Raw genomic sequence first — 115,343 nt, 5'->3', positions numbered from 1 at the left:
TTTCACGGGAGAGCTTATCGGCCTCCATATATTTTTCTTCATTGAGCAGCTGGCGGAGCTGCGGCATCAGCTCTTTGGCTTTAGGATTGTTCCCGTCGCGGGGAGTGCCTGACCAGATGGTGCCTTCATTGAGCTGCAGTTCTTCGGTTTTAGTGCCACCAAATACCATGGCGCCTATGCGGCCGTTGCCGAGTGGCAGGGCTTCTACCCATTGGGTAGCTGGTTGTTTATACCAGAGCTTCAGCAGCGAATCAGGTGTGGCAGCCTGTGCAGCGCTTGCAGCGATACACAGGCCGATGGTTACAAAGTATTTCATAACGGAGTAGATTAGGTATTATAGTTCAGTAAGACCTGTAGTGAGGCCGCTGGCGGCCGCTGCTACTACGCTCTTACCGGTATTGTTCACTACGCGGATGGATGCCTGACCGTTGGCTAGCTGCACTTTGCGGGAGCCTCCAGCGGTGCCCAGGTCGTCGATCAGGGTAGCGTTGCCGGCAACTGACCAGGTGATTTGGTTGGCAGCATCGAGGCAAAGCACGCCGTTGGCATCCAGGGCTTTTACTTTTATCAGTGTGGTGTTACCCTGGTTTTCTTTTTCTACTACAAGTTTCACCGGCTTGCCCCATTTAGCGGTTTGGTATGTCCAGGTGGTTTCGTCAGTAACGGTGGCTTTACCGTTGCGGGCTACCACACGGATATTATTTTGTCCTGTTTGCAGCGCGACGTTCCATCGCAGGCCTGCGGCCGGAAAGTTTTGGCTGTCGCGTTTTTTCACGCCGGCGCTCTTACCGTTTACGAATAGTTCGGCTTCCGGACAGTTAGAGTATACGCGTATTTCTTTTGCTTCGCCTTCATTGCCCCAGCGTACCGGCCAGGAGTGGCCATAGATGTGGGCCATTGGCTGTGTGAGCCAGTAGGACTGGAATACGAAATAGATTTCTTTAGGTGTGAGGTCCCTGGCTACGATACCTTTCTGGTTTACGTAAGGCACGGGGTTTTCCGGGCGCAGCGGTGTGGAAAAGTCTTTAAATACCCAGTAGGCGCTACCGGTGAGGGTTGGCATTGTTTCCTGTTCTTTCAGGTGCCAGTCTACCAGGTTTACGGCATAGGATTCAGACCAGTCGCCATCCTTGGAGGCGCGGGCATTTCCGCCGGTGAGGGCGAAGTCGCCGGTACGTTCGTCGGTACCTTTACCGGTGGCAATTTTTTGTATGAAGAATTCAGGATTTTCTGCATAACGGCCCTGGTGGCTATCTGCGCCCCATTCAGCATGGAAGAAGTGTTTTACTTTGGCGATTTCGTTGAGGCTTTCCTGTTTGTATTCCGTATAGCGGCCACGGTACCATCCGGCCCAGATGGATGGGGAGTACACGTCTACGATGTCTTTACAGAAATCGCAGCGGCGGATGGTGGTGAGGCGGGTGCTATCGAGGTGGTGCGCCAGTTGGTGGAGCTCCGACATGAATGCGCGGATTTTTTCCTTATCGAAATCGGGGAAGTCGCCCGGCCAGTCGTTTTCATTACCGAGGCCCCAGAGGATCACTGCGGGGTGGTTGCGGTGCTGACTGATCATATTGGTGAGCATGCGGCGTGCCTGGTCTTTATATATATCGCCACCGAGGCCTCCGCGGCACCAGGGGATTTCTTCCCATACGAGGATTCCGAGGCTATCGCACAGCTGTAATACGAGCGGGTGTTGCTGGTAGTGGCCGAGGCGGATGAAGTTGGTCCCCATTTTTTTCATGAGGATCATTTCTTCGCGGATGGTGGCATCGTCCATGGCGGCGGCAACGCCGGCGTGGTCTTCGTGGCGGTGGGTGCCACGCAGCAGGAGGCGCTTTCCGTTGAGCAGGAAAGGACCGTGTTCCTCGAATTTAAAGTGGCGGAAGCCGGTGTTACCGGTCCATTCGGCGGTAACATCTCCCGAAATTATTTTAGCCTGTACTTTATAAAGTTGTGGCTGATCAGGTGACCAGCGTACTGGTTTTTTTATGGAGATGCTGGTGATTTGTTGCTCAGCGGTTCCGGGTGTGAGGGCTTGTTTCACCGTTTTAACCACCTGGCTACGTGGGTCCAGGAGATTAATTTCGATGGTGGCATCTTTGGTGTTAAGGGCATTGATGAAGGAGGCGGAAACCAGGAGCTGGCCTTCGTTGCCGGCAGCATCGGTGGTAGCCTGGAGGTGCACTTCCTTAAAGGATAACGCCGGCGTATATACGATTTCCAGCGGGCGGTATACGCCGCCGTACACGTTGAAATCCGACATAGAGGAAGGAATCATTTCCTGGTCGCGGGTATTATCGCAACGGATGGCCAAAGGTATTTTTCCTTTATAGCGTTTGGCATCCGGTGATTTCAGGAAATTTTCCACTGCGTCGGTGATGTCCACGGTCCATTCGTCGTAGCCACCTGTATGGGATCCTACCTTTTGCGTATATACATATACGTTTGTTTTTTGTCCGGCTCCGAGGAAATGTAAGATGGTACGACCATTTTGATAAGGATTTTTAATATCCAGATTGGTGCGGTACCATCCGGCGCCCTGGTAGTAGTTTACGTCCGGGTCTACTGCATCGCGGTCGTTAAAGCAGTGTGGGATGGTAACTTTTTGCCATAGCGGTACGGCTTCCGGGCTTCCTTCAGTGGCGGGGCGTACAGCTTCCCAGGGGCCACCGAGATCACTTTTCAGAAAATCCCATTGGTTGGTAATACGTATAGTTTGCTGGGCTTTGATTGCCTGGCTGGTAATAGTAAAGGCTAGGAGCCAAAGAGACAATGCTTTTCTCATCATAACGGGACAGCAGCTTTAAATGTCGAGCGATAAAATCAGGAGGTGCAAACGTATGCACCCGTTTCAATTTACGGCATATAATGGAATAGCCTGGTCTGTGTTGATTCAGGGATCCAAATTACGCAATCGATTGCACAAAATACGGTAATATTTTCTCTTTTATGCGTAGCATTTTCAAAAGCGGTTGAAAATGGGTTTGGGTGGTTGGTTTCTTCTTGTTCGATTGGTGAAATTTTAGGTACCAAACCTTCGGCATTGCGGGGTTGGGCACTACGCGTAGCGGTGGCCCACTGCGTGGGCAGGTGCAGGGAATCAGGTAGTGCGACAACCTCTGCAGGTTGATTACTTAAGAAAACAAATTCCATGAAAAACCGGATGCATCAAAAAATTGGCAAGGCACATCTGGGGTTACTCAGGGGGAGTGTCAGACAAGGTTTTCTTTCATTGCTTTTACGATGGCGTTGGATCTGGAGTTCACATCCAGTTTTCTGTAAATGTTCATGATATGAGAGCGTACGGTACCTACACTGATATGGCAGTGTTCTGAAATCTGTTTGTAAGTATCTCCATTCACCAGGCAGCGGAGGATTTCCTTTTCCCTGGGAGAGAGTCCGTAGGTATCATTTTGAATCGGCTGCTGTTTCTCTTTATTAAAGAAGGCGAGTACCTTATTAACGGCCAGCATATTGCTATGCAGGGCGGTTTCGTATACCTGCGAGATAAATTCAGTTAAAGTAACAGGTGGAATTATATCCATCGCGATGCCGGCATCCGGGGCCGGTACCTGTGTCACTGTTTTCACATCTTCTCTTAAAGTAAGCAGAATGACATTTATATCGGGATAAGCTGCCTTCACTATGCTGGCAGCCTCTATCGATGTTAAACCTGGTATTTCTATATCCATAAAAACGAGGTTACAGATATCTTTTGCTAATTGTTGTAACGCAATAGTTGTTTCATGATGCAATTCTCCGATCTCCAGCACGTTTGTTCCACTCCAGTTACCAGCACTTAAAGACCCCACTTTTTTCATAATATTCCATTTGGGTTATGTGATTTTCATATGAAAGTTCCTCCAGGTAAACTGCTGGTTTTGGAAGCTGGTATGGCATTAAAATTAAAATTGGAATTGAATACACGGTTTCCATACCGAAACAAATTTGAAACAAATCCCAGCAGTAGTCAATCGGATAGGTATATGGTTTTTCAATAAATACTAATAATCAATAAATTTTATATTACAATAAAGATATAATCATAACCTGGTTGACATTAATATAACACTGGATCAACAAGAACACAACTCGTTAATAATCAATAAAGATATCGTTGGTACTAAAGACTATTTTATCAAATTAATTTTTATTATATGTGTGGATTTTTTTCAAGCAAGCTTTTCTTCTCTTTAAAAAATCCACACAAAAATAAGCAACAACAACGTGTGATCAAGATAACATTAACAGCTTTTTCAAACGCTCTTGCAACTTTGTCGATCATCTTTAGATAAATATAAATAATATACGTTGGAAATCGTAAAAGAGTTTTTTGATTTTTTTGCATGACACCTTCGGTGTCATGGGGTGGTTCCGCGCTTCGCGCGGGGCTACCGCCGGTAAAGCGTGATGTTTATGGCGACTGCCATTTCAAGCTTCGGAGGGTGACGAAAACAGTGATTAGCTTTATCGCCTGCATTTCATATGCTTACCATACGCTGAGCAATGGCTCATATTCCGCATGCACTACCGCCGGTAAAAGCGTGATGTTTATGGCGACTGCCATTTCAAGCTTCGAAGGGTGGCGAAAACAGTGATTAGCTTTATCGCCTGCGAATTCATGGGTACCACAAAACTGGGCCATCGTTCATACGCAGCAAGAACTACCGCCGGCAATAAAAGTAAAAAATCCGCCGCGGAATTTTACTCCCGCAGGCGGATTATACCAGCATATAACAAAATTTTAATGCGGCAATTATTGCAGCACCAGCTCAATTACCGGAATTTCCACATTCGGCTTCAACACTGGCAGCTCCATAGCCACATCTCCCTTATCAGTAGCTCTCATCTTTATCTCGGAACCATCATGCAGGAATTGTGCATACTTGATCTTTCCTTTCATTCCAGGGAGATCGAAGCGCTGCAACGGATAATCCAGGAGGTGCACATACAGACGCTTTGTGGTTGGGTTGTAAGTCAGCAGGCAGTTGTCAGGCGTTTTGAACTCAGCCGGCGCCTGGGTACAGCCGTAAATAGCGCGACTATTCACCGTCATCCAATCGCCCATACCATTCAATGCCTTGTTGGCACGGTAATCAAATAATCCTCTGGAAGTAGGGCCTACGTTCAGCAGCAGGTTACCACCTTTACTTACTGATTCAATCAGGAGTACCAGCAGTTGCTTGTTATCCTTCCAGCTGGTTTCATCACGGTAATATCCCCATGAACCGGAGAACGTCTGGCAGGTTTCCCAATGTACCCGTTTCCCATTGCGCATCGGCCATTCAGATACTTTATACTGCTCAGGCGTAACAAAATCAAAACCATCATCGTAGTTATTCAGGTCTAAACGGTCGTCCACCAGAATGCCCGGCTGCAGCTTGCGTACCATGGCCAGCAAATTCTTGGAATCCCAGTCCTCATGGCCTTTACCATGCTCCCCAGGATAACTGAAGTCTAACCAAAGAATATCAATTTTACCGTAATTGGTCATTAGCTCTTTCACCTGGTTGTGCAGGTAGGTCCTGTACTTCGCCATGTCACGACCTTTGTTCAGCTTCTCATAATCCGCCGGATTATTCGGGCGCTGCGGGTGGTGCTGGTCGATTGTAAAATCCGGATGATGCCAGTCGATCAGGGAATAGTAGAAACCTATTTTCAGGCCCTCCGCACGAAACGCCTCCACCCATTCTTTCACCAGGTCCTTTTTAATAGCGGTATTGGTAGATTTGTAATCCGTAAATTTCGAGTCAAACAGGCAGAAGCCTTCGTGGTGCTTGGTGGTGAGCACTGCGTATTTCATACCGGCGGCCTTTGCCATACGTGCCCATTCACGCGGGTTGTACAGGTCAGGATTGAAGTTGTCGAAGTATTTCTGATAAGCACTGTCTGTAATGCGTTCCCGACTTTTTACCCACTCGTGGCGGGCAGGCAGTGAATACAGTCCCCAGTGGATAAACATACCAAAGCGGTCGTTGAGCCACCAGGCCATGCGTTGCTCTTTCTGCGCATCGGTTTCGTTCGTAAGCTTTTGCTGGGCCTGCAACTGCCCCACTAACAACAGCAGCAGCGTAAGGAACCCAAGTGTGATCTTTTTCATGTGTGGATTATAGTTTTTGGTTTGATCAAGGTTATTCAATTACCAGCCAGGTATAGCCCGATGCCGGTATGGTTACTTTCACCGTGGCATTATACTCGCGGTCAAGACTATACGTTTTCAATACTCCCTCTTTCTCCCGTATACGCGCGGTTTTGTCGAGCCCGGTATAGTACAGCGGCAGTTTTATCTCCCGGGTAATAGCCTGTAATGTAGGATTATACAACATCACCAATCCTTTCTGCGGCAAGCTGGCACTTACGTGCATCATCCCATCCCAGTCGCGCCCATCAGGCCTGCGCAGGTGAATCATATCTGCATTTAATATCTTCCTGTATTTTTTATACCAGCTGATAACATTACTTACCAACTGTTTGGTTACATCGGTATCGTATAAACGCGGACCACGGTAGCATGCCTGTACACCGGCGCCATAGTACTGCATCATCAGTTTTTCGTAATCGTCCAGGTGGTCTTTCAGCGGCTCCAGGGTAGCAGCGGCACCGCCACCCTGGTATTGCGTAAGCGGTACAAAACCCCAGCTCATCGGGCCCGTTTTTTCCCATAGGCCATCGTAAATATTCTGGCGGTTCAATATCTGCTGTTCTGCTCTTGGCAGGGAAAAATTCACTTCTCTATACCCCAGGCCAATCTTGTTAGTACCATCGAGGAAATACCAGTCCGGTGCATTTACGTAGATATTGCGCGCGTACATCCAGTGGTATAGCTCCTTTTGGAGCAGCATTTGCTTCCACTGTGAATCATCTTTGCCGGTATGGCCGGGATGTGTGGTGGAAGCGCAAACATCACCGGGATAAGGCCCGTCGTTTTCAAAAATGCTGAAGCCGGTGGCTTCGAAAAAGTATTTGATTTTTGCCAGGTAACTCAGTCCCCACTTACTTCCCAGGCAAGGGGCATTTCCAAAAAATGCACCGCCCGGCTTACCCGTTGCCGGATTAATCACATCATCCTCATCACTGATTTTGCGACTGGAAAATAAACTATAGCCACCCAACATAATCCCTTTGGATGTGGCATAATCTGCCAGGGACTTGTATTTAGCAATATTTGCAGCGCTGGTGTCTTCCATATTTAATCCACTCCCAAAACTTAAGATCACCGCTTCATAACCGGTAGCCGCACATTGATCAATCACTGCTTTTACCTTTTCAGGATCGGTACTTACCAGGTGCATGAAAATCGGGTTACGTTCCGTCCACGGTGCAACGGTTCTGTACATCGCCTTTTGTGCCAGGCCATTGCGTTCGCGGTTATAGCCATCCAGCAACAGTTCATAGGTACGGATAGATTCGAAATGTGCCCCTTTATCCAGCCGGATGCCAACCGGCACAATCGGGTATACTTCCAGCACACAAGGCGTTTGCAGGTCGTAGTTCACCTGCGACGTATAGGTGCTGTCCGCTTTCCAGTGAGTGGTTTGGTCGCTCAGGTTAGCTTTCATGGCGTTGTTAAAAGCGTAGTTGCTCTCCACATACAGGCCATGCGGTGTAGCCATTTGCGTTACCCCTCCTACTACGGCTGATTCTTCTTCCGGTGTAGCCAGGATTTCGTTTTTCACTTGTTGCAGCTGCAGGGCGCGACCCGTATTATTTGTGATCTCCAGCCATTTGGAAATCACGGGTACTCCGTCGAACAGGTCGTAATGCACCTTTACCACCATGCCTTTATACGGTGAATTTTCCGGTGCCGAATAATGGAAAATCAGTGACTTCCCTGAAGCCGCTTTCGTATAGCCGTTCTCCGGCAGTGCAGGTTTCAGGTCCGCAGTTTCGTATTTCAGGTAGTGCAGATCTTTGGCTCCGGCTTCCATATGATCCAGCCAGGCAGGCATCAGGTAGGCTTTCTGCGGCTGCGTATAGGCGCCACCGATGTTCACGGTATCATTGTCAATGAACAGCTGTGCTTCCGGTTTTATGGCACGCAGCAATTGTTCACCGCTCACCAGGTTCCTGAAATCGGTGCAGATCACGTTCGGTGTTACCCGGAAGCTCCTGCTCAGCAGGCCATTGGAGATCACCACCTCTTTGCCGGCAGCGGTTACATTTGCTTTGTAACCCTGGTTGTTGATCAACCAGTCCTGCCTGCCGGCGTTTTGCGCTTGCAGCGGTTGCATCTGCCAAATTAATCCTGCTGCTATTGCAATTGTTTTAATGTTTTTCATTGTTCGCTGTTCTATTTATCGGAGTGGCTGCAGCACTACACTACGCAGTCTGAACAACTCCTTGTTATTTGCCTTTGCCGGTTTTACGGTCAGGTTATAATCGCCCGGCTGATCAATGTGGATAACGCCTACGGCATGGTCGATAAACAGCAAGGGTTTATGACTATCATAGGTGCCGGTGGCCAGTGTGAGGAAGGGCAGCTGCTGGGCGCCCAGTGTTACCAGTCCGGGCTGGGTGGCGCCGGTGGTTTCACAATTATAATCCAGCACTACTTTATAATCGCCGGCTTCCTGCACATGCAGTGGAAACACCAGTGCATCAGCGGGGCTGAGCATGTTGATGGCGCAGTTGTCATGTTTCCAGTCGCCAAAATAATGCGAATAGGTGAATGACTTCGTTTCCGCGGCACCATTAAATACGGCCCACACCGGTGAGATGGTGGTGGCCGGGTATTGGCTGCTTACTGTTTGCGTATGCAGCTGGGAACGGTCCTGTTGCCGGCCGTTGTATTCCATTACCAGTACGGTATTTCTATCGTCTGGCAGGGTGGCAGGCAGGGACACTACGATGTCTGTTCCTGTAGCCTTCCAGGCCAGTGGTTTATTGTCGCCCAGTGTTCTGATGCTTTTTACTTTCGCGTTCACGCCAGGAACTACCAGTTGTCCGTTTTCAGGTTTATGCCAGATGTGGAGGTATAGTTTGCCTGGTTTGCTGGTGGTAACGCCCCATGGCTGTGTAGGGATGAGGCCGTAAGTAGTACCGTAAATACTTTCGCCGTATTTATTGAGCCATCTGCCCGTTTCACGGAGGTATTTGATGCTGTATTCCGGCCATTTTCCGTTGCCATCGGGGCCTACGTTGAGCATGAGGTTGCCGCCTTTGGAAGCAACATTGGAGAGGAGGTGTATTATTTCTTTGGGAGATTTAAAGTTCAGGTCATGCTGAATGTACCCCCAGGAGTCGTTATGCGTATAGATGGACTCCCATGCGCCGGAGATGGGGGTTGGCGGCACTTCGGAGTCTCCGAAGTCGCGATAATCTCCGAGGTTATGTCCTACCCTGCTGCTGAAGAGGCAGTTAGGCTGGAGTTGGCGGAGGCTGTCGATCATTGTTTTGGTTTGTGCCGGGGTAAGTCCACCGGGCATATCAAACCATACGATATCCAGCGGACCGTAGTTGGTGAGCAGTTCTTTCAGCTGTGGTACTGATTTGGTGCGATAGTATTGCTGATAATCTTTGTCAGCTTCTTTAAAGTCCCATCTGTTGCCGCCACCGTTAGGTTCGTGCCAGTCGAGGAACTGGGAATAGTAGAATCCGAAGCGGATACCCTGCTGGCGGCATGCGGCGGCCAGTGGTTTCATGGGATCTTTTTTGTATGGGGAGGCGTCAACGATATCGAAGTCGGTGACTTTGGAATCATACATGCTGAATCCTTCGTGGTGTTTGGCGGTGATCACGAGGTATTTGATACCCGCTTCTTTGGCGATGCCTGCCCATTCTTCCGCGTTGAATCCTGTGGGGTTGAATGACTGTGCTACTTTCGCGTATTCAGCGGCGGGGGCTTTAGCGCGGTTCATGATCCATTCGCCGCTGCCGTAATAGCTGCTGTCGTTCCAGCGGCCACCGAGTTTAGAATAGAGGCCCCAGTGGATAAAGAGGCCAAATTTTGCCGACCTGAACCATTCCAGATTAGGATTGGTGGAATTGGCGGCACCTTTGGTCCACATATCGGGCATATCCTGGGCATTCGAACGTATACACGTGCACGTTAGTAATAAGAAAAGCAGTTTTTTCATCATGTGGAACATAGGCTGGTAAATGCGTAAGTGAAAAAATACTGATACCTGACGGGTTGAGCAAGTGAATTAAAAAAAGGTATCAGGGAAAGGGAAAATCCTACAAAACGGGGGGCAATTTCGGCAGTTAACTAACAGTTAACTAAAAAGACCGAACAATCTTTTTAACTTCGAATTAGTTCCAAAGTACTACACGATTAGTAAGGTAGTGCTGAAGCACGATTAGCAATCACCTTTTTTGACGGCACGGTGTCTGTGCCTGTTTTTTTATCAACTTATTCGTTATAGTTCCATTATCGGGGAACATTATCTGTGAATGTTCACTGTGCCCTTGCAATCGGATGCAAGGGCATTTATTTTTTGGGGTCCTAGTCTGCAACAAGCTAATTACTTTACTGGATATGTTTACAAATCACCATAGATACCCATATGCCATATCGGCAGCAATGTAGCAGCGCAGCAGCCCACAGCTCCTGCCAGGCGTTATTCCAGGATTACCTATAAATTTTTTGTTAATCGCGGATTAACACACTTCTAATTAACATTTGACCATTTGCGGGGTGGTACATTTGTGATGTCTGATATGCAGAACAGCTGGATATCAGACATTTTCAGAATTCTTTAACTCATTTTTCTTAGAAAACAGGTTTACAAACACGGTTTAATTAGCATTTAAATTGCTAAGGTCCCCCTCTTAGCAATTTCAACTTACTTCTAATACTAGATAACACTGGTAATCGCCTCCCATTCCTGGGGGGCGTTTTTTATGCGCCGCTGTTGCTAAAGACCTGGATTTTTAAGATTTCCTTGACGCATATTGATGCGCGGCTATTGAAAAGACCGGATTTTTAAGATTTTCTCGACCCATATTTACACGCCATGATTGCAAAGACCTGGATTTTTAAGATTTCCTTGACGCATAAATGAATAATTATTCGCTTACCTTTGTAATATGAAATTGAAGGATGACAGGAAAGTGGAGCTGATATACCAGGCTGCCCTCAAGCTGGTAGCCCGAAAGGGGCTCGCCGGTATAACCATGGGCGACATCTCCCGGGAAGCCGGCATCGCCACCGGCACCCTCTATGTATACTTTACCGGAAAAGACGAGCTGATCAACGCCCTCTTTGCCTGCAGCCGGGCCAACTCCGTGCAGGTAGCTTTCAGGGGTTATGATCCCTCCCAGCCTTTTAAACCAGGATTCAGAACCGTGTGGATGAATATCCTCCGATATAAACTCCAGCATTTTGAAGAAGTGGTGTTCGTGGAGCAATGCTTCCATTCACCCTATATCACCACCGAAACCAGGGAAAAGGCACGGGAACTGGCTGCCCCCTTCTTTGACCTTATCGAAAGAGGACAACAGGAACAACTGGTAAAACAGGCGGACACCGGTCTGCTCCTCACCTTTATCATGGGCGCCCTCAACGAACTGGTGAAACAAACGCATTACAGCAATGAAACACTCAGCAAACGTAAAATCGATCTCACGTTTGACCTGTGCTGGGATGCACTCAAAGCATAGCAATGAATAAACATTCAGTATAACGGAAACATTAACCACTTAAAATTAAAGTCGTATGTCCGAAATAATGATCGCGGTAGACCTTAGCCCGTTTTCAGCAGAAGTGATCAGTCAGGGCGTAGCACTGGCTCAAAGAATGCAGACCAGCGTTACCCTCTTCTCCGTAGTAGAAGTAGGCCTTGGCATGGCATTACCTGAAACGGTATCAGACCTTCCAGAACGAATCCGCGAAACAGCAGCAGCATTAGAAGATTACAAGACACAACATCCCGGCGCCGACATTAAAATCGTTGTAGCCACCGGCAATCCAAAAGTGGTGACGCTTGAAAAAGCACATGAAGGTGATACCGCCATCCTGGTAGTAGGCACCCATGGCCGCACAGGCATCGACCATATGCTGGTAGGCAGCACCGCCGAATCCATCATCCGCCACGCACGTATACCCGTACTGGTAGTACCGTACAATAAAGCGGATCACTAATCCTGACTAACACTCAACAATCACTAAAACAACAAGGGCTGTGGCGAAAAAACCACGGCCTTTTTTATGCATCCCATATTTATCGGAGTACGAAATAGCTTATCTTTAAAATGGAATAACTAACAATCTCCCCGCCTGCCCCAGTATCCCTAAAATCTGGACTTATTCCCTTTTGCTTATTCCTCAACCAAAGACTTATGAAGCACAACTACGTACCCTCATTGCTCTTAGTATTGCTTTTCGTGTTGCTGACACCCGCCGCCATGGCGCAGCTTAAAGTAGGCGACAACCCAAGCACCATCAACAAAGCATCCGTACTGGAACTGGAAAGCGTCCGCCAGGGTTTACTCCTGCCACGTATCGCAGATACCACCCTCTCGCCCCTCAATACCGCGCCGGATGGTATGATCATCTATTTCACCGGCAACCAAAGCCTGCTGGTACGCCGGGCCGGGTACTGGTCGCGACTGGCCGACAGCCTCTCCATCAGCGCCACCGGCTGGAAACTCACCGGCAACGCCGGCACCACCGCCGCTAATTATATCGGAACTACTGACGGACAGCCACTCTCCATTCGCACCAACGCCACAGAGGCCATCCATGTGAATGCTGACCAAACGGTGCAACTCAAAAATGTTCCGCAAAATACAGCCCTCATCAGCACACTGGTAATCGACCCCGCCACGGGCGCCGTCAGCCAACGCTCCCTGTCGGCTTCCGCTTTTGCAGGCGCTATCGAAAGCATCAACGGACTTACCAACAAAGGCATCACCATCAAAGCAGATACGGCAAATGCTAATTTTGGTGTCACCCCGAATGCGGCCGACAGCTCCGTAACCGTGAACATTCCTATCGTGAACGGCACTACGCAGCGAACAGGTTTGCTGACATATGCGGACTGGCTCTCCTTTAGCAGTAAGCAGCAGGCCATCACCATCGGCGCATTACTGGCTGCTCCCAACCCCAACGGTATGGCCATTACCAATGGTACACTGCAACTGGCACCTGCCGATGCTACCAATCCCGGTGCAGTAAGTACCACCGCTCAAACCTTCGGCGGACAGAAAACCTTCCAGGATAGCTTAACCGCCAGCGCAGGCCTGCGTGTTAACGGAGGCTCCACCATCACCAACGGGGTAAATGTAACCGGCGGAGGCGCTAACATTACCGGCGGCGTAGTACTTGGCACCGTCCCTAACAACGTGAGCACCGCCACCACCACCCTCCTGTTCCGGAACCCCACCACCGGCGCCATTGAAAAAAGAGCAATAGATTCGGCCGCATTCAGCGGAGGCATTAAATCAGTAAATAGTCAAACCGGACCAGCCATCAGCATCGTTAACGGTAAAGCAGGTACGAATGTAAATATCGACAGTACCACTACCGCCAACAGAATCGTTATCAATATCCCGGATGCAAGTGCCACCGCACGTGGTATTGTAACCGATTCCGTACAAACATTTGCGGGCAATAAAACAGTGCGCGATTCCCTCCAGGTGGGCCTCGCCGCAAACGTAGGCGGAACCGCTGCCGCCAATTCCACTTTGCAGGTAAGCGGCTCCATGGCAATGAACATCACCACCCTCTCCTCAAATGGTACGCTGGCAGCAACCGACAATACGGTACTGGTTAACACCACGAGTGGTAGTATCACCGTGACACTCCCGTCTCCCACAGGAATAAGAGGAAGAATTTATACAATTAAAAAAATAGGTAGCGGAGGAATTGATAACAGCCTGACCATCAGTCCCACCGGCGGCACTATCGACGGTGCCAGCACCTACGTGATCTACAACGATTATACCTACGTCACCCTGCAAACAGATGGTACCAACTGGTATGTAATCAGGAAATAACCGGCACTTATCCGATCACCAAATCGTTGGCATATGCAAATAGCCTGTATCACCAAATGGCTGTCGGTATGCATGCTGGTATTCCTTTTTAACAGTGTACATGCACAACAGCTACGACTGGGCGACCTGGGAACATCCGTTACCAGCAAGGCCGCCGTATTGGAGCTCAACTCCAGCAAGCAAGGGTTGCTACTGACGCGCGTACCCGGTACAGCACTGGCAGCAGCTCCGCTGAATACCGCCCCTGCCGGCATGATTGTATTCAATACCACAGACACCAGTTTATACGTGCGGGTGGGATCTACCTGGCAAAAATTAACTGCGCCCAATGTTTCACCGGCATATTATAGCCTGGCAGGAGCAGCCACCAATACCATTCTGCAAACACCCATGAAAATTATTGTTGACTCGGTAACCAACATCAGCTCAGGATTGCCCTTTGTAAACATTCCTGCCGGTTTTTATACACAGATAGTGAATATACAGGCCACCGCGAAAGGTGGTAATACCGCTAATGCAGTACCGATTGTAGCAGTGTATAATTACACCACTACCAGGGTCACGTTTGCAGTAATCGTAGGAAACCCCGGCCTGTTGGGCCTGGGCAACAGTGTGGTCATGGATGGCGATGTAACGCACAAAATATACTATACAATAACCGGGTATTAAATATCACGCTTACGCATAAACGCAAATACATATTAACCATCCTCCTTGCCTGCTGCTGTAAACTGCTGCAGGCGCAATCAGGTACCTGGCTGCATCCCGGCGGCCACATGGCCCTGTTTGGCCAGGATACAGTGGCAGTATTCGGCGATATGACCCATGAAGGCAATATCCTTTCCATGCCAGGCTCCGTGCTCAACTTCTACGGATTAAGGTGGCGCAACAACAGCGGTGCTGCCATCCTCGACGAAAGCAGCGACGGCCTTAGCGGTAATGGTGGCTGGTTCCAGTTCATACAACAAAGGAATATCAATCCTAATGTAGTGTATCAATACATGAGCGGTGGTTATAACGTATCGCAAAATGGCGGTACCATTTTTCCGAACCTGCGGGTATTTAATTCACCAGGGCTGATACTGGACGATCTTAATGATCTCAAAATCAGCCATGAGCTGGACTTACGCAAAGGCAGTATTTTCCTCAACGGCTGGAACCTGGTCGTAGGCCACCATACCCCCGGCACCATCCGCAATTTTTCAGATAGTAATTTCATCGTTACAGATGGCCGCTTCGGCAGCGGATTCCTGTACCGATCCAACCTGCAACCGGCCGATGGAGAAGTAGTTTTCCCGGTAGGCACCCGGCCTTCATCGTTTACGCCTGCGGTAGTTGCCGTAAAAACCGGCAGCAGCACGGTGCGTACAGGCGTCAGCGATAGTGTGCTCGCAGGGTTAACACAGGGCCGCAACCTGTTTACCACCAGCGTAAATAAAACCTGGCAGATCGACCCGCTCACACCAAATACTGAAATGGGTGTAACGCTGGTGCATAAACTATCTGACGAAGGACCAGACTACGAAGCTAACCGCAACAGCAGCTATGTAGCATACTTCAACGGTAGTAACTGGGATACTGCAAGAACCAGGTCGGCGCCGGTTTCACCAAATATTTACACCAGTGGTACACCTAATAAAGCTGCCGCCTTTAATACACGTACTTTCCAGCTACCCGGCAACAACGGTTTCTTTACCAGTATGGTGGCGGAAATTATTAACAGTCCTTCTAAAACTGCACTACAGTTTTTTGATGCCTTCAGGAATGATATTGCATCCGACTCCATCACTTTACGATGGGCTACTATCCGTGAATATTTCCTCCGTGGCATCTCGATCGAACGGAAAAGACTGGATGCTGCTAACTTCGATTCTATTGGCTTTGTGGTCACCAAAAGTCCGAACGGGATCAGCTATGTTCCTGTAGGGTACGACACGCTCGACATCCAGGATACTGAAGAAAGTTTGCTATACCGGCTGAAAGTAATCATGACGGACGGTTATTTTTTTTACAGCCCTATACGGCTCGTGAAAGGAAAATTTGTAGATGGGCAGATCCGCCTGTGGCCTAATCCTGTCAGGGCAGGCACGGTGCTGCATATCTATTACGCGGGTGCGTTGCACATAAAGGCGATGGCGCTCATCGATGTACCAGGCCGCCGGGTTGGCTATACTACTTTCCCGCAACCGCTGCAAAATCGTAACTATTACGAAATAGATGTACCATCCGGTTTGTCGGGCGGCAACTATTACCTGCAGTTCATAGGCGAAGACAACCAAATCATTCACGTCGAAAAAGTAGTCATTATCAATAGGTTATAACAGATTAAAATCAGCTTAAAGTCCGTCGCTGACGGCTGGCGCAGCATAACATGCCCTAACTTTGTAGTAATCAATATACACTGAAGCGATACAGCTATGTCTGGCGGAACCAAATTTATTACACCTGCATTTCTACGAAAACTACATTGGAAAGAACTACTGGCAGTACTGTTTATACTCCTGGCTATTTATTTCTTTCGCGCCGAGCGCCATGAGCTCAAGGCCCTGGTACCTGCCATAGAGCGGGCCCACAGGGGATGGGTAATACTTGGCGTGGGTATAACGGTGGCCTATATACTTTTTCAGGCGGCCATGTATGTCTACAGTTTCAAATCCATTGGAGCAAAACTGAACCTTATCAAAAGCACAGAGCTATTTCTGAAGCGTAACCTGTTGTCTGTATTCCTGCCAGCCGGCGGCATCAGTTCACTGGCTTACCTTCCGCAGAGTCTGAAGCGGGAACACCTCCACAAGCAACAAATTCACCAGGCTTCCGGCATATATGGGTTTGTTGGCATCCTGTCTGTTTTTCTGGTAGGTATTCCTGTAGTGTTGTATGCGATGTTGCATGCAGCTTCCATGCGGGATGCCGCATGGGGATTAGTCACCATCTGCCTGCTGCTGGCAGGGGTGGTGATGTTTGTACGCTCTATGCAGCACAAAGGGCGGATGTATCGGTTGCTCACCAAATACTTTCCTGCTGCGGCCCATCAGATAGATGAGATTTTTACTTTTCAGTTGCAGCTGCCTGCCTTCACAAAAACCATTTTGGCTTCCGTGCTGATAGAGGTGGCGGGCATTGCACATTTATACCTGAGCATGCTGGCTGTTGGGGTAACGCCTTCCATGGAAGCAGCCTGCGTGGGATATATAGTCGCCACCATTTTTCTCATTATTTCACCTTTCCTGCGGGGCCTGGGCGCTATAGAGTTATCGCTCGCCTACCTGCTTACCAATTACGGCTATACATCGTTGCAGGCGCTGGAAATCACTTTATTATTCCGCTTATTTGAATTCTGGCTGCCATTGATTGCCGGTATGTTTGCGTTTGCGCTCAAGGGGAAGGACCTCGTACTGCGCATATTACCACCTATTCTGATTTTTTTACTGGGGATGGTAAACATCTTTTCGGTGTTAACGCCGCCTTTAGCTTCGCGTATGCATATGCTGCGTGCATATATTCCGGGCACTTCCATTCATGCCAGCAATCTGCTGGTGGTATTTCTCGGGCTGGTGCTGCTGGTTACAGCCACCTTCCTCTTCCGCGGCTTGCGGAGCGCATGGATTGTAGCGCTATCAGTTTCGCTGCTCTCCGTGATTGGGCATATCAGCAAGGCGCTGGACTATGAAGAGGCTACCCTGGCCCTGGTTACCAGTGTGATATTGATTATTACAGCGCGACAATATCGTGTAAAAAGTAATCCGCAGCTGGTGAATATCGGTGTGGTGACGGCCATTGCTACTTTTGGCGTAGTGTTGCTGTTTGGGTCTGTTGGTTTTTACTTCCTGAATGTGAAGCATTTCGGCATTGACTTTACCTGGCTGCAATCGTTGCGCCATGCGTTCCATGGCTTTATGCTGCTGGATGACGACGGGCTGGTACCGGTTACCCGCTTCGGGAAGGAGTTTATGTCCGCCATAAGGGTACTGGGCGTAAGTGCGTGGGCGTTTCTTTTCTATACGATCATTCGTCCGTACCTGAAAGTGACGAAGCATAGCAACAGCGCGATGGAGAAGGCGAGGTTCTACCTGAGTCAGTATGGCAACTCCCCTATGGATTACTTTAAAGTGGGGAGCGACAAGCTGCTGTTTGTATCTGATACCTTCGAAGGGTTTGTAGCCTACCGTGTGGCCAGCAGCTTTGCGATAGTGCTGGAAGAACCGGTTTGCAGTGAGGAGAATAAGGAAGGGCTGCTGAGTGAGTTTGAAGAACAATGTAAGAAGATGGGGCTGCGACCGGCGTTTTACCGCGTAGATGAGGATAGTACCTACTATTTTAATCACCTTAAGAAGAAGAAAATGCTGATTGGGCAGGAGGCCATCATGGACCTGCGCAATTTCACGCTGAGTGGTAAGGACAAGAAGTCGCTCCGTAATGGCTTAAACAGTTTGGCCAATAAAGGCTATACCACACAAATACAGGTAGCGCCGCAGCCGGACCAGCTGCTGGCCAGCCTGAAGGCCGTGAGTGATGAGTGGCTGGCGCAATATGAAGTGAAGGAAATGACTTTTTCTCAGGGACTGTTTAATAAGGAGGAAATCCGCCACCAGGATGTGATTACCGTAACAAATGCAGCAGGAGAAGTGGTGGCATTTTTGAACATCATCCCTGATTATACGCCGGGAGAGTGCACCTACGACCTGATTCGGAAGCGTTCTGACGCGCCGGGAGGAGTGATGGATGCCCTGATCATTGCGCTGATACAGGATGCGCAGGCTAAGGGACTGGAAACGCTGAACCTGGGCATGGTACCGATGTCCGGTATTAGTCAGCCGCAGAATACCGCTGAAAAAATGGTGAAGTATGCCTATGAAAAGCTGCGTTTTTTCCGGCATTACCAGGGGTTGCGGGAGTTTAAGGACAAATATGCCACGGAGTGGACCAATAAATACCTGGTGTATGAACACGACTTTGACCTGCTACAGTTGCCGGTAGCGCTGAATAAGGTGATGCAGCCATAACGCAAAGTTTTTGGCATGAACAATGCGAGGAAGACATTGTTCCATAGAAGAACGGCAATGAATATGACCAGCAGGTATTTTACGATTATTTTTACGGCGTTGCTATTGCTCGCCGGTGTACATCAGGCGGGAGCTCAATCCATACCCGGCAATTTACCCGTACAGGTAAAGGCGCCACCGGCGGGTGCTACATCTCCCTTAATATTTTATATCACTGGAGATGGTGGTATGAAGAAATTTTCTGCGAATGTGATAGACGAGTTCCAGAAGCGTACTTACCCTGTAGTGGCGTTGAATGCACTGAAATATTTCTGGAATAAGAAGACCCCGGTGCAGGCGGCGACGGATGTTGCCAATTTGATCCGCTATTACCAGGCGCAATGGAATACTCACCAGGGAATCATATTGATAGGGTATTCGCTGGGCGCGGATGTGATGCCTTTTATTTATACCCATCTACCGGCGGCGATGGTGGCGGAGGTGCAGCACGTGGTACTTTTATCCCCCAGCAGGTTTACGGACATGGAGGTACATTTATCCGACATGCTGGGCAAGGGTGGCAATAAGGGCATGAGTGTACCGGCGGAGATCAATAAGATTTCCAGGCCTTTGTTACTGGTATTTGGGGAAGAGGAGAAAGATTTTAATCTTTCAGAGCTCACGATACCACATTACAAGAAATTAATTTTACCCGGCGGGCATTCCTATGATGAAGATGCTGCGGGTGTGGCGAACAGGCTGATTGCAGGTTTTGCGCATTAGTTTGTTACCAGCGTTTTTTATACCGTTTTTCTATTTCCGGCTGGATATTTCTTGATACAGGGATGCGTATCGATCCGATGTATAGGTGATCTTCTTCCAGCTGATCGATGTGGTGAAACCCGACCACATACCATCTGTGTACGTGCATAAACTCGCTCAGTGGCAGTTGTGCCATGATCCAGTCCAACTTTTCCCTGGTCGCTATTTTCTGGTCTTTGGTATGGAGGAGAATGTGGTCGTCCATTACTTCCAGGTAGCGGAGGTCTTCATATTTTATTTTCTCATAGTGGTTTTCACAACGGATCATGAAGTGGTCGGTTGTTCTTGGGGGTATTGTTTGTTGTCCTTCCATGTTGATGATATTATAGAATCGGTAAACGAGATTATAAAAAGCTTCGTAGGTAAGGTGTGGGAATAATACTTCTTCGTGACAAACATAGAATGGATAGGGATTGTTGTCCGGGTAGGATAATACTAGTACGGACATACTAGTTTGTTCTTCTGTGAATAATGTTTCTGGTTGTGGTGGTGGTGCGCCGGCGAAGATAAGGTGAATGGTTGCGGTATCCAGGAAGGGCATGGCCGCGTCAAAGCTCTGGCAGTGTTGGGCCAGAAACGTAAAAGAGGTATCATTGATAAACCTTTTCAGGTTTTGAAATCCGTTGGGTATATCACCAAGGATGAGGCAATTTAACATCATACGATTGATGTATTATTTTTTTTATTACGAAGCATAAACCCGTGCGGTTGCTTTGCCGGACTAAAAAGGTAGCAGGTGACTGGATAGAAACCTGCGTAGTATTAAAAATCTAATCTAAACCGCGTTATGAAAAAAATATCTTATTTCATCGATCACTGATGGCTGCTAATTGTTATTTAGTAACCAGGTGGCACATTGCTTTTGGACTTTTCCGGCTATAAAATTGCGGATAATAAAAGTGTCAATTGTTTACTCAATGTTAACGGAACAGGAATTAACAAAAAAAGGTGAACAGGAATACAAAAAGTATCCCTGTCCACCAATGATTGATGGATGTAACAAAAGATCCTGAGGGCCGGCGGGTTAAGGTCGGGCAACAGTATCTTGGGCACCTGGGGTGCAATGCGGCGGCATCACTCTAAGAGAGTGTGCATCAGGCCGAGATTACCACAATGTGATCAGGAAGGCCAGAAGTACAGCACTCGCGGTGACCAGGTTCTTCGTGAACCTGATGTTGAATCCACCTTTTTCCGAGTAATAGTAGCTTTCCTTGTACCGGTCGTATTCAATGGGAGCACCTAACTCCTTCATCATTTTGAGGAATTCATAGAGTGTTCTTTCGGAAATACGAAGCCGCTTGGCTAACTGAGCGGGCTTCCCGGTGCCTTTGATCCTGATTAGGTAATCAATGGTCTGTAAACGGTCAAAATAACGCTTTGGCATGTGGCATAGAGGGGCTTAACGATGAGTTATAATATTTAATTTACGGAATTGTACTGATTAAACCAAGCTTGCGATATATATATTTTAATGTAAATATTAGTAACTTGATTTAATTGTAGTTCCAATAAATCCTGCTGCAAGTTAATAGCGCGTATGCGCTACAGTCGCGTCCTTTCGGTTATACTGAGTCCGCACATTAAACGCAGTCTGCTGCTTTTTATTGGCAGGAATCCCTATTTTTTTATTGCTGTAATGCTTCGTAAATAATATTGGTAAGCGCTGTACCGTAGTCCTCTGCTGGGTTTGGGGGCTTCACTGCGAAAATATGGCCGTCGCGTGTAATCACAATTAGTGTGGGGCATGCGTTCACGTTATACTGCTGCTGCATGGCAGCGAACTGCGTACCTGGGTACAGCTGCAGCCCAACGCCCTTTACAGGAAAGGGTTTCATCCCTATGTGCAAAAAAGCGACGGGATCATGTTGAAAACATTTTGAAATTTCATCGAGGGTGGGTAACAGGTTATCATCGTCGGAGCAGAAGTGCAGGAGTACTACTTTACCGGCGAACTGACTGAGGGACACGGTGTTACCCTGGAAGTCGGGCAAGCTAAAAGCCGGTGCCGGCAAGCCTTTGCGGATGCCGCGCTTCATTTTATTATAGGGCGTAGCTACGGCTTCTTTACTGATGGGATCATGCGCGAAGGACAAATAATCTTTCGCGCAGTTTTCCAGTTCTTCCTCCATACCGCCCATGGCAAAGGCCATCAGCAGCTGATGCGCCAGCAGTTTTTCCTGTAATACGCCGGTGTAATGGGTTTTAATCCACTGGTATACGGCACTGTTAGTGCATTGCAAATGACTGCTTCTGTAGTAGTCGACCTGTGCTTTATCCAACTGATAAGCCAGGAAGCGCGCTGATAAAGCGTTTTGTTCGCTGTTGGGGATGTCTGGCAAGGCCGGCCGGATGTATTGCTGGTACATGGTTTCCTGCAGGTCCGGGTCCTGTTGCCAGAAAGTACTGATCATCCCGGAGGCCACCTGCCCCAGCAAATCCGCCCGCAGCAAGGCGTGCATGTCCGCCGGCATACTATCACGGTAATGGCTCAACTGTGTTTCAATCGTTTGCAGGATTTGTTTCTCATTTTCCATTTGTAGCCCTATCGCCTGGCCTTCGCGCTTAGCACCCGACAGGGTACGTTTGCAGATGTACAACACGCGGCTTCCCGCGGCCCCCCTGCCTGAGAGCAGAATAGTATCTCCCGAAAAAACTATATGAATACTATCACTTTTGCCGATAATGCCCTGGAAACTCCTGCCCCCTCCTGCATCTGCATAAAAAAACAGCAGGCCCACCTGCGCCTCCGGAATAAGGCAATAAAAGGAATCCCGCTCCAGTGCCACCTCCTGGCTGATCACCGGCGATATGCCCGGCTGCACCCAATACGACACCGATACCGGCTGCCCCGTACGGCCACCCACTACCTTCCCGGTGATACAGGGAACCTGCGATGCTACACGCATACACGCCAATAAGCCTATGAAGGAGAGGAACACGGTCCGGTATAGTGATATGGAGCTAATGGAGAACAACATTGCTACAATGATAATATCAATCCGATCGTAAAATTGTTATGCAGTCGTTAAGCAACGGTTAATATACAAACACAAATCCCCATGGTAGACACCATAGGGGGCTTGTATTCACAACGATAGTAAATGAAAACTTTACGTAGCCCAATGCTTGCTTTAGTGCAGTGGAGAAAATTAACCGCGTATTGTGGTACAATAATAAATGAGTGAAATGGTGAGAATGTAAATTATTTCTTAACAAAGCGGTGATTAACAAATAAAATTTTGGTTAGGAGTGATAATTAAATTATCAAAACTCCCAACCAGTAAGACTTAGCAGCAACGCAACCCATTGCAAAAATCAGAGGTTAAACCAGTACACTAATTTTAATACCAGCGCCCGGTTTTTGACGTAAAAGGGTTCCGGGAGGTAGTTATCCGTATATACGATGAATAAATCCGAGGCCGGACGATACCGCCACTGCAATCGTGCATTCAGATTTATATTCTTCATCTGCTCGTTATACTGCATAAAGCCGGTAAAAAACAGGGTGTTCGTCATCGTTACATCCAAACGAGGCCCCACCAGCCAAAAAGAATTATAGCCCCAGGGCGCCCCCAGGCGGATATCATTGTAATTGGCACTCATCGCAATACTTACATAGGGCTGAAAACGGTAGCCCAGCTCCGTATTCAGCATCAGTCGCCGACCACCGGCATAATAACCACCGTAACGGGCGGAAAATGCGTAAGTAAAGAGTTGCTGCGGCTGGGATACATAGTCGGCCCCCACCGTGTTCCAGCTATGGGTAGTGTTTACAGCCAGACTATCCTTACCGGTATTGGTAGGATCAAACGCCTGCAGCAATTTAATATAGGTGTTGGAAGTCCAGACATTCAGCGTATTACGCTGCCTGAACACCAGGCCATAATTCAGCATCGTTTCATTGTCCGTCCGGTGAAACTGCTCATCCATAAACCAGGTACTGGTTACCTGTGGCCCATGGCTCAGCACCGGCCCGGACACCGGGAAGAACAGCCGCGTAGCAGTGGGCGCCACTTTTATATAACCCCGGCGAGGCACATAACCTACCTCAGCGTTATAGTTATGCCCCACATATTCGTGCTGCCAGCCTATATTCCACACTTTACTGGTGTACTGCAGATTAGCAGCAGTAGCCCAGTCGCTGCCCGAACGGTCAGGACTATACGATTTCAGCACCAGCGCCTTACCCGTCCAGAAGTTATTGCTGGAAGCGAGGTTGTACTCCAGGCCAAAGTTGCGGTTATACTGGCTATACACCGGTTTACCGGTTTCCTGCGGCGGCGTATAGTTCAGCGACTCCTTATTAATAAACAGAAAGCCCAGGTTGGAGCGGGTGAACATACGGCGTTGCAAAGCGGCCACCGTATAGTTTTGTGCCGGCAACAGCAGTTCATCTTTTGCCGCGGTTTGCATGTTCATGAGGCCCAGCCGCCAGTCTTTATTCAGCTTACCACTCAGCCTGGCGCCAAACTGGATAGGTACTCCCAGGCCTATACGCCGCGAAAAAAACGGGCGCAATGTGCTGTAGCCAAAGTTCGAGAACTGGTCACCGTTCTCCAGGAAAAATTGACGTCTCTCCGGAAAAAATAATTCGAACCGATCCAGGTTGGTCACCTGTTTATCCACATCCACCTGCGAGAAATCCGGATTTACCGTCAGGTCCAGGTTGAGCGAGGAAGTAATGCCGATTTTCGCATCCAGGCCGGCATCCCGGCGCCAGGTGGTATTACCGTGTGCGGCATAATCTTTTGATACCCCACCCAGCAAATAAGGTATTATGGAGATATTAGGGCCGGCAGGCGGCGGTGTAGTGTCCCATTGCAGGGTGCCCGTATAGGCCAGGGAGGCAGTGGGAAACTGCCGCGGAACGGGCGCCCAGGCTGATTTCTCTGTTGTTTTCAGGTCGTTGCGACTAAAATTAATCCCCCACTGGGTTACACCCTTTTTATAACGTATAGTCTTAAACGGTATAGCGGCTTCAAACACCCATTTGTCAGGATAGTTTTTCACGGCGCTTACCCACTTGTTGTCCCAGCTGAGGTCCACCTTCCCCCCATCGTACATCAATCCGTCCCACTGGGCGCCGGCAGCATTCGCGCCAAAGGCAAAGCCGTTGGTCTGATCATCAAACGGGTCCATGAAAAGGATGAAGTTATCGTTTTTGAGGAAGGAGAAATCGCGGCGCAGCGACTCAACCATATAAGGTTTGCTGCCATCGGTATAGTTTTCCACCAATATGTAAAGGCGCTGCTGGTCATAGACCATACGCACATCCGTACGCAGTTTGGCAGCGCTGGTATCCATGGGCAACACCATCCGGAAGTCCTTTGCCACAGCGGCGTAGCGCCAGGCCTCCTCGTCGATAATACCATCAATTTTAATGGGAGACACTGCACGGGAAAGCGGCAGCTTCCAGGCTTCATTTTTCTTTTGTGCAAATAGTAATGCGGGCCAGCAAAGGCATAAGCATAGTAATCGTGGAATTCGTAACACTGCTCTTAGTTTTTCTAATATTTCCAGTAACGGGTTTTCAACTGATACCTTCGGTATCAGTTAGAAATGCCGCGCTGCGCGCGGCTGGCTTTGCCTATCGGCAGTTATAAAGCAATGATCCCCGCTGTTGGCGGGGATCATCTATGCTTTTAGTTGCGGTTATTTCTCAGTTGTTCCTGTGGCTGCGGCACTTTTACCGTAGTGCTGCGACTACTCCGTCCACGGGTATCGAACACACGCACTTTCACTGTTTTACCACCTGCTTTGAAAGGCGCGGTATATGCAGGGCTTTTTTGCGTAGGCTCTTCACCGTTAGTAGTGTAGCGGATCACCATACCAGGGAATTGTGAATTGATACTCACTTCACCTTCGTTTACCTGCACACCTGCGGTAGGAATGCGGTAGTTATAACCGCCATTGAGTTTATCGAGGCGGGGCAGTTCGCGTTTGCCCACAACGTTTGTAAACACGCTCCAGGCCTGATTGTACAGCTGTTCAGCCTTAGTGGAATCCTTTTCCGTGGCCCAGGCAGGATCTTGCGCCCATGCTCTTTCGGCCAGCCCTAACATTTTAGGGTAGATCATATATTCCATCCGGTCGGAGTTGGTAACCGTTTCGCTCCAGAGCAGGCCCTGGATGCCGCGGATATTGGATTGCCCGAAGCCGGTGAGGCGGTCTTTACCCATGAAAGTGGCGGCAGTAACCGGATCACCTTTACCGTCTACCTTGGAATTTTTATAATAATCGAAAGGTATGAAGTAAAACGGTTTGTCGATGTCTACAAATCCACCCCAGTAAAATCCTGGTTCATCAAAGGATTTCATGTAAGCCATGTCAAAATAGAAGTTGCTTACGCCGGAGAGGATTACTTTATAGCCTGCATTAGCGAGGCGGTAGGAAAGGTCTTCCTGCCCTCCCCCGATAACGTTGTTCCATACATTGAGCTGGAAGTTGTCGTTAGCAAAGTCGGGGTTAGGAATGCTGGCAGCTTTACCATCGATGGTAGTTTTGCGCATACCTGCTTCTTCCCATCCTGCTACTTCGAGGTTTTTAGCCTGGAGGATGTGGTGGACTTTACGATAGAAGTAGTACCACAGGTCATCTACGTTTTTCACGTTTTTATCCTGCTGCATCAGTGCAATACAGGCCGGTGACTGCTCAAACACCCCGTGCGGCACTTCATCTCCTCCCATATGCACAGCGGTAAGTGGTGCACCAGCTTCCTTGTACATGGCCTGGATTTCAGTAATTACTTTTTCCAGGAATTTATAGGTAGATGGAAGGGCTACGTTCATAACATTGTCGTTCCAGTACTGTACCGAGTGGTAGGTTGATTTGTCCTTCAGGTCGGTCAGCAGGTATTCTTCTGCTTCCTGTTGGCGGCCCTGGGCGGCGAGGCGGTCGTAACGCACTTCCATCGACTTCACAGCAGCGCGGGCGTGGCCTGGTGTTTCTATTTCCGGTAAGATGCGTATATGCCTTTCCGTTGCATACTTCAGGATTTCTATGAAATCGGCGCGACTAAAATACCCCGTACCGGCGGCGTTGGTGGAGTCGGGTCCGGAGCCGTAGGACGGTGGCAGCATGGATTTGAAATCAGGCGTATGACCGCGGCGTGCACCTACTTCTGTCAATTCAGGCAGGCCGGGTATTTCCAGTCGCCAGCCTTCATCATCGCTGAAGTGGAAGTGCAGGACATTGAGCTTGTAGAGCGCCATTACATCGATGAGTCGCAGCAGGTCCTTTTTATTATGGAAGTTGCGGGCTACATCGATCATAAATGCGCGGTACTTAAAGCGCGGGTAATCGCTCACCTGCACGGCCGGAATGCTGATAGATTTAGGCATACCGGCCCATGCGGCAGGTGATATCAGGGCTTTCAGGGACTGAATACCGTAAAACGCCCCTTCATTATCGGAGGCGGTGATGGTAACACCTTGCGGCGTAACATCCAGTTTATAGGCATCTGCAGCCAGGGACTCGTCCACTTTGAAGTTGATAACCACCTTACCTGTAGCACGTTTACCAAGCAATGTAATCAGTTCATTATTGAGGAATCGGGCGCTTGCGGCCAGCCGGTCATCCGCTTTGATGTCCGGGAATGCATCCAGTACCAGGTTGCCTGCGGTGGTATTATAGGATACCGGTGTAGGGAAAACCAGTGGCAGCTGTGCTAAAGGAATATCTTTTATAACAGCGTTCTGTTTGAAGATCTGTGTAGGCGTTACTACAGCGCTTTTATCGCCAGGATAGCGCATCAGCTGGCGGGCGGAGGTAGAAGGGCGGATGGTGTAATCCTTCAAAGGAATGCCTTTGTTGGGTTGACCTGCCCAAACTACATAGATGCCGGTAGGGCCATCAGTAAAGTTTACGGCCCAGGCATCGCTGGCGAAATTGACTTTGATGGAGTCGCCAGGGGCAATGCCTTTGAAATCAGCTGTAGGTGAAAGTCGATACAAATCGCCGTTTACATGTTCCAGTTTCACGCCGGGCAGTTGTTGACCGGGCTTGATCATGCGAACGAAGTTGAAATACAGTTGCCAGTCTTTTGAGGGAAACGGGTTACTACCGTTGTTGATAAAAGTAAATGAAGAAAGGAACTGCATTTTTCCCTGGTAGTTGTTTTCCACTACTTCCCAGGAGGATTTTAAACGCGAGAGATCGTAAGGTGTTTGCTGGGCCTGTACATTGAGTGTGGCGGCCATCACCATGGGTACTGCAACCAGTTTACTTAAATGCTTAAACATCATTAATTGGATGAATTATGTAAGATCTGAAAATGGTATGTTCTACTACACAGACGGGTCCCTTCGGGGATTATGTATAATGGCATATCAATCCTGGTTGATGCGGCTGCAAACTGAATTGCCGGCAGCGCGTTGTAATATAGTTACTAAAATGCAAATATGCAAACGTTGCAAAAAATGAATTTGCAATTTTTGCAACAACTTTTCTTCCTCGTATTCTTCAGGGCCTTCGGCTCTGAAGAATACGAGGAGAGCGGTATACCGGTGGTACCACCTCTCTGCTCGTGAACCGCGGTGGAATTTCAGCGTCACACATAAATAACTTAAATTCAAATAAATAATCTGTCCTATGGCTAAGAGATTTATCATTTTTTCGGCATTGAGTCTTTTAGGAGTAATTGTGCTGGGGTTCTACTTTCCCTGGGTATGGTGGTTGTTGCTACTCCTTTTACCGATTGTAATTATGGGAATTTTAGACATGATGCAAACCAGGCATGCTATCATCCGCAACTTCCCGGTGCTGGGGCGTATGCGCTACTGGATGGAGGCAATGCGACCGAAAGTGCATCAGTATTTTGTGGAGAGTGATATTGATGGCCGCCCGATTAACCGGATAGACAGATCCACCGTGTACCAGCGCGCTAAGCGGGAACTGGATTCACAGCCCTTTGGAACACAGTTTAACGTATATGCGGAAGGGTATGAATGGATGGCACATTCCATTCAGCCACATGACTTTGATAAAATGGACAAGGACCCGCGGGTGCTGATCGGTGGGAAGGACTGTTCGCAGCCTTATTCGGCCAGTATCCTGAATGTGAGTGCCATGAGCTATGGCTCGCTCAGTGCCAACGCAGTGGAAGCGCTGAACGGTGGCGCTAAAATCGGCAACTTTGCCCATAACACCGGCGAAGGTGGCATCAGCGAACATCACCTGAAACAGGGCGGAGATATCATCTGGCAAATAGGTACCGGGTACTTTGGTTGCAGGGATGATAACGGGAACTTTTCCCCTGAACTGTTTGCCGAAAAAGTGGCCCTGCCGCAAATAAAAATGGTGGAGCTGAAAATATCGCAAGGAGCCAAGCCTGGCCATGGCGGTATTTTACCTGCTTCCAAAAACACCCCGGAAATTGCGGCAATCAGGCATGTAAAACCCGGCACCACAGTGTTCTCCCCTCCTTATCATACTGCGTTTAACAACCCGAGGGAAATGATGCTGTTCATCGGTAAACTGCGGGAGTTAAGCAAGGGCAAGCCGGTAGGGTTTAAATTGTGCATCGGGCAGCCAAATGAATTTTACGCGATCTGCAAGGCGATGATTGCTACAAACATCTACCCGGATTTTATTACGGTAGATGGTGGTGAAGGGGGCACCGGAGCCGCGCCACCAGAGTTTTCCAACTCTGTAGGCATGCCGATGATGGATGGTTTGGCCTTTGTGCACGACACCCTAACGGGATTTAATATACGAAAGGAAATCAGGCTGATTGTTTCCGGAAAAGTGATGACGGGCTATCATATCTTACGCGCGCTCGCACTGGGTGCGGATGCCTGCAACAGTGCCCGTGCCATGATGATGGCTATCGGCTGCATACAGGCGCTGCTCTGTAATACCAATACGTGTCCTACCGGTGTAGCCACGCAGGATAAATGGCTAATGGAAGGACTCGTAGTGAGTGATAAAAAGCAACGGGTAGCCAACTACCACCGGGATACAATTGAGAGTGCCATGGAACTGGCCGCAGCAGCGGGCCTACCTGATCCGCACCAGGTGACCCGCCGGCATATGTATCGCCGGGTGTTTATGAACCAGGTAAGGACTTTTGAAGATATTTACCCCAGCACGGCACCGGGAGCACTGGTAAACGGCAATGCACCGGAGGCTTTGCGGCAGCAGCTGGAAGGGATTAGTATTGAGAAGTGGGGGTAAATAAAGTCAGTTTTTCTATAGTCCGGCGCCTGACGCGCCGGACTATAGAAAAGGAAAAGGGCCTTTGGCCCTTTTCCTTTTCTATCCAACAACCGGTGTACCGGCTGGTTTATACAAACGTAACGCATTATCGCGGCAAACACGGGTAAGCATATCCGCAGAAAAGCTTTTTAGGATCAACTGCAAATCACTTATGGAAAACGGCCGCGGTGCACGTGTCGACGGCAGGTCCGTACCGAAGATCAGCCCCGCAGGATTGATAGCTGTGATCTGCTTCATAGCAGGAACCACATCAAAATCGCAGCGATTAAATCCGGTCGCTTTCACAATCGCTCCTTTATCCACCAGTTGCAGCAGGTATTTAAAACCGGATTTTGATAACCCCAGGTGATCAATCACCACTTTAGGCAGCTTTTTCAATGTAGTGGAAATACTGGGGAGCTGTCGGGAATCGATATACAACTCCACATGCCACTTTACAAGGTCATATACACGTAGTGCCAGATTTTCCAGGTGACGGATACTTTCTGAGCCACCGCGCTGCACGTTGAAGCGTACCGCTCTCACGCCGGCGTCATTCAGTTTAACAATTTCCTCATCACTGGTGCTGGCAGGAATTTGTGTAACACCCACAAAGGAAGGTCCTAATTGTTCCAGTGCTTCTAACAGGTAGGTTTGATCAAAGCCCTGGAAAGAGCCGGATACTACGGCGCCACCAACTATATCCATATCAGCGGTGCGCTGCTGGTAGTCAGTAACTGTAAATGCTGACGGCAGGAAACCCTGATTCGGCTGTAAGGGATGCTGACGGTCAATTATATGCAAATGTGCATCGAACACGGGTTTTTCAAACATAATCTCATCGCTTGTGTACTATGTAAGCTACTGAAATTTGGTGAAACCGGGAAGCAGTATATAGTGAAGGAAATGTGAAGAAATAAGCGATCCCTAAAGACCGACTGCTTTTAATACTCACACATAAGTCGATGTTTATCAATACGCCTGCGCGATATGATGGACAATTTTACCGTCTGTATTTTTTTGCAGCTGGCTGTATTTCAGATAATAAAAGATAGCCAGAAAAATGGCCACCTGCGCGATTATGACCAACAATATAAAAATCAGCCTCCAGGCCACGTGAACGGAAATGGTACTTGCCTGCTTTGGTTGGATATTGATGAAAGTATAGTTAGGCAGTGGTTCGGGTTCCTTCTCCCTTGATCTGTTAATATTTTCCAATACTCTGTCTTTCAGTTCCATGGGCGGATGTATTATTTCATCAAAGGCCAGTCTTTCAAAACGTCGTTCCACCATATCAATTTCAGTCTGGAGTTCGGGATATTTTTGACACATCATTGCCAGTTCAGCCGATTCCTCGTCTGAAATCAAGCCAAGCACATAGCTTTCTATTATACCTGATGATATGTACTGTTCTAGGTTCAATGTTCTTTTTTCAAAATTTGTCTTAACACCTTTCTTGCCTCGGTCAATCTGGTTTTTATGGTACCCAGCGGCACTTGCAGAAAGTTTGCTATTTCCACTAATGTCCTGCCTCTGTAGTACATCATTTCTATAATGATCCGATGTTCGGGTTTAAGGCGATCGGTCACCTTAATAATACCCGTATATTCCCGATCGTAAGTTACCAGATCCAGGTACTCCTCTCCCAAAGGCTTGAATTCAGGCAGGCTGCGGTACAATCCACTTCTGAACATATCCACCGCAGTATTCCGGGCGATTGTTTTTATCCAGTTATATACGGATCCTTTTTCTGCGTCATAAGTATCCATTTTGTGCCATACTTTGACGAATGTTTCCTGAAAGGCATCCTTTGCAACGGCTTCATCCCTGGTCATACTCAGCAACACATTATAGATACGGCCACAATTTTCCTCATAAATAAGGTCGAACGCTTCCTCCTTATTATCTGCGGGCAATGTTACAGTTACTCTATTGATATGTTGATTTTCCTGTTTCAATGGACTAGATAGTAAAAACCGATTTACGCTGGATAGTATTAATTAAGGCAGCTGTTCCTGAATGAATAGCAAGTTTCCATTTTGGAGTTGATAGTATTTTCCTGATATGTTGCCGGGGTACATTTCTTTCTTTTTTAGTGTGGAGCGCATCGGTATTACCTGTTGCCCGCTTAATACCAATAACCGGCCACCTTGTTCATATTTTGTCCATACATTCCCTTCTCTATCTACCAGATACCACTTTCCTTCAGGAAAACCAACTTTTCCGACTGATTCTGAGGTTCCTCTCCAACCTGTAGCCATACTAAAGGCAATTCCCCACATGGTAACTGTAATGATTGGTTTTTTCATGCAATTTTGGTTTAAATAAAGCATGGTGCATTCTCACAGATGCGCTTTATTTAAATACGCTGGGCGTTAAGTGGAAAGTTTGGCGTTAACAAAATTTTTTTTCATAAACCTATGAAGCCTTTACAGACGGCCATTTTCACCTCACAAAAAAATCCCTGTTAATAGATTCTTAAAAATCAATTAACAGGGATTATATATACAGATGGTGATAACTCTCTAATAATTATTCCATCGCAGCAGCTGCAGCTTCGTCCACAAACCAATGTAACTCACCGTTTTCCGGACGAATCAGTTGGGAAGGATATTTTTCAGCGTCAAAAGTACCCTGGATCACATTTTTCAAGGTGATAGCCTTACCTGCACCGGTGGCCATAAACAGCACCGCTGCCGCTTTGTTTACTACCGGGGCAGTGAGGGTGATCCGGTACATATCCTGGGCTTGCAGGAAGAAAGCGTTGGTCCAGGCTTTTTTCTCGTGTACTACTTTAGTGCCCGGGAAAAGTGACAGTGTATGACCATCATCTCCCATACCTAATAAAACCAGATCAAAGGTGGTAGCTTCCTTGCCAAAGTACTTGTGGAGGATAGCCGCATATTCTTCGGCGGATTTTTCCGGATCAATGTCCGTGCGCATCACATGAATATAATCCGGGTTTACAGGTACTTTATCCAGTAGCACCTCGTAGGCCATACGGGCGTTGTTACGATCATCTTCAAAAGGAACGGCCCTTTCATCGCCCCAGAAGAAGTGAATTCGCTCCCATGGGATCATCTGGCTGTAAGGCTCTTTGGCAAGCAAGCCAAACAGGGCTTTAGGCGTGCTTCCGCCGGAGAGTACGAGGGTGAAACGTTCCTGTTGCTGCAATACTTCGAGTATATAGTTACTGATCCAGGCGGCTACGTTTTCGCTCAGCTGTGCAGGATCTTTGGCAATATGGATTTCCATGTAATCAGAATTTTCTTCATTAAACAAGATGACCCGGAAGAAGATTTATGCGAGATAAAAATTCTTCCGAGTCAGATAATATCCAGAGAGATGTAATTACTTGGACGGGAGGTTGATCCAGCTGTGGCCATCGCGGGCTACCAGTACATCTGCTTCATCCGGCCCCCATGAATCAGGGGCGTAGTTAGGGAAGTCCTGCGGTGTGCGGTTTTCCCATGTTTCAAGGATTGGCATAATTACTTTCCAGGCAGCATCTACCTGATCGCCACGCATGAACAGGGTAGCGTCACCTTCCATTACATCGAGCAGCAGGGTTTCATACGCTTCAGGCGCATGTTCACCATTGGCGGCATCGTAGTTAAAGGTCATATCTACCGGATCCAGGGTCATGGTTTGCCCCGGGCGTTTTGCCTGGAAGCGGATACGGATATCCATTTCCGGCTGAATGCTGATGGTCAGTCTGTTCGGACGCCATGTCTGTGCTGCTTCTGCCGGGAAGGAGTAGTGAGGCGCTTCTTTGAACTGGATAACGATATTGGTCGCTTTCTGGTGCATGTATTTACCGGTACGTACATAGAAAGGTACGCCCTGCCAGCGCCAGTTATCGATATAGAATTTAACAGCTGCGTAGGTATCGGTGTTGGACTTAGGGTCCACTCCTTTTTCCTCGCGGTAGCCTACCACCTGCTGGCCTTTCATCCAGCCGGCGGAGTATTGGCCACGTACAGCGTATTCATGTACTTTATCGGGGGAGATACGACGAATCGCGTTGAGCACATCTACTTTCTTATTACGGATTTCGTTGGCATCAAACGAAACAGGAGCTTCCATCCCTACCATACAAAGGATCTGGAGGATGTGGTTCTGCACCATGTCGCGCAGCGCGCCGGATCTCTCATAATAACCGCCACGACCTTCCAGGCCCACGCTTTCAGCGGCGGTGATCTGAATAAAATCGATGAAGTTGCGGTTCCACACGGGTTCGAACAGGGCATTGGCAAAACGGAATGCCAGGATGTTCTGTACGGTTTCTTTACCCAGGTAGTGGTCTATACGATAGATTTGTTCTTCTGTAAATTTAGACGCCAGCAGTTCATTAAGTTCATGAGCGCTCTGTAAGTCGTGCCCGAAAGGTTTTTCCACCACGATGCGGGTGCAATGCTTATCGGAGCAGAGGTTCAGGTTACCCAGGTGGGTGGCGATATTTGGCACCAGCTGCGGCGCTACTGCCAGGTAGAAAATTACCGTTGGATGTACACCCCATTCTGCTTCCTTCTCCTTCACATATTCAGTGATTTTGTCATAGGCAACAGGATCTTCCGCATCCATCTGGAGGTAGTTCACATGCTCACTGAAATCTTTCCAGTGGCCGTTTTGCTCACCTTTGCGGCGGCTAAACTTGCTGATACCTTCCAGCAGGTGTTTACGATAATCTTCGTCGCTGTAAGGACTGCGGCCAAGGCCTGCGATGGAGAATTGTTCCGGCATATAGTCGTCCAGGAACAGGTTATATAACGCAGGTGTAAGTTTCCGGTAGTTTAAATCGCCGCTGCCACCGAAGATAAAGAGTACGCTGGCAGGTGGGCGTTTATGGATCTGCATATGTTTAATTCTAGTGATATTAATTATGATGCTCCCACTCAGTGTGGAAAGTGCCAGCCATATCAGTGCGCTGGTAAGTGTGTGCCCCGAAGTAGTCGCGCTGTGCCTGGATCAGGTTGGTAGCCATTCTTCCGGTGCGGAATGCATCGAAGTAAGACAGAGCGGACATGAATCCGGCTGCCGGGATACCAGCATTGGCGGCATGTGCCACTACGCTGCGGGTGTTGGCGATCACGGATGTCACCAGAGAGGCAACACCTTTGTCGAGCAGAATGTTTGCCAGCTCAGTATTTTGCTGATATGCCTGTGTAAATACTTCCAGGAGGGTAGAACGGATGATACATCCCCCACGCCATACTTTCACTACTTCCGGCAGCGGAATTTCCATCTGCAGTTCGCGGGAACCTTCGTTGAGCATAGCCAGCCCCTGTGCGTAACTGAGGATGGTAGCGAAGTACAGGGCATCGTGTACCTGTTGGATCCACTGTTCCGTGTTCAGGTGAATGGTGGCATCAGGTGCCGGGTAGAGCTGTTCAGCAGCGAGGCGTTGGTCTTTATAACCAGAGATGGTGCGCATAGCTACTGCTGTATCGATTACAGGTACTGCTACCGGCAGTTCCATGGCATCCTGTGAGGTCCATTTACCAGTACCTTTGGAACCAGCTTTATCGGAGATCACATCTACCAGGCGTGCATTGGTTTTATCATCTTTTTGCAGGAAGATATCTGCTGTAATTTCTACGAGGAAAGATTGCAGGGAACCTTTATTCCAGCTGTCGAATACTTTATGAAGCTGGTCGTTATCGAGGCCTGCACCTTTTTTCAGGAGGGTATAAGCCTCGCTGATCAGCTGCATGATCGCATATTCGATACCGTTATGTACCATTTTCACATAGTGACCGGCCCCTTCTTTACCCAGGTAGGCAACGCAAGGAGTACCGTTTACTTTAGCTGCGATAGCTTCCAGCATAGGTTTCACCTTAGCATAGGCTTCCAGGTCACCGCCCGGCATAATGCTCGGACCAGTGCGGGCACCCTTTTCACCGCCGGAAACACCAATACCCATAAAGTGGATATTCTTTTCGCGAAGGTATTTTACCCTGCGGAGGGTATCGGTATAGTGGGAGTTCCCACCATCTATTACCACATCGCCCGGCTCCAGTAAAGGCAGCAGGGAAGCGATGACATCATCAACAGGTTGGCCTGCAGGCACCAGCATCATTAATTTGCGTGGGCGCTCCAGTTGTTGAACCATAGCTGCCAGGTCAGCTACACCTTTAACGGTAGTACCCGGGGTAGCGGCGGACTCCAGTGCGCCTGTCTTGGTGGCGTCTTTATCAAAGCCGATAACGGAAAAGCCATGATCAGCCATGTTGAGCAACAGGTTGCGACCCATTACTCCCAGTCCGATCATTCCAAAATCATATAAGCTGTTTGCCATAATGAAGAATAGTTACTATAAAAGGAGGTGTAAAAGTAGTTAGTTTTTCGCGCAGGGCGCAATTTTTTTAATGCCCTGCATTGCTCCGGGTACCCCGTGCTGGTAAGGCCGGGAACATCCTGAGCAGGGCGGAATGGTGCCTGAAGCCGGTAATAGTAAAGGAGTTTGCCGATAATAGCGCCGTTATTAAAATACCGGGGTACAGATTAAAAATGGGAATATGGTAATCAGGCTGTTATCAAAATTTTTACAATTTTAAAACAGTGTTCACCTGTTCTCCCGTCTGTGTTACCGATACAAAAGGCTATTATCAACAAACTCCTCTTCTAAACAAACAACTACACTATTTCCAACAATCTTTATTGCAATTTATCTGCGTTGCATCAGGCGCTGTTGCGGCCGGCATTGATAATTCCAAAGCTGCAACGCATCACCAGTTTTTCCCATACTTCTTTACCATGGCCATTGCCAGGCTGTGCATCCAGCTCACGGATGCGCAACAGTGCAAACTGCTGGGCGGTGAGCAGCGGCAATACAATCCTCTCTCTCATCTGTATGGACAAGTGATCGATAGGGCTGCCGGCCATCAGGTCGGATTCCCCGTTGAGGCGAAGCAGGTACTTTTTGGTCAGCTCGTACTCGCTGTAGATCATATTCCATACTTCTCCGTACTGCGGATGCTTTGACAGGTAGGCCGTAAGCGGGAAATAGCTCTTTTTCATGGCCATTTCGCAGTTGTCGAGCAACGTGCGGAAAAACAGGGAATGCTTATATAAATGTTCCAGCGCTTCCCATTTGCCCTGCTCGTCCAGCTGTTGCAATGCGCTACCCACGCCGTAATAGCCGGGAACATTTTGTTTCAGCTGGCTCCAGGCACCTACGTAAGGTACGGCGCGGAGGTCGTTGAGATTGAGCTTGGCGGAGGCATTGCGTTTGCTCGGGCGGCTCCCGATATTTGCTTCCGCATAGTACCGGAGTGGACTTGCGTGGTCCAGGTACTCGAGGAAGAAAGGATGATTTTTTAATTTATTGTAGGACTCATAACCAGCATCAGCGAGGGATTGCAGGAGTTGTTCCTCATCTTTGGAGAGGGTGACCTCACGGGAAGAGAAGAGTTCATTGGCAATACCGGCATGCACCAGTTGTTCCATATTAAACTGGGCGGCATCCACTGTTCCGAAGTTGGAGCTGATGGTTTGGCCCTGTATGGTTTGCTGTATTTCTTTATTGGCAATGTTGCGGCCCATACTGGCGTAGAACTGATGGGTTTTTCCACCACCGCGGGCTGGAGGGCCTCCACGGCCGTCGAAGAACACGACGCTGATATTATACTCTTTGGAGATGGCGGAGAGTTCTTCTTTCGCTTTGTAGATACTCCAGTTGGCCATGAGGTAGCCACCGTCTTTGGTACCGTCGGAGAAGCCGAGCATAATGGTTTGCTTGCATCCTCTTCTGCGGAGGTGCTCACGGTAGTCGGCGTTTTCGTAGAGATTTTTCATTACCTGGCCGGCGTGGCGAAGGTCGTCGATGGTTTCGAAGAGCGGCACTATATCTACCGTGATTTCTTCTTTTTTCCAGCCGCTGAGGAGGAACAGGCCATATACTTCAATTACGTTGAGTACACTGGTGCTGTGGCTGATAATATAGCGGTTGCAACCCTCTTCCCCATTGGTTTGCTGGATCTGTTTAATGGAACCGATGGTATCGATGGTGTCTTTATGCAGTTGTTTTTCCAGGAGAGCGGTGTCCACTTTCTGGTTAACATTCAGCAGGGCGTTAATTTTCCCGTTTTCATCCAGGCTGGCATAGTTATCCGGCAGCGCGGGTGATACGGAGGCGATGGTATCGAGGAGGGCTTCGTGTACGGAGCTATCCTGTCTGATATCCAGCGTGGCGAAGAAGAGGCCGAAGATTTGGACTTTGCTGGCGAGGTTATCTACCAGGTGTACAAAGAGGCCGTTATGTTCATCGATGATGGTTTTTCGTATATCCGCCAGGGTTTCGAGTATTTCTTTCTGGGAGATATCGAATACGTGGCCTGGCTGGAAGAGGTTGCGGGAGAGCTTAGCTTCCAGGGCGGCAACTACGTTTTCCACCCTTTTAAAGGTGAGGCGGCGTTTCAGGTTGCGGACTTCGCGGAAGTAGCATTTGAGGATGCTGTTACGCAGTGCTGCGGCTACTTCTATGGTAGTAGGTGCGTTTACGAACGGGTTTCCATCGCGGTCGCCTCCTGGCCAGAAGCCCATGCGGAGCACGTCGGTATCATCGCTGATAGCGCCGGGGAACTGGGCTTTCATGAATGACATGATACGTCCGCCCGCCTGGTAGAATATATTTTCCAGGAACCATACGAGGCTGATGGCTTCATCGTACGGGGTGGGCTTTTCCTTTTTAAAGAAAGGTGTTTTACCCAGTTGCTGCAGGTACATGTTTACCTGTGCGGTATTGTCTTCGATGAGGGCTTTAGCCAGATCGTTAATAATTCCCAGCACTTCGCTTGGGTAGAACTGCGTTGGATGTGCGGTGAGTACGAGTCTTACCGAAAAGTCTTTCAGCTTCTCCTTCAACTTTTCCTGGGCTTGTTCCTGCATCACTTCAGATTGCAGGTGGCGGAGGGTTCCGGCGCCCTGCATGTCGCGAATATGGCGGAATGCAGCATCTTCGAGGGCGTCGAACAATACTACCTGTCTTTCCGCGTACTGCACAAACCTGAAGAGCAGGTCAATCTTCTTTTGATCATCCGTGTAGGTGGTGTATTGGTCGAAAAAGGAGTCCATGATTTCCTGTGGACTCATGCCCTTCGCGTAGCTCTCTTCGCAGTGGAGGAGGAACAGGGACAGGAAGATACCTGTTTTTTCCACCCTGTGAAAAGGCAGCGAGGTGAAGAGGCTGTTATAAAGCTGAAACTTTGTCCCAACCAGATTCTTAAACTGTTGCAGCGAATTATTTACCGGAGCTTCCATAACTATTATCCTTTGTTTGGTTGTACTTGCCTAACTAAGCGGCCGTTAAATTAATAATAATTCCGTTTAGTTGTTTATATACCAAACTCATTATTTTTTAATTATTTTTTCACGGATAAACTAATTGTTTGAATTTTATCTAATAAGAATAGCGGATTTTATAAATATATTATGATTATAAATGCGAAAATCGGGGATTTTATAGTAGAATTTTAAGCAGAGGCTGGTATTGGGGAGTGGGAAAAATATTTTTTATGGAGGATTTTGATGGCACCTTCGGTGCCATCTGGGGGGTGCCGCGCTGCGCGCGGCGGCGGCTGAGGATGGTGAGGATAAGGTAAGCGAATGGGAAGCAGGTGAGGTAGGTGAAAGCGGTTTGGAGTTCAGGAGGAACTACAACATGGGTGGGCGGCTGGGTATTGTGAGGATAAGGTAAGCGAATGGGAAGCAGGTGAGGTAGGTGAAAGCGGTTTGGAGTTCAGGAGGAACTACAACATGGGTGGGCGGCGGCGGTAATCCACTGCTGAAAATGCGGATGCCCCTACACTGTGGCGCAGAGGCATCCGGGGTTACCAATGTTGATTGATTCGTGTTAACTAATAATAAAGTATCAGGCTTCTGGCGGAAGGAATACTAGTTTTTTGTGATGATTAATAGTCACGGCTCAATTCAAATCGGATAGGCAATGTAAAGTATACAGCAACATTCTGTCCGTTCTGGCGGCCGGGTTTCCACTTAGGCATGGAGCCTACTACACGCAAAGCTTCTTCTTCCAGGCCTCCACCTTTACGTTGACTCATAATTTGCAGGTCAGTGATGTTACCATCTTTCCCAACTACAAATTTCACGAATACCGTTCCCATAATATCATTTTCCTGGGCCGTTCTTGGATAATGCACTGCTTTTTGCAGGTATTTTGCGAGGGCGGCTTCCCCCCCAGGAAATTCAGGCATGATTTCTACAAAACTTACTGGGCCCTCCTCCCGGTGCGATATCGGTGGCGTTACTACCTTATTACCTCCATCACCACTCAAATCAGCCATTACATCTGCCCCACCTTCTACTCCTTCCTTGTTTTCAAAACCAATCACGTTGTTGCGTAATTCTTCCTGTGGCGGTAAGTCAGTAGCCTGATCGCCTGAAGCTACCACTGGTGCTACAAACTGGCTGGTTGGTGCAGCGGGTGGCGGTGCGGGTGCAACAGGTGGTGGCGGTGGCGGCGGCGTGCGATCCGGTTGCTCCATAATAGGATCAATTGGCGCTATAGGCTTGTACACAAAGGGGTTCACCGCCTCCTTATCAGCCGCCATAGAGATGTTAGCGAGGTAACCACCTACTAATACCATCACCATTGATGCGGTAACTATAACGGCATTGCGTACACGACGATCATAGCGACTACGCAGTTCATAAGCACCATAGTCCTTATTCCTGCCTGCAAAGAGGATGTCGAGAAATTCTTCCCGTGGGATTTTAGTTGCGTCCATGGTAAATTGCTTTTCTACTAGATGATGCAGAAAATATTTTTCCATACGGTTTTCATAAATTTTTTTTCGGGAGATGGAAATGCAGACGATGCGATGGTATCGCAGTATATTAGAAAGGTCATATATGAATTGATCGCTGCGTAGATGCACTCGAATAGACGCCTGCGAGGCGTTTTCTACTCTCCTACTGAAAACAATGAAGTCCCGACATGGGGTCGGGACTTGCTGGCACTGGGGTACCTTACCTGAAAGCAGGTGGTTCCTATTGATATGTTAGGCTTTCCGAAAAACGTATATGCGAATACGTTAGTACATTAATTTGTGATGTAACCTTCATCGTCTGATAAATAAAAAAAAATTACAGACGGTCAGTTCACGGGGTAGTTGACGACAAACCCACCAGTATTGCCGTAAAGCACACCCCGCAGAACCGTGTCTGATATATAACTTTAGTAAAGAACAGGAAATATGTTAGATAGCTGTGTGCGATGCCGGGGCGGTGCGGGTCGGGTATGTTACTGAAAAATTTACCACCAATAAATTTGCAGCATACCGTTCCCGCAAACCTCACCAGGCATTCTATTTACAGCTTACAGAACGCAAGATCATTTACCGGCAGCAACAACTATCACCATAGCGGGCCGGGTTATAATAACGGGAACAGGTAGAATGTAATGCTAAATTGAGCGATGGTTTTCGCGGTCCACTCTTCAGGTTGTGCTGTTTCATATTGTGCTGTTTACACATTTTAAAATACTGGCACAGCACCTTGCTGGTGGATCAAAGGATGCCGGGAGCAATTGCCATACTCCCCTGCGACGGTAGCGATGTTATTAGTCTACCAAATCGGTAGACAAATATACATAGGGAATTAATATTTCCAAACAGATAAGCGAAAAAAGTTAAAAATATTTTTTTGCCCCGAATTAAACGGCACCTTCGGTGCCGTTTAATTCGGGGTTAGCAGGGCGGAGCCCTGCTAACCCAGGCAACCGGTAATCCAGCGGTGAGCTTCCAAAATGGAGTAGTACTTTCCCTCCTCCTATTATTAACTCTACAAGAATAGCATTGCCTGCATTGTGTTAAAATCCTATAATTTTGCGATATGAAAGAACATGTTAAGAACGTATTACTCATCATTATAGGTGCGTTCATTTTTGCAGTGGGCATCAACTACCTCGCCATTCCCAGTAAACTCTCAGAAGGTGGTGTAATTGGCTTAACCATCGCTGCCTACTATTACTTCGGATGGTCGCCGGGTATCCTCAACTTCATTGCCAATGCCCTGCTCATTGTAGTGGGCTATAAGGTACTCGACAAACGTACCATGTTATACACCATACTGGGCATCATATTCTGCTCCCTATGGCTATACGTCACCGAAAACACCATGCGGCCGGTAACACAAAACACGCTGCTGGCAGCCATCTTCGCGGGATTGCTGGTGGGAATAGGTATCGGCCTCGTTTTCCTGTCCGGTGGCACCACGGGAGGCTCAGCTATTATAGCGCGACTGGTCAACAAAGTATTTGGTATCTCCCTGGGAAATGCCATGCTCATCTTTGATATCATTGTTATCTGCCTGTCGGCATTTATAATCGGTCTGGAGAACACGATGTATACCTTTATCGCCGTTTATATAGGCGCACGCACCGTGGACTTTATCGTGGACGGGTTAAATACCAAACGCGCGATCACCATCATCTCCCAAAACTCAGAAATATTAGCCGATAAAATAACAAAAGACATGAAACGCGGCTGTACCGTGCTGCACGGCCATGGCGCCTATACAAAGGAAAGAAAGGAAGTGCTGTACGTAGTAATTGGCAAGCAGGAATTAATGCGGTTAAAGGCCCTGGTGCAGGAGGCAGACCCGGAAGCGTTTCTCGTTATACACGAAGTGCATGAAGTGTTAGGGCGTGGGTTTTCTATGTAATCAGCCATTTTCCACTCACCGTAGGTGAGTGGAAAATGGCTGATGTGCCGGGATCTCCCCGGCACCATCAGCCAAAGCTATTTGGTTAATGATTTAATCAGGTTCACCTCAGTAGAATCATAAGGCTTACCATCAGGCCAGAAAATATCATGAAACCATATTGCCGGCTCATCCCCATTCGGCTTAGGATCATTCCAGGCATACTTGGTATTGGTTTTACCCGCTACCAGTCCCCAGTTAATAGCAGCAATCTTTTCCTTTTTCAGTAACGGCAATATATTATCAAAGCGACTATTACGCGTACGAGCCATATATTCGGTACAAATCAGCGGTCGGCCAAATTTACGCAGGGTATCAATCGCTTCCTGGTGCGCATGTTCATCATTATAGTTGTGGTAGGTAATCACATCAGAATTCTCCAGCTGGAACTTATTCAGGTCGGCCAGCGACGGTAACCATACTCCTGCTGACAGCGGCTGGGAAGGGTTCGCCTGGCGGCCCCAGTGAAATACTTTTTGCAGCAGCTCCATGCTCTGATTACCATAGTTGCTGTTACCCGGCTCATTGTACAAATCCCACAGCACAATGCGATCATCGTTGGCAAATGTCGTCATCACATCTTTTACATAAGTTTCAAGAGTATCTGCCAGTTTCGGGCTGGTATGAATAGCTGAACCCGGATCTCTCACCCAACCTGAATTATGAATACCTGGCTTTGGTGCCGGCTGAGGACCGCTGGCGGGATTATCATTCCAGCAGTCGTCAAAAAACACGAAAATGGTTGAAATCCCGTGTTTTTTGGCAATTTCCAGGTATTTGGACATGCGGCCTTTAAATCCGGTAGCATCAGCCACCCAGGGCAAATGATGGAGATATACGCGCATGGTATTGAACCCTATGCCTTCCGCATACCCTAATTCCCGGTCAATGGTAGCGGAATCAAAAGTCTCTGCCTGCCACATTTCCAGCTGGTTGATGGCCGTGCTGGGAATAAAATCCGAACCCCGCATCCAGGGCTTCGACGCATACCATTCGTTGGCTTTTTCCTTTGACCAGATAGTTCTCTCTCCCTGACCACAGGCAAATAATAATACAGTGCAAGCTAATAATACGTGGAATGTTGATGATTTATACATATGGTAAAACTTTTGACGATGGGTATCTTCTAAAAATAATCAAATTGAATATCGGTTGTATATAGAATTTGCTTTTTGTGAGATGGAACGCTATCTTGTAAGTGGCTCTTATGAACCTTTCTTATCCTTACCATCTTATCAACCAAATTTAGCGTCAGATGACACAGACCGCCCAACGATTTCTTCCATTGGATGTATTCCGTGGATTGACCGTTTGTTTTATGATTATTGTAAACACCGGAGGCACGGGTGGCGTATATGCACCGCTCGAACATGCTGCCTGGCACGGGTTTACACCTACCGACCTGGTTTTCCCTTCCTTCCTGTTTGCGGTTGGCAATGCGATGAGCTTCAGCATGAAAAAATTTAACACGCTGACGCAATCGGCCGTGCTCGGTAAAATATTTAAACGCACTGCCATTATATTTCTGCTGGGCTTTCTGATGTATTGGTTCCCGTTTGTACATCATACAGAAAACGGCCTGGCTGCTAATCCGTTTTCTCATACCCGCGTATTTGGTGTGTTACAGCGTATCGCGCTGTGTTACTGCTTTGCATCTCTCCTCATCTATTACTGTAATAAGAAAGTAGTATGGAGTATCAGCGCCTTACTACTGCTCGGCTACTGGGCCATACTTTGGTTTTGCGGTACACCCGGCGACCAGTACGGCATTCATGGCAATGCAGGTTCAGCACTGGACCACTGGCTGTTAGGTGATGATCACCTGTACCATGGAGAAGGTTTTCCATTTGATCCTGAAGGGCTCCTCAGCACCTTCCCTGCCATCGTGAATGTAGTAGCGGGTTATTATGCGGGTTTGTTTATACAGAGAGAAGGAAAATCCACCGCCGGCGTACTGAAACTGGTACTGGCCGGAGCCGTCCTCATCGGTGCGGCCTGGTTATGGAATCCGCTGTTTCCGATCAATAAAAAACTCTGGACCAGCAGTTATGTATTGCTGACCGTGGGAATAGACCTGGTGATACTTGCGGTATTGATTATGATCATCGACATTATGGGTATTACGGCCGGAACCGGCTTCTTTACAGTATTTGGGAAGAATCCATTGTTCCTTTATCTGCTGTCGGAAGTACTGGCCATACTTTTTTACTTTTTCAGAGTGGGCAACGTCAACGTATACACGTGGATTAATGAAAACATTTTTCAACAGCTGTCACCGGGCAAATTTGGCTCACTGCTTTTTTCACTGTCCTTTATGCTGGTGTGCTGGCTGGCCGGCTACTGGCTGGACAGAAAGCGTATATATGTTCGAGTATAAGCAGATATTGTTACATTAGCGACAAATATCAGGATATATGGAACTTTCATTAAAGGGAAAAACAGCTTTAATATGCGGCAGTTCCCAGGGAATAGGCCTGGCTACTGCTATTGAATTGTCGTTACTGGGTGCCAGCTGCATACTGCTTGCCCGTAATGAAGAACGCCTGGAGTCCGCGCTGGCACAGCTTCATAATGGTACCGGCCAGAAGCACAGGTATGAAATTGCCGACTTTTCCGATATCAATGAGGTGATTAGTGTGGCCAATGATCTGGCTGCTACTACGCCTGTTCACATCCTGGTAAACAATACCGGCGGCCCTGCCGCGGGTCCTATATTAGACGCGGAAACGAAAGCTTTCGCCAATGCCTTTGAGCAACACCTGCTTTGCAACCAGGTACTGGTGCAAGCGCTGGTGCCAGGTATGATCGAAGCCGGTTATGGCCGCATCATCAATATTATCAGCACTTCTGTAAAGGCACCGCTGAAAAATCTGGGGGTATCCAATACCATCCGGTGGGCGGTAGCATCCTGGGCCAAAACCCTCGCTACGGAAGTAGCGCCGCATGGTGTGACGGTGAACAATGTGTTACCGGGGTCCACCTCTACCGGGCGACTCACGGCCTTATTTGAAACTTCGGCCAAACAGCGGAAAGTTACCCCGGAAACGGTTTCTAAAGAATGGCTGAACGAAATACCGATGAAACGCTTTGGCGAACCTAAAGAAGTGGCTGCACTGGCGGCCTTCCTGGCATCGCCGGCAGCAGCGTATATTACAGGTACCAGCATCGCAGTGGATGGAGGTAAAACACCCGTGATGTAATTATAATTTTTAAATTTTTTATTGGAGGGGACGGTGCCTGCGGCATCGTCCCCTCTTACATTATAGCCTTTGCTTTTAGTCGGGGTTATAACCCTACGCCGTCAACAAAATGTTTATTGTGGTGTTAAACAAAAGCAGATCACCCAATCATCCCGCATGAAAGTCGCTTTATTCATACCATGTTACATCGATGCCATTTATCCTGAAGCGGGTATAGCCACCTATGAGCTGTTGGAGCGATTTGGACTGGAGGTAGCCTATCCGCTCAATCAAACATGCTGCGGGCAGCCAATGGCCAACGAAGGCGATCAGGAGAATTCAGCCGCCGCGGAGCGCCTGTTTGTGGAAAACTTCAGCGGGTATGAATATATCATCGGGCCTGCAGGCAGCTGCGTAAAGCATGTACGCCACCACCTGGATGCCATTCCCCAAACAGCAGCGGTAACGGAAGTAAGAACGCGGACTTATGAACTGGTAGAATTTCTGCACGACATACTCCAGGTAGAAGCCTTTCCTTGGGCTTATTTCCGGTATAAAGCCAGCCTGCATAACAGCTGCAGTGCTATCCGCGGTTTGCACATAGCCCAGCCATCGGAGCATATGGCGCCTTACTATAATAAAAGTGAATCGCTCCTGAAAATGGTAGAGGGACTGGAGCTGGTACCGCTGGACAGGCCGGATGAATGCTGCGGATTTGGCGGTACCTTTTGTGTGACAGATGAGGCGGTGAGCGCGCGGATGGGCCTCGACAAAGTACATGACTATGAGCGGCAGCGTGCGGAATATGTGATTTCCCCGGATATGTCGTGCCTGATGCATCAGCAGGGTATTGCCCGCAAAGCGGGAATTGATATGAAGTTTATCCACATTGCCCAGGTATTAAATGGCGGACCATTTTAAAGGAAGTGTATGGCAAAACAACGTGTAGACGTAGCCGGTAATGCGGCATCGTTCATCGATCAGGATGATATTCATGAACCGGTTCATGACAAAAACCTATGGGCGGCACGCATGAAGCGTGATGCTGCAGCCAGGGCAGTTCCCGAATGGGAAGATCTGCGTACCATTGCCTCACTTATCAAAGAGCATACACTCACCCACCTGGACCATTACCTGGAAATGTTTGAAGCCAATGCCATTAAGCGAGGCGCAAAAGTATACTGGGCAAGAGATGCCGCAGAGCATAACCAGCATGTATGGGAGATATTATCTGCCCGTAATATAGATGCGATTATTAAAAGCAAATCCATGTTGCAGGAAGAATGCGGAATGACCGCCTTCCTGGAAAACAGGGGAATATCCGTCACGGAGTCAGACCTGGGGGAACGTATTCAGCAACTGGACAATCAGCCACCCAGCCATATTGTGATGCCGGCCATTCATAAAACCCCTGCGGATATTGCCGGGATATTTGCAAAGGCCATAGGCACCGATCCCAATAATACCGATCCGCATTACCTGAACGAAGCCATGCGGGCAGATGCACGCAAACGCTTCCTGAAAGCAGGCGCCGGGATGACGGGCGCCAACTTCGCGATTGCTGAAACAGGAACATTTGTAGTATGTACCAATGAAGGCAATGCAGATATAGGCGCTTCAGTACCACCCGTACATATCGCCAGTATTGGTATAGAGAAGTTATTGCCGAAGGTGAGTGACCTGGGCGTATTTATCCGGCTGCTCTCCCGCAGTGCGCTGGGAACTTTGGCCACCCAGTACACCTCTCACTTCAGCGGGCCGCGGAAAGGTGGAGAGCTGCATATCATTATCACGGATAATGGTCGCAGTAAGCGTTTAGGACTGGATGACTTCTGGCATAGCCTGAAATGTATCCGTTGTGGTGCCTGCATGAATACCTGTCCTGTATACCGCCGCAGCGGCGGGCTGGCTTATGGTGCTACTTATTCAGGGCCGATAGGAATTATCCTGGATCCGACTTTTGATGAATCAAAATACAGTGAGTTGCCTTACCATAGTACCCTTTGTGGTTCCTGCTCGGAGGTATGCCCGGTGAAGATTGACATCAGTGACCAGATTCTGAAATGGAGAAAGGTAATGGCTGCTAAAAAATATTTACCGATTAGTCGCCGCCTGGCCTTTGGTGCGGCGGGAAAGGTATTTGAACACCCTACCTTGTTTCATGGCGCTGAAACTGCCGCCAGTGCCGCCATGAAGGTGACGCCACACTTCCTGCTCTACAACCGGGGATTAAATCCGTGGGGGCGTCACCGTGAGTTACCACATTTCGCGAAGCAAACGTTCCGGGAGTGGTATTTACAGTATAAACAAACAGACAAAGACCAAGAACCGCAACAATAACTGTACACTTTAAAAACTGATAAGATGACTCTCAACCCGCGTGAACAAATTCTGGACGCTGTGCGCCATCATCTACCGACCGAAAAAGTTGATTACCCGGCTGTTCCTGTTTTTCAGAAAACCATATCAGCGATGCTGCCTGCCTTTGAGGCGCGTTTGAAAGAGGCCGGTGCTACTGTGCACAAACCTGCTGACCTGGCTGCGGCGCAGGCGCTGCTGGCGCAGGAGCATGCCGATGCTAAAGTAATCTGTAGTGCTACGCCTGACCTGCAGGGCAATCGCGATATTCATAAAGTTGTGAATCCGCATGAGCTGGCGGATGTGGATGTGGGCGTAATCCGCGCCGGCTTTGGGGTGGCTGAAAACGGGATGGTATGGCTCACCCAGGAAGACCTGGTGGTGAATGCACTGGGTTTCCTCTCCCAGCACCTGGTTATATTACTTAAACCTACGGAGCTGGTAGCGGATATGTATGATGCCTATATGCGGGTACACCTGGAAGATACCGCCTATGGTTGCTTCATGATGGGGCCTTCTGCCACCGCGGATATCGGGGCAGTGCTGGTGCATGGAGCACAGGGAGCCAGGAGCCTGAGTGTGTATCTGGTTTAATGAACTAAGATGTCAGCAGGGCAGGTTATAACTGATACTGCTCAGCATACCCTCGCGGAAATGAAGCAGGATCCCGGCGTCACCATTGGGGGACTCCCTCAGCAGGATCACATCGGACTTCCCTTCATTTTCCGCCTGTTGTACCGCCATGGGGAAGAGCTTGCGGGCATCTTCCCAGGTGATGCGATTATGCAGGGTAATGTTACCGCTGGTGAGGCGGGTTTGTGGCTGAAAGTAAAACTGATCGCAGACTACGGAGTCGCGGCCGATTTCAAACAGTGACCCTGCTGTATAGGCATATTGAAAATCTTCATCCAGCTGGCCGCAGATGGCGTTATAATCAGGAGTAAACAGGCTATCGGCCGCTCCCCATGCCTGCTGGAACTGGCTACGTGTAGCGTAGAGCGGTAGTTTATTGTTGACCCTGGCATTTGCGAAATCAAATACTTCTACATTGTTCCAGGCTACGTCCGCATGTAATTCCATGGCGGCTGCCATAGGTGTAGCGTTCAGGTCGAGGGCGGCTGCCGGTGCGGCTACGGCTATCTGATCCGCATCCTCATGACTTTGGTTATTCTGGCAGGCCATAGTGGCGCTGAGTGCCAGGAGACATAATACTCTATACATAGTTTCCCGGTTATACGGATAAGGGCTTTCTTAAGCCTGACGAAATTATAAACTTCCTTTGGTTTTCACGGGTTCCAAATTAAAGCATAAAACTATTGGAAAATGATAATTTTATGCAATCGTTTGCATAAATCAAAAACTGGGGTTACTTTCGGTTAATAATCCACGTAATTGTTATGAAAAAACTAGCATTATTCTGCCTGGGCATGAGTATGGGAAGCCTTGCCCTGGCGCAGGAGAGTGACATTGCCATCGTAAGGAAGGTGGCGGATCACCTGATTGCCCATGCCGGCTTTAAATTTATTGGGGACAACAACCAGACTTATACTTCCAGCAAGGATATTCCTGCGGGGGTAAAGGTGAAAGTCTCAGATCCTACCAGTAACTGGCATTATCCGAATGGGGTGACCAACATTGCCATGATGGACCTGGCGGCATATACGAAAGACAGCAGGTACAGTGACTACGCCAAACGCCACCTGGACTTTGCCTTCGACAACAGCAAACCTTTTGAATTATTACAACAACAGAATAAAAAGTATCCATCTTTTCCTTTCAACCAGCTGATTAATTTCAGGGTACTGGATGACTGTGGGGCGATGGGAGCCAGTGTTTTAGATGTGTATCAACAGGTAAAACGCCCTGAGTACAAGACGTATATTGACAATGCAGCCAATCATATTTTCAGTAAACAGGAGCGTTTGCCTGACGGTACTTTCTGCAGGCCTAATCCTTATCAGTGGACTATCTGGGGCGATGACCTGTACATGAGTGTACCGTTTCTGGCGCGCATGGGCAAGCTCACCGGCGACAAGAAATATTATGATGATGCGGTGAAGCAGGTATTACAGTTTTCGAAATACCTCTGGGATGAAAAAGCGGGCCTGTATGTGCATTATTACTACGAGGATTTGAAACGCCAGGGTGTGGCGCATTGGGGTCGTGCAAACGGCTGGGTGATGATGGCAAAGGTACAGTTGCTGAATTTCCTGCCGAAGGATCATCCGGGCAGAGCTGCGGTGCTGGCTGACTTAACCAGGCAGATACTGGGAGTGGCTCCTTATCAGTCCGCCTCTGGTATTTTCCACCAGGTGCTGGACAAAACGGACTCCTATACAGAGACTTCTGCCACCGCCATGTTTGCCTATTGCATAGCGCGCGCGGTAAATGAGGGCTGGCTGGACAAGCGTTATATTACCATTGCAGAAAGAGCCTGGGAAGGGATCGTAAAGGAAAAGATTACCGAAGATGGTATGCTGAAGGATGTATGTATTGGTACGAATACTTCTGCTGATATTACGTTTTATTACAACCGCCCTACGGAGTTAAATGATTTTCATGGCATCGGCCCTGTAATTGAGGCTGGTATTGAGGTTGCGAGGTACCATGCTGCCAATCCACCAAAGAAGAAGTGATCGTGATTATAGTATGAAACAATCGAAGGGGGCGCCTGTTGCGGGCGCCCTTTTATTTTGTGGTTACTTGTTCAGCATCTTTTTCACTTCTGACTCACAGGTTTGTATGTTTTCCCAGATCAGTTTATCCACGCACACAGTGCCTTTGTATTTGATGGTCAGTTTTGTTTTCCGGAGGATGACCTGGTAATATTCGGGGGCATCGGGGGAGTTTTCCCAGGTGACGATGCCTTTTTCATCGATGCCGCCGCCGATTTTATCTTCGATGAGCGCATTGATTTTTTTACGGAGGCTGTCGGGCACCTCGTATGCTACGTCCGTTTTTGTGAGGCAGGTATCATACGCGGGTTTTCCGGCGAGGGTGGCTGCGCGGGACCGGGGCGAAAGGCATAGCAGTAACAGGGCTGGTACAGCCAGCAGCATAAGGGATTTGATACTCATTTTCATGGCATGTGGAATTAATGATAAGGAGATATAGCGTTACAATTTGTCAAGTTTTACAAGCCGTGCGGAATATGCAGATTTTGGTATGTATCGTTTCTTATTACCTATTATTAAAATAGCATATTTAATGGACATTACAAAAAATAATCCCGGCGGAAGCCGGGATTCTGTGTTTAACTAATATTCAATTGTAAACCCCAAAAATAGTTAAGGTTTGCAATGCGGTATTAATACCTGCTTTGCAGCATCCAGAGAATTTTCCGGCTGGCGTCTGTCATGCCGGTGGTAGAATCCTGCGGGATGAAGTGTCTTTTAAAGGCGGCAATAGCAGCTGTGGTATCTTTCACGTCGTATCCGATGATACGGAGTGCCTGGATGTTGTTGAAATCACCGGGAACCACTGCATTGGTGGTATCACCGAACCAGCTGCCAAATCCTTTTTCGGCCAACTGTTGCCAGGGGAAGTATGCGCTGGGATCAACTTTTCTTCCGGGGGCTATATCCCCGTGTCCAACGAAGTTGTTAACAGGGATGTTAAAGCGATTTTTCAGGGTATCCAGGAGTACTAACAGGCTATTTATTTGTTTATCAGAAAATGGTTCTTGTCCGTTATTGTCCAGTTCTATACCTATGGAGGAGGAGTTAATATCTGTGATATTGCCCCATTTGGCTACGCCTCCGTGCCAGGCGCGCAGGTAGTCGTTCAGCATGTGATGAATCATACCATCGCGGCAGATCACATAGTGAGCGCTTACCTGGGTTCTTTCCATTGTAAATGTTTTAAGCGTCTGTTCGCAGGAATTCTGTGCAGTATGGTGAATGATCACCAGGTTAGGCTTTCGCAGGTTAAAATTGGTGGTGCCTACCCAATATGGAGGGGTTAATCCATCAGCACCGCGGTATTGGGCGGGTTGCTGGCGAATAGAACTACCATAAACTTTAGCCTGACGCTTATAGGTTTTATTAGCAGCGTTGTATGGATTTCTGGCACAATTGGCCAATACCATAGCCATCACACATGCAATAAGGATTCCGGCGTAGCGCTTCATTTAAATACTTTTTTAAGTTAGGATTAATCGGTGAATTGTTTGATGATGGCCGTCATCGCTTTACGGAAACAGCCATAGTATTGCTATTTCAGGACTTATTTTTCGTGCCGTACCAGTGCACTGCAATAGTTTCGCAGTGGTTTTAGTGAAGGAGTGGCTGTTTGCCGGCTCCGATCTGTTTTTATGATCCTTAACCGGCAATTTATTCCTGCATCAGGAGTTTACCTTTGTTTCCAGCAGTTTCTTAATAATGCCTCTTCTCACTTCGAACATTTGTTGGGTGAGTTCACGTGCTCGTTGCAGCACTGGCAGTTCCGCTGTTTTTGGTGAACCTGCGTGAAACGGTGGTTGTGGATTATATTCCAGTTGCAGCTGAATTACTTTGGCCAGTTCCTCTCCACCGATCATGGCGGTAAATAACAGTCCAAAATCAATGCCTGCTGTTACGCCTCCGCCCGTTATACGATTGCGGTCCTTTACAATACGCTCCTGTACTACTTCTACATCGAACATGCGGAGCAGGTCCAGGGAGCGCCAGTGTGTGGTAGCCTTGTAGCCATCCAGCAGGCCCGCTGCCGCGAGTACCAGTGCGCCGGTGCATACAGAAGTAAAGTAACGAGCGCCGGCAGCCTGCGTTTGAAGGAACCTGATTATGTTGTTGTTCGTCAACACATCGTTTATTCCTCTGCCACCCGGCACAAACAGCACATCCAGTTGTGGTGCGTCGGCAATGGTGGTGTTTGCAAGGAGCTGCAGTCCACCTTCGGCGATGACTGGATCCGTTGTTTCGGCGATGGTAACCACTTCGAAGCACCATGCCTTGGCAAACACTTCATACGGGCCGGTAAAATCCAGAATGGTAACACCTGGGAACAGCAGCATTCCAACTTTTAATTTCTGCATAACGGGAGGGTTTACGAACCTCAATATAACGTATATGCCTGCATGTTGGTTACCTGAATTGTTCGTATTTGTTAACAGGCAGTATATGGTTGAGTTGCGCTACTTCAGCTGCCATTAGCGGTAAGGCAGCGGAGGCTGCAACAGCATCACTGAGGTGGGCCGCCGTTCTGATCCCGAGTATAGCCGATGTAACGGCTGGCTGCTGCAGTACATAACGCAGTGCTGTTTGTGAAGCCGGCCGGTTTTCTCCGGACAGTGTACTAATGCCTGCCGCAGCCTGTGCTACTTCTTTGGCGCTGTAGTTCAGGTAAGGCGCCGCAGCTTTGCCTGCCAGCAGTCCTTTTGCTACGGTGCCACGTGCCAGCACGCCGATATTGTTTTCCATCAGCAGCGGGAAGCTGGTTTCTTCCGGACGCCGGTCGAGTAAACTATACTGCATCATTACGCTGACAATATTTGATTTACGCACGTATTCCCTGATCACTTCCGGGCGTATGGACGAGATCCCATAATACCGGATTTTCCCCTGCTGTACCAATATTTCAAAGGCCTCGATGGTTTCATCGACCGGATCCTGGATGGTGCCGCCATGCAGCTGATAAAGGTCGATATAGTCCGTATTAAGCCGGCGCAGACTATCTTCTACGGAGGCGAGTATATATTTTTTTGAGGGGTTCCAGTCCCAGCCGGAGCCATCCGCTTTCCATTGGTTCCCTACTTTGGTGGCGATTACCAGTGCCTCTCTTTTAGCAGTGGCAATGGCTTTACCCAACGAGATTTCGTTGTTACCATGATCATACAGGTCAGCGGTATCAAAGAAGTTGATGCCATTGCTGATTGCCTCCTGAATGAGGACAGCGTTTGCCTGATCATCTGCTCCGAGCGACATACAGCCGAATCCGACTTCGCTGATCTGCAGGCTGGATTTGCCTAATTGATTGTATTTCATCTTCCTGATTTTCTGATTTACAACAGCAGCAAATTAGTAAAAGCAGTGGGATTAGTATGCACAATTGTATTTGGAATAGCGGGCCGCTTAGACAAGCGGCCCATTATTTTCATATCAATTGTACCACCCTAAAATATTTTGACAGTGCAGTGCAGCGCACTACAGCTGGGATTTCCAGTATAGTGAACAGCCTGGACAAGCCGTTCCGTCAGTTATGTCCTATAGTTGTTGGATAGACTGTTGAACCTATAATCAAACATATTTTAATACTGCCACCATCGACAGACCGGTTTCAGGGAAAGGGGGACAATCTGAAAAGATATCCCCGTTAACACATGAAACTGAATCAATCGTTTTCAAACTTATGGTGCCAGAAAAGTATATATAGACGGCGAAGCAGTGCTCCGGCCGGAATTTTCAGCAAACGGACTGTTTAAAAAAACAATCCGGTTCTTTACCCATTTCCTTCTACGTTATTATGGCAGTCCTAATGCGTGAACATGCAATGCGCATTATGATAACCTGATCACTCCCACTATGGGATTGCATGAGAAAACATATCAAATCAAATCACACCAGTAGTCGCTATTATTAGAAATCATGGCCTATTTAAGTGAGTTAGCAGAAAGGGGACCATCTGGACAAACGGTCCCGTCTGAACTCAAAATAAATCCCTTAACAGAAACTCAACGGGTCATTACCAGCTTGATTTCCGGACAACAAACAACCATGGCAGTACTACTGCCGGGTAACTACAACCGGAAACCGTAAATTGAGAATATACCTGATGAATTATGTTACTGATGCTACAGAGCTAAACATCAGCCAGGGATTAACAAATACTGCACTGAACTATGACAGCGCGTATTAAATGGTTGGTTTTTCACCGGTTTTTTCAATAATCATGGCTTTAATGCTTTATGGTCTAAAAAATTTTAAGTATTTTAAAGCTAAATGCATCAGATTCTTTGCTGTTATCTGATTGATAATTTGATTATCATGAAGCAAAAATAGGAAGCACTGCGACACGAAAACCAGGTTTAAAGGAATTTTGATCCCCGAATGAGAATGAACAGAAAAAAGGCACGCTGAACAAAATGAACAAAGGGCAGTTCTCATCGATTTAATCACAAGCGGCAATACAGTAACCAGTTTCTGAAAAACTACTTTCCCGCAGCACATCAGCAATCGCTCTGCGGAGGATGATTACCGTTATACACCTGCTGGCAAGGTTTTCGACTTTTATTCAACACTAAAAAACATTCATATGCTGCAACAAATCAGCGGTACTTTATTCGGCGTGGCCATTGGCGATGCCCTCGGCGTACCAGTGGAATTTGAAACACAGGCCTACCTGCGGGAAAAACCTGTGACGGACATGCTGGGTTATGGCAGCTGGAATCAGCCCCCAGGCACCTTTTCCGACGACTCCTCCCTTACCTTTTGTACGGCAGAAAGCCTGATAAGCGGGTACGACATCCACCATATGGCGCAATTGTTCGTAAAATGGTATAGTGAAGGCTACTGGAGCGCACATGGCAAAGTATTCGACATCGGCAACACCACCCGCAGGGCGCTGCACCGCGTTAGCACCGGCACCTCGCCCTTGCTTACCGGTGGATTCGAAGACTTCGAAAACGGCAACGGCTCCCTCATGCGCATTGCCCCGGTTACATTTTATGTGGCCCACGAAATGGATATTGAAAAAAGATACCAGACGGTAAAGGAAGTTTCCGGTATTACCCATCAACATTTCAGGTCAGTATTCGCCTGCTTTATCCAGGTGGAATTCCTGCGACTGCTCCTAACGGAGCAGGATAAACAAACCGCCTATCAGCGCCTCCAACAGGTGATCCAGAGCTTTCTGGCTGTAAGGCATTTTAGCCCCGCTGAAGTAAAACTCTATAAACGAATCCTCGACGGCACCCTCCCTGCTTTGCATGAGGAGGAGATCACCGCCTCCGGCTACGTGGTAAATACCCTGGAAGCAGCCATCTGGTGTTTCCTCACCACCAACACCTACGAAGAATGTGTGTTGAAAGCGGTGAACATGGGAGAAGATACCGATACCACCGGCGCAGTAGCGGGAGCTTTAGCAGGCCTTCATTATGGCTACGACCAGCTCCCGGAAAAATGGATAAACGCCCTCGCCAGAACCGCGGATATCCAGTCCCTGGCGGAAAGATATAAAGAGGCATTAAACTTGCAGCCTGCATAAGTGTCAAATACCTGTAGTGCCGGGAAATTCCTCCCGGCATATGCAGGAAATGCTTATCAAATGAAAAACAGAATATTCGGACTGTTGGTGCTGACCGGGATTTTAAGCACCTGCACGCTCCACTCAGCCTATGCACAACGCGGCCACTACGGCGGCCGAATTAACGTAGCTCCCCGCTACTCCGCGCCAAGAGTATACAGCTCAGGCCCCCGCTACATCCGCACCGTTCCTGGTCCCGGCCCGAGAGTAGTGGTTCACGGCGGCGTTACCATCAGCCGTGGTTACCCCGGTTATTACTACTACCGCGGCTACCGCCCTTACTACCGGTACTATTACCCACCCGTTGGATTCTATGTGAACACATTGCCTTACGGCTATTTTTCACTGGGTGCAGGCTTTGGTCCGGTTTATTACTACGGCGGTACCTACTACTCCCAGTCTGATAACCAGCAGGGTTATAAAGTAGTGGACGCGCCAACCGGCGCTATGGTGCCCAACCTCCCCGATGGAGCCCGGGAAGTAACAGTAGACGGGAATGTTTATTACGACGTAAACGGTACCTATTACCAGGAAGTGATGACGGATAACGGCAGAAGATATAAAGTGGTAGGGAAAAGCGACACCGCACCTAATAACAACTACCCTGACGATCAGGATGCACAGCAGCAGGATGAACTCCTGGCTGAGCTCCCGGAAGGCTCCAGAAGCGTGAAAATCAATGACCAGGAATACTGGTTATCTCCTGACGGGATGTACTACCAATACGTTGAAAGTAATGGTACCAGCGGATACAAAGTGGTTGGTAAAACCGATGCCGGAGAATAAAATACTTTGTAAACGAAAAGCGGCTGTATCCATCAGGATACAGCCGCTTTTTTATGCATTTACCAACTACTGCTTGCGCCACCGCCCCCGGAAGAGCCGCCCCCCCAGGATGATCCGGAAGAAGACGAAGAGGAACTGGACGAAGAGGAAGAGGAAGATTCTGATATCTTAGGAATCGTAAACCGATAGTCTTTGGAAAAACCGCAGGCCGCACATAAATAAGTTTTAATACCCCAGCCGGCCGCCTTTGTAGTAGCCCGTTTCTGAGTCCTGGTAGTTTTACACTGGAAAGTTTTATGCTCACAGGAAGGGCATTCCGATACGGCCGCATGGAAATCCGTGTAGTCCAGTACCAGCTGATAATCATCTTTATCGCAGCGCCATACATCGTAATCCACTGAACTGAGCTTTTCCTCTATCACCTGGGCCTTTTCCAGGTAAGGGTCCTCGGTTTTTTCATCGAGGCGGTGCAGCGCCTGATGGCAATGCGGACAGTCATAAGGGGTATCGCGGAGCTTTTGCTGCTCGTGCCGATACCAGCGCAGATATAATAACAGAAAAGGTAACGGGAATATATACCCTGAAAATTCCAGCTGACTATGTGCCGCCGAGAGCCGCTGCCAGCGGGTATGCCGATCCGCACCCCGCAAAGCTGTTTCAGCACGCAGGCGCACGATCAGTACTGCCAGGTGCATAAATACCACCCAGGTAGCATAGTACACCAGCAATACCTTAAAGAATCCCAGCCGCACGTTATAATGGGCATCCATAAACCACAGCAGCCACCAGGCAGTAATGTGTATGAGCAGCAATCCAATCCACCCCGGCCGCAGGAAATCGTTACTCATTTCCTTAATACTTACCGGAATATTATCCACATCCGGATCCGGATGCTTTTTCTTCTTTTTCCTCCTGCCACCAAAGCAGGCATGCATCAGCACCGGGGATAAAAATAACATCAGTACCAGGCCAATATAAAACCCTGCCCCTGGTGAGCGGTCTATAAAATCGCTTCCCTGCTCTACCGGCGCTTCGGCATACTCCTGCATCTCATCGGCAGCACCGGCAAATGCCTGTGGGCTGGCCACCACCATATCGTCTTCCGCGGCAACAAGAGAGCTGTCGGTAACAGGCGCCATATACGCTTCATCACTGGTTTCATCATAGGCATAGTTACCGGTGCGCAGCTGCGCCGCTACCGACTTTACACCATTAATAAACGCTTCATCGTAGTTATCTTCCTTAATGTGAGGGATCATATATTCCTGCTGGATGCGGTAGCACAGGATATCCGGCAGGTCACCTTCCAGCCCCTTGCCGGTTTCAAATACCAGCTTACGGGCATCCCGAACAAGAAATATCAACAGGCCATTATTGGTTTCTTTGCTGCCAATTCCCCAGGTATTAAATAGTTTATGTGCAAAATCCGTAGGGTCTTCAACCCCGATATCCTCCTGCAGCACCACTGCCACCTGGGCGGTACCCTCCTTGTCAAGATCGGTGAGCATACTATTGATGGTAGCGGTAGCTGATGCTGACAACATATGCGCGGGGTCGCTCACATAGCCGCCATCGGTTTGTTTCGGGTCAGGGATATCCTGGGGAGTAATTCGCTGCTTTTTTTCCTGGCAGGAAAAAAGGGTTACCAGGAAGACCAGCAGTAATGACTTCAGTCTCATTGCTGTTACTTTTGTGGCACGAAGATAATATTACATGGCAGAAATTGACATCTCCCCATAAAACAGTTGATATACCGGAAAATTAATCCGCCCGGGCAGCGTTATAAGAGTAACCTTTCGGCAATTAAGCCGTTATTTATCCGGCAATCATAAAATATAACTAATTTAGTAAACGTACTATTATTCAAACAGCGTCTATGAAAAGGTTACTCGCACTGTTCACCCTTGTATTTCCTCTTGCCTTGCAGGCGCAAAGCAAGCTGGCACAGAATATTATTGACGATTTCTCTAACCGGGCCGCCTATCATTACACGCTCAAAAACGATTCTATCACGGGCTATATCGCGGAACAACTGAACCGCAGCGGCTCCGGCGGGATAGATGTGGACGCCACCATGTTCAAACTCGCGGAGGACCAGGGCGCATTTGATGCATCCCTGAAGTACCTGTATCAGTATAGCGACTGCAACCGCCAACGGTTTATCGAAAACCTGAAAAACCTGGGCCTGAAAAACAACAGCATTTTCCCGATTGCCACCTATACGGCCAATAAATATAAAGACCAGTCCAAAGATTTATTGGAAGATAAAAAGGATTTCCTGGTAACCTATACGGGCCCTAACACGGGTAAGGTTCCGCCACCGGCTACCGTAGCAACGGTGCAGCATAACGCTGACGGTACTACGACTACCGTCGAAGCGGCCGAAGGAACCGCTGAGGCCATCCAGGGCGGTGTAGCAGATAGCTCCGCTGCAGCTCCGGTAGCGGATACACGCGACTGGGAAGTAAAACCTATTTTCAAGACCCGCAATGCCGAGCAGCTGCTTACCATGTATGGTAAGGAAAATGTGATTCTCCGCGATGGCAGCGATATTTCAGGCAACGCTACCGGCAAAAACGCTTTTGTAGTATACCCTGACACCGATAATGAACTGCAAATAGAAATGGACGGCGACGAGGGTAACACCCTGCTCTTTAGCCTCGAGCATACAAAATGGAAAACACCTTTCGGCATTAAACCCGGCGATCCGTTAGAAAAACTCGTTAAAATAAACGGGCGTCCGTTTAAATTTAATGGCTTTGAATGGACCGACAGTGGCCTGGTGAGCAGCTGGGAAGGCGGACAACTGAATGGCAAAGGGGTGGAAGTGGTGCTGCGCGCCAACAATACCGGCGATCCTAAGTTGTATGACCAGGTAACCGGCGATAAAACAATCCGTTCTGATAACGCTGCCCTGAAAAAGCTCAACATCGTTATTCAGTCGATTACTTTTAAGTCAAACTAACTCAACACTTGCATCGCTCAATCCGGATTTTTATATTGTAGTATGAAAAACTACTTTAAATCCGGATTGGGCTTTTTTATTTTATTCATCTGCATTTCCGCGTATACATCCGCACAGTCTGTGAAGAAGCCATCTTTAAATCATATAGCCATCTACGTTGTAGATCTGGAAAAAAGCACCACTTTTTACCGCGACATTATCGGACTCGAAACCATGGACGAACCGTTTAAAGACGGCCACCATTCCTGGTTTAAGGTAGGTCCTCACGCTCAGGTACATATCATTTCAGGTGCCCAGGCACCCACTACCCATAACAAAAACACGCATATCTGCTTCTCCGTACCGGTGATGAGCGATTTCCTCGCCAACCTCCGCAGGCAGCATGTTGCGTATGAAGACTGGGCCGGCAAACCAGACGCTGTTACCAACCGTGTAGACGGTGTAAAACAGGTATGGCTTCAGGATCCTGACGGTTACTGGATAGAAATAAATGACGATCAGTTTTAATGGGTTATTCATTGTCAGCCTTTTGCGGGATTTTTACTATATTCAGTAATAAGTTTTCATCCTGATCATCGTGTTATGACATTACTACTGAATGTTCCAGCGGCTGATAAAAACCAGGCCGAGAATGCAGGTGCCGTTTACCATGAAGAAACCGGTAAATGGGTACTGCCCGATGCGGCCTATGGCCGGCTACGCGAAGTGCAGCCATGGCTTGCCCCGGAAGGCTATATCGTATTGTCAGATAAGGTGTTGATCGCGGAGAGTCGCGCTGTATGCAGCCACTGTGGCCATACTAACCAGGTGATTGCCATTGGCAGCGACTTCTTTTTCGAGCGTGACATCAACGAAAGGGATGAAGAAGTGTGGGTGGAGCAGGATTTTTTCGCGTTATTTCATTGCCTCACCTATATTTCTGATAACCTGTTGGGGCTTTTGAGAGATAGTTATCCACACTACAGACCGGCGCCTCCGGAGGATGGGAAGGCGTACTGGTATAATCACTGCTCCCAGTGCCAGCATCCGATGGACGATCACCGTTTAATGGATACTCCCGGGAACACCTTTCACCCCCGCAACGCCGAAGAAGCCGCCACTATTGCCCTTCGGACGTTCCAATCCAAATACGCCCCACTACTCGATGCGGATTATGAAATCTCCCTACACCAAAAACTAATTGCCGAATTTGCTGCCCGAATCTGATAGAATGCATTTCAAAATTCTTTCTACCTTAGTAGAGTTAATTTTCGATTGATGTCCGACGCAGGTCAACCAAACAGTGAAACAACGTGGATGCAGCGCCTCCGGGATAACGATACCACTGCATTTACTGAAATCTACGAAACATATCGGGATAAGCTGCTGGCGGTAGCCTATAACAGGCTATGCGACCTGCAGGCCGCCGAGGATGTGGTGCAGGATGTATTTGCCAGCCTGTGGCACCAGCGGCACAACAGCCAGATCGAAAATGCCGGCGCCTACCTGGCCACCGCTGTGAAATATAAAGTACTGGACCGCTTTCGCCGGGAGCAACTGCTACGCCAGTACCAGCAGGTATACCAGGCGGATATTGTGGTTAATCCTGCCACCCCCGAATCAGCCCTTCAGTACAAACATATTATGCAGTTATACCAGGAAGAAGTAAACCGTCTTCCTGAAAAATGCCAGCTGATCTTCCGATATAGCCGCGAGCAGGGCATGCCCGTGAAGGAAATCGCAGCGGCCCTTAACATCTCCCATAAAACTGTTGAAAACCAGCTCACAAAGGCTTTGCGGCACCTGAAGGGAAATATCAAAAATTACTTTTCCATCTTTTTTTAATTTTTTTTAACCACGCGTAGGGGATCGGCTTTACTTGTTCGACTTCTCTATGTAATTGCCCGTTATGAAAGAAAACCAGGATCTATTCATCGCTATAGAAAAATACCTGCGGGGGGAAGCCTCTGCGGAAGAATCTGCGTTGGTAAATCAGTGGTATAACTCCTTCAACGATGAGGAAGTTACAATTACAACACCACCGGAATACAGTAAGGAAGAAATATACAGTAAGATGCAATCGCAGCTGGCGGCCGTAGTGACGCCTGCAACCCCGGTTGTATCCATGGGTAAAGTGTGGATGAAACGTGCCGCTGTTGCGGCCAGTGTATTAGTACTCGTGAGTGCCGGTATACTGATAGCTTCCCGTGTAAAATTAAAGATGAGTGCCGATGTTACCGTAACATCAGCAACAAAGGCACCAGTGATGCCGGGCAGCAACAAAGCTGTGCTCATACTGGACGATGGCAGCAGCATGTCGCTGGGCGACAGCTCCACCAGCCAGCTCACCGGCGCTTCGGTGCAGGGGGAGTCGCTGGTATACGACCAATCTGGTACTACCACAGGAGGCGCTGTGAAGTACAATACCCTACAAACACCCGCCGGTGGCCAGTTTGCTGTAGTATTGCCCGATGGTAGCAGGGCATGGCTGAATGCAGCCAGCTCCCTCCGCTATCCTACTGCGTTTACCGGTAATAACAGGACCGTGATACTTAACGGTGAAGCCTATTTTGAAATCGCAGCTGATAAGAATAAACCCTTTGTTGTAGAAATAGCCCAGATGAAAGTGCAGGTACTGGGTACCTCTTTCAATGTGATGGCCTATAATGAAGAGGATGCAATTAAAACCACCCTGATCACCGGCGCAGTAAATGTAAGCAGCGCCAATGCCACTAAACACCTGCTTCCCGGCCAACAGGCAGCGTTCAACAAGCAGGAGCAATTTACCATCGGCAATGCGGATGTAAGCGCCGCCATTGCATGGAAGGAAGGAAAGTTTGAATTCAGCGGAGAAGATATTACGGTAGTATTAAGACAGATAGCCAGGTGGTATGACCTCCAGCTTGAACTGAAGGATGGCATGCCCGAAGGCCACCTCAGTGCCACATTCCCACGCAGCACCAGCCTGGAAAATGTAATAAAAATGCTGGAGCTGAGCGGCATCCACTGTGAAATTGCCAACAGAAAACTGATAGTTAGAAAAAGCTAAATAACGCTATTCCAAAATGTTGAAAATTAAAAATTGATAAGTATAAGAGCAATGGACAAGTAATATCTATAACAAACACTATGGAGTTATGGCATTCCATGGACCATAACTATTCTATCCGGTAACAATTTCTTTTTCACCAAACATCTGTGATGTATGAGTTCAACTCAGTACAATGGGACCTCGTATGCCTTAAAGTCCCGTTACGCCGGCACCTTTCGGGTGCTGAAACTAACTGTCGCCCTGCTGATAATTCTCAGTATGCAGGTTACAGCCCTTGGCTATGCACAAACGCTGACCCTGCATTCCCGCAATGCCAGCTTAGTGGAAATTTTCAGAAGTATTACCAAACAAACCGGCTACAGCTTTATGTACCGCGATGAAATGCTTACCCGTGCACAGCGTGTAACCATTTCTGTGAATAATGTGGAACTAAAAGCTGCGCTGGACATATGTTTCCAGGGACAGCCACTCTCCTACTCCATTGTGGATAAAGTGATTGTGGTAGATGCCCGTAAAGAAAAGCCACGACTGGATTTAGTGGCCGATCAAAATGGCGAATTACGCGGACAGATTGTAAATGATAAGGGGGAAACCTTGCCCGGCGCGTCTGTAGTATTAAAAGGCACTACCAAACGTGCCATGACAGATGAGAAGGGAGCGTTTATACTCCGCGATGTAAATACCAGCGAAGGTGTGCTGGTAGTAGATTACATCGGTTTTGAAAAGCAGGAGGTAGCCCTCCAGGGCCGATCATCCATCACTATAACCCTGAAACCGAAAAGTGCAGACCTCACAGACGTGGTGGTAGTTGGATACGCTACGCAGAAGCGTGTAAACCTGACCGGAGCAGTAGCTACTGTTACCAGCAAAAGTCTGGAAAACCGCCCTGTTACAAACGTATCCAGCGCATTAGCCGGTTTGAGTCCGGGATTGCAGGTGCGCCAAAGTTCCGGTAAGCCTGGCTCCGATGGCGCTACCATTCGCGTGCGTGGCGTAGGAACGCTTAACAACAGCGATCCGCTCGTGGTAATTGATGGTATCATTGGTACCATGGATGCGGTGAACCCGAATGATATCGAAAGCATGTCGGTATTGAAAGATGCGGCCTCCTCCTCTATTTATGGTACGCTCGCTGCCAATGGCGTAATCCTTATCACCACCAAAAAGGGTAACCGCAATCGCACTTCCGTGACCTACAGCGGCAACCTTTCTACCGTGCGGCCAAGTAATCTCCCTAAATTTGTAAATGATTACGTGCGGTACATGAACCTGTATAACGAGAGCGCGCGTAACCTCGGACAGGCAGAACTCTTCAAGCAAACCACCATTGAAACCTGGACCAATGCCAACCAGCATCCCGGCGATACCAATGCCTTCGGCATTCCTAACTCCGTGGTATATGCCAATACCGACTGGTCCGATGCGGTGTTTAACAATAACATCCTGCAACAGCATAACGTATCCGTTTCCGGTGGCAGCGAAAAATCTACTTACCTGTTTTCCGGGTCTTACCAAAACAACCCAGGTACGATGGATAATACAGGGTCAAAGAGATACCAGTTGCGCTTAAACCTGGATACCCGTATTAATAAATTCATCAACGTAGGCACGCAGACGTTTGCTTCACAGGAATCGTTAGGCCTCGGTAACACCGACAACGCTTTCAACTACCTGCGCCAGACTACACCAGGTGTACCTACACAATGGCAGGGCAAATTTGGCTTTCCTTCTGCCCTGGAAGAATCGCAGACTGCCAACAACATCCTGCTGTACCTCAATAACGTGGCTGGCTCCAACGTCATAAACAGGTTTAACTCCACCGTTTATGCTACCATCTCTATCCTGAAAGGACTTACCTTCGAAACCCGTTTCAATTACCAGACACGTTACCAGGATAAACAGTTCCACGATGTACCTTTTGCTAAATGGGACTTTACCACCAATGTGGCCCGCACTCCCGCGGCTACGCCTGATCAGCTGAATACCACCACTGATCACATGAAAGAATATACCACCACGTTTGATAATGTTCTCCGCTATAACACACAGCTCAAAGGGGGGCATGAAATTGGCGCACTGGCCGGTTATAATCAAAACTATTATTACTATAACAGAGACGCAGCTACAAGAAAAGGTCTGATATCTGAGTCTATTACAAACATTAACGTTGCCGGCAATACGAACAATATTTTTGAAGGAGCAGAATATGACAATGCCCTCCGTTCCTGGTTTGGCCGCGTCAACTACGCTTATAGAAATAAATATTTGTTAGAAGCTAACCTTCGCTATGACGGCTCTTCCCGTTTCGCACCGGCTTCCCGCTGGGGCTACTACCCTTCTTTCTCAGCAGGATGGCGCCTTACAGAAGAAGGCATTTTCAAGGATCTGCTGCGCAATGTGCAACAGCTGAAACTCCGCGGCTCCTGGGGTAAGCTGGGTAATAACGGCGGTGGCGACCGTTCCAAAGGCAATTACGACTGGCAAACACTTTACAACCAGGTATATTATTCCTTTAATAACACCGCTGCTAACGGCCTTGCAGTTACCAAATTCGGTAACCCCTTCCTGCTGTGGGAAGCAACTGCAATCGCTGATGTAGGTGTAGACGCTACCTTCCTGAACAATGCACTGAATGTAACAGTGGACTATTACAGCAAAACTACTTCCGGCATTATCACTACCCCGCCTATTCCGCTGACGGTAGGTAACGCCGACGCACCTACGGTAAATACTGCTACCGTTTCCAATAAAGGCATTGAGCTAATCGCTTCTTATAACCGTAAGTTGGGAGAGGTTGATGTAACGGTGGGCGGCAATTTCGCGTATAACAAAAACGTCATTACGTCATACCGCGGCGCACTGAAAGAAGGGTGGGTAACAGATGCCAGCGGTAATAAAACATGGTCGTCCAACATTGGTGCCGTAGCATCTGCCAATGGTAATAATTACCGGGTAGAAGGCAAACAGATTGATGAATACTACCTGTTTCCGGTATACCAGGGCAATGGCAGCCACTTTAATGCAGATGGAAGTGTGAATATCAATGGTGGCCCACGCGATGGTATGATCCGCACCACTCAGGATATGGACTGGCTGAAAGCCATGATGGCAAAAGGTTACACCTTCCTGCCGGCACAGGGTATTGATAAAGGTAAAATCTATTACGGCGACCTGATTTATGCAGATACTAACGGCGACGGCATCTACGGTAACAACTTTGATAAAACATTTACCGGTACCAGTGGTACGCCTAAGATCAACTATGGCTTTAACTTCGCCGCCTCCTGGAAAGGAATTTACCTGACGATGGTTTGGGCCGGCAGCACCGGTTTCCAGTATTACTATAACGACCGTGGTTACCTGAGCTCTGTTACCTCTGCCGGTAATGCGATTGGATTGGAAGTTGCCGATGATCACTATTATTATAATGACGCCAATCCAAATGATCCGGCCAATAACATCAACGCCAAATATCCCCGCTTAAAACTCAATACAGATCCGCAAAACAGCATTGCCAACTACTTCTACCTCTACAATGCTTCCTACCTGAAACTGAAAAACCTGCAGATAGGCTACCAGATTCCGGAAAGCATTACTAAAAGAGCGACTATTAGTCGTGCAGTCGTATACGTGAGTGGCGAAAACCTGCTGACCATCACCAAATATCCGGGCCTGGACCCTGAGATTGGCGCCAGCGTAGGCTATCCAACGATGAAGCAGTTTGCAGTGGGTCTTAATGTTACATTCTAGTAAAAAGTAAGCGTATGAAAAAGTTCAAAGTTCTATTATATACTGCGGGATTATTATCCCTGGCCAGCTGTAAGCAAGACCTGCTGGACACCTTGTCGTACACCCAGCAGAGCGACGAAACCATGTGGACCACCGATAACCTTACCGACCAGGGCATGGCAGGCGTATATGCCGCGTTGCGCCTGGGCATCGACCAAAGCAGTGCTTCCGGCAACGAGCTGTATCAGTTTGACCGTTACGGTGTTGGCGGCATGGTGCGTGATGCTGATGGATTACAGGTGGGTACCATTACCCCCAGCAGCAGCATGTTTAGCAACAACTGGAAATATTTTTATGATGGCATCCAGCGTGCAAATGGCGCTATTGTGAATATTCCGCTGAAGTCACCTTCGGCCGATGATAAGAAAGCCCGGTATGTAGCGGAAGCCAAATTCCTGCGGGCTTACTTTTACCTGCGACTCAATCAGCTGTGGCACGGCGTTCCCGTGTACCTGAAACCCTTTACAGCAGATGAAGCCACGAAAGGCCGGGAAACGGAAGACAGTGTGTGGAGAGTGGTAATCAATGACCTGAGCGACTGCATCAACGAGCCTAACCTGCCGGCCAAATATGGCAAAGGCAATGCTAACTACGGGCATATTACCAAAGGCGCGGCCTATGCGCTTCGTGGGAAAGCCTATCTCTACACCAAAAATTACCCGGCCGCTGCTGCTGACTTTGCGAAGGTTGAAGCCGCAGGATACACCCTGTTTAATGGTGATTACAAAGCGTTATTCAAAGAAGCCAATGAGCAGTCGGACGAAATGATTTTTTCCCTGCAAAACATTGCGGTGAGTAACTTCGGTTCTACTACGCAGTTTTTCTGTGGCAACCGTAGTTCTTTCGGTTCCTGCTGGAATACTTACCTGGTTTCCCCAGTGGTGGTGGACCTGTATGAAAATGCCGATGGCAGCCGCTTCGACTGGAATAAAATCATACCTGGTTACAGCAGTAAGGCTGTGAAGCAAAGGGAAGTATACTTCTTCCGGGATGGGCTTACTACTGCGGAAATCAATGCAGCAACTGCACGTGGGCTGGATATGAGTGTTTACCTACCCGTGGGCAATGAAGCGCGTATTAAAGCAGCTTATGCGAATCGTGATCCACGTTTAGCCGCTAACGTTATCACGCCATATGCGGATTACCTGGGTGTAAACGGAAGTGCTAATCAGTCGTATGTTTCCAGGTGGCCATTCCGCTCTAATACCACACCGGTATGGGACGTGGCTACTGATACCAAAGCTTATTTCTACTACCTGCACCGCAAATTTGTGTACGAAGGGGCAACCGAAACCATCAACAGGGCTTATGGCCCTACCGACTTCCCCGTGATCCGTTATGCAGATGTGCTGCTGATGTGGGCAGAGGCCATTAACGAGCAGGGCTTTAATCAACAGGCGCTGGACCTGGTGAATAAAGTGCGTGCGCGGGTTAACATGCCGGCATTACAAAATACGGATGCGGGCAAACCTACGTATGTAGCGGATCAGGCATCAATGCGCGAGCGTATCCGCAACGAGCGCCGCGTAGAGTTTGTAAATGAAGGTATCAACTACTTTGATGAACTGCGCTGGAAAACCTGGAAGGAGAAAACCTTTGGGGCCGGTGCCGGTATACAGCAGGTATGGGGTGCCAATGTGGTGAATTACTCCTGGAAAGGGGATTATATTTATGCATGGCCCATCCCGCAGGCGGAGATTGAAAGAAATCAAAACCTGAAGCAGAATGACGGTTGGATAAATTAATAATACAATACTGAAAAAGGGCGTCTATTTTAGAAAATAGACGCCCTTTTTCTATTTCCGCACCTCAAACACCGTCAGCAAACCCTTATGATCCGTTGGCCATATGCTTGAAGGTTCTATAAACACATCTTTTCCTGTTTCCCTCGCGCGCTGATTCCGGATAATAGATCCTGCAGGACCTACCACATTACTTTTGAGGACTTTCAGTTTTTTATCAGGATAATAGTAGATGAAGTCAATGCGCTCCCTTTCATCAGCATCAGGCGCCCAGGCTAGCTTACTAACGGGAACGGCTGTATTATCCGCCGGGAAGGTGAAGCCCGGATGGGTCACCGGGTTGGGGTATAATTCCCGGAAGCTATCCTTAAAACCTTGCTGGTACAGCATAGTGGAGCTGGTCCAGTTGGCGGTAACCCCATGATGATCGAAGAGGTTACTGGTGGCCGCCGTCCAGTCGAGGTGGCTTGCTTCATTAAAATCGCCGCCCAGGAAAATCAACCTGCCGGCCTGCTTATCCGCGGCTGCCGCCTTAAGGAATGCCGCGATAGCCTCATCTCTACTGGAAGCCAGATTAGATGTCATAATGGTATCCATGTTAGTGACAGGAGCAGGAAGCTTTTTCCAGGTAACCCCGTCGTAGCCACGGGGCAGGTATACTGCATAGTTCAGGTAATCCAGGTGAGCGGAGTACACGGCAATTTCGCGGCCTGCCACTTTCGTAATCAGCTTATAAATCTCCCCCTGGCCCTCAAACACCGTGCTGCTATCGGTGATGGGAGTACGACTCATTACACCCGCGCCGTTGCTGAAGAAAGAATAATATTGCTTTCCTTTGACTGCAAGAGCAGCTACAATACGATCGCAAAAGCGGGTGTTGTTATAATTACGGACTTCACTGAGTGTAACGATATCAGGCTGCAAGCGGTCGATTTCCGCCACGATGGCATCATAGCCACCGGGTACAATGGTACCTTCCTGCCAGATGTTAAGCTGTAATACGGATAGCTGCTTCTTTTGAGCAGTGGCTGTAAGCGCTAAAAGGAGCAAAGCCAGAGAGGTAAAGAGTTTCATTGTTCACTGTTCATTTATCCTTAAAAGTAAGGTAATAAACGGATTTGCATTCCAGTTTGTGACTACTATTACTATCCCATCTTCCTCCAAATCCTGTCCTTATAATCCACCGGAATAAAACGCTTTACCGTACTCGAAAATCGCATATTCTCCTTGGTCCCCAGCACTAAAAAACCCAGCTTCTCCAGGCTGTCGTCAAATAACTGCAATACCTTTTCCTGTAGTGGGCGCTCAAAATAAATCAGCACATTCCGGCAAAGGATCAGGTTAAACTCATTAAAGGAGCGGTCGGATACAAGATTATGCGTGGAAGCCACCATCCTCGCTTTCAGCTTCTCATCGAACTTAGCCCAATTGTATTTGGCGGTATAATACCGGGAGAAATCATGTACGCCACCAGAGGCGATATAGTTTTCAGAATATTGCTTCATCTGGCTAAGCGGGAACACTCCCCGCTTAATATTCTCCACTACAGCAGGGTTCAGGTCAGTGGCGTATAACAGCGATTTATGCAGCAAATCAGCCTCCTCCAGCAGGATGGCCATGGAATACACCTCTTCGCCACTGGAGCAGCCGGCATGCCAAATCCGAATAAACGGATGGGTAGCCAGCACGGGCAGCACCTGCTCCCGGATGTTGCGCCATACCGAAGGATCACGAAACATCTCTGTTACGTTGACAGTTAACTCCTCCACCATGCGTTGCAGATAGCTGGTGTCGAGGCGCAGGCGGTACAGCAGCGACTGAAAATTGGCAAAGCGGTCAATCACCATCAGTCTGCTCACCCGCCGCCGCATAGAGTTGCGGGCGTAGCTGGTAAAGTCATATCCATGTTCCTGGAGCAGTTCTCTCAGCAACAAATCCAGTTCTAACTCACTAATCATATTGGCACTAGCTCCAGGTATATTCATTGTTTCAAGATACAATTATTCGTATAACCATACACGTAATAGTGAAATGAGCTGATCTACATCCACCGGTTTGGTGATATAGTCGGATGCTCCTGCGTTGATACATTTTTCGCGGTCGCCGGTCATGGCTTTTGCGGTCACGGCAATGATGGGTAAATTCTTATATCCCGGCTTTTCCCGGATGCGACGGGTGGATTCATAACCATCCATTTCAGGCATCATCATATCCATGAGGATGAGGTCTACCTGGGGATTGTCTTCCAGCTGCCGCAGTGCCTCCTTCCCGTCGATGGCCGAAACGATTTTCATACCATAGGCTTCCAGAGATTTTGTCAGGGAGAAGATATTGCGTACGTCATCATCGGCGATCAGTACAGTTTTGCCTTTCAGCACTTCTGTAAGCTCTCCGAGACGGCGGTTCTTCACGAGGGAGCTCTCCTTTTTCTTCTCTTCCACCAGGTGGAGGAACAGCGATACTTCATCGAGGATACGCTGGTAGGAATGTGCTGTTTTAAGCACGATGCTGTCCGCATATTGCTTAATCCGGAACTCCTCCACGTGTGATAAATTTTTACCGGTAAAAATAATAATAGGCACGTTTTCAAAGCCAGGAGCCTTTTTCACTTCTTCCAGCACATCGTAGGAGCCTTGGGCAGGGATGCCCATGTCCAGGATCACACAATCCACTTCGCTGCGGTTGAGTGCCTGCAAGCCCTCGCCTACCGTATCCTTGATTTCCGTTGCAATGTCGAAGCTTTCGAGGAAGTAGGCCAGTCCGCGTGCATGCTTCAGGTTTTCTTCCACGATCAATACTTTCTTAGGTTCGTTGCGCAGGGCCTGTTCAATCTTATGGAATACTTCACCGAGGCGGTCCATGGCTACCGGCTTGTTGATAAAGTCCACCGCACCGCGGGAAATGCTGCGGATCTTCACCTCATGTGACGACATCACATGCACCGGTATTGCGCGGGTAGCAACATTGGATTTTAACTCTTCCATCACTTCCCAGCCGCTTTTCACGGGTAGCTCAATATCCAGCAGAATGCCTGCTGGCAGGAATTGCTGTGCCAATGTAACACCTTCATCTCCCCTGACAGCTACTATACATTTATAACCATTTTGACGGGTATAGGCGAGTAATGCGTTGGCAAAATTGGTGTCATCTTCAATCACTAATATCACCTTGTCGTCTGGCTGGATGTTATCCCTGTCGTCCGGCACCGGCTGCGGGATATGCGAAGCAATATACTTCGGTTCCATAGCGGCGCTCACCTGCGACTCCCTGGCCGTCAGTATCTCCGTGGCGGCTTCCGGAATAGAGAAGATATCGGTATGTGGCTGTTCACCGGCTACTTTATGCGCAGGTACGGTGAGGGTAAAAGTACTACCCTGACCTTCCTGGCTTTCCAGGGATATTTCGCCACCCAGCAGTTTTGCCAGTTCCCGGCTGATAGACAGTCCCAGGCCTGTACCACCGTACTTCCTGCGGGTAGAGCCATCCGCTTGCTGGAAGGCCTCGAAAATGGTCCGTTGCTTATCCTGTGCGATGCCAATACCGGTATCTTTTACAGAGAAGGAAATAACATCTCCCGATTTAGAAATTTCCAGTACCACCTCACCCCTGGCGGTGAATTTAAGCGCGTTGGAAATCAGGTTGCGCAGTATTTGCTGTAAGCGCAGCTGGTCCGTTTCAATCATGTTTGGCAGGTCCTCACCAAGGACTATACGGAAATTAATGTGCTTGTCTTTTGCCAGCGGATTAAAGAGCGCCCGCATTTCACTGGCTATATCATCCAGGGCTACAAAGTTGTATTCCAGCTGCATTTTGCCGGATTCAATCTTGGAGAGATCCAGAATTTCGTCGATCAGGGTAAGCAAACCGTTACCGGAGGACTGTATCACATCGGCATATTCCACCTGCTCATTGGAGAGGTTGCCCGGATGATTTTCTGAGAGCAGTCGCGATAATAACAGGATGGAATTTAACGGCGTGCGCAGCTCGTGCGACATATTCGCCAGGAACTCAGATTTATAACGGGTGCTTTGCGCCAGTGCTTCCGCCTTGGACTGAATTTCCAGGTTACGTTCCAGGATCAGTTCATTGCGCTCTTCCAGCAAGCGACTGCGCTCTTCCAGCTCCTGGTTGGCCTGTTGCAGTTCTTCCTGCTGCACACGCAGCTCTTCTTCGGAGGCCTGGAGTTTTTGCGATTGTGCTTCCAGCTCTTCATTGATATTTTCCAGCTCACTGTGCTGTACCTGCAATTCTTCGGACTGGGCCTGTGTTTCAGCCAGGAGGTCCTGCAGGCGCTGGTGATCCAGGGCGCCATTAACGGCAATGCCTACATTAAAAGCGGCGGCTTTCAGGAAGTCCATCCCTGCTTTCGTATAGCCGTATAGGGAAGCCAGTTCTATTACGCCTACCATTTTCCTTTCGAAATAGATAGGGATGGCTACCACGCTTTTTGGGCGTAAGCTGCCGGCGCTGTAATCCACCAGCATTTCGGCATCGGCAATATTGGAAAGCACTACTTCCCTGCCAGCCATGGCGGCTTGTCCGGCGAGGCCTTCACCCAGGCGGAGTTCCTGACGGGAGCGGTTTTTATTCAGCCCTACGGAGGAAGTGAGTACTAAGGTATGCTCATCGCGCAGGAGGTAAATAGCGCCCACCTGCGACTGTGAATATGATGTTACGTAATCCAGTGCCTGGAAAGAGAGGTTATCCAGGTTACGTTCTCCGATCAGTTTTTCATTGAGGGCAGCGATGCCGGCCTGTAACCATTCGTTTTGCGAAAGGTTTTCAAAGGACTTATCCAGCGATTCGGCCATGCGGTTGAGCGAGTTAGAAATGGCGCCCAGTGTATCTTTCCCCAAATCATCTACCCGGATTTTATAATTACCTGCTGAAATTTTATCAGCAATACCCTGAATCAGGTTAAGGCGTTTAGAAATATCGGCATCCTTATCTTCCAGCTCTTTCTGTAATTCAGCACGGCGGTCAAAGTCACTATTGACCCGCAGGAATGACACTACTGTCACCAGTATGGAAAGGATACCGGCAATGATCAGTAAAATCGTCGTATAGCCGGCGAATTTAGCTACGCTGCCGCTGCGCTGGTGCAACAGTACCTGCTCGCGGTCCTGCATTACCTGTACTATTCTGCGGGATTCGTCCATCTGAACCTTCCCCAGCTCCAGGTCTTCCACACTGGGATTGATACCTTTACGTTTATCGTCGATCAGCTTTTGCAGCTGCACCAGGCGCTTATTTGAAATTTCCCGGAGCTGTTCTACAGATCGCTGCTGTAGCGGGTTATCGATGGTTAGGCTCTTTACTTCATCCATCAGGCGATTGGATTTTGCGGAAGCATTGAGGTAAGGTTCCAGAAAATCATCGTTGCCACTGAGCAAATAACCACGTTGGCCGGTTTCTCCATCTTTCAATACAGAAAGTACATTTTCCAGCTTGGTAATGATGGTGTTGGTATGATTCAGCATCCGCTGACTTTCCATCAGGTTCTGAATACTGATAAAAGAAGCCACAGAACTCACCACCAGTAAAAACAGGGAGGTGCCGTAGCTGATAATCAAATTCTTTTTAAACGATGCCTTCATCCGTTCGTTGTTTATATGACTGTTTGTAGGGTTTGTTGTTGTAAGGGTAGTACCATGATAAAGGTGGCACCCTGGCCTTCCGTACTTTCTACGGTGATGTGACCGTTGTGCTTCTGAATAATTTTTTTCACGATCGCCAGTCCGATTCCCGTTCCCTCGTATTCCGATTTGCTATGGAGGCGCTGGAACATGGTGAAAATCTTATCTCTGTAAGACTCATTAATACCAATCCCGTTGTCCGCCACATAAATCCGGCAGTATTTCACTTTTTCCGTAGCGCCGGGCTGCTGTGATACCGCTTCTACCTCTTCTGACCAGATGCGGATAACTGGTGTTACCTCTTTCTTTGAAAACTTCAGAGAATTGCTGATCAGGTTCTGAAACAGTTGCCTGATCTGGTCCGGAATCACTTCTATTTCAGGCAGGTGGCTGATTTCCAGCACGGCATCTTTTTCTTTAATAAAAATCTCCAGGTCGCTCAGCGTGTCTCTGACGATGTGTTGCAGATTCGTTTTTGAATATACAGGCACGGCGGATAACCGGGAGAAATTTAGTACGTCATTGATCAGGTTACGCATCCTTTCTGAGGCCAGAATTACCTTTTCAATGTACTTCCCCGCTTCCGGCTGTTCGCCCAGATAGCGGTCGGACACCAGTTTGCTGAAAGTAATAATTTTCCGGAGCGGCTCCTGTAAATCGTGCGAAGCGATGTACGCGTATTGCTGTAGTTCCGCATTGCTGATTTCCAGTGCTTTGTTCACATCCAGCAGGGCTTTGGTACGCTCTTTTACTTTTATCTCGAGGTTGTCCCGGATATCATTCAGTTCTTTGGTTTGCCGATAAAGGCGGGTAAAGGTGCCAACTTTGAGCAGGAGAATATCCGCATCAAAAGGTTTTACGATATAGTCAACCCCACCGGAGGCGTAGCCTTTGGTGATAAAGCGCTTGTCAATATTTACGGCGGACAGGAATATGATAGGTGTATCTTTCGAGCGGCTGTAGCCGGAAATAGTTTCTGCTACTTCGTAGCCATCCATCCCTGGCATTTGTACATCCAGGATGATCAGTTCATATTCCCGTTTAAGGATTTTTTTTAGTGCTTCTTCTCCTGAGTCGGCAGTATCCACCTCATAATGGTGGAGTTGCAGCAATGTTTTTAACGAGTAAAGATTTTCCTGTTTATCGTCTACTATTAAGATCATAGTGGGCTTAGCTATCTTTATAAATGCGTAAAAGGCTGAATACGGCCAATAGGACCGTTTTCATTGGAGGTATTGACAACATTCAGCATGTTGGCGGAAAGTTTTAATCCCACGAGCGCTTCACTCAAATTCCCATCTATGTGATTAACGACGGTGGTGAGTATACTTTCCAGGTCCTTTACGTTAGTGGGCTTGGTTACAAATGAAAGGGCACCGTTTTGTAAAGTCTGCCGGATATCATTCGGGTGAGAGGAGGTGGTATAGATAATCACCGGGATATGTTGCAGTTGCTGATTTTTTTTCAGCTCCATCAGGCATTCCCTTCCATCCATGCGGGGCATGTTCAGGTCCAGGAAAATGATGTGCGGCTGATCGGAATTACCTGCCTGCAACAGTTCCAGCGCATCCTTGCCATTGGCCACGCATTTAAAGGCAACATGAGGGCTTATTTGCAGTAACACTTCCTCAAAAAGGTAAGCATCGTCATCATCGTCATCTATCAACAAGAACAGCGTCTTTCTATCTGGTACTGTCATAAAATTAAAATAATCATTTTTCACAATAATTATCGCCAAAACTCAATATGGCAGAGAATTTCAGCGGGCAAGCGTAGTCATGTAGCGTTTGTGTTGTTACTATAGGGACTGTATATCAGTATTCAATTCTTAGTGGCAGACTATAATCGTCTGGTTACGGACTGTACCAGTTCATCATATAAAATGCTGATCTGGCGCAGGGAGTACCAGCAAAATCTCTGCCGTGGCAGGTGCGTCGTAGTAGTGGTGGATTATGACGTGAAGCTCACTCAGGGAAAAATGGAAATAGTTGATTACAATCCACAAATAGTGGATTTTTCTCAACAACTTAAAAATACTTATACGTTCATGTACTCCCGGCTAAGGGTGGACTTTTGCCGGTGTCCAAATATGTTAAAGAAATGTTTACATAACCTTAATACACCAATGAGGTAATATTTCAGCCTTTCGATCTACCTTGGCGCCCGCATTGCACACATAAATTATCATAACACAACATTTCAACGTTAGTATCTATCGGCCGGTAACTACTTTCATTAATCAACCTTTGTATGAAGAATTTTCTCCTATTCTTCGTCATCTTTCTGATGGCGGATAATGTGCTTTTTGCCCAGCAAAAGAAAATTACGGGGACTGTGAAGGACAAGGCCGACAAAAGTGCGCTGCCTGGTGTAAACATCCGTGTAAAAGGAACAACAAGAGGTACACGTACCGACGCCAACGGTATGTTTACCATCATGGCTGACGGCAAAGAAACCATCATTTTCTCCTCCATCGGCATGATGCCAAAAGAAATTAAAGTAGATGGACAAACTGTAATCAATGTAGAACTCTCCACTGATGTAAAACAGCTGGACAACGTAGTAGTAACCGCATTGAACATTAAACGTGACGAAAAATCCCTCGGCTACGCCACCACCGTTGTAAAAGGTGAACAACTCACCCAGGCTCTCTCCGGTAACTGGACAGATGCCCTCTCCGGAAAAGTAGCCGGCCTGAACCTGATCCGCTCCAACAGCGGCCCCGCAGGTTCCAACAAAATTATTCTCCGCGGTGAAAACAACCTCACCGACAACAACGAAGCATTAATCGTAGTAGACGGAGTAGTTATCAACAACGGTAGCGCCAGAAGAACAGCTGTAGGTGGTGAGTCCGCCTACGGTACCAACAACGATAACATGCCCGCCGACTACGGCAGCGGCCTGAATGATATCAACCCGGAAGATATCGAATCCATCAACGTACTCAAAGGCCCGGGCGCTGCAGCCCTCTACGGCCAGCGCGGTGCTAACGGTGCCATTATCATTACCACCAAATCCGGCAGCAGCAAGAAAAAAGGCTGGGGAGTAACCCTTAACTCCAACGCCAATATGGAAAAAGTAAACCGCTTCCCTGACCTGCAATATGAATATGGTCAAGGCCTGGACGGCGCGGACTACTATTCCTACGGCACCACCACCGACGGCGCCAGCACCAGCGGCACCAGCTCCGCTTATGGTCCTAAATTCGACGGTCAGCAATTCTATCAATACGACCCGGTTACACAAAAAGTAGGCAGCACTAAAACACCCTGGAAGGCATATAATAACATCAATGACTACTGGGAAACCGCAAGAACCCTCACCAACAGCGTAACGCTCGACGGTGGCACCGATAAAACATCCGCACGCTTCTCCTTCACCAACGTTAATAATACCTGGATCGTTCCTAACACCGGCTATAAACGTAATTCCCTGGCCATGTCCGTTAACTCAAAAATTAACGACAAACTACAGGTATCTGCCAAAGTGAACTACAACAATAAATGGAGCGATAACCTGCCCGGTGCCGGTTATGGTAACCAGTCCATCATGTACTGGTACATCTTCTGGCAGCCAAGTGCCGATATCAACTGGCTGAAAAATTACTGGGGTAACGGCAGCGAAGGTAAAACCATCAAATATCCCTTCAGCTCCTACCCTTCCAACCCTTATGCTGTTGCTTACGAGTATATCAACAAAACCAACAGACATAACGTAACAGGTAGCTTCACCGCTAACTACGAACTCACCAGAGAACTGAGCGTACAGGTAAGATCCGGGGTGGACCTCTCCTATGAAATGCGTGCACAGGAACGCCCGTGGGGCGCCGGTGCCAAATACCAGAGAGGCAGCTACCGTACACAGGATATCTTTTCCATGGAAGCCAGCAGCGACTTCCTCCTGAAATACCAGAAGAAATTCAGCAAGGACTTCACCTTCTCCGCTACTGCCGGTGGAAGCATGCTGAGAAATAAGTATAATAAAGACGAAAACCGCGCTGACTCCCTCACGTATCCAAACGTGTACTCCATGGCCAATGCTGCGGGTCCTATCGTTACCATTCCAAGAACAGAAGAATACGGTATCAACAGCTTCTACGGACTGATGACCGGTTCCTATAAGGACTTCCTGTTCCTGGATATTACCGGCCGTCAGGACTGGAACAGTGTACTGGCAACGCCTAAACGTACTACCAACGCAGGCTTCTTCTACCCTTCTGCCAACATGAGCTTCGTCGTGTCAGAAGTAGCCAAACTGCCTGATTATATCAGCTTTGCGAAAGTACGTCTCTCCGCTTCCAGCGTAGGTAGTGGTACTACTACTCCCTATAGAACCGAATACTACTACGAATCTGCGGGTAGCCTTTACAGTGGTGGCCTCAACGTTCCTAACGTACTGGCTAATCCGGACCTGCGCCCACTGCGTACCACCACCTATGAGGTAGGTGCCAATGTGCAGTTCTTCAATAAACGTATCGGTTTTGATATCGCGCTGTACAGAGGAAATACCAAAGACCAGATCCTGCAACCATTCGTAGATCCTTCTTCCGGTTATAATTACGCTATCATCAACGCTGGCGTTGTACAAAACAAGGGTATTGAGATCGCGCTGAACACTACCCCCGTTCAAACCAAAGATGGTTTCAAATGGAGCTCCAACGTAGTGTTCTCCAGCAATAAAAACCAGATTAAATCCCTGCCGGACAGCTCACTGGTACTGCAAACCGGACCAGTAGGCGGCGGCCAGATTGTGGCCACCGTAGGCGGTAGCATGGGCGACCTGTATGGCCGCGGTTACCAACGCAGCCCCGATGGTCAGATCATCTACGACAGCCAGACCGGCGTGGCACTGCTCACAGAAAACATCATCTATCTCGGCAATACCATTCCTAAATTCAAAGCCGGCTGGACTAACACTTTCAACTACAAACAGTTTATGCTCAGCGCACTGTTTGATGGTCAGTTTGGTGCAGTAGGCCACTCCCTCACCCACTACAAACTGGCAGAACAAGGTAAAACCACTAATACTCTCCCCGGCCGCTACAGTGGTATCATTGGTAATGGCGTGGTAAGAAATGAAGATGGTACCTTCCGCAAAAACGATGTGGTAGCCTATGATATCGATGAATACTACCGTTCCCACTTCGGACAGGATAATGCAGAAGGCAGCGTATTCAGCACCGACTTCATCAAATTCCGTGAGTGCCGCCTCGATTATACCCTGAAACCAGCCACTGCTAAGAGAATCGGCTTACAGCGTTTAACCGTTGGCGTTTATGGTCGCGACCTGTTCATCTGGTCGCCATGGCCCATCTTCGATCCTGAATTTGGTACACTGAGCGGCACCGACATCGTAAGAGGTTTTGAAATCGGCCAGTTCCCTTCTACCAGGTCCTTTGGTTTTAACGTAATTATTGGTCTCTAAAAGCTAACAATATGAAGAAGATAATATATGCTATAGGTGTTACGGCGTTGGCGATGACTACCATGCTTACCTCCTGTACAAAAGATTTTGAAAAGCTTAATACGGATCCGAATGCTTCACAGAACACACTGCCTGCACAGCTGCTGGCTCCTGCCCTTGTGAACTCGGTATCTGCCAACCTCACCAGGAACCGCAATTTCAACAATGAGTTAATGCAGGTAACGGTAGATATGAGTGATGCAGAAGGTAAAGTGTTCCGTTACGATTATCGCAGTACCTGGTCGGACTATACCTACACCCAGTGGTACCTGCAGATCAACGACTTTAAAGCGATGTATAAAACCGCAACGGATCCGCTGACTGCAAATAAGTCGTACCAGGGTATTTCCCTGATTTGCCAGTCCTGGCTGTATTCCCTGCTCACAGATACTTACGGTGACATCCCTTATTTCCACGCTATGGAAGGTAAGGACAGTACCAACTTCCGCCCGGCATTCGACAGGCAGAAAGATATTTACCTGGATTTGTTTAAGCAACTGGATTCCGCCAACACCTTACTGAAGGCTAACGAGGCCATTGCTACCGGCAGTGATCCCGTGTACAATGGTGACGTAAGTAAATGGAGGAAATTTGGTAACTCCCTGTATCTGCGCCTGCTGCTGCGCATCTCCGGCAAGTCAGAAGTATCGGATCAGGTGATTGCTAAAATCAAGGATATTGTAGATGTAAACGCTGCTAACTATCCGATCATGACGAGCAACGCAGATGCGGCCATTCTCCGCTGGACCGGCGTTGGACCATTAACCTCTCCACTGCTCAATATCAGGGAACAGGATTTCAGAACACCGGCGATCTGCAGCTTCTTCATTGATCACCTGGCAGCCTGGAATGATCCCCGTATCGACATTCCTACCTATGGTTCCGGTGGATATAACAGATGGGGTATTATCCCTTACAGAGGAATGTTTAAAGGCGTGGAGAGTGGCTATACACAAGGACAGGGCGTGGTGAAACTCACCTATTTCAACTCCTGGACGGCTACATCTACCGGCCCCAGTCTGATGAATGAACCTTTGACGGGCATGATCCTGAACTATTCTGAAGTATGTTTCATCCTGGCAGAAGCAGCGGTGAAAGGCTGGCTGAAAACACCTGCCAGCACCTATTACAGAAGCGGTGTGTACAACGGCATTAACCAGTGGGTTCCAAAATTTACGGAAGACAGTGTGAATAATTACCTCGCTGCGTCCGACATGAGCTGGATAGAGGGAGAAAGCCTGGACAAGAAAATGGAACGTATTCACATACAGAAATACTACGGCATGTTCCTCACCGATTTCCAGCAATGGTTTGAATATCGCCGTACCGGGCATCCGGTACTGCCTAAAGGACAGGGCTTGAAAAATGGCGGTGTAATGCCTGCCCGTATGACCTACCCGGTTTTTGTGCAGTCCACCAACACGGCCAATTACAGGGATGCTGTGGCGAAGCAGGGTCCTGATCAGATTTCTACTCAGGTATGGTGGCAGAAGCCATAACCCGTTTAAATTTTTGTTTGTGCTAAAAATGTAATTAATGAAGAAGTTAAGCATATATAGTTCCGTTTTACTTGCCCTGGCGATGTCCTGGGGTTGTAATAAAGACGAAAACTACCCTGGTGGTGAAATCAATCCATCTATCAGCATTTTCGATATCAGGGGAATGTACAAGGGCCAGGACCTGACCCTTAGCAAGGCAAACATGGGCGGTTCGGTAAGAATAGCAGGTTTGGTGGTATCAGATCACAGGGCAGGTAATATGCCGGCAGGGATACTGGTAGTGGAAGATGGCCGCAGGCTTGGTAAAATGAGAGGTATTACTATTCCTTTGGGAGATGACGCAGCAAAGTATATATCAGGGGACTCTGTCCATATTAATGTAGAGGGTGCAGTGGTGACTAAAGTAAATGGTATGCTGCAACTGAAGGGCGTTACCAACGACAAGGTGACTAAAGTAGCATCCGGTCGCCCTATTCCGATCAACCGTGGTACAACTGCGCAGATACTCGCTCATCCGGCTGACTTCGAAAGTACGCTGACGGTAGTGATCAAAGGAGGATTTTTTCCTATGCCAGCTGAAAATGCAACTATTGGTGGTGACCTGGCCGTTACCGATGGTTTCGGTCGCGTAACGCTGCATACGGAAAAAACTGCGGGTTTTGCCGGTGCCGCTGTTCCATTGCTGGCCAACTACTATGGTGTTGTGTTCAACACTCCTGTTGGGGAAGATAGTTTAACGCCGCGTATGCAAATGCGTATGGAAAGCGATATGGACGTACTGAGTAATACGGTGGTAAAAACACCGCTGTTAATCTCCGGTTTCGCCAGCGATGTGAAAGGCGGTGACGGTAACTATGAATATATCCAGATGGTGGCAACCGAAGATATCGACTTCTCGAAAACGCCCTATTGCATGGTGGTAAATAATAACGCCAACGCATCTACGCCAACCGGTTTCCCTACCAATGGCTGGGCTACCGGTGGTATGCGTACCTATAAGATCAACATGACTTCAGGTGTGGTTAAAAAAGGTGATTACTGCTATGCCGGTGGATTGTATCAGCTGATCAATGGTTCCGGTTCTACGGCTATCCCTGCCAGTCAGTGGGTGGCTAACTATGATTATGTTGCAAAAGCAGGCCAGGACTTTGGCACTAAAACCGGTGGTTTAATGGCTAACAGTGGTAACGCTTTTGGTATTGCCATCTTCCAGGGCACCAAGGTAACGGCAACATCGGTACCTATCGATGTACTGTTTGTAAGTTCAGGAGGTAGTTTGTATGATCCGGGACCACCGGAATATGGTTATGCCATTGCCAATACGGATTTCTACGATATCAACGATCCTATTTACCGCACGCCGCAGCAGTACTATAGGAAAGGGTTGAATACACTTTCCTTAGTATACAATACTGCTGATGTGGGTTATTTCTATAAACTCGGTGGTGAGTATAGTACGGACCTGGGCCGCTGGCTCACTGCCCGTAGTCAGAACAACTTTACGATGACTAAAACTACCACAGCAGCTGAGTTGCAGGATTCTCTTGCGACCAAGCTGAAGTAATTGCAATAAGTTCCATGACAGATCCCGGCAGCGCAGGTTGCCGGGATTTTTTTTTGGTTGCATCAATAGCATTATAACAGCTACATATATACGAAATTACCTGCTGTAGCATCTCCTTTGTGCGCATTTGCCACTGCTGGTATACAACAGTCATGTACCCACGAAATCAGCAGCACTTGCATCTCCCTAAAAAAATATTAAAATTATTTTTCCTATTTTAAACCTGAACTTCAAATATTTACCCATTATACATTTTAATTACTCTACTAATTCTATAGGATATATAATTTTTAGATTGTACTTTTATCCCGGTTAATAATTCTGTGTGTAAGCATCCGTGACCCTGAACAACGATAGCAATCAAGATCAACGCATAACCTATAATCAGAAATCCATGACTAAGTTTTTACAGCTATTCATCCCTGTGCTGCTATTGGCGCACCTCGCCACGGCACAACAGGTGCTGAAAGGACGAATTAAAAACAGCGACGGGGAGCCCCTGCCCGGCGCCACCATTGTAGTGCGCGGTACGGCTACCTATGCTATCTCCGACTCGCTGGGCCATTTCAGCATCCAGACAAAAAAAGACAGACCTCAAACGCTGTTGGTCAGCTTCATTGGTCATAAACAGCTGGAAGTGCCGGTAGCGAAGCATGCCGGCGGTGAGCTGGACCTCACCCTGGCAAAAAATGACCTGCTCTCCGAAGTGGTGATCACCGCCAGAAGAAGAAAAGAAACCTTACAGAATGTACCTATTCCCATCACTGTATTGAGCGGTACACTGGCCGAAGATGCAGGCGCATTTAACGTAAACCGCCTGAAGGAACTGATCCCTTCCGTACAACTATATTCATCCAATCCAAGGAACACAGGATTGAGTATCCGCGGCCTTGGTACTACATTTGGCCTTACCAACGATGGTATTGATCCGGGCGTAGGTTTTTATGTAGATGGGGTGTACTATGCGCGCACGGCCGCTACCACTATTGACTTCCTCGATGTAGAACAGATTGAGGTACTGCGCGGCCCTCAGGGTACATTATTCGGTAAAAACACAACCGCAGGTGCTTTTAATATCACCACCAAAAAACCGGCCTTCGACCCCGGCGCTACCTTTGAGCTGAGTTATGGCAACTATGGTTACATCCAGGCCAAAACCAGTATCACCGGCCCGCTCAGCAAAAATCTGGCTGCGCGTGTATCCTTTGTAGGTACCCAGCGTGATGGACTGCTCTACAACGTAAAAACAGATAAAAAAGTAAATGACCTTAATAACCTGGGGGGGCGCCTCCAACTGTTATATAAACCTTCTGAAAAAGTAGAAGTCCTCTTTGCGGCAGATGCTACGCGTCAGCGCCCGGATGGTTATGCCCAGGTATTTGCTGGCGCAGCCCCTACGCTGCGCGCCGGTTACCGCCAGTACAGCGCAATTACTGCTGACTTAAATTATAAAGTAGCCAGCACCAATCCCTTCGATCGCGTGATTGACCACGATACACCCTGGCGTTCCAACCAGGACTTCGGTGGTGCTTCCATCAACGTAGACATTGCGCTGGGCAACGGTAAGCTCACCTCCACCACCGCCTATCGTTACTGGAACTGGGACCCGTCCAACGACCGCGACTTTACCGGTTTGCAGGCACTGGCAAAATCACAGGCGCCTTCCAAACATAAGCAGTGGTCGCAGGAAGTACGCTGGGCCGGTACTTTACTCCCTAATGTATCCGCCGTATTCGGTGTATTTGCCTTTGGCCAGAAGTTAGGGCCTGATGGTGCGCACGTGGAGGAATCCGGAAAAGATACCTGGCGCTTTTCACAAAGCTCTACCAGCACATTGTGGAAAACTCCTGGATTATTTGAGGGTTTTGGTATCAGATCATACCCTAACCTGAAAACCTTTAGTGGCGCCATTTTTGGTCAGCTCGACTGGAAAATTACGGAGCACCTGAGTATACTTCCCGGTTTGCGTTTCAACTACGACAATAAGGAAGTGAACTTTAAAAGAGAAGTATATGGCGGCCTGCAAACAGAGGACCCGCAACTGCAGGCACTTAAAAACGGGATATATACCAATCAGTCGTTCGAATCAAAGATCGACGACACTAACTTCTCCGGACAGTTAACTATTTCCTATAAAGCCAATGATCGCATCAATGCTTTTGTTACCTACTCCACTGGCTTTAAGCCGGTGGGTCTTAACCTGGGCGGTTTACCAACGGTTTCCGGCAAGATCATGACAGAGCTGGCCGTGGTGAAGCCGGAGTCGGTACGCCACTACGAAGTAGGTCTGAAAACCTCACCTACCAACAATTCCACTGTAAACCTTACCGTGTATAATACGGACATCTCCGATTATCAAACACAGGTACAGGCAGCGGACCTTTCTGTGAACCGCGGTTACCTGGCCAATGCCGAGAAAGTGCGGGTGCGTGGTCTGGAACTGGATGCGAACCTGCGGGTGAGAGAGTTTCTTTCCCTCTATGGTGGCCTGGCCTATACAGAAGGTAAATATGTGAAGTTTACCAATGCACCCCCTCCCTTGGAAGAAACCGGTGGTCCTACCTTTAAGGACATCTCCGGCGGCGATTTGCCAGGCATTTCCAAGTGGGCAGGTTCATTGGGAGGAGAGCTAACCACCAAGGGAAGTTTGATCAGCCTGAAGGGCAACTATTTCCTGGCACTGGAAGGCTTTTATCGTTCCCGTTTCTCTTCCAACCCATCGCCTTCCAAGTACCTGCAGGTGGGATATTATAGTCTGCTCAATGCACGCTTGGGCTTCCGTGCGACCAGTGGTCTTACTGTATTTGTATGGGCCCGCAACCTCCTGGATGAAAAATACTACGAACAGCTGCTGCCAGGAGCCGGCAATGCCGGCCAGTATGCAGCCGTACTGGGCGATCCAAGGACCTATGGCATAACCATTCGTTACTCTTTATAAAATTGTCTTCTTTTGCCAGGGAGCAGCGGAAATTTACCGCTGCTCCTTTTTTATTTTCGGGATGTGGATAATCGTTAATTTGCATTATAATCGTTTACCTCTCAACCCGAAAGTTCACGTATGCATTTTATGAAGAAATTAGTGCCGGCATTGCTGTGCACCAGCATGAGCTTATATGCACATGCGCAAAAAGTAGTGGAACCCACCCACATAAACCCTGACTGGACAAAGACCTACCAGCCATTCTGTATTGTTGGAAACCTGTATTATGTAGGCACCTACGACCTGGCCAGCTACCTGATCACCACGCCTTCCGGGCATATACTGGTGAATACCGGCCTCGCTTCTTCTGCTGATGTGATTAAGAAGAATGTAGAGTCGCTCGGATTTAAATTTTCTGACATCAAAATCCTGCTTACCAACCAGGTGCACTATGACCACGTAGGCGCCATGGCCGCCATCCAGCAGATGACAGGCGCTCAGTTCATGGTAGACGCCGCGGACGCCGCCGTAGTTAAAACCGGCGGTAAAACCGACTATGAGCTGGGTGGTGAATTCAGTACGTTTAAGCCCATCAAAATTTCCAGGGAACTGCATGACCGGGATGTTATTAGTTTGGGAGATGCCAGGCTCGTTATGCTGCACCACCCAGGCCATACAAAAGGCTCCTGCAGCTTTATAATGGATGTGAAAGATGGCAGCAAAACCTACAAAGTACTGCTGGCCAACATCCCCACGATTATTGTAAGCAAACAGTTTTCTGAGGTGACCAAATACCCGCAGATAGCCGCCGACTATAAATACACACTGGATACTATGCCTAAAGTGCAGTTCGATATCTGGGTGGCCGCACATGCCAGTCAGTTTGATCTGCAGCGGTTACGCGGAGAGAAAGATGGGTATAAGCCGGAGTTGTTTATGAATAGAGAGGGGTATGATAAAAGGATTGAGAAGATAAGGAAGGAATGGGAGGAGAAGGTAAAATAAATAACGCTTTTGATCTAAAGTCTTGCTAATGGCTTATTAGCAGGACTTTAGATTATATCTGTACCAGGAGTGTATTTAATAATTATCAGAATGAAATTACAAGGTTTAGTAGAACTTGTTATGCATGTGTTATTATGCAAAGTAAAATGATTTTAAGCAGGTAGTAAATGTAAATTGCACTCCTGAGATAATTGTCGGAATTGATGGAAATCAAGTTTCCTTCATAACGCATAATGAATAAAATTAAACCAATATTTCATCTATTAGCCATGACAGCGCTCATCGCTGCACTCGGGATGAGTGTATATCATACAACTGATAATGGCACATCCCTCATCTCTTTCTTTCTGTTCTTATTAGGTACAACAGCGGGATTCGCTGTTGCTTATCTGATATTAAAACTAGTTTCGAAAAAATAACCAGGAAAGTTATCAGTGCATTTATACTGTGGACTAGTTTCAAACTGCTTTCTAAATTTGTAAAACATAAAAGTCACATTGCAGTGCCAGGGCATCAGCGTTAATGGGACTATTTCACCTGGCGTGTAAATTTGAAATTGGTCAAATTAAAAATGCAATTTGTAACATCTTGCCATCGCCTCATAAAGCATGAATTAAAATATTAATTCATTCGCTTTCAGCTTTTCCTTATCGAGTAAACTTATTGTAGTTTTAATCTTAGTTCTTTTTTCATCTGAAAGAAATCTTGGCACTAAAAGATTTACATCTATATCAAATAGAATACTTATTACAATAAGGTCTTGAAGTGTGAAAGGCTTAATTCCGTTTATTAACTCTGACATATGAGTTTTGCTTTTATGCCCAAGCAATAATCCAAATTCAGCTTGTGTCAGGCTAAATTCTTTTAGTTTTCTTTGAATAATATTTTTTCTTTTTTGAATAAAAACCCTTTCACTTTCCGCGATTTTTTCCGCTTTCTCACTCTCCTGCATCTGTGCCCAGGAAATAGCCTTTGCATCTTTCCAAACTCTGTTTTCATATTCTTCAATCAAATCGCGGAGTTTATTTCTCAGGTCTTTGAAATGGGAATTTTCTTTCGCCAACAGACGTAATTTACGATCGGCGATCATGGCGCGCTCATAGTCTAGCTCATTATTAATTGAGCCTGCCGCAATAAATTTTTCGATATCAAAATGTGTTTTCATTAGTTTATATATTCCTTATTTCTAAGCCATTTCTCAATTGTCGCCTTATTGTTCTTAAAAGTTCTTTCATATTCGTCATGTGTTCCCGCTCAGATTATAGTAGCCTGTCCCTCTTCATCAAAATCAACCAGTATAAATGTTCGATGAACATGAATATTTAAAAAATAGAAACCATCACTATGGACACAATCCGCATCCTTTCTTACCTCTGTTAATTTAGAACTCCTTGGATTAAATTGTTCCAAATCCTCCAATAATTTATCAATTGCATCCCAGAGCTTCCTATTTCCTTTATTTTTTACTTGTAATTTTAAAAGTAACTTTTTACCAAGGATTCTCATTTTGATATGGTTATGGCTGGAGTGGAAAACCGGTATTTGGTAAATTACCCCGCTACAAAAATACAAAAAAGTTCGGAAATAAACAGAACTTTTCATTGCCCACGCGTTAATCCAATCCATACTCCTACAATTCGATTTTTGCACTATTTCTAATTATTTGTACATTAGTTTTACGCACAGAATCCGGCCGAATCAAGTAATATCCACTGTTGCGAATTGCTTTCAGATTCCCTAATTTACGCATACATTTAACATTCGTTTTCCAGAAAACGATCGCAGGTATGAAAGAATTATAATAAAATCCCAAAACCAAATGCTTTGACCAGCTGCAAATAAGGTAGAAAAATATACTCTAATTATAATAGCGAAGGCTAACATCACACAATCCCATTGAGGTTTGAAACACATAACAAGGCATGAGAAAGTGTTAAACAAAATAGAACAAAACAAATATAAATGAATAACGAGACTACTATTTGGACCCCAATATCCATATTCCTAATTGCAATCGCACTAGTTGTATATTGGATAATTCGTGAGAGTAAGCGCAAGAAGGAGTGGCGAAAAAAGAAAGAAGTATATGACGCATACCTTGCAAAACTAGAGGAGGCCTATAAAAATTCCCTTAAGGGGACAGATAAATCCCTGGCTCTGGACCTTGGTCGGAAGTACTACAAAATGATCCGTAATGGCGAACTCACGATCTATGACGAGCAGGCAATAGCCAATGATCTTTCTACTATGAAATAACATCCATTTATGAATCACAGACCTTGTGAAGCCAGACAAACTGGATAAAACACCTGATTACGTAGTGAAGTATTGCGTTATGCCCTATTTGTTAGCATTTATAATAATTAATGATCAAACTATTGTGACGGCAGATCGAGTTTACTCTAAAACACTAATACATGGAATCTATTCTTAAATACACTGGAATTGCAGGCTTGGCTATAACCCTGGCGTTTTTATTATTTAGGTCTATTATCAAACGTGAGCTTTTCCCTACCATGACCAAGAAGCAAGGATACAACATATTGAGGTTAATCATAGCTGGAATATTCACGTTGTCCGTTCTATGCATTGTCCTGTATTTTTACAAACAAGCTAAGGATACCCCAACTACCACAAGCCCTACTACAGGTTCCAAATCGTCCGATAATCATGGTACAGTGATTGGGGATGTCATTTCGGCCGAAACTGTAAGTATTAATAAAAGCGAATTACCTGAGTATAATGGAGATTTCGCCAATAACGATTTTGAGTTTTTTTTGGATAAAAATAATGGACGGACAATCTTTATTGATATGGCTATAGGAGCTCAGAAGTTTGATAGCTCGCGGATTAGTGATGAATACTTATATGAAGAACCAACATACATTCAACTGATGGAAACAACGCACAAAATTTATACCGAAGGAGGGCACTATGTTGATTCCGATGTGAAGAAATTGAAATTTTGCGCGTTGCACTCTCCTCAATCTAAGATATATTGGAAGAACCTGAAACAAAAAGATTGGGACGATGAGCACATCTATTACGAATTACCTCCAGGATTTGTTACAGTAACGCTGGAAATTAGCGATTTAAATAAAGGTATGGTACAATGGAATAGGGGCACGATTTATATTAGAGGGCAATACAAGGTTATTTACCAGTTAGGTGGTCAAGGATACAACTTTGCAACCTTACGACCAATTTGAAAGTATTAATTAGGCATTTACCCACCAGCCTGTCGAATTCTTAGCTACATTTAGACCAAGGATGACTCACATTACCGTGGAATTTCATTCTATTGGAGCTAGCCTTTGTCAATTATTTTCCTTCACAGGAATAATATAAATTTATTACATACAGTTCTCAAACCAGAATCATTAACATCTGCATAACAAAACCCTCCCCAACATTTTTTTTGCCCTTTCCACAACTTTCAATATGTTTGAACATATGAACAATATACCACTCCTGGATCACGACAGCAAAATCCCCCTCCACCAACAGGCGGAAGATCAGCTGCGTAAACTCATCAGCGATAACCACTTTCGCGTAGGCGATGCATTTCCAAAAGAAACCGACCTCGCCAAAAGATGGGGCATATCCAGAAATACCCTTCGCCAGGCCATTTCCAACCTCGTACGCGATGGCCTCCTCGAAAGAAAAAAACGCAGCGGCACCACCGTTCGCAAGAAGAAAATAACAACCGACCTCGCCAACTGGCTCTCCTTCTCCCATGAAATGGAAGATAAAGGCACCCCGTTTAAAGACATTAAACATGCCGTAGACCTCATGAAAGCAGATAAGGAAACAGAAGAAAGACTCGGCATACCACACGGTACCAAAGTAGTATCACTGGAACGTATACGCAGCACCGGCCGCAACCCGATGGTGTATTTCAGATCCTACTTCCACCCCCGTGTAGGCCTCACCGGTAGTGAGAACTTCAAAAAGCCACTGTACGAGCTGCTGGACGAAGAATTCCACGTAGTACCAGTATACTCACAGGAAGAAATACGCGCCATCGCCGCCACAGAAAAAATAGCTGCCTGGCTCAAAATCGAACCCGGCGCACCTGTGCTGGAACGTAAGCGACTCGTACTCGATGCCGGCAGAAAACCCATCGAGTTCAACATATGCTACTACCGCAGCGATGCTTTCACCTACAGCATAGAAATTAAACGACCTATCTAGAACAGTAAACAGCTTAGCACAATGAACAATAGAAAAATAGGAATAGATGTAGGCGGGAGCCATGTTACAGCAGCCGTATTCACGGACGGTGACACTCCCGTCAACACTATCCGAAAACAGATCAGCCCCGATATGCCGGCAACGGATATCATCCATACCATCGCCGACTGCATCCAGCCACTGCTGCAACCAGCAGTCTCCGGTATCGGCATCGCATTTCCCGGCCCATTCGACTATCAAAACGGCATCTGTGCCGTTAATATCGGTAATAAGTTCAACCACCTCTTTGGCCTGCATATCAAACAGGCCTTGCAGGACATCACCCATACACCTATCACCTTTGCCAACGATGCTCACTGCTTTGCTAACGGCATCGCACACACGTACAATGGCCGCACCATAGCACTCACGCTCGGCACCGGCTTCGGCTCTGCCTTCCTGGAAAATGGTAAACTGGTCACCAGCCACGAAGATATCCCCGCCATCGGCGCATTTTATAAGGAACCATTCCTCAACAGCACTGCGGACGACTACTTCTCCACCCGCTGGCTGCTTCAACAGTTTGAACAAACCACCGGCATATCCGGCACCAGCGTGCGGGAAATGACGGCAGCCTATCCCGAAGCTGCCACCACCATCTTCCAAAAATTCGGACAAAACCTGGGCACATTCCTCCTTCCATGGGTCCGTAAATTTAACTGCCAGCAGCTGGTAATCGGTGGCAATATCGCCAAAGCATGGCCACTATTCCTGCCAGCACTGAAACAGCTTGTCACTACGGACATACACATCTGCGAGGATACGGAAACGGTTATACTACGTGGCGCCGCCAACCTGACACCTGCCTCTCCTACAGCAAACGAAACCAGGAAAACGACGCAACCGCTGCTACCTGTTACAACCAATAAGGTAAGCAACGAATACAACGTATTCCCTTCCTATCATATCCAACAACCGATCCAGGAAGGATTTCAGCAGCTGGCACAAACGCTGGCCAACGAAAAAAACATCATCATCGATGGCTTCGGAGGCGTCATCTGGGAAACCTTCCGGGAAAAACTCCATGGGGCATTTACTGCAGCTGGCAAGCAGGTACGCTGGTATAACGTGAACGTATGTACGCATACAACTGAACATATCAACCGCCTCGTCAGCGACTATATTTATAACAATGATCCGGTGTTTGGAAAAGTATACCCCGGTTCACTGCGCGAGTTCTTTGACCCTCAACAGCTGGCACTCCTGCATCCGGACGCTTTCGAAGGCATAAACATCATCTACGGTACCGGCGCGGCACTGTCGCACATCCCTGGAAAACTCGTATACCTCGATGTGCCTAAAAACGAAATTCAATACCGCATGCGCGCCGGCAGTGTCACTAACTTCGGTACCACGGAAGCCACTTACAAACGCCTCTACTTCATCGACTGGCCTATACTCAATAAGCATAAAGCAGCCCTGCTGCCAGCCATCGATATTATCGTAGATGCACAACGGCCTGATACCATCACCTTCACCACCGGCGACATCCTCCGAACTGCCCTCGAAACCATGCTCCACACCGGCTTCCGGGCAAGGCCATGGTTCGAAGCCGGCGTATGGGGAGGCAACTGGATGAAAAAACATATCCCCGGTCTTAACCAGGAAGAAATTAATTACGCATGGTCATTCGAACTGATTTCCCCGGAAAACGGGATTGTCCTCAGCGGCAATAACTATCTCCTCGAAATTTCATTCGACTTCCTCGCCTATCACAATAACAAACTCCTGCTGGGCCACGCAGCAGAAAGATTTGGTACCGCCTTCCCAATCCGGTTCGACTTCCTCGATACCTACGACGGCGGCAACCTCTCCATTCAATGCCACCCGCGGCCTGCCTACACGCAGCAACACTTTGGCGAACCGTTCACACAGGACGAAACATACTATATCCTCGATTGTGAATCGGATGCAGTGGTTTACCTGGGTTTCCAGGGAGATATTAACCCTGCCGTATTCCGTGATACCCTCGAAAAGGCCGTTCAAACAGGGCAACAGGTGGATATCAAAAAATACGTGCAGGAGTTTAAAGCCAACAAACATGACCTGTTCCTGATTCCTAACGGCACCGTCCATGCCTCAGGTAAAAACAACCTGGTGCTGGAAATCAGTAGTACGCCCTACATATTCACGTTTAAAATGTACGACTGGCAACGACTTGGCCTGGACGGCAAACCAAGGCCCATCCACCTGGAACGTGCCTTCGACAATCTCTATTTCGATCGTAAAGGTGATTATGTCAGGGAGAAGTTAATCTCGCACCAATACACGGAAGCGAGCTTCCCTAATGGCCGCAAGGTAAAACTGCCCACGCATGAAGAACATTTTTATACGGCCGACAGGTACGAATTTACCGGAACACTCACCATCCCCTGCGATGATCAGTGCCACATATGTATGCTCGTAGAAGGTTCACAGATCAGCGTTTCCGCAGGCGGCACCACGCAAACTTTCCAATACGCGGAAACATTCGTGATACCCGCCGGCGCTAAAGAATACCAGTGCCACTACAGCGGCGAAGGAACAGCCTACCTGGTAGTAGCCTACGTTAAACACACACATTGCTAACTGCAAATAGCTACCGTTATGAAAAAAAATTCTTTCACTACACTCGTCACCCTCATCGCCGCCCTCGGAGGCTTCCTCTTCGGGTTTGATATGGCAGTGGTGAGTGGCATCATCGATCCTGTAAGAACGCAGTTTGCACTGTCCTCCTCGCAGGAAGGATGGTTTGTATCCTGCGCCCTCCTGGGCTGCATCGCAGGCGTAGCCTTCTCCGGCTACCTCAGCGATAAAATCGGTAGAAAGAAAGTATTGTTCATCGCCGCCATCCTCTTCCTGGTAAGTGCGGCATGCTTCTCTTTCTCCAATGCTTACCCGCTGATGATCGCCTTCAGGATAATGGCAGGAATGGGCGTGGGCGTGGCCTCCAACATCTCTCCACTGTATATCTCCGAGCTGGCACCGGCCAAATCCCGCGGGCGACTGGTTACGTTCTATCAACTCGCCATCACCATAGGTATCCTCTGCGCTTACGTCAGCAACCTGTTTCTCCAACGCTATTCCGCCGGTCATTCACCGGAAGGGCTCCTGGGATGGTTGTTTGTAACAGAGGTATGGCGAGGCATGTTCCTCGTCGGCGTAATTCCTGCCGCAGCATTCTTTCTACTGCTGACCATCGTGCCGGAAAGTCCACGCTGGCTGGCACGCTACGGTCGCGATACAGAAGCCCTTTCCATCCTCACAAAAATGAATGGTGAACAGCTTGCCAAAGAAGAACTAGCCAGCATTAAAGCTATTTCAAATACCACCGGCAGCAGCAGCGAACTATGGAAATCGCCACTGCTGAAATTGTTAATACTGGCAACAGTGCTCACAGCACTATCCCAGTTCAGCGGCATCAATGCAGTGATCTACTATGGACCTACCATCCTGAAAGAAGCCGGTATCATCACCAACGAAGCCCTATTATACCAGGTAATACTCGGCGCCGCCAATATGATCTTTACGTTCATCGCCATCTGGAAAGTAGACTCCCTCGGCAGGCGACCGCTGTATTTAACCGGTTCTATCTGCGCAGCCATCGCATTGTCCTTAACCGGATTGTGCTTCCTGAACAATATTACCGGATGGTGGATGCTGGCCTGCATCAGCCTCTTCCTGCTATTCTTTGCATTTTCTCTGGGGCCACTCAAATTTGTAATTGCCACGGAAATATTCCCCACGCATGTTAGAGGTACGGCACTGTCCATCTGTATCCTTACCATGTGGGTGTCCGACTGGATCGTTAATCTGTTATTTCCCATCCTTCGGGATCAGATAGGTATAGGCGCCACCTTCTTCATATTTGCCGGCTGCTGCGTTGTATCGTATCTGTTCGCCAGAAAAAATCTCTTCGAAACAAAAGGAAAAACACTGGAAGAAATTTCGCTCACGATTAATCCTGCATCAAAATGAAAAAAATAATTACGGGCATAACCGCTGCTGTACTGGGGTTATGCATGCAAACCTCCGCACAGAAAACCGTTCCTTACTTCGGAACCATCAACTGGATCAATGGCTACGAAAAAGAAATTTCAGGCGAAAATATCCAGTACTATTCTGCATTTCCTGACTATGCCACTACGGCATTGCTTACACGTACCACCGATGGTAACAAAACCATCGAATGGCAAACCGGTAAAGTGCCGGCAAACAGCAAAGGCCAGTACGTTTACTTCAGCTGGGTCGCCGGCCATTCCACCGGTACCAGCAGCGGCCCACGAAACTTTGACCTGTATGTCAACAACCGTAAAACGCTCACCTTTACCACCCTGCCGGGCAATCAGTCGCCCGTATGGTCGTATGCCGCGGCAGACAGCAGCAGGATCGTGTTCCAGCAAACCGCCCGCGACGGTGCAAGCGACGCACATGGCCTGATGTTCCTGCGTATACCCGTTAGCGTTACTACGCCAGGTAAACCGGTTACACTGCGCATCACCGGACAGGCGCAGCAAAGCAACGATTGGTTCATGACCTTCAAATTTGCCTTCCAGGAAAAGGTAGACCTGCTCCCGCAGCCCTTCCTCCTCAAAGGTGGTAAACAGCCGATTGCCTTAACAGCACTGCATTTTGGCACACCTGAAACCCTGCAGGTAAAGGTGAACAACCTACAGGTAGCTACCTATAATATTAAAGATGGCATCAATCGCTTCGATATTCCGGTAACAGCTGTGAAACAAAAAGACAGTGTACACATTGTAGTGAGTAACGGTAAAAAAGTGGTGGCGGATAAATTTGTAACGCTCCTCCCTGTTACCTACCGCGAACTGGACCTGATCCACCACTCCCATACGGACATCGGCTATTCCCATATGCAGCCGGAAGTTTTGAAAATCCACCTGAAAAATATCGATGATGCCCTGCAAATGATAGCAGCCACACGCAACTATCCGGTAGAGGCGCGCTTTAAATGGAATATAGAATCGCTCTGGGCAGTGGAAAACTATATGCTGCAGGCCAGCCCGGAAAAGAAGGCAGCTTTCATCAAAGCGGTGAAAGAAGGCAGCATCTGCCTTTCTGCCCTGTACGCAAACATCTTAACCGGTCTTAGTTTGCCGGAAGAGCTCTTCCACTACACCGACTACGCCAACCAGCTGAAAAAAGAATATGGCCTGCAAATCCCCAGCGCCATGATCTCCGATGTGCCGGGTTATACCTGGACTACCGTTACGGCACTGGCACATGGCGGCGTTAAATATTTCTCCAGCGGTCCTAATTACCTGGGAGAAAATCACCCCTACCTGGGCGACCGCGTAGGCCATTTCGTACGCACCTGGGGCGATAAGCCCGTATGGTGGGCGTCCCCTTCAGGCGAAGAGAAAATCCTGCTCTGGACAGGCGGCAAAGGCTATTCATCCTGGCATGGAACTGCCCCAGGCGGCGTATTTGATCGCGGCCCTCAAAAAATAGCCACCTACCTCCGGGAACTCGATGCGAAAAAATATCCCTACGATATCGTACAATGGCGTTACAATATTGTGGCCGACAACGGCCCTATCGACACCGCCATATCCAGGTTTGTAATGGAGTGGAACGAAAAATATCAATCTCCCAAACTGGTACTAAATACCGTAGATAAATTATTTAAAACCTTCGAAGACCGCTACGGTAAACAATTGCCAGTAGTGAAGGGAGATATTACCCCTTACTGGGAAGACGGTGCCGCGTCTACCGCTGCCGAATCCGGTAAAAACCGGGTGAACAGTCTGCGCCTGCAACAGCTCACCAATGCATGGGCTGTATTGCAGCCCGGCACTTTCCCGCAGCAGGACTTCTACCGGGCATGGACCAACGTAATTATGTTTCATGAACATACCTGGGGTGCACATAACAGTATCAGTCAACCCGACGTCCCATTCGTTACCGGCCAGTGGCGCATCAAAAAACAGTTTATGCTGGATGCCGACAGCATTACCGGCCAGCTGGAATCTGCGCTGCTTAAGTCGTTTACGGATAATAACTCCAAACGCATTGCGGTAGTCAACACCTTATCGTGGGCACGTACGGGCATGGTGAAAATAAAAGTTCCTGGTAAATCAGTGATCGACAGCAAAGGCAAAGCCTGGCCGCTGCAGCAATTGCAGTCGGGCGAATACGTGTTCATGGCCCGCGAGGTACCACCATTGGGCACCGCGGTGTATGAAGTATCCGACAAACCGGTGAAAGCAACATCTGTCTTTAAGCAATCTGGTAACACGATTTCCAACGGCATCATCACTGTTTCATGGGATGCCAACACAGGAAGCATCACCAGTTTAAGTGCAAAAGACCAGTATAACTATGCCGGCACTTTCGGCAACCAGGGCCTCAACAGCTACTGGTACGTGCCTGGTATGGACCCGGCCAAAGCGGAATCCAATAGTGGCATTACCGCACAGGTACTGGAAAACGGCCCGGTAGTAACTACAATCAGCTTAACCGGCAATGCTCCCGGCGCCAATAGCATCAACAAAAAAATTACTTTGTATGCAGATGCTGGTGAAGCGTTGATAGAGAATATCGTGGATAAAAAACCCGTACGTGAAAAAGAAGCGGTGCATTTTGGTTTCCCATTTAATATCAGCAATCCCAAAACCACTCTGGACGCAGGCTATGGGACCTTACGGTATCTCGATGATCAGCTGCCAGGCTCCAATATGGACTTCCTGTTTGGTCGCCGCTGGCTGGATGTTTCCAACAACGATCGCGGTATCCAGTGGATGCTGCTGGAAACACCAATGGTAGAGCCGCAGCAAATGATTGATGAAAGAAAGGTGATAGACCAAAGTCATAAAGAATGGCGGAAAACCGGTACGCCTACCGCCACCTGGTTCAATTACATTATGAATAACTACTGGCATACCAACTATAAAGCCGATCAGGATGGCAAAAGCAGCTACAGCTATGCACTGCGGCCGCATACAGGTAACACCGCAACAGCGCAGGAACAGGCCGCAGCAGCATTTACCCAGCCACTGTTAGCTTTCCCTGCCCGGAAAGATTTACATCTCCCTGAAAATTTATTCCGGATATCAAATACGCATATTATCATCACAAGCGTAACGCCACTTGATAATAATCGTTACCAGGTACGACTGTTCAACCCTGAGTCAAGCCGCCAGCAGGGCCGGTTTGTATGGGGCAGTTTTACCGGGAAGGATATGGAGGTAGATTTACCGGGGATGGGTGTGAAGGAGGTGATTGTGAGTAAGTAAAAAAATACACCTGTTTAAGGGAGCCGTAGCAGGTATGCTTCGGCTCCCTTTTTTTATAGTATATTTAACCACATCACAACCAAAATTTAATGACACCCAAGCATGCTATACCTTATGAAATGCATATTACCATTGCACCACTTTCACAAGAACGGTTAAACGATTTTGTGTCCCACTGTTTTGAGGCGGATGCTAAACCTATCGTGATAGAGCTGTCCCGTGGTGAGCATTTGCAACAACCAATGCTCACAAAAACTTATTCACTTGATTCTTCAAAGATTGCTATCTCTACTGCATTTGAACTGGCATCACACCTACAGTCTGGCGGTTACACGCCTACCCGTATTAAAATTGAAATACCGGATTATTGTGCTGAGCAGTATCCCGATCTAGTACCGGACCATACACCTTATTTTGAATGGCACGGTAAAGTCCTCTATAACAAAATTCCGCAGTTGCTGCGCCTCTGCCAACTTCACCAGGTTCATTTATCCGCTAATGCCCTTAAAGATAGTGGCGGTATAAGGTTCATCACCCTCCGCGAATTTGGGGATATAAACTTGTTCCATACACGTATTCACCAACTTATTCAGGATTTAGCAGATCATAGCCGGGAAGTACTGAAACAACAAGCTGAATATTGCATTTACGATAATAATATTTCACTCGACAGCGGCTGGCTGGCATAACGCTTATACTATGAAAAGAACCCGCGAAGAATATTTGCAAATGCTTGCTTATGAAGCATTTATCAGAAGAGTTGCCTCAGCGGAACTCCCACTGCTCCTGAAGGGCAGCTTTATTACCCGACAATATTTCAGAGATCCGGAACTACGCTCGCCCGCTGATCTGGACTGGGTGTACATTCACCCGGTTCAAGACCAGCATCAAATGGAGTCGGTACTCAGTGAATTGATGATAAAAGCAACGGAAGCAATTGTATATGACGGGGTCGAATTTCAAAGCTTCAGTCAAAACCGTTTCTGGCGTATGATTGATTATGCCATGTCGGAGGATTTTCCAACTGTAAATACCGATTTATCCTGTACAATCAATAATACCGAGACCTTTATCCATAACATGGATATATCTCTGAATCTGGATATTCCTGTGTCTCCCATCCCAATGACGTATGTACCACTCAAGGGTGAACCGTTCCTTATCCCGTATACAGTGCCTCTTGCGCTTCAGGTATCCTGGAAACTGCATCAAACACTGGTAAGGCCACGGTTTAAGGATATCTTTGACCTTACTGAAATATTGCAACATCCGGGATTCACACCGGATGTCTGGCAGCAAACAATGGAGGCACTGGTAGCAGAATGTATGAAGGGCTGGGATGACATTAAGTTGCTCAGACATTTATTAACCCGAAATGCGGGTCCGTTATTCACAAGTTTTGGAATGGAGCAGGAATGGAACCAATGGCGGCATGGTCAGCGAACAAACGGTAAAGATGCTCATTGGCAGGGGTATGCTGCTTCAATCACCACGGTGAACGACTTGCCGGAAGAGGTGGAAGATTTTTTAGTACCTTTTTATGATGCTCTTGCTACAGCAGGATTTACGGAAGAAAATTGCGAAAAGTATATTGGAACCGTAACGATCCAGCCACCAATAAAAAAATGGTATCACATTTTTACAAGAAGGTAAAAGAGGATAACCCTCTTTTACCTTCTTGCTTATGATTACGATATATTCTCCAAATACTTCAACACCTCCTCCTTCTTTCTGCTCGAAACCGGGATCTGCTCATCATTCTGCATCTGCAAAATGCCTTCCCGGTAATATTTTTTCACATACTGAAAGTTGACTAAATAGGACTGATGACACCGGATGAACCCGGACGGAATCAGAATACTCTCGTACTCAATCAACCCTTTTGACACCAGCATCTCACGTTTGTCCTTCAGGTAAAAGGTAGTGTAACCCTTATCGCTTTTGCAATACATGATATCTTCTACGGATACGATTTCCATGTATTCTACCCTTTTGAGCGCCAGTCGCTTTACGCCGCCTGCCCCCTGGGAAGCGTAATGCTGACGGGCTATTTCCAGCTGCTGTCGGTCCATTTGCTCCTGCTGCCGGTGATGGTAGCATTTGTTGAGCATGGCCGCCAGCGCTACTTCGTCTATAGGCTTGAGCAGGTAGCCGAAAGCGCCCATGTTCAGCGCCTGTATGGCGTATTGATCATAGGCTGTCAGGAATATCACCTGAAAATCGCCGGTGCCGATTTCGTGAAACAGACGGAAGCTGTCGCCGTCCTTGAGGCGGATGTCCGCCAGGATGATGTCCGGCTTTAAGACCGGAATTTCCTTAGCCGCCTTAGCAATTTCTGCGGCCTTGCCTACCACTTCTACATAAGATATATCCTGCACTATCTGCAGCAGGTGTTGCATAATGCGTATTTCGTCTTCAAGAATATAGAGCTTCATGTTTTAATCTTTTATTTGGGGAATCACGATGGTCACTTTCACCCCGCGTCCGTTCTGGTCTTTTTTATCCTCGATATGATAATATGCTTCCTGGCCCTGTGACTTAAAAAGCACATCCAGCCGCTCTTTCAGGATGACACTGGCTAATGACTGCTTCTTTTGCTCACCAGGCTCCTTACTGCCGATACCATTGCCATTGTCTTCCACAATGATATTTAGCTGCTCGTTTTCACCTTTAAAAACAATGGTTAAGATACCTTTATAATCGATATTTCTGAAACCATGTTCGATGGCATTTTCCACGAAAGGCTGTATCAGCATAGGTGGAATCAGGATATTTTCCGGATAGATGTTTTCATCGGTTGCTATTTTATAATCAAACAGTCCGTAAAAGCGCATTTGCTGCAATTGCAGATAATTACTCAGCGTGGTAATTTCCTCATCCAGGCCAATGAAGTCCTTCCGGCTTTGTTCCAGGATGTTGCGCAACAGGCCGGAGAAGGCAGACAGGTAGCGCACGGAATCTTTTGTATCCCCGGATGCCACCAGGCTTTGCAGGTTAGCGATGGAATTGAAAATAAAATGTGGATTCAATTGTACCTGCAATAGCTTTTGCTCCATGATCAGTCGCTGGTTTTCAGATTGCAGGAGCCGGTTTTTACCTTCCAGGCGATACTGGCGCTGTATAAAATAAAAGATGGAAAGGACTGCCAGGAATACCACAAAAGCCAGTATCAGCGTCCATTTTTGTTGTTTTATAATTTTTTCATTCAGGAGATTACGATTACTCAGCTCGGCGATGTTACGGTCTTTTTTCTCTGTTTCATACTTCTCGTGAATCTCCGCAAAACGCACTGCTTCAATTTCTCTTAGCGTATTAATCTCAATATCATAGGTAGCCTCGGCCACCTGCAGCGCTTTCCTGTAGTCACCTTTCAACCGGTAAGCCTTTATCAGTCCTTTAAAATATACGGAGTTCTGCTTGCCATCCGGGTTCTTACGGCCAGCTTCAATTGCTTCCTGGTAGTAGTGTATCGCGGAATCCAGCATGTTATTATGCATGAACGTGGTGGCCAAATTGTTATAAGCAATGTCTGTTATGCTGTTGTTTTCCTGCAGGTATTCAATATAGGCACGGCTGGCAGCCAGCGCTTTGTCGTTTTGCCCCTGCCGCACATATATCTGCGATTCATTATCATAGGTACGGGCAATGGCCATGCTATCCTTGATACGGTGCGCCAGCGTACGTGCCTGCGCGTTATAGAACATCATTTTGTCGAAATCGTTCAGCCTGGAGGCCAGCAGGAAGGAAATATCGTAATGACGCTGCATCACCACCGGGTGAGATTTAAACGGGTGACTCTTATAATAACGTTCTGCATATTCCAGCGACTCATTCACATTCTGATTCTGGTAATAGGCTCTGGCCATCAGGTCGTAGTAACGGTAAGTTTGTTGGCTGCGCACTCTCTCGGCCGTTTTCATGCCGTTAAGTATCTGGTTCATGATGGCCGCATCCACAGTCACACCGCCGCTAATGCCCTGCTCGAGAATACTATATCTCCTCAGTAACTCAATTTCATCATCCGCATGGTTACCCTGCATCTTAGAAAATTCGGCTACGGCGCTGTCGCGATGCTTTTGATACACCAGTTGCCGCCCTCTGAAGTAATGGTACCACGGGTTAGGGGTGCTGTCGCCCAGGTATCGCAGCAGGCTATCCTGCAGAGCTACTTCCTTTTTAACGCCGGCAGCAGTCAAGGTATCCATTGCCAGTACCAGCGGTAAATAATCTCGTACTGTATCCGGCCTGGATGGTGCCTTAGCCTGAGGGGCCGGCTGATGGTTATTACATGCCACGCCAAGGCATATTATAATGAGTCCTATGTAAGCAATGAGTGATCTGACGGCCATTCGCAATGAATTTATATACTTCCGCTTCAACCCGGAGGTCAGGGAAATTACATTTAAATGTAGCATTTGCAATTGAATGTGCGAGATGCGGATTAATATTCGGGGGAGTTGGGTATATATTCGTCCGGGTTAACTTAACCGGGATACACCAGGTAAGGCAAAGTTTAATGATACCCTACTAAATATTGAGATTATTTCACTTAACTTAATATTCTAAAAGCTGCCTTCGCCCCAGGCTGCTTTTTATCTCTCATTAAAAATTTCCGCAGCATGGTTTCCGATATCCAAAAACAAAAAGCCGAAAAGTTCCTGCAGCTCCACCATGATGAAAAAATCCTAGTACTCCTAAACTCATGGGACATTGGTAGTTCCAAACTCATTGAAGCCTGCGGCTACGATGCCATAGCCACCACCAGCATGGGCATGGCGGCATCTTTAGGATACCCTGATTGTCAGGTGATGCAGTTATCAGAGATGCTGGCCATCATTACTGGCATTGTGAATGCAGTACAAGCGCCGGTAACAGTAGATATTGAAGCGGGATACGGTAACAATTTAGAGGAGATCATTACCTCCGTGAAGAAGGTAATAGCAACCGGCATTGCAGGGATCAACATTGAAGACAGTATCAGCCTAAGCCCAACATTAATAGATGAAAACGAATTTTGTGAACGGATAGCGGCTATACGTTCATTATCTGATTCACTGGGCTTTCACCTGGTAATAAACGCCAGAACAGATGCCTTTTACACTTCCACAGCCTCTCCCAAAGAGAAACTGGCAGAATCTATCAGGCGTGGAAACAAGTACCGGGAAGCCGGCGCAGATTGCATATTTGTTCAGCCGGTGTGGGAAAAAGACATGATTGCTACTTTGGTGAAGGAAATAAATGCACCCATAAATATTCTGTCTAATCCTACTATTGGAGCAGGTGTACCACCGTCCGTACGCGAATTACAAGACATGGGTGTTGCGAGGTTAAGTATGGGATCAAGCCTGATGAAAGCCACGCTGGCGTTGATTAAAAAAGTAGCAGATGAAATAGTGACGCAGGGAACAAGTAATGTGCTGCTGGATGCAATGACGCCGGTGAGCGAAACTACGATGGCTTATAAGATGGCTATAGGGATGGGAAAAGACTAAACACTATAATAGTCCCGAATAGTTAATTGCTCAAGCGATGCATTAAACTATTGATTTCGATTTCCCACTCCTCATCCTCCTCCCAGCATTCTTTCAATTCTGAATCGGCGGCGATCATAATTATACACCTAATTGCCAATTTTTTTAGCTCACTAGAGATTTGCTGCTGTTTTAATATTTCAATTACCGGCGCTAAATTATGAGAAACCTCATGATAATCGGCTGGTATTTTCCCCTCCAGAATGCATATTACTTCTGCGGCGGCTACTGCTGTCAAGTTAAAATCTACATTATTAGGGTTATCTATCGATGCCTGTAGAGTTGCTTTTATAAATTCAAGTGTTGGAGTTTCACTTAAATCAATGATCCAATCGCCAGCTTCGTCATTTCCGAAACTTCCTTCATTCCAGGTTCCCATTTTTTAAAATTTAGGCAAGTAATATACGTAAGCAAAGGCTAATGTTATTTCTTTGATTTATTAATTTTTTTTAGTCTTCCGGTCCAAATTATACCTACTGCAAACCGCTACTATAGCAATAAAGGGAAGAAAAGCTAACTAAAGGAGACATGATTACTTCCCGATACAAAACTTACTAAATATATAATCCAGCCTGTCCTCATTCGTCACCTCTCCGGTAATCTCCCCAAGGAAATGCAGCGCTCTGCGGATATCCAGGGCCAGCAAATCACCCGGCAGGCCATTATCCATTCCTCCTTTCACGTCAAATAGGGATTTGAGTACTTCCTGTAAGGCTGAATGGTGACGTGCATTGGTCACAATAGTATCTTCCGTATTAATATCTCCGGACATCACTTTTTCAACGAGGGCAGCTTTCAGGTCATTCACATGGTCGTGATTTTTCGCAGAAATGAACAAAATACCCGGAATTTCGGAGAATTTGGCGCGAATAGCGGCCTCTCCTGCAATGTCAGTTTTGTTGCCTACCAACAGGAAATTAATATTGTCTGCCTCAAAAGAAGCTACCTGCTGGCGTAGTTCTTCCAGGGTCATCTCATTGGCATCGAAAAGGTAAACTACCACCCCTGCTTCTTTGATTTTCTCCAGCGTTTTCTGTACGCCTATGCTTTCGATGGTATCGTTGCTTTCGCGGATACCGGCGGTATCAATCAGCCGGAAAAGGATGCCTTCTATGTTCAGCACCTCTTCAATGGTATCGCGGGTAGTGCCCGCAATATCGCTTACGATGGCCCTGTTTTCGTTCAAAAGTGTGTTAAGGAGTGTTGACTTACCCGCATTAGGTTTGCCCACAATAGCGGTATTTACGCCGTTTTTGATCACATTCCCCATACGGAAGGAGTCAATCAGGTGGCGGATAGTAGTAGTGGAGGAAGATATCAGCTCATACAGGCGGGTACGATCGGCAAATTCCACGTCTTCCTGACTAAAATCCAGTTCCAGTTCTATTAGGGCAGAAAAGGTGATGAGCTGGTCCCTTAGATGGTGCAGTTCTTTGGAGAATCCACCGCGCATTTGCTGCATGGCTGTTTGGTGGGAAGCTGCGGAGTTGCTGGCGATCAGGTCAGCAACGGATTCCGCCTGGGTAAGGTCCAGTTTCCCGTTGAGAAAGGCGCGTTGGGTAAACTCACCGGGCTTGGCAAGCCGGGCACCGGCTTTGGTGGTGGCATCAATGATTTGTTGCTGGATATAGGGTGATCCGTGGCAGGAGATTTCGATCACGTCTTCTCCGGTGTAGGAGCGCGGGCCTTTGTACAGACTCACGACTACCTCGTCGATCACCGTGCCTTCGGAAACAATGCTGCCGAAGTGGATTGTATGACTGGGCTGCAGTAATAGATTCTTCCCTTTGAAGAGGGCGTTGGTAATATCAAAAGCCTTGCTGCCGCTGAGGCGGATCACCGCAATGGCGCCCAGGCCAGGCGCGGTGGCAACAGCTACAATAGTATCATCAAATCCAGAAAGTTTCCCCAGCATACGTACCGATGTTAATTATGAAGATGCAAAGGTACTAATAAGTGTATAATGCAAAAATCCCCGTCCTCAGGTGAGAACGGGGATTCTTTATCAAGTATCCTTACAGTACTACTCTTGCAGTGTAAAGCGGATAGGAAGGTTGAACTGAACGGATACCTGGCGACCGTTTTGTTTACCAGGCTTCCATTTAGGCATGGATTTTACCACGCGGATCGCTTCTTCTTCCAGACCGCCACCTTTTGCAGCGCCTACTGTTTTAACATCTTTGATATTACCATCAGAATCTACCACGAACTGTACGAATACAGTACCGGAGATACCGTTTTCCTGCGCAACGCGTGGGTAACGGATGTTTTTATTCAGGTATTTGTTCAGCGCTTCTTCACCGCCCGGGAAGGTTGGTGGCTGTTCTACGAAGGTGAAGATCTCTTCTTTCGCAGGAGCTGGAGGCGCTTCTACCACACCTGTACCTTTACTGTCTTCCAGCAGACCCGCATCGATACCGTTCGGATCACCTTCTACAGTTTTGGTGCTGATGGATTTGTCTTTAATATCCTCATGCTTTGGAGGTTCCTCTTCAGGTGGTACCTCAGCATCTTTTTTAATTACAGGAGGAGTAAACTGTACTGACGGCTTAACCGGTGGTGGCGGTGCCGGAGGAGGTGGAGGAGGAGGTGGAGTTTTCGGATCATCCGGAATCTTCACATCTTCCATCTTAATTTCCTGTATTACTGGCTTCTTAGGCCCATCGTCCTCAGAAGCCTTTACCCAGTTTGAAACCAGGTAGCCACCAAGAAGCAGAATGAACAGGGATGAGGTACCAATGATGGCGTTCCTCACACGCTTGTTATACTGTCTTCTCAGTTCATAAGCCCCATAATCTTTATTCCTGCCGTCAAACAGGATGTCAAGAAAATCGGACTTTAAGACTTTAGCAGAATCCATTGTTAATGTTTTATGATGGATGCAAAAAAATTAGTTATTCCATAAAGACGACTATTGCGCGCCGTTAGCAGATTCAGTCTGCTTAATCCATTGTTTATCCTGATCGGAGATATCAACAGTAGCATAACGCTGAATACGGTTGATAGCCATTTCGTCCAGGATATCCACGAAGTTCTTATAAGTGGCATCATCGTCTGCCTTTATAATCACTACCACGTCTTCTGGTTCTCCTTTTGCATTCCTTGTTTTAGCAACTTCATCTCTTTTCTTAATGATCTCATCTCTGATTCCTCCTTTGTTAGCAAAGGTTGTTGCGTGGAAGAAATCAGGGTTAGCAGATGCATTAGGATCTTGTGCTAAACCTTCGTAGTAATATACTCTGTTATCTTTTCCGAGAAGGATGGTCAAAGCAGTACTTTCTTTTACTTTGTTCTGCTCTTTCTCATTCTCAGTATCTTTTGGCATGATCAAGTCCATTGTTTTGGGCTTGGACATGGTAGTTGTCAGCATGAAAAAGGTAATCAGGAGAAATCCCAAATCCACCATCGGTGTCATATCCACACGGGTAGAATGTTTCTTGGATTTCGTACCACCGTGCTTCTTACCTTTTCCACCACCACTACTGGTATCCATTTCTGCCATAGTAGTAAGCTTTTTTGGTTTTGAAATCAGCAGCCTCCCAGGTCAGGGAGTAGCGCCGTCCAGCGGTCGCATGCTGCCTTTTACTTTGTAAACTGCTCCCGATTAGTCTTTTTTACCGCCGGTCTGCATTTCCTCGTAAGCTGCTGTGCCCGGAGGAGGTGCTTCCAGATTAGTAACCAGGTTCAGTTTCTGGATATGCTTCTTCTTGAAGGTGTCCAGGATCTCCTTGATTTTTGGATAAGGAGTGGCATTATCTGCTTTAATACAGTACTTCAGTTTGTTGAAGTTACCGCCTTGTGCAGCCATACCGTACTCAATCCAGGTAGCCAACTCATTGTTTGCTGAGTCAGTCGGAATACCCGTATCCAATCCTGAATGCTTACGCTGTTCAGGAGTTTCAGATAAATACTGTTTCAGATTTTTAATAGGCGTACCAACGCTGGCACCCACCACAAAATTCTGTACTTCTTTATCGTCCAGACCCAGCTTGAACTGCGTGTTCAAATCTTCGATCAGTTTTCTTCTTTTAGGCTGGCCATCCATGCTAAAGAACACTCTACCGTCCTTATCTACTGTAAATAACAGTACATCAGAATCTGGTAAAAGAGTAGTGTTGATAGAGGACGGTGTAACTACTGTTACCGGCTCGTCTGGTTTGAACTTAGTCGCCAGCATAAAGAAAGTTAAGAGCAGAAAAGCCACATCACACATCGCTGTCATATCTACAGACGTGCTTTTCCTTGGCATTTTAACTTTAGGCATCTTTACTTTTTTTATGGTTTACTTTAATAAGATTCAAAACCGCTGAAATTCCATACAATAATCCGCAGATTATTTGTGGTTAGCAGCAAAGCTTTGAGTTAAAGTAAAGCCAGACTCGTCAATAGCGTAAGTGATGCTATCGATGTTAGTAGTGAAGTAGTTGTACATGATGATAGCGATAGCAGAAGTACCGATACCCAGTGCAGTGTTGATCAACGCCTCAGAGATACCTAACGCCAGCTGAGAAGAATCAGGAGCACCTGCGTTTGACATCGCGGAGAACGCCTTGATCATACCCAATACTGTACCGAACAGACCCAGGAGGGTTGCTACTGATGCGATAGTAGACAGGAACACCAGGTTTTTCTCCATCATTGGCAGTTCCAGCGCAGTAGTCTCTTCGATTTCATTTTTGATAGTCAGAATCTTCTGATCTGTATCCAACTCAGTGTTGGTGATCATTTCTTTGTATTTTTTCAGACCAGCTTTCAGTACGTTACCCACAGAACCTTTCTGTTTGTCGCACTCAGCCAGAGCTGCATCTACGTTTTTGTTAGCCAGGTGATACTGTACTTTGCGTACCAGCTCAGAACCAGAGAATTTACCTTTAGCTTTTGACAGATACAGGAAACGCTCAATTACGAAAGTCAGACAAATCAGCAATACAGAAATCAGAATAGGTACTACAAAACCGCCCTTGTAAACAGTTGCAAACCAGTGACCAACGCCGTCTGCAATTGGGTGACCATCTGGATTGTTACCTTCAAAGTTCGCAGGATTACCCAGTACAAAGTAAAAGATTACAAAACCAATTACCAGGCAGATAGGTACAGCCAACGTTGCAAATAAGTTGGATGACTTTTTAGGTTGATGGGAAGACGCCTTAGCAGTAGCTGCAGTCACAGTTGTTTTAGTCTCAGCCATGTTGATTGAAATTTTAGTGTTAAAAATTAAACTATTGTTTGTTAGAAGTTATGAATTACTGTTTTGTCTGTAATGCTCAATAGCACTCAATTTAAACTTTATTTAGCGATTCGCAAAGTTATAAGGTTGGCTCAAAAAAACAAGTGCAGCTCAAAAAATCCCACAAAAATTAACAACCACACTAAAATGTACGCCCAGCGCACATCCTATCCCTTTTTTGAATTTGAGCAAACACTTATAATCAGCAAATAAACCAATATTTTACGAAGCCAGTCCCCTGACCAATCACTGTCCCTAATTTTGAAATGGATTGATTTTTTTCAAAGTTGGACGCACAATTTAAGAAAATTTTCAAATGTTCCAACAATATTCTTGCAAGAATAATTATTTATTCCTTTCCGCGCCAGTACTCACTTTGAGCAGTAATCTTCTCCATTTCAATGACAAAATTCTAATATTTATAAGCTGCGTCCGCCCAAATGCAACACCACCGCGGTCAAACCTGTCCACTAACGTGAAATCACTATATTAGCATAAAATATACTATAATAATTTATACTTACATAAAAAAAGTTGCCTCGGCAACTAATGTCCTAACGCTAAAAATCTCCCAACACCCATTTTTTCCCATTCTTATCTCCTTTTTTAGCGCTCGTGGAATTTCCTATTAAGTTAAGACTTTATATACTTACTTGCACATCACTTTTCAAAAAAGTGATTACAATTCTAAAAACCAACTGATAAATGAACAAAGCTTATCAACACAAACTCGTGTTGGCACTGGCTGGAGCACTCTCCCTGGGAACCGTAGCCTCCCCCGCTATCGCCCAGAAAAAAAAGTCCGCTCCCACACCTGCTGCCAATACCTCCGCCAACGCTAAAGACACCACCGCAAAGCCTAACGGACCAATGATGAAACCAGGCCCTAAACAAGGACCTAAACCTTTCGCCGAAATCATCAACCCACAAGCGAAAGCCGATACTGGACTCATCAACATCTATAAACACGAAGACAGATACTTCTTCGAAATCGCTGACTCCCTCATCGGTCGCGATATCCTTATCGTTAACCGCCTCTCCAAATCCGCCGCCGGCCTCCGCGCTGGTATGTCCGGTTTCGGCGGTGACCTTATCAACGAAAACGTAGTACGCTTCGAAAAAGGTCCAAACAACAGAATCTTCCTCAAAAACATCTCCTACTCCGAGACCTCCAAAGATTCTACCCAACCTATGTTCTCGTCCGTAATGGGCTCCAACCTCCAACCAATTGTAGCCGCATTCGACGTAAAGGCATTCTCTAAAAACAATAAAGGTTCCATCATCGACCTTACCGAATACATCAACGGTGATAACGATATCCTGTTCTTCGACCAGGGTATGAAATCCAACCTGAAACTCGCAGGTTACCAACCTGACAAATCATACGTGGTAGATGTCAAATCTTTCCCGATGAACACAGAGATCAGAACCGTAAAAACATACGCAAAAGCACCTGCATCTCCATACCCTGGTATGCCACCGGTACCAGGCGGCAACGCAACCGTGGAACTGAACAGCTCCTTCGTACTGCTGCCTAAAGTACCTATGCAGTCCCGCTACTTCGATCCGCGCGTAGGTTACTTTACCACCAGTACCACCGACTTCGACGCAGATCCGCAAGGCGTGAAAAGACTCACCATGATCACCCGCTGGAGACTCGAACCAAAACCGGAAGACATGGAGAAATATAAGCGCGGTGAACTGGTAGAACCACAGAAACCAATCGTGTTTTATATAGACCCCGCCACGCCACAGAAATGGCGTAAATACCTCATCCAGGGTGTAAACGACTGGCAGTCCGCCTTTGAAGCCGCTGGTTTCAAAAACGCAATCATCGCTAAAATGGCGCCTACCAAAGAAGAAGATTCTACCTGGTCCATCGATGATGCACGCTTCTCCGCAATCGTGTACAAACCATCCACCATTCCTAACGCCAGCGGTCCGCATATCCATGATCCCCGCACCGGTGAAATCCTGGAAAGCCACATCAACTGGTACCATAACGTAATGCAACTGCTCCGTAACTGGTACTTCATCCAGGCTTCCCCTAACGACGCACGCGCACGCAGCATGCAGTTCAGCGATGAACTCATGGGTGAACTCATCAGATTCGTATCCTCTCACGAAGTGGGCCATACCCTCGGTCTGCGCCACAACTTCGGCTCCAGCTCTACTTATCCTGTTGAAAAACTGCGTGATAAAGAATGGGTTAAACAAAACGGCCACGCCGCATCCATCATGGACTACGCCCGTTTCAACTACGTAGCACAGCCTGGCGACGGTATCTCCGGCGCTGATCTCTACCCACGTATCAACTACTACGATAAATGGGCCATCGAATGGGGCTACCGCCTGCGTCCTGAATTCAACTCTCCGGAAGCAGAAAAAGCGGCCCTTAATAAAATCACCATCGAAAAACTGAAGGATAAGAAATTCTGGTTCGGTACCGAATCCGATCCTTTCGATCCTCGCTGCCAGAACGAAGATCTGGGCGACAACGCCATGAAAGCCAGCATGTACGGTATCAAAAACCTGCAGCGCATCATGCCTAATATGATCGCCTGGACCAGAACTTCCAATGAAGACTACAGCGATCTGAAAAGCATCTATAAGGAACTGGTAGGCCAGTATGGCCGCTACATGGGCCACGTAGCCAAAAATGTCGGCGGTATCTATACCACTCCTAAAACTGTAGAGCAGGCAGGCCCTGTAGTGGAATTCGTAAACAAAGCCACTCAGAAAGAAGCGATTACCTTCCTCAACCAGCAGCTGTTTACCACACCTAAATGGATACTCAGCCAGGATATCTTCAGCAAAACCGGCGACGACGGTGCAAGCGTTATCTACTCCGTACAGAGCCAGGTGCTCACCCGCCTCTTCTCGCCAAATATCTTTGGCAGCATGCTGGGCGGCGAAGCCTCTCTCGGCGCAAACGCTTATCTCCCTGCTGAAATGATCAGCGACGTGAAGAAAACCATCTTCTCCGAACTGGCCACTCACCAGAATGTGGATATCTACAAGAGAAACCTGCAACGCTTGTACGTAGAAAAACTGAGCGGTTTCCTCGCTCCTGCTCCTTCACAGGCTCCAGGCACTCCATCCGGCAGCGTACGCCTGTCCGACGCTACTTCAGTAGCCCGCGCTGCACTCAGCTCCCTGAGAACAGAACTGCGCGCTGCAGCAGCATCCGGCGATGCGATCACCCGTGGTCACTACCAGGATCTTATTGCATCTATCTCTAAAACAATCGATAATAAATAATTAGCTGGCTGTTAATTATGCGAAAAGCCTCTCCCACAAAGGAGAGGCTTTTTATTTAAGGATAATTGCTTAATATAGCGCGAATTTTAAACTACCAAGCCTCAAAAGTGAAAGATCGCACTAATAAAGTCACCATATACGACATCGCCCAGAAACTGGGCCTTTCTGCATCTACCGTTTCCCGCGCGTTGCAAAACAACCCGTTGATCAACGAGGAAACCAGGCTGAAAGTGCAGGAAATGGCTACCGAAATGGGTTATGTACCCAATTGGATCGCTTCCAGCTTACGTAAAAAGCGCTCCAATATTATCGGTCTGATCGTACCACGTACCTCCATGTACTTCCAGAGTACCGCCATCAGCGGCATTCAGCATGAAGCACATAAATATGGATTCTCCATTATGATCGGCCAATCCGATGAAACTGTGGCCATGGAAAAGGAACTGGTACATACATTCTACTCCCTCCGCGTGGATGGTTTGCTGGCGGTATCCTCCATGTTTACCACCAACACGGATCACTTTAATCCCTTTGTAAAAAATAATATTCCCATCGTTTTCTATGACCGCGTACCTACTGACTTCAACGGCTACACGATCACGGGCGACGACTACCAGGGCGGCTACCTGGCCACAGAACATCTGATCCGTCAGGGATGCAAACGCATCGCTCATTTCTCAGGAATCCTAACCTGTAATCTCTATCAGCAAAGGCTTGCAGGATACAAGGCCGCTTTAGCCGCCTACGATATCCCTTTCGATGAAAGTATGGTTTACGTACATGACCTTACCATGCAATCCGCCGCCAATGCTGCCCACGAAATATTCTTCAAGTCTGTGCTGCCTGACGGACTTTTCACCGCCAACGACTCCTCTGCTGTCGCTTTCATCCAGGAAGCTAAAAAACAGGGCATCGACGTGCCGGGCCAGATAAAAGTAGTTGGCTATTCGAACGACCTTTCCTCCCGTATCATTTCCCCTTCGCTCAGTACTATCGAGCAGTCGGGCTATAATATGGGCCAGAAGGCCGCCAGCACCATCATCCAGCTGATTAACCAGGACGAAGGAATCAAAGTACCAAAGAATTATGTTTTCCCTGTAGAATTGATTCAGCGGGAATCCAGTATGTAAAAGACTTCCAGCCAAATTATCATGTAACTATTTTATTTTATCAACCGTCTAATATTAAAATAATCCTACAACTTTATGAGGTTCCTAAAATTGCTGGCTGTTAGTACTGCGCTGTTTTTAACAGCCTGCCATACAACAGTGTATGTACCACAGGCGGTCAACGCACCGGCTCTTAAAGAAAAGCATGAATTCAAGGGCAACATCGGCCCTAATAACCTGCAGGCAGCTTTCGCCGTAAGTGAAAATATTGCGGTGATGGCCAGCGGCCAGTATGTGTACCGCAATGCGTTTTATGGTAATGAGGGAGGAGATAATGATAATGACGTTTTCGATCGCAATGTACGCGGTGGAGCGTTTGAAGGAGGTGTTGGCTACTTTAAGGCATTTGGTAACAAAAAACGGGCTGTATTTGATGTTTACGGTGGTTTTGGAACAGGGGGTTTCAATACATTGGACAGATCTTATTATGATAATGGGAACGGCACTGCCAACACGGCTGATTATCAGTTGCGTTCCAAATTCACCAGGGGCTTCATCCAGCCCAGCTTCGGCATTGTGCATCCGGTGGTGGAAGCAATATTCAGCACCCGCTTTTCCGTTGTGAATTTTTATGGTCTCACAGCCGGTAACCTAGCCCGTGGTGCGGATAGTACACATACAAGTACTTTCTATCAGATCGGTAACAGACCTCGTCTTTTCTATGAGCCTGCTATCACCTTCCGGGTGGGTTATAAATATGTGAAGTTTCAGATGCAACTGGCTGCTGCAGCTTGTTTGAATGCTTCACCGGGCACTTATTACGCTGATTATTTTCAACCTGTTAATCTCAACCTTGGCGCATCTATCAACATCGCCAAATGGTACGATTCCTTCAGGCATTAGTCATATTATTTTTCCAGGAAAAACAGGCGTTAATACAGCGCCTGTTTTTTTTGTGCGTATTATCATGCACGTAACGCCGTATATCCATTGAAGTTATATCTCTCCCTATAAATTTTTAGGGAGAAATTATTTTCACTATGCATAAAGTATAGTAGTACCTCATTGCCTCATGGCACATCTGCCCCCCTCCGCTACGGCAGACGCGTAACGCGGTGTCACCAGCTTTTTCCGGACTATACACTATCATTTTCATTAGTTCGCCAGCGCGATCTGCCGCGCTGAGCGCAGGCCCACACATAAATGGTACCAAACGAGTGAGGCAAATCAATCCGATCATTATCAGAATCGCTTACACGTTGTTAACTTTTTCTAAAGCCTCCAGGCCACACGGCCTCAAAGGCCGTATCTCAAACAATCGCACCATGCGCGCGCCAATAACACCGAAGGTGTCATGCTAAGTCAATGCCACGCGGCATCTAACCCTGTATCCAAAACACCCGCGCGAAGCGCGAAACCCAACCCACTAACACCAAAAGTCTCGTGCTAAGTCAATGTAATAAAATGAAAAAAGCCTTAGTGAATGATCACTAAGGCTTTCTGAATAAATATGGCAGCTACCTACTCTCCCGCATTGTGGTGCAGTACCATCGGCCATAAGGGGCTTAACTGCTCTGTTCGGAATGGGAAGAGGTGAACACCCTTGGCAAAACCACCATAAGATCTTTGTTATATCGTAAACGCTTACACGTTGTTATCTTTTTTAATCCCGTCCAAGATTATAAAACCTGAAAAGCTGTATCAAAAACGGCCGCGCGGAGCGCGGAACTAAAACCCATGACACCGAAGGTGTCATGCTAAGTCAATAGAATAAAATTAAAAAAGCCTTAGTGAATGAATCACTAAGGCTTTCTGAATAAATATGGCAGCTACCTACTCTCCCGCATTGTGGTGCAGTACCATCGGCCATAAGGGGCTTAACTTCTCTGTTCGGAATGGGAAGAGGTGAA

84 protein-coding genes and 2 rRNA genes (1 of these 86 running past the window's edge) are annotated in these 115,343 nt (G+C 47.6%); 41 read left to right on the top strand and 45 right to left on the bottom strand.

Annotated features, from left to right (window positions below; all coding sequences use genetic code 11):
• The 7 genes from BUB18_RS15965 to BUB18_RS15935 form a co-directional block, all read right to left on the bottom strand.
• Positions 1-316: the beginning of a glycoside hydrolase family 95 protein gene (locus tag BUB18_RS15965; protein ID WP_073082977.1), read on the bottom strand. 2,222 nt of this gene lie to the left of the window's left edge; 316 of the gene's 2,538 nt are visible here — the first part of the coding sequence; the start codon lies at positions 314-316; its stop codon lies beyond the left edge, outside the window.
• 18 nt (positions 317-334) lie between these two features.
• Positions 335-2,791, bottom strand: a complete 2,457-nt coding sequence (locus tag BUB18_RS15960; protein WP_245805684.1) for a glycoside hydrolase family 2 TIM barrel-domain containing protein — start codon at positions 2,789-2,791, stop codon at positions 335-337.
• Between the two features lie 68 nt (positions 2,792-2,859).
• On the bottom strand, positions 2,860-3,156 hold the full coding sequence (locus BUB18_RS15955; protein WP_073082975.1) for a hypothetical protein: 297 nt from the start codon (positions 3,154-3,156) through the stop codon (positions 2,860-2,862).
• Positions 3,157-3,215: 59 nt separating this feature from the next.
• Positions 3,216-3,824: a response regulator transcription factor gene (locus tag BUB18_RS15950; protein ID WP_073082973.1), complete on the bottom strand. Its 609-nt coding sequence runs from the start codon at positions 3,822-3,824 to the stop codon at positions 3,216-3,218.
• 935 nt (positions 3,825-4,759) lie between these two features.
• Complete coding sequence (locus BUB18_RS15945; RefSeq protein ID WP_073083818.1) at positions 4,760-6,103, bottom strand: alpha-L-fucosidase; 1,344 nt, start codon at positions 6,101-6,103, stop codon at positions 4,760-4,762.
• A gap of 31 nt (positions 6,104-6,134) precedes the next feature.
• A complete protein-coding gene (locus BUB18_RS15940; protein ID WP_143159968.1) occupies positions 6,135-8,282 on the bottom strand; it encodes an alpha-galactosidase in 2,148 nt (715 codons plus the stop codon).
• Between the two features lie 15 nt (positions 8,283-8,297).
• Positions 8,298-10,019 (bottom strand): alpha-L-fucosidase, encoded by a 1,722-nt coding sequence (locus BUB18_RS15935; RefSeq protein ID WP_245805683.1) that lies wholly within the window; start codon positions 10,017-10,019, stop codon positions 8,298-8,300.
• Positions 10,020-11,031: 1,012 nt separating this feature from the next.
• Between BUB18_RS15935 and BUB18_RS15930 the strand changes: the two genes are divergently transcribed.
• From BUB18_RS15930 to BUB18_RS15900, 7 genes are all read left to right on the top strand, one after another.
• Positions 11,032-11,604 carry a TetR/AcrR family transcriptional regulator gene (locus BUB18_RS15930; RefSeq protein WP_073082971.1) on the top strand — a complete coding sequence of 191 codons (573 nt, stop codon included), beginning with the start codon at positions 11,032-11,034 and terminating at the stop codon, positions 11,602-11,604.
• A gap of 55 nt (positions 11,605-11,659) precedes the next feature.
• The gene (locus BUB18_RS15925) at positions 11,660-12,085 is read left to right on the top strand and encodes a universal stress protein (protein WP_073082968.1); all 426 of its coding nucleotides are present in this window, start codon (positions 11,660-11,662) and stop codon (positions 12,083-12,085) included.
• Between the two features lie 197 nt (positions 12,086-12,282).
• Positions 12,283-13,941: a beta strand repeat-containing protein gene (locus BUB18_RS15920; protein WP_073082966.1), complete on the top strand. Its 1,659-nt coding sequence runs from the start codon at positions 12,283-12,285 to the stop codon at positions 13,939-13,941.
• A gap of 33 nt (positions 13,942-13,974) precedes the next feature.
• Complete coding sequence (locus BUB18_RS15915) at positions 13,975-14,610, top strand: hypothetical protein (protein ID WP_073082963.1); 636 nt, start codon at positions 13,975-13,977, stop codon at positions 14,608-14,610.
• A 107-nt stretch (positions 14,611-14,717) separates the two neighbouring features.
• Complete coding sequence (locus tag BUB18_RS15910; protein ID WP_073082960.1) at positions 14,718-16,262, top strand: hypothetical protein; 1,545 nt, start codon at positions 14,718-14,720, stop codon at positions 16,260-16,262.
• 96 nt (positions 16,263-16,358) lie between these two features.
• Entirely contained in the window at positions 16,359-18,944 is a 2,586-nt protein-coding gene (locus BUB18_RS15905) for a phosphatidylglycerol lysyltransferase domain-containing protein (RefSeq protein ID WP_073082958.1), read from the top strand.
• Positions 18,945-19,007: 63 nt separating this feature from the next.
• Complete coding sequence (locus tag BUB18_RS15900) at positions 19,008-19,706, top strand: AcvB/VirJ family lysyl-phosphatidylglycerol hydrolase (protein ID WP_073082955.1); 699 nt, start codon at positions 19,008-19,010, stop codon at positions 19,704-19,706.
• 4 nt (positions 19,707-19,710) lie between these two features.
• Here the strand turns inward: BUB18_RS15900 and BUB18_RS15895 are convergent, their stop codons facing one another.
• The 5 genes from BUB18_RS15895 to BUB18_RS15875 form a co-directional block, all read right to left on the bottom strand.
• A complete protein-coding gene (locus tag BUB18_RS15895; protein ID WP_073082953.1) occupies positions 19,711-20,406 on the bottom strand; it encodes a LytR/AlgR family response regulator transcription factor in 696 nt (231 codons plus the stop codon).
• 444 nt (positions 20,407-20,850) lie between these two features.
• The gene (locus BUB18_RS15890) at positions 20,851-21,129 is read right to left on the bottom strand and encodes an HTH domain-containing protein (protein WP_073082951.1); all 279 of its coding nucleotides are present in this window, start codon (positions 21,127-21,129) and stop codon (positions 20,851-20,853) included.
• A gap of 241 nt (positions 21,130-21,370) precedes the next feature.
• Entirely contained in the window at positions 21,371-22,651 is a 1,281-nt protein-coding gene (locus BUB18_RS15885) for a TlpA family protein disulfide reductase (RefSeq protein WP_073082948.1), read from the bottom strand.
• A gap of 409 nt (positions 22,652-23,060) precedes the next feature.
• Entirely contained in the window at positions 23,061-25,238 is a 2,178-nt protein-coding gene (locus BUB18_RS15880) for a carbohydrate binding family 9 domain-containing protein (protein WP_073082945.1), read from the bottom strand.
• A 149-nt stretch (positions 25,239-25,387) separates the two neighbouring features.
• Positions 25,388-27,988, bottom strand: a complete 2,601-nt coding sequence (locus BUB18_RS15875) for a family 20 glycosylhydrolase (RefSeq protein WP_073082943.1) — start codon at positions 27,986-27,988, stop codon at positions 25,388-25,390.
• A gap of 346 nt (positions 27,989-28,334) precedes the next feature.
• Between BUB18_RS15875 and BUB18_RS15865 the strand changes: the two genes are divergently transcribed.
• Positions 28,335-29,918, top strand: coding sequence for an FMN-binding glutamate synthase family protein (locus BUB18_RS15865; RefSeq protein WP_073082938.1), 1,584 nt, complete (start codon positions 28,335-28,337; stop codon positions 29,916-29,918).
• An 81-nt stretch (positions 29,919-29,999) separates the two neighbouring features.
• On the opposite strand, the gene BUB18_RS15860 is transcribed toward BUB18_RS15865, so the two are convergent.
• The 9 genes from BUB18_RS15860 to BUB18_RS15820 all read right to left on the bottom strand — a co-directional run bounded on the left by BUB18_RS15860 (position 30,000) and on the right by BUB18_RS15820 (position 40,732).
• Positions 30,000-30,773 (bottom strand): amidohydrolase family protein, encoded by a 774-nt coding sequence (locus BUB18_RS15860; RefSeq protein WP_073082935.1) that lies wholly within the window; start codon positions 30,771-30,773, stop codon positions 30,000-30,002.
• 138 nt (positions 30,774-30,911) lie between these two features.
• Positions 30,912-31,316, bottom strand: a complete 405-nt coding sequence (locus BUB18_RS15855; protein WP_143159966.1) for a hypothetical protein — start codon at positions 31,314-31,316, stop codon at positions 30,912-30,914.
• A 41-nt stretch (positions 31,317-31,357) separates the two neighbouring features.
• A complete protein-coding gene (locus BUB18_RS15850) occupies positions 31,358-31,897 on the bottom strand; it encodes an RNA polymerase sigma factor (RefSeq protein ID WP_178372147.1) in 540 nt (179 codons plus the stop codon).
• Between the two features lie 42 nt (positions 31,898-31,939).
• On the bottom strand, positions 31,940-32,248 hold the full coding sequence (locus BUB18_RS15845; protein ID WP_073082929.1) for a hypothetical protein: 309 nt from the start codon (positions 32,246-32,248) through the stop codon (positions 31,940-31,942).
• Positions 32,249-32,471: 223 nt separating this feature from the next.
• The gene (gene pgl, locus BUB18_RS15840; protein WP_073082926.1) at positions 32,472-33,194 is read right to left on the bottom strand and encodes a 6-phosphogluconolactonase; all 723 of its coding nucleotides are present in this window, start codon (positions 33,192-33,194) and stop codon (positions 32,472-32,474) included.
• A gap of 96 nt (positions 33,195-33,290) precedes the next feature.
• The gene (zwf, locus tag BUB18_RS15835; protein ID WP_073082924.1) at positions 33,291-34,796 is read right to left on the bottom strand and encodes a glucose-6-phosphate dehydrogenase; all 1,506 of its coding nucleotides are present in this window, start codon (positions 34,794-34,796) and stop codon (positions 33,291-33,293) included.
• Between the two features lie 19 nt (positions 34,797-34,815).
• Positions 34,816-36,237, bottom strand: coding sequence for an NADP-dependent phosphogluconate dehydrogenase (gene gndA, locus BUB18_RS15830; protein ID WP_073082922.1), 1,422 nt, complete (start codon positions 36,235-36,237; stop codon positions 34,816-34,818).
• A gap of 383 nt (positions 36,238-36,620) precedes the next feature.
• A complete protein-coding gene (locus BUB18_RS15825; protein WP_073082919.1) occupies positions 36,621-39,200 on the bottom strand; it encodes a phosphoenolpyruvate carboxylase in 2,580 nt (859 codons plus the stop codon).
• 650 nt (positions 39,201-39,850) lie between these two features.
• Complete coding sequence (locus tag BUB18_RS15820) at positions 39,851-40,732, bottom strand: energy transducer TonB (RefSeq protein WP_083550102.1); 882 nt, start codon at positions 40,730-40,732, stop codon at positions 39,851-39,853.
• A gap of 1,060 nt (positions 40,733-41,792) precedes the next feature.
• On the opposite strand from BUB18_RS15820, the gene BUB18_RS15815 reads away from it, so the two are divergent.
• Positions 41,793-42,623 carry a YitT family protein gene (locus BUB18_RS15815; RefSeq protein WP_073082915.1) on the top strand — a complete coding sequence of 277 codons (831 nt, stop codon included), beginning with the start codon at positions 41,793-41,795 and terminating at the stop codon, positions 42,621-42,623.
• 77 nt (positions 42,624-42,700) lie between these two features.
• Here BUB18_RS15815 and BUB18_RS15810 read toward each other — a convergent pair whose 3' ends face one another.
• Positions 42,701-43,759, bottom strand: coding sequence for a cellulase family glycosylhydrolase (locus BUB18_RS15810; RefSeq protein WP_073082913.1), 1,059 nt, complete (start codon positions 43,757-43,759; stop codon positions 42,701-42,703).
• 158 nt (positions 43,760-43,917) lie between these two features.
• On the opposite strand from BUB18_RS15810, the gene BUB18_RS15805 reads away from it, so the two are divergent.
• The 5 genes from BUB18_RS15805 to BUB18_RS15785 all read left to right on the top strand — a co-directional run bounded on the left by BUB18_RS15805 (position 43,918) and on the right by BUB18_RS15785 (position 48,793).
• Positions 43,918-45,039 carry an acyltransferase family protein gene (locus BUB18_RS15805; RefSeq protein ID WP_073082912.1) on the top strand — a complete coding sequence of 374 codons (1,122 nt, stop codon included), beginning with the start codon at positions 43,918-43,920 and terminating at the stop codon, positions 45,037-45,039.
• A 37-nt stretch (positions 45,040-45,076) separates the two neighbouring features.
• Positions 45,077-45,862 carry an SDR family oxidoreductase gene (locus tag BUB18_RS15800; protein ID WP_073082910.1) on the top strand — a complete coding sequence of 262 codons (786 nt, stop codon included), beginning with the start codon at positions 45,077-45,079 and terminating at the stop codon, positions 45,860-45,862.
• Between the two features lie 156 nt (positions 45,863-46,018).
• On the top strand, positions 46,019-46,762 hold the full coding sequence (locus BUB18_RS15795) for a (Fe-S)-binding protein (protein ID WP_073082908.1): 744 nt from the start codon (positions 46,019-46,021) through the stop codon (positions 46,760-46,762).
• A 9-nt stretch (positions 46,763-46,771) separates the two neighbouring features.
• Entirely contained in the window at positions 46,772-48,181 is a 1,410-nt protein-coding gene (locus tag BUB18_RS15790) for a lactate utilization protein B (protein WP_073082906.1), read from the top strand.
• Between the two features lie 24 nt (positions 48,182-48,205).
• The gene (locus BUB18_RS15785; RefSeq protein ID WP_073082905.1) at positions 48,206-48,793 is read left to right on the top strand and encodes a LutC/YkgG family protein; all 588 of its coding nucleotides are present in this window, start codon (positions 48,206-48,208) and stop codon (positions 48,791-48,793) included.
• 12 nt (positions 48,794-48,805) lie between these two features.
• Here BUB18_RS15785 and BUB18_RS15780 read toward each other — a convergent pair whose 3' ends face one another.
• Positions 48,806-49,420, bottom strand: a complete 615-nt coding sequence (locus BUB18_RS15780; RefSeq protein ID WP_073082903.1) for a hypothetical protein — start codon at positions 49,418-49,420, stop codon at positions 48,806-48,808.
• 176 nt (positions 49,421-49,596) lie between these two features.
• Between BUB18_RS15780 and BUB18_RS15775 the strand changes: the two genes are divergently transcribed.
• Complete coding sequence (locus BUB18_RS15775) at positions 49,597-50,835, top strand: glycoside hydrolase family 88/105 protein (protein WP_073082902.1); 1,239 nt, start codon at positions 49,597-49,599, stop codon at positions 50,833-50,835.
• A gap of 63 nt (positions 50,836-50,898) precedes the next feature.
• On the opposite strand, the gene BUB18_RS15770 is transcribed toward BUB18_RS15775, so the two are convergent.
• From BUB18_RS15770 to BUB18_RS15755, 4 genes are all read right to left on the bottom strand, one after another.
• Positions 50,899-51,282, bottom strand: a complete 384-nt coding sequence (locus BUB18_RS15770) for a hypothetical protein (RefSeq protein ID WP_073082899.1) — start codon at positions 51,280-51,282, stop codon at positions 50,899-50,901.
• A gap of 224 nt (positions 51,283-51,506) precedes the next feature.
• Positions 51,507-52,328: an N-acetylmuramoyl-L-alanine amidase gene (locus BUB18_RS15765; RefSeq protein WP_073082897.1), complete on the bottom strand. Its 822-nt coding sequence runs from the start codon at positions 52,326-52,328 to the stop codon at positions 51,507-51,509.
• A 213-nt stretch (positions 52,329-52,541) separates the two neighbouring features.
• A complete protein-coding gene (locus BUB18_RS15760; protein ID WP_073082894.1) occupies positions 52,542-53,231 on the bottom strand; it encodes a DJ-1/PfpI family protein in 690 nt (229 codons plus the stop codon).
• A 49-nt stretch (positions 53,232-53,280) separates the two neighbouring features.
• Positions 53,281-54,180 (bottom strand): aldo/keto reductase, encoded by a 900-nt coding sequence (locus tag BUB18_RS15755; protein WP_073082892.1) that lies wholly within the window; start codon positions 54,178-54,180, stop codon positions 53,281-53,283.
• Between the two features lie 1,267 nt (positions 54,181-55,447).
• Here BUB18_RS15755 and BUB18_RS15750 point away from each other — a divergent pair.
• Both BUB18_RS15750 and BUB18_RS15745 read left to right on the top strand, forming a co-directional pair.
• Positions 55,448-56,398, top strand: coding sequence for an ADP-ribosylglycohydrolase family protein (locus tag BUB18_RS15750; protein ID WP_073082889.1), 951 nt, complete (start codon positions 55,448-55,450; stop codon positions 56,396-56,398).
• Positions 56,399-56,458: 60 nt separating this feature from the next.
• Entirely contained in the window at positions 56,459-57,223 is a 765-nt protein-coding gene (locus BUB18_RS15745) for a DUF6515 family protein (protein ID WP_143159965.1), read from the top strand.
• A 59-nt stretch (positions 57,224-57,282) separates the two neighbouring features.
• Here BUB18_RS15745 and BUB18_RS15740 read toward each other — a convergent pair whose 3' ends face one another.
• The gene (locus BUB18_RS15740; RefSeq protein ID WP_073082884.1) at positions 57,283-58,902 is read right to left on the bottom strand and encodes a TPM domain-containing protein; all 1,620 of its coding nucleotides are present in this window, start codon (positions 58,900-58,902) and stop codon (positions 57,283-57,285) included.
• A gap of 197 nt (positions 58,903-59,099) precedes the next feature.
• Here BUB18_RS15740 and BUB18_RS15735 point away from each other — a divergent pair, with 197 nt between their 5' ends.
• The 7 genes from BUB18_RS15735 (at position 59,100) to BUB18_RS15705 (ending at position 68,753) form a co-directional block, all read left to right on the top strand.
• Positions 59,100-60,188 (top strand): hypothetical protein, encoded by a 1,089-nt coding sequence (locus BUB18_RS15735; RefSeq protein ID WP_073082882.1) that lies wholly within the window; start codon positions 59,100-59,102, stop codon positions 60,186-60,188.
• Between the two features lie 42 nt (positions 60,189-60,230).
• Entirely contained in the window at positions 60,231-60,695 is a 465-nt protein-coding gene (locus tag BUB18_RS15730) for a VOC family protein (RefSeq protein ID WP_073082879.1), read from the top strand.
• 75 nt (positions 60,696-60,770) lie between these two features.
• Positions 60,771-61,394 (top strand): hypothetical protein, encoded by a 624-nt coding sequence (locus BUB18_RS15725; RefSeq protein WP_073082877.1) that lies wholly within the window; start codon positions 60,771-60,773, stop codon positions 61,392-61,394.
• A 51-nt stretch (positions 61,395-61,445) separates the two neighbouring features.
• Positions 61,446-62,012, top strand: coding sequence for an RNA polymerase sigma factor (locus BUB18_RS15720; RefSeq protein ID WP_083550099.1), 567 nt, complete (start codon positions 61,446-61,448; stop codon positions 62,010-62,012).
• Between the two features lie 64 nt (positions 62,013-62,076).
• Entirely contained in the window at positions 62,077-63,216 is a 1,140-nt protein-coding gene (locus BUB18_RS15715) for a FecR family protein (protein ID WP_073082874.1), read from the top strand.
• 156 nt (positions 63,217-63,372) lie between these two features.
• The gene (locus tag BUB18_RS15710; RefSeq protein ID WP_083550096.1) at positions 63,373-66,969 is read left to right on the top strand and encodes a TonB-dependent receptor; all 3,597 of its coding nucleotides are present in this window, start codon (positions 63,373-63,375) and stop codon (positions 66,967-66,969) included.
• A gap of 14 nt (positions 66,970-66,983) precedes the next feature.
• Positions 66,984-68,753: a RagB/SusD family nutrient uptake outer membrane protein gene (locus tag BUB18_RS15705; RefSeq protein WP_073082869.1), complete on the top strand. Its 1,770-nt coding sequence runs from the start codon at positions 66,984-66,986 to the stop codon at positions 68,751-68,753.
• Between the two features lie 51 nt (positions 68,754-68,804).
• On the opposite strand, the gene BUB18_RS15700 is transcribed toward BUB18_RS15705, so the two are convergent.
• The 5 genes from BUB18_RS15700 to BUB18_RS15680 all read right to left on the bottom strand — a co-directional run bounded on the left by BUB18_RS15700 (position 68,805) and on the right by BUB18_RS15680 (position 76,085).
• Complete coding sequence (locus BUB18_RS15700; RefSeq protein WP_073082867.1) at positions 68,805-69,824, bottom strand: endonuclease/exonuclease/phosphatase family protein; 1,020 nt, start codon at positions 69,822-69,824, stop codon at positions 68,805-68,807.
• Positions 69,825-69,895: 71 nt separating this feature from the next.
• Positions 69,896-70,735: a CheR family methyltransferase gene (locus tag BUB18_RS15695; RefSeq protein WP_245805682.1), complete on the bottom strand. Its 840-nt coding sequence runs from the start codon at positions 70,733-70,735 to the stop codon at positions 69,896-69,898.
• A 15-nt stretch (positions 70,736-70,750) separates the two neighbouring features.
• Entirely contained in the window at positions 70,751-74,347 is a 3,597-nt protein-coding gene (locus tag BUB18_RS15690) for a response regulator (RefSeq protein WP_073082865.1), read from the bottom strand.
• Between the two features lie 11 nt (positions 74,348-74,358).
• Positions 74,359-75,549, bottom strand: coding sequence for a hybrid sensor histidine kinase/response regulator (locus BUB18_RS15685; protein WP_073082862.1), 1,191 nt, complete (start codon positions 75,547-75,549; stop codon positions 74,359-74,361).
• Between the two features lie 17 nt (positions 75,550-75,566).
• Positions 75,567-76,085 carry a response regulator gene (locus BUB18_RS15680; RefSeq protein ID WP_073082860.1) on the bottom strand — a complete coding sequence of 173 codons (519 nt, stop codon included), beginning with the start codon at positions 76,083-76,085 and terminating at the stop codon, positions 75,567-75,569.
• A 551-nt stretch (positions 76,086-76,636) separates the two neighbouring features.
• Between BUB18_RS15680 and BUB18_RS15675 the strand changes: the two genes are divergently transcribed.
• The 5 genes from BUB18_RS15675 to bla all read left to right on the top strand — a co-directional run bounded on the left by BUB18_RS15675 (position 76,637) and on the right by bla (position 86,837).
• On the top strand, positions 76,637-79,810 hold the full coding sequence (locus tag BUB18_RS15675; RefSeq protein ID WP_073082858.1) for a SusC/RagA family TonB-linked outer membrane protein: 3,174 nt from the start codon (positions 76,637-76,639) through the stop codon (positions 79,808-79,810).
• An 11-nt stretch (positions 79,811-79,821) separates the two neighbouring features.
• Positions 79,822-81,348 (top strand): SusD/RagB family nutrient-binding outer membrane lipoprotein, encoded by a 1,527-nt coding sequence (locus BUB18_RS15670; RefSeq protein ID WP_073082856.1) that lies wholly within the window; start codon positions 79,822-79,824, stop codon positions 81,346-81,348.
• A gap of 37 nt (positions 81,349-81,385) precedes the next feature.
• Complete coding sequence (locus BUB18_RS15665) at positions 81,386-82,912, top strand: DUF5689 domain-containing protein (protein WP_073082854.1); 1,527 nt, start codon at positions 81,386-81,388, stop codon at positions 82,910-82,912.
• Positions 82,913-83,306: 394 nt separating this feature from the next.
• Positions 83,307-85,850 (top strand): TonB-dependent receptor, encoded by a 2,544-nt coding sequence (locus tag BUB18_RS15660; RefSeq protein WP_073083808.1) that lies wholly within the window; start codon positions 83,307-83,309, stop codon positions 85,848-85,850.
• 120 nt (positions 85,851-85,970) lie between these two features.
• Positions 85,971-86,837, top strand: coding sequence for a subclass B3 metallo-beta-lactamase (gene bla / locus BUB18_RS15655; RefSeq protein ID WP_218588050.1), 867 nt, complete (start codon positions 85,971-85,973; stop codon positions 86,835-86,837).
• Between the two features lie 613 nt (positions 86,838-87,450).
• Here bla and BUB18_RS15645 read toward each other — a convergent pair.
• On the bottom strand, positions 87,451-88,002 hold the full coding sequence (locus tag BUB18_RS15645; RefSeq protein WP_073082849.1) for a transcriptional regulator: 552 nt from the start codon (positions 88,000-88,002) through the stop codon (positions 87,451-87,453).
• A gap of 89 nt (positions 88,003-88,091) precedes the next feature.
• Positions 88,092-88,463: a hypothetical protein gene (locus tag BUB18_RS15640; protein ID WP_218588049.1), complete on the bottom strand. Its 372-nt coding sequence runs from the start codon at positions 88,461-88,463 to the stop codon at positions 88,092-88,094.
• A 336-nt stretch (positions 88,464-88,799) separates the two neighbouring features.
• Here BUB18_RS15640 and BUB18_RS15635 point away from each other — a divergent pair, with 336 nt between their 5' ends.
• The 8 genes from BUB18_RS15635 (at position 88,800) to BUB18_RS15600 (ending at position 99,958) form a co-directional block, all read left to right on the top strand.
• Positions 88,800-89,093 carry a hypothetical protein gene (locus BUB18_RS15635; RefSeq protein WP_073082847.1) on the top strand — a complete coding sequence of 98 codons (294 nt, stop codon included), beginning with the start codon at positions 88,800-88,802 and terminating at the stop codon, positions 89,091-89,093.
• A 161-nt stretch (positions 89,094-89,254) separates the two neighbouring features.
• The gene (locus tag BUB18_RS15630; protein ID WP_073082845.1) at positions 89,255-90,046 is read left to right on the top strand and encodes a hypothetical protein; all 792 of its coding nucleotides are present in this window, start codon (positions 89,255-89,257) and stop codon (positions 90,044-90,046) included.
• A gap of 244 nt (positions 90,047-90,290) precedes the next feature.
• Positions 90,291-91,031 (top strand): GntR family transcriptional regulator, encoded by a 741-nt coding sequence (locus tag BUB18_RS15625; RefSeq protein WP_073083805.1) that lies wholly within the window; start codon positions 90,291-90,293, stop codon positions 91,029-91,031.
• A 21-nt stretch (positions 91,032-91,052) separates the two neighbouring features.
• Positions 91,053-93,638: an ROK family protein gene (locus tag BUB18_RS15620; protein ID WP_073082842.1), complete on the top strand. Its 2,586-nt coding sequence runs from the start codon at positions 91,053-91,055 to the stop codon at positions 93,636-93,638.
• Between the two features lie 18 nt (positions 93,639-93,656).
• Entirely contained in the window at positions 93,657-95,027 is a 1,371-nt protein-coding gene (locus tag BUB18_RS15615) for a sugar porter family MFS transporter (protein WP_073082839.1), read from the top strand.
• Positions 95,024-98,305, top strand: coding sequence for a glycoside hydrolase family 38 C-terminal domain-containing protein (locus BUB18_RS15610; RefSeq protein ID WP_073082836.1), 3,282 nt, complete (start codon positions 95,024-95,026; stop codon positions 98,303-98,305). The genes BUB18_RS15615 and BUB18_RS15610 overlap by 4 nt, the downstream gene beginning before the upstream one ends.
• 89 nt (positions 98,306-98,394) lie before the next feature.
• A complete protein-coding gene (locus tag BUB18_RS15605; protein ID WP_073082834.1) occupies positions 98,395-98,994 on the top strand; it encodes a hypothetical protein in 600 nt (199 codons plus the stop codon).
• Between the two features lie 10 nt (positions 98,995-99,004).
• Positions 99,005-99,958, top strand: coding sequence for a nucleotidyl transferase AbiEii/AbiGii toxin family protein (locus tag BUB18_RS15600; protein ID WP_073082831.1), 954 nt, complete (start codon positions 99,005-99,007; stop codon positions 99,956-99,958).
• Between the two features lie 35 nt (positions 99,959-99,993).
• Here the strand turns inward: BUB18_RS15600 and BUB18_RS15595 are convergent, their stop codons facing one another.
• Both BUB18_RS15595 and BUB18_RS15590 read right to left on the bottom strand, forming a co-directional pair.
• Entirely contained in the window at positions 99,994-100,740 is a 747-nt protein-coding gene (locus tag BUB18_RS15595) for a LytR/AlgR family response regulator transcription factor (RefSeq protein WP_073082829.1), read from the bottom strand.
• Positions 100,741-100,743: 3 nt separating this feature from the next.
• Complete coding sequence (locus tag BUB18_RS15590; RefSeq protein WP_073082826.1) at positions 100,744-102,654, bottom strand: tetratricopeptide repeat-containing sensor histidine kinase; 1,911 nt, start codon at positions 102,652-102,654, stop codon at positions 100,744-100,746.
• Between the two features lie 270 nt (positions 102,655-102,924).
• Here BUB18_RS15590 and BUB18_RS15585 point away from each other — a divergent pair, with 270 nt between their 5' ends.
• Entirely contained in the window at positions 102,925-103,797 is an 873-nt protein-coding gene (locus BUB18_RS15585; protein WP_073082825.1) for an isocitrate lyase/PEP mutase family protein, read from the top strand.
• Positions 103,798-103,819: 22 nt separating this feature from the next.
• Here BUB18_RS15585 and BUB18_RS15580 read toward each other — a convergent pair whose 3' ends face one another.
• The 6 genes from BUB18_RS15580 to BUB18_RS15555 all read right to left on the bottom strand — a co-directional run bounded on the left by BUB18_RS15580 (position 103,820) and on the right by BUB18_RS15555 (position 109,024).
• The gene (locus BUB18_RS15580) at positions 103,820-104,215 is read right to left on the bottom strand and encodes a DUF4259 domain-containing protein (RefSeq protein ID WP_073082822.1); all 396 of its coding nucleotides are present in this window, start codon (positions 104,213-104,215) and stop codon (positions 103,820-103,822) included.
• Between the two features lie 153 nt (positions 104,216-104,368).
• Positions 104,369-105,751 (bottom strand): tRNA uridine-5-carboxymethylaminomethyl(34) synthesis GTPase MnmE, encoded by a 1,383-nt coding sequence (mnmE, locus tag BUB18_RS15575; protein WP_073082819.1) that lies wholly within the window; start codon positions 105,749-105,751, stop codon positions 104,369-104,371.
• Positions 105,752-105,859: 108 nt separating this feature from the next.
• Positions 105,860-106,696 (bottom strand): energy transducer TonB, encoded by an 837-nt coding sequence (locus tag BUB18_RS15570; protein ID WP_073082818.1) that lies wholly within the window; start codon positions 106,694-106,696, stop codon positions 105,860-105,862.
• Between the two features lie 51 nt (positions 106,697-106,747).
• Positions 106,748-107,338 carry an ExbD/TolR family protein gene (locus tag BUB18_RS15565; RefSeq protein ID WP_073082815.1) on the bottom strand — a complete coding sequence of 197 codons (591 nt, stop codon included), beginning with the start codon at positions 107,336-107,338 and terminating at the stop codon, positions 106,748-106,750.
• 102 nt (positions 107,339-107,440) lie between these two features.
• Positions 107,441-108,100 (bottom strand): ExbD/TolR family protein, encoded by a 660-nt coding sequence (locus BUB18_RS15560; RefSeq protein ID WP_073082812.1) that lies wholly within the window; start codon positions 108,098-108,100, stop codon positions 107,441-107,443.
• 69 nt (positions 108,101-108,169) lie between these two features.
• Complete coding sequence (locus tag BUB18_RS15555) at positions 108,170-109,024, bottom strand: MotA/TolQ/ExbB proton channel family protein (RefSeq protein ID WP_073082810.1); 855 nt, start codon at positions 109,022-109,024, stop codon at positions 108,170-108,172.
• Between the two features lie 744 nt (positions 109,025-109,768).
• On the opposite strand from BUB18_RS15555, the gene BUB18_RS15550 reads away from it, so the two are divergent.
• The 3 genes from BUB18_RS15550 (at position 109,769) to BUB18_RS15540 (ending at position 114,336) form a co-directional block, all read left to right on the top strand.
• On the top strand, positions 109,769-112,324 hold the full coding sequence (locus tag BUB18_RS15550) for a zinc-dependent metalloprotease (protein ID WP_073082808.1): 2,556 nt from the start codon (positions 109,769-109,771) through the stop codon (positions 112,322-112,324).
• A gap of 107 nt (positions 112,325-112,431) precedes the next feature.
• Positions 112,432-113,454 (top strand): LacI family DNA-binding transcriptional regulator, encoded by a 1,023-nt coding sequence (locus BUB18_RS15545; RefSeq protein WP_073082805.1) that lies wholly within the window; start codon positions 112,432-112,434, stop codon positions 113,452-113,454.
• Positions 113,455-113,529: 75 nt separating this feature from the next.
• Positions 113,530-114,336: a hypothetical protein gene (locus tag BUB18_RS15540; protein ID WP_073082802.1), complete on the top strand. Its 807-nt coding sequence runs from the start codon at positions 113,530-113,532 to the stop codon at positions 114,334-114,336.
• Between the two features lie 605 nt (positions 114,337-114,941).
• Here the strand turns inward: BUB18_RS15540 and rrf (BUB18_RS15535) are convergent.
• Together rrf (BUB18_RS15535) and rrf (BUB18_RS15530) are read right to left on the bottom strand one after the other, a co-directional pair.
• Positions 114,942-115,053 (bottom strand): 5S ribosomal RNA (gene rrf / locus BUB18_RS15535).
• Between the two features lie 200 nt (positions 115,054-115,253).
• A 5S ribosomal RNA gene (gene rrf / locus BUB18_RS15530) occupies positions 115,254-115,343 on the bottom strand; the annotation flags it as partial.

Source organism: Chitinophaga jiangningensis (assembly GCF_900142605.1).
GTDB lineage: Bacteria > Bacteroidota > Bacteroidia > Chitinophagales > Chitinophagaceae > Chitinophaga > Chitinophaga jiangningensis.
The sequence above is the reverse complement of the archived record's forward strand: the minus strand, read 5'-3'. Positions and strand labels throughout refer to the sequence as shown.

Excerpts from the sequence above, each read along its gene's own strand:
- BUB18_RS15895 (WP_073082953.1), bottom strand. The coding sequence starts at position 20,406 with ATGATGTTAAATTGCCTCATCCTTGGTGATATACCCAACGGATTTCAA.
- BUB18_RS15605 (WP_073082834.1), top strand. The coding sequence starts at position 98,395 with ATGACACCCAAGCATGCTATACCTTATGAAATGCATATTACCATTGCA.
- BUB18_RS15940 (WP_143159968.1), bottom strand. The coding sequence starts at position 8,282 with ATGAAAAACATTAAAACAATTGCAATAGCAGCAGGATTAATTTGGCAG.
- BUB18_RS15745 (WP_143159965.1), top strand. The coding sequence starts at position 56,459 with ATGAAAAACAGAATATTCGGACTGTTGGTGCTGACCGGGATTTTAAGC.
- BUB18_RS15920 (WP_073082966.1), top strand. The coding sequence starts at position 12,283 with ATGAAGCACAACTACGTACCCTCATTGCTCTTAGTATTGCTTTTCGTG.
- BUB18_RS15625 (WP_073083805.1), top strand. The coding sequence starts at position 90,291 with ATGAACAATATACCACTCCTGGATCACGACAGCAAAATCCCCCTCCAC.
- BUB18_RS15640 (WP_218588049.1), bottom strand. The coding sequence starts at position 88,463 with ATGGATTGGATTAACGCGTGGGCAATGAAAAGTTCTGTTTATTTCCGA.
- BUB18_RS15715 (WP_073082874.1), top strand. The coding sequence starts at position 62,077 with ATGAAAGAAAACCAGGATCTATTCATCGCTATAGAAAAATACCTGCGG.
- BUB18_RS15705 (WP_073082869.1), top strand. The coding sequence starts at position 66,984 with ATGAAAAAGTTCAAAGTTCTATTATATACTGCGGGATTATTATCCCTG.
- BUB18_RS15875 (WP_073082943.1), bottom strand. The coding sequence starts at position 27,988 with ATGATGTTTAAGCATTTAAGTAAACTGGTTGCAGTACCCATGGTGATG.
- BUB18_RS15540 (WP_073082802.1), top strand. The coding sequence starts at position 113,530 with ATGAGGTTCCTAAAATTGCTGGCTGTTAGTACTGCGCTGTTTTTAACA.
- BUB18_RS15690 (WP_073082865.1), bottom strand. The coding sequence starts at position 74,347 with ATGAAGGCATCGTTTAAAAAGAATTTGATTATCAGCTACGGCACCTCC.
- BUB18_RS15590 (WP_073082826.1), bottom strand. The coding sequence starts at position 102,654 with ATGGCCGTCAGATCACTCATTGCTTACATAGGACTCATTATAATATGC.
- BUB18_RS15755 (WP_073082892.1), bottom strand. The coding sequence starts at position 54,180 with ATGAAATACAATCAATTAGGCAAATCCAGCCTGCAGATCAGCGAAGTC.
- BUB18_RS15810 (WP_073082913.1), bottom strand. The coding sequence starts at position 43,759 with ATGTATAAATCATCAACATTCCACGTATTATTAGCTTGCACTGTATTA.
- BUB18_RS15685 (WP_073082862.1), bottom strand. The coding sequence starts at position 75,549 with ATGATCTTAATAGTAGACGATAAACAGGAAAATCTTTACTCGTTAAAA.
- BUB18_RS15900 (WP_073082955.1), top strand. The coding sequence starts at position 19,008 with ATGACCAGCAGGTATTTTACGATTATTTTTACGGCGTTGCTATTGCTC.
- BUB18_RS15915 (WP_073082963.1), top strand. The coding sequence starts at position 13,975 with ATGCAAATAGCCTGTATCACCAAATGGCTGTCGGTATGCATGCTGGTA.
- gndA (WP_073082922.1), bottom strand. The coding sequence starts at position 36,237 with ATGGCAAACAGCTTATATGATTTTGGAATGATCGGACTGGGAGTAATG.
- BUB18_RS15790 (WP_073082906.1), top strand. The coding sequence starts at position 46,772 with ATGGCAAAACAACGTGTAGACGTAGCCGGTAATGCGGCATCGTTCATC.
- BUB18_RS15740 (WP_073082884.1), bottom strand. The coding sequence starts at position 58,902 with ATGAGACTGAAGTCATTACTGCTGGTCTTCCTGGTAACCCTTTTTTCC.
- zwf (WP_073082924.1), bottom strand. The coding sequence starts at position 34,796 with ATGCAGATCCATAAACGCCCACCTGCCAGCGTACTCTTTATCTTCGGT.
- BUB18_RS15935 (WP_245805683.1), bottom strand. The coding sequence starts at position 10,019 with ATGCCCGATATGTGGACCAAAGGTGCCGCCAATTCCACCAATCCTAAT.
- BUB18_RS15950 (WP_073082973.1), bottom strand. The coding sequence starts at position 3,824 with ATGAAAAAAGTGGGGTCTTTAAGTGCTGGTAACTGGAGTGGAACAAAC.
- BUB18_RS15550 (WP_073082808.1), top strand. The coding sequence starts at position 109,769 with ATGAACAAAGCTTATCAACACAAACTCGTGTTGGCACTGGCTGGAGCA.
- BUB18_RS15570 (WP_073082818.1), bottom strand. The coding sequence starts at position 106,696 with ATGGATTCTGCTAAAGTCTTAAAGTCCGATTTTCTTGACATCCTGTTT.
- bla (WP_218588050.1), top strand. The coding sequence starts at position 85,971 with ATGCATTTTATGAAGAAATTAGTGCCGGCATTGCTGTGCACCAGCATG.
- BUB18_RS15710 (WP_083550096.1), top strand. The coding sequence starts at position 63,373 with ATGAGTTCAACTCAGTACAATGGGACCTCGTATGCCTTAAAGTCCCGT.
- BUB18_RS15700 (WP_073082867.1), bottom strand. The coding sequence starts at position 69,824 with ATGAAACTCTTTACCTCTCTGGCTTTGCTCCTTTTAGCGCTTACAGCC.
- BUB18_RS15630 (WP_073082845.1), top strand. The coding sequence starts at position 89,255 with ATGGAATCTATTCTTAAATACACTGGAATTGCAGGCTTGGCTATAACC.
- BUB18_RS15795 (WP_073082908.1), top strand. The coding sequence starts at position 46,019 with ATGAAAGTCGCTTTATTCATACCATGTTACATCGATGCCATTTATCCT.
- BUB18_RS15680 (WP_073082860.1), bottom strand. The coding sequence starts at position 76,085 with ATGACAGTACCAGATAGAAAGACGCTGTTCTTGTTGATAGATGACGAT.
- BUB18_RS15620 (WP_073082842.1), top strand. The coding sequence starts at position 91,053 with ATGAACAATAGAAAAATAGGAATAGATGTAGGCGGGAGCCATGTTACA.
- BUB18_RS15910 (WP_073082960.1), top strand. The coding sequence starts at position 14,718 with ATGGCCCTGTTTGGCCAGGATACAGTGGCAGTATTCGGCGATATGACC.
- BUB18_RS15720 (WP_083550099.1), top strand. The coding sequence starts at position 61,446 with ATGTCCGACGCAGGTCAACCAAACAGTGAAACAACGTGGATGCAGCGC.
- BUB18_RS15815 (WP_073082915.1), top strand. The coding sequence starts at position 41,793 with ATGAAAGAACATGTTAAGAACGTATTACTCATCATTATAGGTGCGTTC.
- BUB18_RS15580 (WP_073082822.1), bottom strand. The coding sequence starts at position 104,215 with ATGGGAACCTGGAATGAAGGAAGTTTCGGAAATGACGAAGCTGGCGAT.
- BUB18_RS15675 (WP_073082858.1), top strand. The coding sequence starts at position 76,637 with ATGAAGAATTTTCTCCTATTCTTCGTCATCTTTCTGATGGCGGATAAT.
- BUB18_RS15845 (WP_073082929.1), bottom strand. The coding sequence starts at position 32,248 with ATGAAAAAACCAATCATTACAGTTACCATGTGGGGAATTGCCTTTAGT.
- BUB18_RS15930 (WP_073082971.1), top strand. The coding sequence starts at position 11,032 with ATGAAATTGAAGGATGACAGGAAAGTGGAGCTGATATACCAGGCTGCC.
- BUB18_RS15635 (WP_073082847.1), top strand. The coding sequence starts at position 88,800 with ATGAATAACGAGACTACTATTTGGACCCCAATATCCATATTCCTAATT.
- BUB18_RS15615 (WP_073082839.1), top strand. The coding sequence starts at position 93,657 with ATGAAAAAAAATTCTTTCACTACACTCGTCACCCTCATCGCCGCCCTC.
- BUB18_RS15610 (WP_073082836.1), top strand. The coding sequence starts at position 95,024 with ATGAAAAAAATAATTACGGGCATAACCGCTGCTGTACTGGGGTTATGC.
- BUB18_RS15890 (WP_073082951.1), bottom strand. The coding sequence starts at position 21,129 with ATGCCAAAGCGTTATTTTGACCGTTTACAGACCATTGATTACCTAATC.
- BUB18_RS15585 (WP_073082825.1), top strand. The coding sequence starts at position 102,925 with ATGGTTTCCGATATCCAAAAACAAAAAGCCGAAAAGTTCCTGCAGCTC.
- BUB18_RS15865 (WP_073082938.1), top strand. The coding sequence starts at position 28,335 with ATGGCTAAGAGATTTATCATTTTTTCGGCATTGAGTCTTTTAGGAGTA.
- BUB18_RS15660 (WP_073083808.1), top strand. The coding sequence starts at position 83,307 with ATGACTAAGTTTTTACAGCTATTCATCCCTGTGCTGCTATTGGCGCAC.
- BUB18_RS15565 (WP_073082815.1), bottom strand. The coding sequence starts at position 107,338 with ATGGCAGAAATGGATACCAGTAGTGGTGGTGGAAAAGGTAAGAAGCAC.
- mnmE (WP_073082819.1), bottom strand. The coding sequence starts at position 105,751 with ATGCTGGGGAAACTTTCTGGATTTGATGATACTATTGTAGCTGTTGCC.
- BUB18_RS15820 (WP_083550102.1), bottom strand. The coding sequence starts at position 40,732 with ATGGAAAAATATTTTCTGCATCATCTAGTAGAAAAGCAATTTACCATG.
- BUB18_RS15730 (WP_073082879.1), top strand. The coding sequence starts at position 60,231 with ATGAAAAACTACTTTAAATCCGGATTGGGCTTTTTTATTTTATTCATC.
- BUB18_RS15760 (WP_073082894.1), bottom strand. The coding sequence starts at position 53,231 with ATGCAGAAATTAAAAGTTGGAATGCTGCTGTTCCCAGGTGTTACCATT.
- BUB18_RS15780 (WP_073082903.1), bottom strand. The coding sequence starts at position 49,420 with ATGTATAGAGTATTATGTCTCCTGGCACTCAGCGCCACTATGGCCTGC.
- BUB18_RS15560 (WP_073082812.1), bottom strand. The coding sequence starts at position 108,100 with ATGCCTAAAGTTAAAATGCCAAGGAAAAGCACGTCTGTAGATATGACA.
- BUB18_RS15925 (WP_073082968.1), top strand. The coding sequence starts at position 11,660 with ATGTCCGAAATAATGATCGCGGTAGACCTTAGCCCGTTTTCAGCAGAA.
- BUB18_RS15735 (WP_073082882.1), top strand. The coding sequence starts at position 59,100 with ATGAAAAGGTTACTCGCACTGTTCACCCTTGTATTTCCTCTTGCCTTG.
- BUB18_RS15960 (WP_245805684.1), bottom strand. The coding sequence starts at position 2,791 with ATGATGAGAAAAGCATTGTCTCTTTGGCTCCTAGCCTTTACTATTACC.
- BUB18_RS15695 (WP_245805682.1), bottom strand. The coding sequence starts at position 70,735 with ATGAATATACCTGGAGCTAGTGCCAATATGATTAGTGAGTTAGAACTG.
- BUB18_RS15800 (WP_073082910.1), top strand. The coding sequence starts at position 45,077 with ATGGAACTTTCATTAAAGGGAAAAACAGCTTTAATATGCGGCAGTTCC.
- BUB18_RS15645 (WP_073082849.1), bottom strand. The coding sequence starts at position 88,002 with ATGAAAACACATTTTGATATCGAAAAATTTATTGCGGCAGGCTCAATT.
- BUB18_RS15595 (WP_073082829.1), bottom strand. The coding sequence starts at position 100,740 with ATGAAGCTCTATATTCTTGAAGACGAAATACGCATTATGCAACACCTG.
- BUB18_RS15770 (WP_073082899.1), bottom strand. The coding sequence starts at position 51,282 with ATGAAAATGAGTATCAAATCCCTTATGCTGCTGGCTGTACCAGCCCTG.
- BUB18_RS15765 (WP_073082897.1), bottom strand. The coding sequence starts at position 52,328 with ATGAAGCGCTACGCCGGAATCCTTATTGCATGTGTGATGGCTATGGTA.
- BUB18_RS15860 (WP_073082935.1), bottom strand. The coding sequence starts at position 30,773 with ATGTTTGAAAAACCCGTGTTCGATGCACATTTGCATATAATTGACCGT.
- BUB18_RS15665 (WP_073082854.1), top strand. The coding sequence starts at position 81,386 with ATGAAGAAGTTAAGCATATATAGTTCCGTTTTACTTGCCCTGGCGATG.
- BUB18_RS15905 (WP_073082958.1), top strand. The coding sequence starts at position 16,359 with ATGTCTGGCGGAACCAAATTTATTACACCTGCATTTCTACGAAAACTA.
- BUB18_RS15785 (WP_073082905.1), top strand. The coding sequence starts at position 48,206 with ATGACTCTCAACCCGCGTGAACAAATTCTGGACGCTGTGCGCCATCAT.
- BUB18_RS15555 (WP_073082810.1), bottom strand. The coding sequence starts at position 109,024 with ATGGCTGAGACTAAAACAACTGTGACTGCAGCTACTGCTAAGGCGTCT.
- BUB18_RS15725 (WP_073082877.1), top strand. The coding sequence starts at position 60,771 with ATGACATTACTACTGAATGTTCCAGCGGCTGATAAAAACCAGGCCGAG.
- BUB18_RS15775 (WP_073082902.1), top strand. The coding sequence starts at position 49,597 with ATGAAAAAACTAGCATTATTCTGCCTGGGCATGAGTATGGGAAGCCTT.
- pgl (WP_073082926.1), bottom strand. The coding sequence starts at position 33,194 with ATGGAAATCCATATTGCCAAAGATCCTGCACAGCTGAGCGAAAACGTA.
- BUB18_RS15885 (WP_073082948.1), bottom strand. The coding sequence starts at position 22,651 with ATGCGTGTAGCATCGCAGGTTCCCTGTATCACCGGGAAGGTAGTGGGT.
- BUB18_RS15600 (WP_073082831.1), top strand. The coding sequence starts at position 99,005 with ATGAAAAGAACCCGCGAAGAATATTTGCAAATGCTTGCTTATGAAGCA.
- BUB18_RS15945 (WP_073083818.1), bottom strand. The coding sequence starts at position 6,103 with ATGAAAAAGATCACACTTGGGTTCCTTACGCTGCTGCTGTTGTTAGTG.
- BUB18_RS15955 (WP_073082975.1), bottom strand. The coding sequence starts at position 3,156 with ATGGAATTTGTTTTCTTAAGTAATCAACCTGCAGAGGTTGTCGCACTA.
- BUB18_RS15805 (WP_073082912.1), top strand. The coding sequence starts at position 43,918 with ATGACACAGACCGCCCAACGATTTCTTCCATTGGATGTATTCCGTGGA.
- BUB18_RS15750 (WP_073082889.1), top strand. The coding sequence starts at position 55,448 with ATGCTGCAACAAATCAGCGGTACTTTATTCGGCGTGGCCATTGGCGAT.
- BUB18_RS15670 (WP_073082856.1), top strand. The coding sequence starts at position 79,822 with ATGAAGAAGATAATATATGCTATAGGTGTTACGGCGTTGGCGATGACT.
- BUB18_RS15825 (WP_073082919.1), bottom strand. The coding sequence starts at position 39,200 with ATGGAAGCTCCGGTAAATAATTCGCTGCAACAGTTTAAGAATCTGGTT.